Consider the following 115,343-nt stretch of genomic DNA (forward strand, 5'->3'; position numbering starts at 1 on the left):
CATAAATTCCGCGGTTTGGGGTAACTTAACCTTTATCTCTTCACCAGAGTTTTGTTCTTCGACTAATAATTGGCTATTCGCACCATCAAATAAGATATTGTTAATCTTAATGTTCAAATGGTTATCTTGTAAATTTGCGGTTACTTGTTGCGATATATGCACCGCCTCTGGACGTATAAAGATGTCGACTTCTGAACCAATGATGAGTGATTTGTTGTCAACCTTACTCACGGAGAGAATTAATCCCGTTGTTGTTTTTACTTTTAATGAATCAGGCAGAATATCAATGACACTAGCCGACCATTTATTACTATCCCCCACAAAACCAGCTACAAATGCATTATCCGGTTGATAATATAACTGCTGAGGGTCACCGACTTGTTGGAATTGCCCATGGTTCATTACCGCAACTTGATCGCTCATGACCAGGGCTTCAGATTGGTCATGGGTAATATAAACAAAGGTCGTTTCGAACTCTTGTTGAAGTTGTTTCAATTCAACTTTCATGTGTTCTCGTAACTTTAAGTCCAAGGCACCTAAAGGTTCATCCAGCAGTAAGACATCCGGATTTAAAACCAGGCATCTAGCGATCGCAATACGTTGTTTTTGCCCGCCAGATAATTGTGTAATTTGTTTGTTACCACTGCCCGCAAGATTAACGCGCGCTAACACTTGCTCTACTCTGTGCTTTATTTCAACTTTATTAATACCTTGACGGTGTAAACCATAGGCGATGTTTTCTGAGACATTCATATTTGGGAAAAGTGCGAGGTGTTGAAAAACCATATTTACAGGGCGTTTATTAGGGGCAACACCATTCATTGATTTGCCTTTAATGATGATTTCCCCTGATGTGGGGTTATCAAAACCTGCAAGCATACGTAATAAGGTTGTCTTACCACAACCAGATGGCCCTAATATAGAGAAAAAGCTGCCCTTTTTTATTGCAAATGAGACGTGGTCAACGGCAGTGAAATCATCAAATTTCCTGACGATATCGGTGCATTGCAAATCAAACTCCATATGATTAAGCACATTATTTCCTAGTTGTTGATTGAATGAAATTTAATTGAAGTAAAATGTAAGGTGTAACTACTGTTACACCTTATTGACTTGAATAATGAGTGACTATTTTGCCGCTTTGATACGATCTAATACCTTGCCTTCGATCATCTCTAAACCGGCAGGTACGGGTGGGTACCACTTAATATTATCAATCGCAGCAGTATCGAAACTTGCTTTATATTTTGCTCTTAATGACGCATTTACAAAATCATCAGCGCCTTTTGAAGCGGTAAAATTACCAGCTGAATCAGTAATCATCGCAGCGACTTTAGGTTGCATAACAAAATTTATCCACTTGTAGGCAGCACTTTCATTTTTACTTTTTCGTGGTATTGCAAATGCATCAATCCAACCTAGCGCGCCTGATGTTGGCGCAACAAAACTGATCGCTTTATTATCATCATTAAGTTGCCAACCACCTGCATCCCAAGCCATTGCCGCAACAGTTTCATTGCTGCGCATTAAGTTTTTCATTGCATCGCCACCTGACCAATAGGCTTTGACATTCGCTTTACAGCTAATTAATTTATCCTGTACTTGCAACATTATTTTTTCATATTCAGCCGGATCATCATAAGCGGCAAATGGGTCTAATCCCATAGAGAAAGCAAAGGCGATCAGTGTCGGACGTTTTAAACGGTAGGTCACTTTTCCCCTGTAAGTATCATTACATAGGTCGGTATAATCTTTCACGTTGGCAGCTTGTTCTGAGTTGACGATTAATCCAGACGTTCCCCAAATATGTGGAACACCATAAGATTTCCCTTCATACATTGACGATTTCAACGTCGCATCAAGCATACTAGCGACAAATAATTTATTATCTATTTGAGACATATCAATGGGTTTATAAATATTAAACTCAGCATGAGCACTCGCAATTCTATCTTGGCTAGGCTGTACAAGATCAAAACCGCCTCCACGCGTCGCAGAAAGCTTGGCGATCATGTCTTCGTTATTGGATTTTGTCACTTCTACATCGATGCCTGTTTCAGCTTTAAACATATCAACGACAATCTTAGGCGCATAACCACCCCAAGTTAATAAACGTAATGTTTCAGCGTTGACAGATTGAGCTGTTATACACAGGGTAAAACCTACTGCTATTAGCGACCTACATCTTGAAATATTCATTATGTTTCCCATTATTGTCTGTTGATACTAAAAGTTAGCTATATGTAAGCATATGAATGTAAATAATAATTATTACAGAATCATGACAACACACTAACACACCAATAAAACATAAAGTACACATAAAAAATAAATAACAATAGAAGTAGATACTGCCAACTTACCAGCCTCTACGAGGAAAACTCCCACCTTACATAAACTCAGCAAAACGATCGGAGTAAATATTGCCTTTTGTCATTGCTAACTGAAAGAGATCATTTTCTAAAATAGTGCCCATAGTCTTAGGGCCCTAACAAGCTATAATCACTCTACAACAACACGCTTCTTTTTAGCGACTCACCTAGAATTAATACTCTCATAGACTAAAATGGTCACTTCTCTTCGCTTATTGTTTTTTTTATGACACACACTACACATTGATATATTTTTGTTATTTATCCCTTTACCAACTTGCCCCTCTAGCAACTTAACCTACGCTTTGTTTAGGTCAAATTTAACAAAGGCTTAATATGAAAATTGAAAAAAAATTTTTATTAGTCGCCGCTGCAGGGTTAACGCCGATAGCGCTATCCTACGGTCTTCAACCAAGTAGTTCAATGCATTGGTTATTTGGCATTGATGCAGCACCTACCAACGTAAGTCATATATTCAGAGCGGTCATGGGACTTTATTTATGCTTAGTCCTGTTTTGGCTGCTCGGCGCATTTACTAAAAAATACCACCAGCCCGCTTTGTATAGCTTAGTGGTGTTTATGTTTGGTTTAGCACTCGGTCGATTACTCAGTTTGGTGGTTGATGGGTTGCCTCACTGGTTACTTATCGTATACATGCTACTCGAGTTTGGTTTCGGTACTGTTGGATTAATGATGATTAAAAAAGCTGAGCAATCTGCTTTAGAGGAGAAATGATGAATAGGATAATGCTTTCCCTAATCGTAGGGATGTTAACCACGCTGTCGTTTGCAACCAATGCAGCACAAGAAAAACCCAACATCTTTGTTATCTTTACCGATGACATTGGTATCTCTAACCTGAGTGCATATCACAATGGCGTGATGAGTAGTCAAACCCCGAATATCGACAGCATTGCTAAAAAAGGCATGTTATTAACCGATTATTACGCACAGCCCTCTTGTACCGCTGGACGCTCTGCATTTTTAACCGGGCAATTTCCGGCGCGAACGGGTATGCATACGGTTGGTCTGCCGGGTGGCCCTATCGGTTTAAATCAAGAGACGCCAACATTACCAGAAGTACTTAAAAAAATGGGGTACATGACTGGACAGTTCGGTAAAAACCACCTTGGTGATCGAGATGAATTCCTACCAACCATGCATGGCTTTGATGAGTACTGGGGATGGTTGTATCACCTCAATGCGATGGAATACACAGAAGATCCCGATTGGCCTAAAGACCCTGACTTTCAAAAATTTGCACCTCGTAATGTCATTTATGCAAAATCCGACGGTAACGGTAATCAAACAATCGAAGATGATGGCCCTCTTAGCACCGATCGCATGCGTACATTGGATGATGAAGTGAATTACCATACGATCAATTTTATCGAGCGCGCGGTAAAAGCCGATAAACCTTTCTTTACTTGGTACTGCCCATCACGAGGACATGTGTGGACCCATTTATCGCCTAAATATGAAGCGATGTTAGGCCAGAATGGCTGGGGATTGCAGGAAGTTGTCATGAAAGATCTTGATGATCATGTCGGTGAAATGCTCGCTAAAATTGAAGAGCTAGGCATTGCTGATAATACTATTATTATTTTCACCTCTGATAATGGCCCCGAGATCATGACTTGGCCCGATGGTGGTATGACCCCCTTTAAAGGCGAAAAAGGTACGACTTGGGAAGGTGGCGTACGTGCACCTGCATTAGTGAGTTGGCCAGCAAAAATACCTGCAGGTTCGGTCAATAATGGTATTTTTGATGGTATGGATTGGCTACCAACACTGGTTGCAGCAGCAGGAGGTCCTAGCGATCTAAAACAGAAGATGCTGAAGGGTCATGAAGGCTTTAAAGCACACCTTGACGGTTATAATCAGGTGGATATGCTCACTAAAGATGGTGATTCAAATCGTAAAGAGGTCTTCTATTATGAGGGCACTAACCTGCAAGCAGTTCGTATTGGTGATTGGAAAGCGCACTTTGTAGTTCAAAATCATGGTTGGGGAGGCCCGAAAGATGCATTAAATGCACCACTACTGTTCAATTTACGCCGCGACCCTTATGAGCGTGCTGCAGAAGAGTCGGGTATGTACATGAAATGGATGGGTGAAAAAATGTGGGCTTTTGGTCCGGCTCAAGAAGCTGTTGCAAAACATCTAGCAACATTTAAAGACTGGCCAGCCATGACACCCGATATGGCTACCGCTAACACTGGCGGTGTGGGTAACTAACCACCGTTAGAATTATTATTAAGAACAATATAAGCCCATGAAAATGGGCTTTTTTCTGTTTATCACAAATCCTAATATAACTACCTCTATTGATTTAATCGTTGCTTTAATTGGCTAATAATATTTTCAGGGGCATAAGGTTTGAGTGCTTCAATGCAAGCTATTGCAGTCGGTGCTTTGTACTTTACTAACATGTCGCACCGTGCATACAAGTGTTCCGGGTTAGCACTGAGTTGAAACGCTTGATTAAGTGCGGCACTCGCTTTTGACAAATCAACCTTCTCTAACGATAAACCATAAACTAACCAATATTGTGCATTATTCGGCTCAACTTTAGTTGCTTGCTCAAATAGATTTACCGCCTGCTTAGGTTTACTTTGTCGTAATAAAGATAGCCCGGCTGAATAACTTAACATGCCTGAACGTGGTTGCGCTTTAATGCCTTTACTTAATATAGCGAACGCTTGCTCTTCCTTATTTTGAGCACGATAAAGGTCAGCGAGATTGACATAACTATTTGCAAAAATCGGCTCTATTTTTATCGCTTGCTGATACGCCGCAATAGCCTGATCATATTGACCCTGGGCACGATATACATTTCCTAAGTTAGTTCGGCTTGAACCACGATCACTATTAAATTGTTGAATCTCAATATATTCAGCTAATGCAGGTTTAAGCGCGTTACGCTGTTGTTCAGTCAAACCACTCCAATACTGTACTAGAGCTCCAGCAGCACTGCTGCGCACCGCATAAACAGTATCTTTAAGTAAGGGTTCCAATAACTGCCAGCGCTCTGCTAACGGATAAGGGCTACTTCCTTTAACGACACTAAGGCGCACCATTTCATTGTTATCACTTACTGCAGCAGTTAAAGCGTTTAAGCTATTTTTGCCGGGATGATTGGATAACCTTTCCAGTGCCGATGCACGAATAATATTACTTTGGCTTGGCTCTTGGGCAATATAGGTCAATGCACTTTCAGCACTACTATGATTAATACTGCTCGCGTAAAATGCGATACTAAAATGAGCTTGCTGACGATATTTGGAATTTGGAAACCATGATAATAAGGCTTTATCTGCCCAGTCATTGCTTTTATCTTCATGGCAACTTGTACACACATTAGGTGTATCAATATTTTTACTGAGATCCGGTCTGGGTATCTGCCAACTATGATCACGCCTTGGGTCAACCTGCATATAAGTCGTTTCAGGCATATGACAGGTGGTACATTTTGAAGCTTCACTGTTGGCTTCATGAAAAGTATGATTCTGTGGTGAGTATTCGTTACCAAGATGACATTGTGCACATATAGCTTGCTCAGGCACCTGTAATTTCGCGCTATGTGGATTATGACAATTAGTACAAGCGATCCCCTTTTCAGCCATTTTACTCTGTAAAAAAGAGCCATAGACATAATCTTCGTCATAAATTTGACCATCAAAATGATACAGTTCAGCGGTTATATTGCTCAGCAGATAACGATCTAAAAATTTACCTGTCACATGGCTATTTGTTTCATTAAGCTGAATGCGTCGACTATGACACTGCGCACAGACTTGTAATTGCTGTGTTTGTTCAATCTGTTGTGGTTGTAGCGTTGTACTACCCTCTTTGTAAACCCACTCTTTGACGGGTTTGGAGAGGTCACGGTCGAATCCAAAATGTCCATCAAAGCCCATACCAGTATTTTCCAACTGCTGTGCTAATGTTAAATGCTCACTTCCCGGCCCATGACAAGCTTCGCAACCGACACTAATTTCAGACCATGTAGTTTTATATTGGTTAGTCTGTGCATTGTAATTTTTTTGCAGATTAGTGGAGTGGCAATCAGCACACATGAAGTTCCAATTTTGCCCTGTATTTGTCCAATAAAATTCATCACTTTTAGCCATATCAGGATAAAGATGATACCAACGTTGCCCGCCCTCTTTCTTGGGACGTGCATCCCAGCTAAATGGAATCAGTTGTACTCGTCCATCAGCAAACTCAACCATATATTGCTGTAGCGGCGTGACACCAAAAGTATATTTAATTTGGTAGTCATGAAATTGACCATCTGGCCCTTCGATATTCACCCAATACTGCTCACCTTTCCTATAAAAGTGATTTTCCTTGCCATCAAATTTAAAGCGAGCATCATTAAAGTCACCCAGCATGGAGGTTTCATTAGCATGTTGCATTGCTAATTGATGATGTGACCCCTGCCATGATTGATAAGCCTGTTCATGGCAATCCACACAGCTTTTACTACCAACATAATCAGCAGCGATCGTTGCAGACGAGAGTGATATCAAACTGAATAAAAAAAATTGATAAAAAAGAGTAGATAATATGCCCATTAACTTACTTTCCATTTTTCAGCATCGAAGATGAATGATGATTAAGGGCTTATTTTATATTAATTTTACATTTTTAATGAGTTATTTAATTGTTTTTCTTGGGGAAGTTCAAAGTTAAAAGTCATCGAGGGTTTTAATATCGATGACACTATAGGCGGGAGTTTGATAGGGATGGCTATCAATCAATGCTGTTAATACCGACTTTATCTGTTGTTTTTCGCATACCATTTCGACGCGAAACTCGGCTAATTTTTCCAGTTTATCGACTTCACCAATAAACGCATCACTGTTTTTTAGTGGTCTAAACTGCCCTGTTCCTAACACCTGCCAAGCACAGTGATCGTAATTACCAACCTTGCCAGCACCCGCATCAAAGAGTGCTGACTTGACCATTTCACAATGTGCTTCTGGCACATAAAAAATTAACTGATACATAACTTACAGGTCTGTAGCCTCAAAATTTACCACAATATCGCTGCTTTCTAATGTCATCTCTTGTTTTTGTAGGAAAGTGATGCCGTCATCTTCATCGGGATCATCCTCGGTCGCACAACTAAAAGCGATAGTATAATCATCCGCTGCAACAAAACCGATCTCATAACCATAATTTTCGCCATCATAACTAACAAGTGTACTTGCGTAAGGTAAATAAGTGCCACTACCGCCATTATCAGACAAATCATTAATATCAAGATTAAAACCTTGATAGAGATAAATACTGCCGCCAAAATCCCCCTCTTCGGGCGCAGTCAGCGAACAAAGTTGCAATGCATCAGCACTACCGGAGATGGTTGCAGAGGTGCTGTTATCCACTAAACGAACGCCACGAGGTTTTAAAATATAATGATCTTGCCCCACAGGGTCAGTCATCCCCTTACGCAGGTCAAACTCCACGGTTAAATCACTTACCCCTGAAATAACGGCAGTAAAACCATCAAGTTTAAGCTCATTTGACGGAACTTGAATCTCAACTTTACTGCTATCTTCAAGCACCCCATAAGAGCCATCAGAGATCGCTAAACGCAGCTGAGAATATTCTCCCGCTGGGATAATAATATCTTCTAATAATGTGAACGACGCACTACCAGGGTAAGCTAACAGGTCAATACCTAAGGTGTTAGCGATAACCACTTCATTATCATCGACGCAGGCCTCATTGGGCATGATCATATTATCACCGTCACCGACTTCAAAAAGAAGATCTTCTGATCCTCCTTTTAGCTCGACTTGAGAAAAACAGACCATCACTTCTGACAGATCATCAACGGGTGCATCACTCACTGATAAAGAAAAAGTAGTTTCCCCCTCAGAGGTGTTATCGCTTGAGGAGCCACAACCACTGAGCATAAACAGGGGTAGCAGTGCTGCGAGGTAAGTATATTTGTGTGTCATTGTCTTCTCCTTGAGTAACACGCTAATCTATTAAGCTTAGTTTACAGCTGAAAATAAATGCCTAAATAACTGATACAAAAAGAGTTGATATTTAATGCTATTTTAAAACAATTAATTACAAATAATGTTTGACTATTTTTTGCGTTATTCAGCGATTAAAAAAACGTAAACGTTGCAGATAACGCAAACGCTCAACAGCTAAGTCCCCTCGCTTAAAACGGACTTTTGTTCCGATACTTTGCTGCGCAAGTCGGCTGAGATCACAACGCGCGACGCAGCCTAGTTTAGGGTAGCCCCCTAATGTTTGCCTATCCTGTAAAAGAATAATGGGTTGTCCATCGGCGGGAATTTGTACACTGCCCAGAGCAATACCTTCGGAAACGATACCCTGTAAATGGCCTTTAATCGCCTCACCTTGCAAGCGCATTCCCATGCGATCACTGTGTTTATCGATCGCATATTCCGTGCTATAAAATGTCGATTTTTCACTGACCAAAAACTGCTCGCTCTGATAAGACTCAATCACGGAGAGCGTGATAGTTTGTGAGTAATCGGGAATAAATTGTTGTGGCATTTGCTGTACAACAGCCAAGCGCTGTGCTGACAATATCGGTAAAAATTCACCATCTTGTAGCGCACAACCCTCTTTATGTAACCCGCCCATTAAATTTCGTTTCACCGTACTTACACTGCCTAAAACAGGCTCGACTGCAAAGCCGCCCAGCACTGCTAAGTAAGCGCGCACACCGCTTGTTGCATAGGAAAGTATTAGGCTTTCTCCGTGTTTTAAAGAAAAAGAACAATTATTTTTCTGCTTGATAACTTTGCCAGATAAACGCTTAACCGATGCATTCATAGGTGCGCCCGTTAAGGACAACATCATGTCACAACACGCCTCAAACTCAGCTTGTCCAAAACTAATTTCCAGTAATGCAGCATTAGAGGAATTACCAAGCAGATAGTTTGCCCAGCCTGCAGCTAACTCATCACACAGCCCACCTTGGCTTAACCCTTGTTGTGCTTGGTTAAAACGCCCTCGGTCTTGTAGTTGTGTAAACAGCCCCGCTTTTTTAACGACTAAACCGGTTTTATTGTTCATCGATTATTTTGCCTCCAAGATCAATAAACTGCTGTAAATTTATCGCAGTAAATTTGACGCGATCGCCAATCTTAAAGGGGCTAATAGGAGTATGTTTAATATTAAACAGTGAGATTGGGCAATTACCAATAATATGCCAACCTCCTGGGCTATCACTGGGATAAACCGCGCTCTGTTTATCGGCAATAGCAACACTACCCGCTGGCACAAACGCACGTGGACAAATATGTCTTGGTTGGTTAATTCTTTCATTTAACTCAGCTAAAAAAGCAAATCCGGGCGCAAAACCGATGGCGCACACTTGATATATTTTTTCGCTGTGAATATTGATCACATCGTTTACGGAGAGATTGTTATCACAGGCTACTTTATTAAGGTCCCAGCCCACCGTCATATCATAATAAACGGGTAGTTCAATCAGCTTGCCAGTTAGATCGCTTGCTTGACTGGTTTGCTGAGATAGTGCGATTAACTGCTGTTCAGCCACTAAAGGGGATATTTTTAATAGGTCTATTTCAACTAATATACTGCTATATGAAGGGGTAATATCAACTAAAGCATCAGCAAGTTCAGTTTCGATTAACTTAACTAATTGGGCGATCTGCGCCGTTAATGAAAGGTCAATTTGATCACTTAAGGTGATTAAAAAGCAGGTCTCATTAACCGCTTTTATCATCGCAGTAACTTCGCTAATGTTTGAATCTGTTGAACAGCAATTGGGTTATCACCATGCACACAAATTGAATCAACTTGCAAAGCGAGCTTGTTGCCATTAATCGTCGTAATAGTTGAATCTTCGATTAGCTGCTTAACCTGTGCTTCTACCTGCTCTGGTGTCGCTAACAGTGCCCCATGCTCTGAGCGTTGAACAAGGTAGCCTTGATCATCATAAGCACGATCAGCAAAGGCTTCTAAGAGTAATAACACGCCATTTGTTTTTGCTATCTGCTGATAGTTATGTAGATCTGGACGTGCCAGAATCATCAACTTAAGCGGCAGTTCAATTGCACTTATCGCTTCAATAATGGCAGTAAAAACGACCTCATCGGCCATCATCTGATTATATAAAGCACCATGTGGTTTAACGTACTCAACATTGCGACCTTGCAAACGCGCTAGGCTTTGTAAAGCCCCCACCTGATAGCAGATGAGGTGTTTAACTTCCATTGCTGTTAATGAGGTAGGTAAACGACCAAAATTTTCTCGGTCGTTATAACTCGGATGTGCACCTATTTGCACATCATTAGCCTTGGCGATAGCAATAGTTTTCGCCATCAAGTCAGCATCACCTGCGTGTAAGCCGCAGGCAATATTAACTTGCCCCACAAAAGGGATGACCGCTTGGTCACTCGCAAAGCCTTCACCTACATCACAATTTAGCTTCATTAAATCTCTTCAATACGCGGTAAGGTATAGTCGAAAGTATGATCACAACTGCCATCAGATTCACAGTCATTAATACCATCACTGTTTTCATCCCAACTACTGTGCATTCTTTGTACCTGTTCAAATTTTGAAAAGTCATTAACCACTTTCAGGTATATCGCACTTGTTTCACTTGGAAACTCTAAAAAGTCTTGTTTTTCAGCATAGGATCTAAAATCAACCTGCAGATGATCTTTGATTTGGGTAATATTTTCTCTTCTAACACGCTCCCCTAATAAAACAGAATCAAGGTGCTCACTTTGATGACTTTTCATATCGTAAGAAAATAGCCCAACATAGACATAAACAGCGCCACCGGCAGTATTAGTAATGAAAGGGGCTGTATAGTGAACTAAACCACTCTCCGGCTCGTTTAATATCACCATTTTTGACATATTTAGATACAACGAAGCGCGTTCATAAATCCCTTCTTTCTCACCTTGTGGTTCCTGCAATACTTTTTCATAATGACCACGTAAATAATGAATTTCATTTATCTTTTCTATTTTATCAATGCTTACTTCAAAGTCTGTTTCAGGATAGTCCATGGTCATTGGGTAAGCTGAAGAGATATCTTCATATATTTTTTGTGCCGTTGATTGCTCACAGGTCTCTGCATTTTCGTTCCAAACACCCGCTGCTTTTTCACACTCAACAGGTGAATTTATTTTGCTTTGCAGGAAATACCAACCAGCAATAACAATAAGCGCAATGATGGCAATTCGGTTTATTAATTTGTGCATCTGTTAACATCCAATTTTAATGTTGCTAATAATGAGTTAAACGTATCATCTAATGGAGCATGAATTTCTACTTTCTTGCCTGTCACCGGGTGGGTAAACCCAAGGTATGCAGAATGTAATAACAGGCGGTCGGAATCAAAATTATCACGAAACATCTGATTATGTTTACCATCACCATGGGTAGTATCACCGATAATAGGGTGATGAAGATGCTTCATATGGCGACGCAGTTGATGACGTCGTCCGGTTTTAGGTACTAACTCGACCAGCGAATAACGAGATTGCGGATAAGGGCGCACTGCAATTGGCAATTCACTAAATGCGATACCTTTATATTCCGTTTGTGCCTCTTGCGCTTCTTGATCTGGGTTGGCATGTTTATCGGCAATTTTATCGAGTTTCTTTTTCAGCGCGTAATCTAAAAAACCTTCCCCAATATGGCCACGCACGACCGCTAAGTAACGCTTTTCTGTTCGCTGCTCAGCGAACTGTTCCATTAAATCGTTCGCATAGGTTTTATCGAGTAGAAACAGTAGCACCCCAGAAGTGGGTCTATCTAAACGGTGTGCAGGGTAGACATGCTCACCGATTTGGTCACGTAACTTTTGTACGGCAAACTCCGTCGCATGGCTATCAAGCCAACTACGATGCACTAATAAACCAGAGGGTTTATTGATCGCAATAAGGTGTTCATCACGATAAATTATCTCTAAATCAGGCGAAGCCTGCTCTGCTACTTCTAACATCACACTTTCTCATTAATGGTTAAATCGATACGGGTAATTAGCGCCACTATCTCAGGGCAACTATTAATTTGTACTTTAAAATATTCACTGGCCATCGGCGCGATCGCCATCGACGTAGGTAAGGGTAAATTTTGCTGCAATAACAAGGTTATTTTTTCGATAAATATAAACTGTAACCACTGCACAAAATTCAAGTGATCAATCGCAAAGGGAAGTTTGCTTGCTAGTGCTTGCTCACTTGGTCTTTCACTTTGCCAAAGTTGTTGCTTTTGTAATGCACTCTCTAACTCTATTATTAACGCCATTAGTAACTGGCGTTTTTTTAGCTCAAACGGTTGCATTTAATCACTCTAAAATTGAAACAGGGTAATATAAAACGTTTTCCTATTTTTGTCACAACTGCGTTACGATTATATCCGCCTGATGACCATAAATGCGCTGTAAAACCACGCCTAATCACAGGTATCATTTTTTTCCTTAGTGATAATTTGCTATCATCTCACCACGTTACGGATAAATGAAACCTTTGTTATGAATATAAATACGCTTACCGATTTTTTACAGCAGGCTCAATGCCAATTCCGCATTTACGATTTGGGCCGTAAAGTCACTAAAATTTCCAATAGTGCTTTTCAACAGGTTGCTGAAAACAAACAACCTTATCCTTACCCTATCCAGCAACACGCCTATATTGCATTAACCTTTTGGCAGGTCAATAAACAGTTACAGGATCACTTTATTTGGTTTTTAAAACTACCTGTAGATGAGCAAGGTTTGTTAAGCATTACAGCGCAAACTAGCTTTATTAAAATGGTGGTTGAAGCGATGGGTGAAAACTTAACGGGTGATATAAGTGAAGACCTGCAAGAACGTCTTGCGAGTAACCCTTTTGTATTTAAACCTGCCGCTGAAAAGCTCGCTATTTTCAATGCGATTATGAATACTAACTTTGTGCGCCCTGCTTCCACCTTTTACCCGGCGGCATTACGTTATTTCTCAGGACAAACACGTTGGAGTGAATGGCAAGAGTTAGGTATTCAAGGCATTGCCGATCTGGCAGCACGACTCAATTATGATAATAACCAGCAAACATTAATCAATGCCTTGCCACACCTGCCTCAACAACCCCTGCAATCGCTATCATTATGTTTAGAGCATCAGCACGATATTAATACCGATTTAGCAACGGCAATCGCTCAACAAGCGAAGGCAGAATTAAAAGCGAACCATCAAGAAAATGCGATTTTACTATTACGCGCTCTTTCTAGTGCGCCTGCAGTTGGTATTAGCAAAGCGTTACTTGAACAGCAGTTTAACTCTGACCTTATCCATAATGAGCATTGGTATGTCTGTATTGCTGGACGTTGTTGGTCGATGCTAGAAGATGAAACATTGCTGAATCGCTTTTTTGAAGCACTCGCAAATCATCATCCGTCGCTATTTCCACAGCTATTTGTAGATCTCGTTGCTATTCCGGCACTGCGTGAAAAGGTATTAAAACAGCTGCGTTTAACGGCACGCTCGCCAGCCTTGTCAAAAGCGATTGGATTACTGTTCTCCGCCGCACCACAAGGGGAAAAATAGTGACCGACCTGCTTTTTATTCTTCTTGTTGTCGTTGTGGCAACACTTATCTGGAAACTCAGACAACAATCGGAATATGCAAAAGAGCTCATTGAAAAACAGTGCGTTAAGTTAGACCTACAACTGCTTAGCGTGTCGCGATCTAATTTCAACTTTAAGCTTGGTCCTGATTTTTTACTGGCCAGTTTTTCCTTTGAATTTAGCAGCGACAATGAAAATAGCTATCAAGGTAAACTATTTTTAGCCGGTCTACATCGTCCTCGTTTCGAGCTCCCCGTGTATCGCTCTTTTGAATCAACCGATCAACTTCATTAAGGTTTCCCATGGATAAAATTATTCTCATTGCTCAGCAGATTGTTAAAGAGGGTAAAACCCCTAATACCGCACTGATCAAAGCGAGACTGCCAAAAAATGTACCGCTGCCAACCATTATTCAAGGCTTGAAAATGTGGCAAGATAATCCTAATAAACAGATCAACACACCAACAGAGCCCGCATTAATTAACAATGCAACAGTTGCAACTGGCAGTTTTGATCAGTTATTAGATGCGAAAATAGAGCAGCAATTAGCACCACTAAAAAATGAAATTGAACAGCTTAAAGCCGAGCTTAAAAAACTAAAAGAGAAACAATAAGTGTTTATTAAAGAACTCACCTTTGAGTGTTACAAAAATACCCAATACGCAGCGATTGAACGTGCGATCAATAATTACTTTGATATGTTGCGCTATAACGGTCAGATTTTAGGCCGAGAATTTCCGATTGCGATGCTTGATGCAACCTTTACTACGCGACTTGTCTGCCCAGAAGAGCACAGCTTGGATGAGCAATTCAATAGTCCACAGGTAAAACATGCATTGGCCCAATTAACAGAAGCAGGCTTACTTGCTCCCAAAATTAAGACCGTCGCAGAAGATCTGAACTCATTAGAATGCGCACCAGGTTTCACGCCAAGTTGGCAAGTTTTATATACCACTTTTTTAGATACTTGTTCTCCACTGCGCTGTGGCGATACATTGCAACCAATCCCGCTTTACCGCACCCCAGAAGCAATCAGTAATGGTGATCGTAAAAGCGTGATTAAATGGCAGGAAGAGTGGATCAATTGTGATGAATTGCAGATGAATGGTTCGGCAGTTTCTAGCGCTATCTTAAAGGAGATGGGAGAGGTTGATAGTAAACTTTATTACCGTGGTAGCAACCTTGCTAAGCGTATTCAGTTTGTCACCAAAGTGCCTACTTACTACTACCTATACCGCGTTGCAGGCACTAGCCTAGAAGATGAACAACAGCGTAAATGCCCAAGTTGTGGTGAAGAGTGGCGTTTAGAAGCTCCTCTTTTTGATATTTTTGATTTCAAGTGTGATGCATGCCAACTGGTTTCTAACCTGTCTTGGGATTTTAAAAAGTAACAAGTAAAACCGAGCTACTGTTCTCAGTAGCTTTAATAAACTAAGGAATGAAAATGTTAAAAAAGATAAAAATTTATGGATCGCTGATACTGCTACTGGTGGTTGCGCTGGTTATCTATAAAGGTTTCTCCAAGGATGAAGTAGGCAATGTATCACTCGGCATGTTCACCTTAAAAGATATAAAACTAAATATCTTAAACGATGAACTAGTCTCAGGCGTCACTTGTCATATCGCTTCAATAGAAGATAACTTCAGCATCTCTGATCCAAGTGATAGCTCTATCTCTTGTCGACAAACAGGCGAGATAACATCAGCAATGATTGCTCAAATAGATAAAAGCAAATCAGGTGAAGTGGTCTTCAAACAATCTAAAAGCATCTTCTTCAAAACAATGAAAATAAGAAGAATATACGATGCTGATAATCAAACCTTAATGTACGTATCTTACTCTACAACTGAAACATCAGGCAGTTTCAAACATAGCCTTTCAACTGTTCCATTATGGGGAACAAAGGCTTATATAGAGCCTTTAACAGCTCAATAAAAAGTAACCTAAATTCTATTTCCCTTTTCTTACAAAAGGGAAATTCGATTCAATTCTGTCTAGCGTTTTTACGATTTTATAGTAGTGAGTAAATGATGCAGCGGTCTTTGGAAGATTTAGAGAAAGATTAATCGGTACCTATAAACTTATCGCTCGATTGTAGTAGCACAATAAGAGCTAAGTCGCTTTCGCCCCCAATCGCCTTAGAGACCTATAAAACGGTGGCTAAATACTAAGTAATGCAAAATAAAAAAACTGACCCATGCCCCTTCTCAAAATAACGGAGCTAGTTTGCATTAATATATTCAGGGTCTTTTAGACATTGTTGTCTATCAGCCCTTAGCTCTTATATGGAATTCTCATTTTGATCGTTTTCAATTTCTTCTATTAAATGCAGCCTATATCGCCTAGTTTCATTATCATCAAAATCAGTTTCCAGCCAAATATCAACTAGTTTTATTGCTAGTGTCGGCTCAATAGTTAAGGCTCCCAAAGTGAGTACATTGGTGTCATTATGTCGCCTAGCCTGCTCAACCGTATAGGGTTCAAAGCCCATCACAGCTCTTATACCATTAACTTTGTTAGCACAAATATTCATTCCTGCGCCTGTACCACAGATTAATATTCCCATATCTGCGCGTTTAAGTTTAACTAATTTGGTTACCTTTTCTGCATAGACCGCTGAGTGTGTACGTTCCTTGTTTCCTGTACCCATATCAATAACGGTATGGCCTTTATTTTCAATATGAGTGACAAGCTTCTGCTTTAATTCAAGTCCAGCGTGGTCATTACCTATTGCAACTTTCATACAATTACTTCCTAGGTTTTATATAAATATAGTGTAATGGAACAGTGATTATGGCTACTAATTTAGAGGTAAAGTGGTAATTTTCCTAAGACACTTTGTGTCACTTTCCGCCTTAGAAAGCTAACTCGCTTTCGCCCCCAAAGCAATTTAGAAACCTATAAATTTGTGGCCAATATTACTTAGCCACAACAACCTGACTCGTTGCGGTATTAATTACTATTAGATTGAGAATGTATCGGTAAGTTTAATGATCGCATCATAACCGTTAGGCTGACTAGATGCCCAAAGAAGTACAGTCTGCAGCTTAATTTCTTGATTTGCTTGTACTATATCAAGATTAACTTTTGTGAATATATCAGGTACACGTGCGCTGAGATGGTTTGGAATAAATGCCCAGCAGTTCTGCTCGCTAGTAAGGCCTGCTAATAATAGTTCTAAGTCACTTTCTATAACGTGATCATCTGAAACAATGAGCGGATAGCGATAACGAACTGATGGGGTCTGACTATAGATTCGTTGTTTAAATTTAGCTAAATCTCGTAATGTATTTACTGATGTATTGGCAATAATATTATTACGTAGTGTAAAAGCTGACATTGAAATAGAAGGCAGTGATTTCCAATAAAACTCTGCATTAATCACTTCACCTTTAGCTAAAAACAACCCGTATTGGCAGGCGCCAGATTTCAATAAAGTTTCGCCGTACTCACGCGTGACTTTGACTAAATCAAGGGTGACATTAATATCGCCACATAAGCTCTGAAGGCTTTTTAACCAAGAGTAGGGTATTGACTCATCGAAACAGATAGAAATTCTATCTGTAATTGCAGAGTCTAAGCTCATTGCAAAACGCTCAAATGCTCTCACATCGGCACTTAATAACTGAGCACGGCGATAAAGTAGCTCCCCTTTACTGGTTAATACCAATGTTCTGCCAAGTTTACTAAAGACCGGATAACCAAGATTGATTTCAAAATATTCGATGTGTTCACTGATCGTTTTACGATCTTTACGTAATACCGCAGCTGCTTTAGTGAAGCTTTTCACTTGCGCCACCGTTACAAAAGAGTTGAGTTGGGTAAAACTAAAATGAGTCAATAAGTAACCTAATCCATCGTTATTTTTAGGGGGAACTCCCCCCTTAATGCGGGAGGTTTATTTTATCAGAGAGAATAGAATAATGGCATAATATTTCTAATTGAGTATACCGCCATGAATAAAAAATTGATCGCCGCTTGTATTACTGCCGCTATTTCAGTCTCTACACTTTTACCTACCACTGTTGATGCTTGCACTCGTATGCTGTGGAACACTGACAATGATTTTGTAATGGTAGGGCGTAATGAGGATTACTTCTCAGCCTCTTCACCAACCTTAGTTAAAACGCCTCATGGTGTAAGCCGTATTGGTAGCACTGATGATCCGAAACATGCTGTTAAATGGGATGTTAAGTATGGAAATATAGCAGTATATGCAAATAACCGTTTTCCAATGGATGGCATGAATGAAAAGGGGCTAACAGCGAGAACCTTATACTTTAATGAAGGTAAAATAGATCAGCAGGTTGATATTGATAACGATAAACCAACTTTACAAGCTGACCATTGGGTAAGTTACGTTCTAGATAACTTTGCAACAGTCAATGAGGCTGTAAATGCAATGAAGCAATTACGATTAACAGCGGTACATGGTGGCTATAGTTACTCAGAGAGTCCAAAGCATTTATCAATGGCGGATGCCTCTGGTGATTCTGCTATTATTGAAATCCAAAATGGAGAAGTGAAAATTTTCCATGGAAAACAATACCAAGTGATGACTAACCCACCTAATTTACAAACACAGATGAGCAATGCTAAGCAACATAAAATTGATGCTAACGACGGTACTTTTCCAAATACGCTAAGTGCTGAAGATCGCTTTCAAAAAGCACAGTATTGGTTAGATAATTTTCCAAATATTAAAGCAAGTGACGGTATGAATGCAGCTTATGGGTTCATGTATTCAGCACTGGGAACCACGACTTTTGTACCAGGTGTTCCATTACCAGCTGAAGATCAATTAGTTGGCGAAAAAATAATGAAACAAACAAATTTAGATGACTCTTACGGAGTCGCAACGTACTTTCAATCTATTTCTGATTTAACAAACCTTCATTATCGTTTCAATTCATTATTGGCGCCTAGTGATGTGTATTTAGATTTAGGTAATATGAACTGGAATGATCAACATGTCGCAGTTATTCCACGTATTGATCGTTATGCTCAAAATGGATTACAGGGGAATATCGCAGATCAATTCAAAGTGATTTCAGAAACTGATATTTATCAACAGCCTGTAATAAAATAATACATTGAATTACTTTTATTACTCACGATATTCGATAACTGATAATAAAAATAACCCCATAAACAAAAATGCTTATGGGGTTTTAAGCTTAAATTTAGCGAGTGTAGCCTATATATGACTGCTGACCACTTTGCTCAGTTAGTTGTAAAAGTCGTGTCGATATAAGCACTATGAGCACGTTCAAATACACAAGCCTGTTAATCATCACTCCGAATACCCAAGTGTTGTAGCATCGCTAAATTAGCCACTAATTTAGAGTTAAATCATTTATTTTTCTAAGTCGCAATGTGCCCCTTTGCCCCCCAGAAAGCTAACGCCCCCATTGCCTTAGAAACCCATAAAAAAATGACCAAGATTATTCCCCCCCAACAGTGCTATTTAGAACATGATTCATCAACCTACAGACAGACTTGGCCAAAACTAGTTTAACCGACAAAAAATTCTAAAATTTCCCTTCACATTTCCTTCACACCTTACTCGATATAGTAGCTACACATTAAGCAACACGAGACATAAAAGCCCTGTTACTGACACAAATTTATGCTCAACTCAATTTATTTAGTAAGGAAAAAACTATGTTTAAAAAATTATTAGTGTTACCTCTTATTGTATTTTCTAGCCTTAGCTTTGCTAATTTTGAACCTGCACAAAAAGGGGGATATTCAGGGCCGAGTTCAGAGCTTGAATTGACTATTCAACAAGCGTTAGAAGCACAAGATGACACGATTGTTTCTCTTAAAGGTCATATTGTACTTTCAAATGGCGATGAAAATTACTGGTTTGAAGATGGCACTGGCCGTATCCAAGTTGAAATTGATGATCATTTGCTTAAAAAACACACAGTAACGCCTGAAATGTTAGTCACAATTGTTGGCGAAATAGATAAAGAGTGGAGTGAGATCTCAGTTGATGCGGATACATTGATTATCAACTGATAATAGATTGCTTAAAATAGGCATCTTTTCTAAGATAGTTTTTCAGTTCAAATTTATAAAACTATATTGCAAAGGTGCTACATGCATATATTAATAGTCGATGATACACATAGCGTGGCAGAGACCATTGCTGATTACCTTGAACTAGAAGGCATGACCATTGATTTTGCTTATCATGGAGAAGCAGCGTTAGCATTAGTGGAAGATAATCATTACGATGCCATTATCATGGACATTATGATGCCCAAAATGGATGGTATTACAGCGGTGAGAAAATTACGTGAAGAATTATTTTGCAATACGCCAATTATCTTCCTAACTGCTAAAGATCAGCTTGAAGATAAAATAGCTTCATTTAAAGCAGGCGGTGATGACTATTTGGTCAAGCCTTTTGCATTAGAAGAATTGAGCTTACGCCTACAGGCTCTATCTCATCGTGGTGTGCGCCAAAACATTGGCAACTTAAGCTTTGCGGATATCAGTGTTGATGTAAAAAGTGGACAAGTTAATTGTGCCGGTAAAAATATTAAAGTTAGCCCCATACAGTTAACTATTCTGAAAGTATTACTTAAAAAAGCGCCCAATATTGTAAGTCGACAAGAAGTCATACAAGCAATATGGGGAGATGAAAGCCCTTCTAGCGATGCACTGCGCAGTCATGTGTATAGTTTACGCACTAAACTTGCTGAAGGGAAAAATGAATCCCGACTAGAGACTATTCATGGCCAAGGCTTCCGACTTAAATCAGAATAATAAACAATATCCAAGTATTTATCGCCATATAAGACGCCATTTAAGCATCTCTTTATTAGTGATATTTGCGGTTTTTGGCTCAACGGTTTATCTTGCTGAAAGCAAACTTGAAGTGATTAGTTTGCACCATTGGTTAGATACTGAATTAGATCGCTACGAAAAAGAATATGCCATCTATGGTTTAGGTACTAAGTTGCCCAACACAGCCGAATTTGATACTTATTGGACGGAACGTGAAATGCCTAAATGGTTAGCGCCATTTCAGAAAATTGGGTTCAATGAGCACTTATTAGGCACGGAAGACAAGCACTTCATCATCGCAAATCACCCCTCTGGCAAAGGTTTAATGTATATCGTATTCAAAAAAGATGCCGATGATTTTTTAGATATATACGAAGAAAGTCTACATAGCTATATTGTATTCTTCGGTTTATTTATTGCACTTGGCGTCGTGATTTACAGTTTTTATTTTATGCGTTTATTATCGAAGCCATTACTTGCCATTGAGCAAAAAATCAGTTTAATGACCCCTAACCAGAAAATGTCTGAAGCAGAAACAAAATACCGTGAAACACGCCATATAGAACAAACCTTTATTAATAATAAAAAAGATATTGAAGGTTTTTTTCAACGAGAAACTGAGTTTAGTCGCTTTTCATCTCATGAATTACGTACACCCATCATGGTTATCAAAGGATCCTCTGAATTATTAGCCAGAATCCCCAACCAGCCGCCTGTTGCACAAAAAGCAATTAAACGTGTACAACAAGCCTGCGAAGACATGCAGGTATTGTCTGAAGCCTTTTTATTATTAGGCAAGGAATCCATTGAAGAGGTACATTATAAAGAGGTTAACCTTGAAGAGGCGCTTAAAAAACAACTCAATGAGTTACAAATTTTATTTTTAAAACAAGGATTGGATTACTCTCTATCGCTGGATCACCCTGCAACGATAAAGTGCCCACCCTCCTTTGTTTTTATCGTGATCAATAACCTCATTAAAAATGCATTTAGTTACAGCGTTGCCGACATCCAAGTTAGCCTAGAACAGCAACATTTGACCATTACCAATCGCCACCAAGGAAACGAAACTTACCAGGCAGGTTATGGTTGTGGTTTAGTGATTGTTGAACGCGTTTGTGAGCGCATGGGCTGGATTTTTACCAGTAAAGATACTGGTGAAGCGTTTATTGCCCTTGTAAAATTTTAGTTATTATCAGCTCGAAAAGTTAGCCGGCATTACCGTTGATAACCTCCCGTCTTTCAACCTCTTCACGTTAAGTAAAATAGCGTCATTTTTATCTAATACGCTATTTTTACATTTAATTTGAATGGATAAAAAACCTTCACATTTGCTTCACACTCTTTCATACATGATACCCACATATTAATTTACTAGAGCGTTAAAAAGTGAGTTGATAATGTGCCTTAAGAGGCGACTTATTTTTGTGAGGATAAAATTATGTTTAAAAAATTATGTATCGTGCCACTTATTGTTTTTACTAGCGTTAGCTTTGCAGCGATTACACCTGTTCAACAAGGTGGATTTAAAGGTCCTAATTCAGTGCCAGAGTTAACTGTCTCGCAAGTTCAAGATGCGCAAGACGACACATTGGTTTCAATAACAGGTCATATTACTTCTACGTTAGGTGATGAAGACTACGTATTCAAAGATAAAACCGGTGAAATAGAAGTTGAAATTGACAATCATCTGTTCCAGAACAACACAGTGACCCCAGAAACACGAGTGACCATCGTTGGTGAAGTCGGTAAAGAATGGGATCAAATTTCGATCGATGCTGACTCGTTATCGATCAAGCGATAAATACAGGCTTAATGAACGGAACATAATGAATAAGGTTAAAAGAATATGATCATTAAAATTTTAGTGGCAACGATAACAGGTTTAGCGGGACTCTTTGCTTTGACGATTTATGCACTAATTACTTATGGTGGTGAAGTTTATAACGCACTAGAAGATGGCTCTTTAAACAAAATTCAAACGAGTATCGAAAATGTTCAGAATAACATTGAGTCTGTAATTGAGAATACAGAACAGCAAATTCAAGATAGTGTTGATAATATAGATAACATCAACGAGTCTGATGAAATAGAATAACCTGAAGAGTGCAGTGGCTAAGTGATTTTAGCTACTGCCTTAGTTACGATTATTAATAAACTTCTAAGTCGCTTTGTGATGTGATGGACGCCCCTCCCTAGTAACCAATTGGCGTCACCTTTGCCATAATTAGATTAGTTCGTTTAATCAAAGGAGCATTGCATGGATATTAAAGTGGTTGGTATTGATTTAGCAAAACATTATTTTCAAGTCTGCGTTCTTACTGACGAAAACAAGATACATTCCAATAAAAAAGTGACCAGAGCTCGCCTTTTAGATGTCGTCCGTCAATTTCCAGAAGGTACATTAATCGCAATGGAGGCATGTGGCAGTTCAAACTACTGGGCTCGTACATTTGCTAAAATGGGATTTGAAATAAAACTTATTCCTCCTCAACATGTAAAACCATTTGTAGGCCATCAAAAAAATGATGCAAATGATGCTCGCGCTATATGCGAATCAGCATTTAGACCAGATGTGCATGGCGTCCCAACTAAAACAATTGAACTGCAAGACATCAAATCAATAAGGTGCATCAGGCAACGAAGAGTAGAGCAGCGACTAGCTGCTGCAAATCAACTGAAAGGCTTAGCCAGTGAGTATGGAGTGATAATAGCTAAAAGTTTTAAATGCTTAAGAGAGCAAGTACCTATAGCTTTAGAAGACCCTGATAATGAATTATCTGTTGTAATGAGAAGAATGCTTCAGGATTTACTTACTGAAATCAACACACTCACCAATGAAATAAAGTCATTGAGCCTAGAGCTTGAAGCGCTTTGTAAACAACAACCACGTTATCAAGCCTTATTAGCGATCCCAGGATTTGGCCCAATTGTAACCGCTGCATTTTTAAGCCAAGTTGGTTCAGGAAAACAGTTTTCGAATGGCCGTCAGTTATCTGCATGGTGTGGCCTAGTTCCTAGACAGTTTAGTTCCGGCGGTAAAACAAAACTTGGAAAGATAACCAAAAATGGCAATAACGAACTCAGAGCCTTACTCATTCATGGAGCAAGATCTGTTTCTAAATATACATCTGAACGAACGGATGCATTAAGTCGATGGTTCAATGCACTTGCATTGCGAAGCGGTAAAACAAAAGCAATTGTGGCCTTAGCCAATAAATTAACGCGTATTGCTTGGGTAATCGTTACAACAATGATGAATTTAAAGCGAATTGTGCATTTAAAACTGCATAGTTAATCAATAGAAAGAATAGATAAGAGCAATTTACACCCTAGTTTAAGTTTGCAATGCTTGATGAAAAACGGTCAACCGTTCCTGTAAAAACCTGCTTTGGGGCTTGGCATTTAAATGTCGACTTTGTGATTAGGAGACAGGATTCGGATTACATCATGGCGCAGGTTATTGATAACCTACCAAGACGTCAGATATATGACAGCAGACTGTTATCCTCATTAAAACTTGCAATAACCGGGGCGTCCATATATGCCCCAAAGCGCCTTATAAACTAGAAGTTGGATCTTCTAATTAAAAAGAAAACCGGCGCAGTAACGAAAACAGGCTTAATTCGTGTTGGCCACTGTTTAGGTTTTGAAACTGGCTTATTATTTTTAACGATTCTTGTTATGGCGCGGGTTTTAGACCTGAGTTTATAGGATGCGTTTATCCTCGATCTGGGTATGGTTATTTTTTATTTGGTTTACGCTTATGTGCATAATTTAGCGTATGACAAGATCTTCCCTGTGGCGGTGATAAGTGCACCATAGCAAGCATCATTAATATTGGTTTAATGGGGTTTTATCTTGATATAATGGTTAACTCTTAATTTTATAGATGACCCCCAGATGGTAACGCCAGTTCTAACCCCGACCACAATGACATTCTTCGAACGTTTTGAAACAGATATTCTCAGTGGTAAAAAAACCATTACTATCCGTGATGAAACGGAGCTGCATTATGTGCCAAATTCGGTCGTGACGGTTTCGACATTAGAGACGGGGCGTGAATTTTGTCAATTAGCTATCCTTGCTGTAGAGCCTATCTCATTTTCCGCATTATCTGATTTTCATGCTGAACAAGAAAATATGACATTAGCTGAGCTGAAGCAGGTGATCCAAGATATTTATCCTGGTATAGATCAGCTATACGTGGTGTCGTATAAATTGGTAGGTCAGTTATAAATGCGTCTTGATAAATTTGTTTGTAAAAGCACGCGATTAACTCGCGCGCAAGCAACTGCAATGATAAATACGGGTTGCGTTGTGGTGAATGATGCCGTCGTGTGTGATGTTGCAACTCAAGTCCACGAAGATAATTACATCACATTAAATAACGAGAAACTGATAGCAAGAGCGTCGCGTTATATCCTCATGCATAAACCCGCTGGTACTATTTGTTCTAATATTGATGAAGTCTATCCATCATTATTTAACTATATTGATGTTGATAATGTATCAGAGCTACATGTCGCTGGGCGTTTGGATGCGGATACAACGGGGTTGGTATTGGTGACTGATGACGGTCGTTGGTCTTTTAATATTATTACTCCGACGAAACATTGCCAAAAAGTATATCGGGTGGGGCTATCTCGTACTATTGGCGATGATGTTGCCAATCAATTTTCCCATGGTGTGCAGTTGCAAGGTGAACAGCAGTTAACCCGCCCTGCAATCTTAGAGATCGTCGCAGAGAAAGAAGTATTGCTGACGCTCACCGAAGGTAAATTTCATCAGGTTAAACGTATGTTTTCGGCTGTGGACAATCGGGTTGTGAGCTTACATCGTGAGAAAATTGGTGAGATACAATTGGATGTTGAAGTGGGTGAGTGGCGTTATCTTACTGAGCCGGAAGTGAATTCGTTTTCGAATTAAAGTCATTTATCAGGAAAGATAAGGACATCCAAACTATCAAAAAGCAGCTTCAAGCATAGCCTGTCTTCAGCACCATTATGGTTACAATGAAATAACAAACGTAACGCCCTAGTCGAATCTAAAGGTAAAAAAAAACACCCTACAAGTTAGCTTGAGGGTGTTTTTTTATTTTGGCTTTTATAAATAGCTAAGTTACTTATGAAGGCTACTTATGAAGGTTACTTATGGACGCTACTTATAGAGGTTACTTATGGAAGTTACCTAACATACGACTAATCGTGCCATCTTTATCGATAAACTGATGCTTAACAGCACCGGCAACATGTAAAAATAAGATAAGTAGAATCACATTCACCGCGCCAGTATGAATCGTATGAGAAATTGAACCTAACCACTCAATTTTATCTCCCCCTCCCGCAACAATATCTTGACCAAACACACTAAGACCACGTCCACCGCTGATGCTCATTGTTATACCCGAGATCGGCATCAGCATGGTTGCTAATAATAATAGATGATGAATCGAAGTGGCTAAGATTGACTGCATACGTGTTAATTTAGCGATACTAGTGATACTGCCCTCTTTGAAACGCCAGCATAATCGAATTAGTGCGACGACAAACAGAATCGCACCAAAAGACTTGTGTAATCCGATTATTTCGCCTTTTTCAGGACCTTTAGGTAGGTAATCAAAGTACAGACCGAGACATAACACCAGAATAAAAGTTAAGCCCGTTAACCAATGTAAGAGAATGGTCATTTTCGATAAGTTGGTATTCATTTTTAGTGTGCCTTAGTAGGTGAAATAAATTAAATATAGCGTCATTTTATCGTTTATGCGACGCCATAGAAGCCTTAATTCTTAAAGGGTTAATCGTGATGTTAAGCTATGCAGTTTTACAAGCTAACTTGTAATACTGGTTGTTATTAAACCCAAACTCTTTAATCACCGTTAATGATGTTTTAGTGGTATGTGCACGAAAAGATCTTGGATTTATTTGATTAATAAAAGTTACCATGATCGGGTATCGTTTTGACATTTGCGCTAATGCAAACTCAAACACTTTTTCAAAGACACCTAAACCTCGAACCGATTTATCAACACAAACCGGACCATACTGATAAGAATTATCAGCGTTGATAACCTGCCCTAAACAGGTTGAGTCATGTAAGTTTTTAACCATAAATTCAAACATCGGCCACTGTGACCAGAACCCCCAGGAAGCAGCCATCGCATAAGCAACTATTTTCCCGTCAACGGTTGCAATAAATAGTCCATTTTCATCTTCGATTAAACGGGTTAAATGATCCTTTGTAAATGCTGTGGTGATAAAACCATCCGCTCTATCTTGATCACTGATTGAGTCGACTTGATAACGGTAATGTAGCGTAAGGACGTCTTCAACATGACTTGAAGTGGCAACTTGTAATTCAACATTCATTATTTATAGGTACTCCATAGAATTAAGTATTTGATGATAAGGTAAAAGCAGGGGCTAGAAAAGTAGGAAATGGAAAGCAAAACACAGAAGAGGCTAAAAAAAAGGCAAAAAAAAGCCCAGATAAACTGGGCCTTTTTGCAATTCGAAAAACGTAATATTAACGTTTTGAGAATTGTGGACGTTTACGAGCTTTATGTAAACCAACTTTCTTACGTTCCACTTTACGTGAATCACGTGTAACAAAGCCAGCTGTACGTAGTTCACCACGTAAAGTTTCGTCAAATGTCATTAACGCACGAGTGATACCTAAACGGATAGCACCAGATTGACCAGTAGTACCGCCACCTTTAACAGTGATGTTAAAGTCGAATTTCTCAGCAGCGCCAACAAGTTCTAATGGTTGACGAACAACCATTACAGCTGTTTCACGGCCAAAATATTCAGAGATATTGCGTTTGTTGATAGTGATTTGACCACTACCAGCTTTCATAAATACACGAGCTACAGAGCTCTTGCGACGACCAGTGCCGTAGTATTGATTTGCCATTGTTTTATATTCCTATTAGATGTCTAAAACTTGTGGTTGCTGTGCAGAATGTTGATGCTCAGTACCAGCATAAACTTTCAACTTACGGAACATTGCGCGGCCTAGAGGACCTTTTGGCAACATACCTTTAACAGCTTTCTCAATAACACGCTCTGGAGCACGTTGGATAAGATCTTCAAAGTTAATTGATTTAATGCCACCGATGAAACCTGTGTGGTGGTAGTAGATTTTACCTTTCGCTTTATTACCAGTTACAGTAATTTTCTCAGCGTTAAGAACGATGATGTAATCACCAGTATCAACGTGAGGAGTGTATTCAGCTTTATGTTTGCCACGAAGGCGTAATGCGATTTCAGTAGCTAGACGACCTAAAGTTTTACCTTCAGCATCAACTACAAACCACTCACGTTTCACGTCAGCTGGTTTAGCAACAAATGTTTTCATTAAGTTATACCCAAATTAATGATTTAAAAAAATATGATAAGCAATTTTGCATATCAAAAATGTGTTTTGCCATTTCGTATCCCTTCGAATACGTCAAGCGTAATCAAATCCACCATATATATTTTGGGGTGTGGATAAGGTGGGCGGCGAGATTATACAGAAAATCGAGGGGTAGATCACCACTTTATTATAAAATAATCGCAATTAAATTTAATTAACGATTATTTGTCATAATTACAGGTCAACATGATGGGCTTTTTGCAAGTATTCTTTACTTTGCATCTCTAATAAACGCGAGATACAACGTTGAAACTCAAATGCCAGTTTATGACCTGCATATAAGCTATACACGTCTACTTCTGCAGAGATAATTAATACCACATGGTGGTTATAAAATTCATCCACCATGGCAATAAATCGTCGCGCCATATCATTGTTTTGTATATTCATTTGCGGCACATTAGCCAATAGAATAGTACGATAAACAATCGCTAATTCAATATAATCGGCAACTGCACGTGGGCCATCACATAAACTAACGCAATCAATCAACAGGGTATCCACACTATATGCGCTAGTTTGAATCGCTCGGCCATTGATGCTCAGATCCTGATTATAAAACTTTTCACCGTTGGCTAAATTTTCAAAGGTGTGACTCATTAATGAGGTTGCTTCATTATCTAATGGGAAATGATATATTTCAGCCTCTGTGAGTCGGTCTAAGCGGTAATCTTTACCCCCATCTAAATTATATATTTCACAATGTTCTGTAATTAATGCAATAGCGGGCAAAAAACGCACTCGCTGTAGGCCATTTTTATAGAGATCTTTAGGGTGGATGTTTGAGGTGGCGACCAATACAACGCCTTCAGCAAATAGCGCTTCAAACATACCGCCTAAAATCATCGCATCAGTAATATCATCAACAAAGAACTCATCAAAACAGATTAAATCCGTTTCGCTGGCAAACTTTTTAGCAATGTGTATTAATGGATTTTTCTCTCCCGCCAACAGCGTTAACTCTTTATGCACACGCAACATGAAATGGTGAAAGTGCAGTCGCGATTTACGTTCTGTTTTCAAGCTATGGAAAAAAAGATCCATTAAATAGGTTTTACCGCGCCCAACGCCACCGTAAAAATAGAGTCCTTTAATATTTGCTTGCTTCTCTGGTTCACGTTTAAATAAGCGTGAAAATAAGCCTGTTGGTTGATTAACCGTTGTCGGCCTATTTTCAATATCAACAAAGAGACGTTGCAGATATTGAACAGCCTGAGCCTGAGAGTCATCAGCAAAAAATTGTGGTTTTTGTAGATCAGCTTGATACAAAGATAAAGGAGTCACGGTGAGGTTCACTAATTATAAATAAAGGTCTATTTTTAAATTATTTTACAATAACTGCAATAAATTCGTTAACATTTCCCTAACAACTGAGAAAGAACACCATATTTTAGAACTTTTAGCGTTATTTTTAGTCAATACTTTTACATTATCTCTATTTCGCTATTATCACTATTGAACCGTTTTCGTTTGCTAGCACGCTTATAAGGAAGGAAAAAATGAAAAAAGCATTCTCTCGACTATTTCTCTTATTTTCACTATGTAGTTTTCAACAATCGGCAATTGCTGCCCTGCCCTTTTTTTCAGATGATAGCCCCACCCTTGCCCCACTAGTTGAAAAAGTCAGCCCTGCGGTGGTTAGCATCTCTGTTTCCGGCAGTGCGAGCGCTCAATCTCCAATGAATGAGTTATTTGAATTTTTTAACCAGCAACGCCCAGAACAAACTGAACGACAATTTGTCGGGCTAGGTTCAGGTGTCATTATAGATTCACAAAAGGGCTATATCATCACCAACCATCATGTGATTGATCAAGCCGATCAGATAAAAGTTGAACTGAAATCAGGAAAAGCATTAGATGCAGTGGTGATTGGTCAAGATAAACAGAGCGATATTGCGTTGCTACAAGTTGATTTAAAAAGATATAAAAAGGTCGACTTAACAGCAATCACCTTTGCTGATTCAGATAAATTACGTGTTGGAGATTTCGCGATTGCGATCGGCAATCCATTTGGTCTCGGGCAAACCGTGACCTCAGGTATTATCAGTGCACTTGGTCGCAGTGGGCTCAATCTTGAGAACTTGGAAAATTTTATTCAAACCGATGCAGCTATTAATAGTGGTAACTCAGGCGGTGCGTTAGTCAATTTAGAGGGACAGCTAATTGGCATTAATACCGCTATTCTTGGCCCTAACGGTGGCAATATTGGTATTGGTTTCGCCATTCCCGCTAATATGGTTAAAAATTTAGCACAACAATTAATACAGCATGGTGAGGTACAACGTGGTGTTTTAGGGGTACGCGGTGGTGAAATAACCCCTGAACTTGCTAAAAGTTTTTCACTCGACTCTCAACATGGTGCATTTGTTTATCAAGTTAATATCGATTCAGCGGCCGAAGAAGCCGGTATTAAGGCGGGAGATATTATTATCTCTGTTAATGGTAAAAGCATAAAAAGCTTTGCCGAATTACGTGCAAAAGTCGGCACCTTAGGAAGTGGCAAGAAAGTGAGCTTTGTTATTATTCGAGAAGGTGAGCAATTAACACGAGAGGCAATATTAAAAGCGCCGCAACAATCACGTAAACAACAGAAGCAAGCAACCTTGCTTCACCCTGCGCTCTCTGGGGCCATATTAGCTAATGCAGGTAATGAAAAAGGCGTGTTAATTAAGGAAGTTAAAGCAGGTTCGATAGCTGAACGTTACGGACTACAGCCAGCTGATATGATTACTGGTATTAATAGAACCACAATTAATGACCTTGATGCGCTACAAAATATGCTAGAATCTGCGCCAGCGATGATCGCTTTGAATATAAAACGCGCAGAAAAACACTTATATATCGTACTCGACTAGTTTTCTTAACCATGTCAAGAGAAATATAGGTGAAAAAATTAAAAATAAACTATAAAACACGCAGAAAAATGATCATAAATAATTTTTTATGCGTTTTTTTCTTGTAAAATATGCGCCAACAAATACCTAGAACACAATTTGTTAAAAATATTTTTTATAAACTTGTATCAAAAGCAATATAATCACTCTTGGAGAAAAGACGGTGAGAAAAACTAAAATAGTATGTACGATTGGTCCTAAATCAGAATCAAAAGAGATGTTAACTAAACTTGTTGAAAACGGCATGAATGTTATGCGTTTAAACTTCTCTCACGGTAACTTCGATGAGCACGGCGCACGTATTACTACAATCCGTGAAATCTGTGAAGAAACTGGTAAAAACGTAGCTGTACTACTTGATACTAAAGGTCCAGAAATCCGTACAGTTAAATTAGAAAACGGCGATGACGTTTTACTAACTGCAGGTCAAGAGTTCACTCTTTCTACTGACCAAACAATCGTTGGTGATAACACTATCGTTGCAGTAACTTACGAAAACCTAACTAACGATTTAGCAGTAGGTAACACTGTATTATTAGACGATGGTCTAATTGAAATGACAGTTAAAAGCATCACTGATACAAACGTAGTTTGTGAAGTAATGAATACTGGTGAGCTAGGCGAAAACAAAGGTGTTAACTTACCTGGTGTTAAAGTTCAACTTCCTGCACTATCTCCTAAAGATAAAGGCGATTTAGTATTTGGTTGTGAACAACAAGTTGACTTCATTGCTGCATCTTTCATTCGTAAGAAAGAAGACGTATTAGAAATCCGTGAGCTTTTAAAAGCTAACGGCGGCGAAAAGATTCAAATCATCTCTAAAATTGAGAACCAAGAAGGTGTTGATAACTTCGACGAAATCTTAGCTGTTTCTGACGCTATCATGGTTGCTCGTGGTGACCTAGGTGTTGAAATCGCTGTTGAAGAAGTAATCTTCGCACAAAAAATGATGATCGAAAAAGCAAACGCAGCACGTAAGCCAGTAATTACTGCTACACAAATGCTTGATTCAATGATCAAAAACCCACGTCCTACACGTGCTGAAGCTGGTGACGTTGCAAACGCAATCATCGATGGTACTGATGCTGTAATGCTTTCAGGTGAATCTGCTAAAGGTAAATACCCTGCAGAAGCTGTTGCAATCATGGCAACTATCTGTGAGCGTACTGACGCAATCTTACCTGCTAAAACTGATGATCGTAAATCAATTCTACGCATCACTGAAGCAGTATGTAGCGGCGCAGTAGACAACGCTGAGCAACTTGATGCTAAATTAATCATCGTTGCAACTGGTGAAGGTAAATCTGCACGTTCACTACGTAAATACTTCCCATCTGCTCAAATCTTAGCGCTTACAAGCAATGCTAAGACTCGCCAACAGTTAGCATTAACTAAAGGTGTTTCTGCTAAAGTTATCGAGCAACAAGATTCTATGGAAGCTTTCTACCAACTAGGTATGGACTTAGCTAAAGAGCAAGGTCTTGTTGTAGCTGGCGATAAAGTAGTAATCGTTTCTGGTGCTCTAGTAGCTTCAGGTACAACTAACTCTTCTGCTGTTCACGTTATTGCTTAATAACTGAATATAGAGAGTTAAAAGCACTGCTTCGGCGGTGCTTTTTTTTGCCTGTTTTTTAGCATAATGTCATCTCACTACTATCTACTCATATTTGCTCACAAATCACGTCAAAACATCACTAACTAACACGCTTAATACGGTATACTCCCTCTTTTATTTTTCCGATTGATAGGGCCATATAAATATGAGTGAATCCTTAGATTTAAGCTTACAGGGTATCGAACAATTACCACTGGCTAAATTTACTGAAGATGCCTACCTCAACTACTCAATGTACGTGATCATGGACAGGGCATTACCCCATATTGGCGATGGATTAAAACCAGTACAACGCCGTATTGTTTATGCGATGTCTGAACTTGGCTTATCCGCCCTTTCCAAACATAAAAAGTCTGCACGTACCGTTGGTGATGTGTTGGGTAAATACCACCCACACGGTGATAGCGCTTGTTATGAAGCGATGGTGTTAATGGCACAGCCTTTCTCATACCGTTATCCATTGATCGACGGTCAAGGAAACTGGGGTGCACCCGATGATCCTAAATCATTTGCTGCGATGCGTTATACCGAATCACGCTTAGCTGCGTTTTCTGAACTGTTACTGTCGGAAATAGGTCAAGGTACTACCGACTGGAAGCCTAATTTTGATGGCACCATGAAAGAGCCGGAGCTATTACCAGCACGCCTGCCACATATTCTATTAAATGGTATTACCGGTATTGCCGTCGGGATGGCAACCGATGTCCCGCCTCATAATGCCCGTGAAGTTGCTAATGCCTGTATTCATCTGATTGATAATCCCAAAGCACAACTTGATGAACTTATTGAGATAGTACAAGGACCGGATTACCCTACAGAAGCAGAAATCATTACCCCGAAACGTGAGATTAAAAAAATCTACGAAACAGGTCGTGGTAGTTTCAAAAGTCGCGCAGTGTATACCGTTGAGCAAGGTGAAATCGTTATCACTGCACTGCCGCACCGTGTTTCAGGTGGTAAAATCTTAAAAGATATCGCCAAGCAGATGATTGATAAAAAACTGCCGATGGTTGCTGATCTACGTGATGAATCAGATCGCTATAACCCTACGCGTTTAGTGATCGTGCCACGCTCTAACCGTGTTGATATGGAAGCATTGATGCATCACTTGTTTGCATCAACCGACCTCGAGGTTAACCACAAAGTTAACTTAAATATGATTGGCCTTGATAAACGCCCACAGGTTAAAGGCTTAGTAAAAATCCTTAATGAGTGGTTAGTTTATCGTAAAGAAACCGTGCGCCGCCGTTTACAGTTCCGTCTCGATAAAATTGATGCGCGTTTACATCTATTAGAAGGTTTATTGGTTGCTTACCTTAATATTGATGAAGTGATCGAAATAATCCGTGAGTTTGATGATGCTAAGGGCGAATTGATGCGTCGTTTTGAACTTTCAGATCGCCAAGCACATGCGATTCTTGAAATTAAATTACGTCAACTTGCCAAATTAGAAGAGATTCAAATTCGTGGTGAAATGGATGAACTAAGCGAAGAACAGAAAAAATTAATGTTACTGCTCGGCTCAGATAGACGCATGAATACGCTGATTAAGAAAGAGATAAAAGCCGATGCGCTTAAGTATGGCGATGATAGACGTTCACCACTGATCGAACGTTTAGAAGCCAAAGCACTGACTGAAAAAGAGTTAATGCCAAGCGAAGCAGTAACCATTGTTTTATCAAAACAGGGTTGGGTACGTTCAGCAAAAGGCCATGATATTGATGCCGCTGCACTCAGCTATAAAGCGGGCGATGAGTTTCTCAGCTGCGCGGTAGGTAAAAGCAATCAAAGCTGTATCTTCATCGATGCAACCGGCAGAGCCTATTCATTAGATGCTCACTCATTACCTTCTGCGCGCTCTCAAGGAGAACCATTAACAGGCCGCTTTAACCAAAATGATAATGTCCCTTTCGTCAATATCTTTATGGGTGAAGACGATGACCGCTATATTATCAGCAGTGATCATGGTTATGGTTTTGTTGCTAAGTTTAGTGATATCAATAGTCGTAATAAAAATGGTAAAGCACTGATTAACTTAGGCCAAAATGCACAACTCATGCCAGCACAAAAGCTAACTCATAATGATGGCGATCTGTGCTTAAGCATCAGTAATGAAGGGCGTATGTTAGTTTTCCCAGTGAAGAGTTTACCTAACCTGAGCAAAGGTAAGGGTAATAAAATGATCAACATAATGGCGGCGAAAGCGACTAAACGCGAAGAGTTTGTTACCATACTGAAGATTATTCCTGAGAATAGTGCCGTTACCCTGCATGCAGGTAAACGTAAATTAACCCTTAAGGTTACTGACTTAGTGCCTTATCAAGGTGAACGTGGTCGACGCGGTAGTAAATTACCACGTGGATTACAACGTGTAGATAAAGTAGAAGTGATTACCACTTCTGAAGAAGAGAATTAAAGATGTTATTTATTATTCGTTTTATTTTAATTTTGGTGTCAGTGATATTGCTGACAGCTTACTCATTAATATACTGTGCTTTTAGCCCAAGAAACCCAAAGAACAATTACCATTTCGCGATCTTATTTAGCAAAATGGCATGGATGTTTGGTTTAAAAGTAACATATCGCGTATCAGAAAAAGCAAAAGCAAATGGTGCTGCTGTCTTTATTGCCAATCACCAAAACAATTACGATATGGTGACAACAACAGGCTCAGTGTTGCCTGGCACAGTAACCATCGGTAAAAAAAGTCTAATATGGGTACCCTTTTTTGGCATCATCTACTGGTTAACGGGTAATATTCTGATTAATCGAGATGATAAGAAAAGTGCAAAAAATACCATACAAGAAGTTTCAAAACAGATGCATGAGAAAAATATCTCTGTGATGATATTTCCCGAGGGCACTCGTAGTCGAGGCCGAGGGTTAATGCCATTTAAAATGGGTGCATTTCATACCGCGCTACAGGCCGGTGTTAATGTAATACCAACGGTAGTGTCAAATACCCACGAGCAAGTAAAATTGAATCGTTGGAATAATGGCGAAGTGATTGTGGAAGTATTAGACCCAATTGATATTAGCCAATACAAAAAACGTGAAATTCGCCGTTTGATGGATGATTCTCGTGAAATCATGCTAGCGAAATATAAGCAATTAAATGAACAAGTAAAACGCCCAGATAACAATACAGACTGTTGCGGTTAAGGAACTAAACATGACTGAAGAAAACGTAAACCCAGAAGAACTAACGCAAGCAGAACTATTACAAGAACTTGCTGATGAGACACAAGATATTGTTGAAGCAATTTTAGATGACGGCAGTAACCCTGACGCTGTTTACATGATTGAACATCACATCTCTTGTACCGATTTCGACCTATTAGAAAAAGCCGCTGTTGCTTGTTTCAAAAAGGGTTACGAAGTAACAGATCCAGAAGAGCTAGAACTTGAAGACGGTTCTATTATCTTAGCCTTTGATGTTGTCGTTGAGATGAACCTTGATGAGCAAGCTATTTTTGAAGATGTTGAAAAACTATTCCTATTGTCACAATCATTTGGCATTGATTACGATGGTTGGGGCACTTACCCAGAACAGTAAAGCGTAACGCCAAAAACAAAAAGCCCGATTAACAGTGTTAATCGGGCTTTTTTATTATTTTTTAACGTATTAGAAAACAGCGAAATTACTCCGCAGTCTCACCTTCGTCTTTGCCTAGCTCTTGTACTTTTTCTAGCAATGAATTTTTTAATACCATCGCTTCAATCTCAAGACCGTATAACTCTTCATTCCAGTTAACGCCTGCAAATACTTTCTGTTGCTGCATACCGTCTAACCAAGAGTCTAAAAATACACCAAGGTGAATTGGCGTTACTTTATAGTTCGACCACTCTGCATTTTGTAATTTCTGAGCTAATTTTTCATTAGACCAAAAAAGGTAAACCGCTTCAGCATCTGCATTATCGTGTGCATGGCAATTTGCCCAACCGTCATTTTCATCGAATAAACCAAAAAGGTTTAGGTTTTCACACGCTTCTTCAACAAATGTTTCAGCATTTTTTAAATATTGTTCTTTCATTTTATTTCTCTAATTCCGGTGATGCTAATTTCTTTTCAAGTTCTGCAAATTTAGCTTCCATCTCAGCTAACTTTTCACGAGTACGTAATAATACGTGTGTTTGAACATCAAACTCTTCACGGCTTACCATATCGAGTTTACCCAATTGTGATTGCAATACCTGTTTGATTTTGCGATCAACATCTTCGCCAAAATTTTTCACACCAGCGGGCATCACATCGCTGACTTGCTTAGCAATCTCTTCTAATTTTTTCGGGTTAAACATCATTGGCTCCTTAAGTTTGAGGCACCATTGTAAACGCACTGTGCACTTATTTCTATATTTTCACTCACAAACAGTGCATATCAATGACATTTGTAATAATTGCTCCCATTGCAAGGTATCACGTCATTAAATGTTCGAATTTATAAAGGTAATTACGTTCAACAATGCTCATGATATAAAGCATAAAATTGCTCAATATTATCAATAAATAGCTGACCTAAATGTGGGTCAAATTGCTTACCTATATCTGCGGCTATTTTTTCTTTAATCGCAGCTAAAGACCAGGCGGCTTTATAATAACGCTTACTTGCAAGTGCATCGAAGACATCGGCAATCGCAGTAATTCGCCCTTCAAAACTGATCTCTTTCCCTTTTTTGCTATTGGGATAACCACTACCATCCCAACGTTCATGATGGTCCAACGCTAAATGTGATGCCATCGTAATAATGCTATTATCACGCCCAGAAAGCAGTTCATAACCTTTACGAGCATGTAATTTCATCTGTTCACGCTCATCGGCATTAAGCTGCCCCTGTTTTTTCAGGATATGCTCAGATACCGTCACTTTACCTACATCATGTAGCTGCGCGGCCAAGCGAATATGCTCACAAAAGCAATGATTCTGCCCATCTAGCTTCGCTAATAATGCGGCAAATACGCCAACTCGAATAACATGATCGCCAGTCTCTTTGCAGTTGAGTGCCATCTCTTCTAATAGCGTAATGGTCAACGCTTGCATCTCTTCACAAGCCTTTAGTAATAATAAACTTTCATGATCAACAATGACCATATTGCAATATGCGGCATTAGCAGTAACTTGACTACTTGTACTCTTTTTAACTAATCGGTCCATATTGCCTCCCTTTCTATTTCCGAATGTCTAATAAGCGTGATGATTATGTTTCAACACAACTTATAAAGGCATTGATTAATGGCTCTTGTAATCGTTTTTTATTACAACATACGCCCAGATCAAATGACTGGATCGATGACTCACTGACTAAGCTTTTTACCCTTTCTCGAACGGGGCTCGTCTCGATCACTACATTAGGGGCAATACCAACACCACAGCCTAGCGCAACCATGCTCAGCAGAGCCTCATGGCCTGCTACCGTTGCATAGATATGCGGCTTACCGACCTTAAACTTACGGAACCAATTATCAAATCGTCGTCTAACCGCGCCATGTTCTGGCAATATAAAAGGGATATGTTTCCAATCAATATTAGTCTGGTTTACTAAAGGAGTGAGTGCACAGGTAATTGTAGGTGCAATAATCGAAAGTGGAATTTCTGCCATCTTTTTAAAATGCAGACCAACAGGAAAATTATCAGGATAGGCAGTGATCGCAAAATCCACTTGCTCTTGTAATACTTGGTCTACGGCAACCGCGCTATCCCCTGTATTTAGTTTGATCTCTATTTTAGGATGCAAACGTCTGAATCGGTCTAAAATAGGAGGTAAGTGGCTATAAGCGGCTGTTACCGAACAATAAATATTGACCTGTCCTTCAAGCTCATTATTTGACGCTTTTAATTCCAACTTTAAGCGTTGCCACTGCTCTATTTGCTGCTGTGCATATAAACGAAATAGGTTACCCGCACTGGTAAGCGTAACCGAACGGTTATCACGTACTAGAAGCGCACTACCTAGCTCATCTTCAAGTCTCTGTATGCAACGGCTTAAGGTTGATGGGCTAACATGCATGGCCTGTGCTGTTTTACCAAAATGTAAGCTTTGGCTAAGGTGTAAAAACAGCTGTAGCGATTTAATATCCATCAACACGCTCAGCTGTTGTTATAGGTAGTTGTTCACTTGCCCCCCACTCTGTCCACGAACCATCATAAACACAGAGGTTTTGATAACCGCACAGTGTTGCCCCTAATGCTAAGACACAAGCTGTCACTCCAGATCCACAACTAAAAATAGCCTGTTGTTGCTTATCTAATCGCGCGGTATAAAGTGCACTTAATTGTTCAATATCGCGCATTTTTCCATTATCAATTAAAGCACTAAAAGGCAGGCTTTTAGCATTTGGCATATGCCCACTACGCAGATCTGCACGTGGCTCTGGCACTTTGCCCAAAAAACGATCTTCAGCACGAGCATCGAGTACCTGGGAGCCTTCATCACCAATCGCAGTTAATACCGTTCCACTATCACAAATGAGATGGGCTTGATATTGCGCGATAAAATCCCCCTGTTTAAGCGCACTGTCTGGGTTACCTTTGGCGGTATCAAAACCAGCATCTATCCAGCTATTCAACCCGCCGTCTAATACCGCAATATTATTAAAGCCCATGCTTTTAAACATCCACCAGACACGTGGACTTGAAAAAATGCCCAAGCGGTCAAAAACGACTAACGTGCTGTTGTTGTTAATCCCTAATGCGCGCACTGATTTTTCAAAGAGTGCGGCACTTGGCATCATATGAGGCAAGTCACTCGTTGTTTCACAGATAGTTTTATCAAAATCAAAATATTGTGCCCCGGGGATGGTTTGTTCAAGCCATTCCGCTTTACCATCACGCTTTAAGATCGGCATAAACCAACTCGCATCCAGTAATAAGAGGGAAGGATGATTGATATTATTATGCAACCATTGCACTGAGACCAAGTCGCTAGGAACTGTTAATGAAGCCACTAAAATATCCTTTTTCTAGAGATTGAAAATTGAGTTGCAAATCACGTTTCACATTCTGCAACATAGTGTTGCTAATATATCATTTTGCGCAACATAAGTAGTACGTTATAGTCCGTTTTGTAAATAATTAATAACATTAATTATCCCCTAATTTATGAAAATGGAGCATCATCAACATGGCTAACTACTTTAATACACTTCCACTAAGTGAAAAACTAAACCAACTAGGTCAATGTCGTTTTATGGATCGCAGCGAATTCGCTGAAGGTTCTGAAGCATTAAAAGGCAAAAAAGTAGTTATCATCGGTTGTGGTGCACAGGGCCTAAACCAAGGTCTAAACATGCGTGATTCAGGTCTTGACGTTTCTTACACACTACGTGCTGCAGCAATTGCTGAAAAACGTCAGTCTTGGAAAAATGCAACTGAAAACGGTTTTACTGTTGGTACATACGAAGAGCTAATCCCAGAAGCTGACCTTCTATGTAACCTGACTCCTGACAAACAGCATACTGCTGTAGTTGGCGCGGTTATGCCTCTTATGAAAGAAGGCGCTACATTAGCTTACTCTCACGGTTTCAACATCGTTGAAGAAGGTATGCAAGTTCGTGAAGATATCACAGTAATTATGTGTGCTCCTAAATGTCCTGGTTCTGAAGTACGTGAAGAATACAAACGTGGTTTCGGTGTTCCAACACTAATCGCTGTTCACCCAGCAAACGATCCACAAGGCCACGGTCTTGCATGGGCTAAAGCATACGCATCTGCAACAGGCGGCGATCGTGCTGGTGTTCTTATGTCTTCTTTTGTTGCTGAAGTTAAATCTGACTTGATGGGCGAGCAAACTATCCTTTGTGGTATGTTACAAACTGGCGCAATCTTAGGTTACGAAAAAATGGTTGCTGATGGTCTTGAGCCAGCATACGCTTCTAAACTAATTCAATACGGTTGGGAAACAGTAACAGAAGGTCTTAAATACGGCGGCATCACTAACATGATGGATCGTCTATCTAACCCAGCTAAAATCAAAGCGTTTGATATGTCTTTAGAACTTAAAGATATCCTACGTCCGCTATTCAACAAACACATGGATGACATCATTGAAGGTGAATTCTCTGCAACGATGATGGCTGACTGGGCTAACGATGACGTTAATCTTCTTAAATGGCGCGCGGCAACTGCTGAAACAGGTTTCGAAAAACAACCTGCTGGCGACATGGAAATTGATGAGCAAGAATTCTATGACCACGGTATCTTCTTAGTAGCAATGATCAAAGCGGGTGTTGAACTTGCATTTGAAGCAATGACTGCATCAGGTATCATCGATGAGTCTGCATACTACGAGTCGTTACATGAAACGCCGTTAATCGCTAACACAATCGCACGTAAGAAACTTTACGAAATGAATGTTGTTATCTCTGATACTGCTGAATACGGTTGTTACCTGTTCGACCACGCTGCTAAACCACTACTTGCAGATTTCGTTAAAGCATTAAGCCCACAGTACCTAGGTTCTGCGCTTGAAGTTAAATCTAATTCTGTAGATAACGCACGCTTAATCGAAGTAAACGAAGAAATTCGTAACCACCCAGTAGAAATCGTAGGTAAAAAACTACGTGGCTACATGAAAGATATGAAAACTATCGTTTCTGCTTCTTAAGTAAAAACGGACTGTTAGCCTAAGAACGTAAAAGCCAAGCATTTGCTTGGCTTTTTTGTGCGTATTAAAAAAGACTCAATACGTTTAAAACTAAAATTATCGACGCTATACAGCCATCCTATTAACGCTTTCTATTGTTAGGCTCAGGGATAATAATGTGTCTATCCGAGCAAGGTTTGTTACACGCTGCGTAGCCAGCTTGTTCTGGTAAGACTTTTTTATCATGATGCTTATTACCATTATTTGCACTGACAGGCGTGATTAGAATTAATGAAGCAAATAAGGCGCTAGTCAATAAACCCATTGATTTTTTCATTTTGTTCTCCTTATGCTGATGCAATATTGCATCCAGTGATGAACCACTTAATCGATAACACTCATATTTCAAAAATAGCAAAATTTACCTGTTCAATTAATAACACTAATTATTGCCTAATAAATTAAGTAGTTTGATAGAAAGTATAAGAGCGATTTTTCAGCCTTAAATAGAAGCGAATAAACGTAAAGGCGAGAAAAAAGATGAAAAGCCAAGTATCTGCTTGGCTTTTATATGCTCGTTTGATTTAGAGCTTTAAACTAATATTAACGATGCCCATTACACTGAAGAATAGCTGTTGGATCATCCGAATAGATTTGATCACATGCAGCATAGATCGGTTGCTGTGGTAATAACTGCTCGCTAGTACTTGCGCTTACAGGTGCGACAAGAAGTGATGAGGCAAATAACACACTGCTTAGTAAACCCATTATTTTTTTCATTTTTGTCTCTCCTTTGAGAATGATTAAAATGCTATCAACTCTTTCATACGTACAACAAGACCGATCTAGATCACATTAAATTTCAAAGAAAATACAAATAAATTTTAAGTTTTTACTAAGCCTCTGATAAAAAAATACAATTAATTTTTACGTATACCGTGATTGCATTGACATAGTACCAAAGAACAAGGCTTCGCTTATGCAGCAAACTGATACTAGATAATCATGAAAGCAGTGCTGTAAACAAGTACATTAATATGAAATGAATTTAGAAAATATCACCACATAAGCAATAATGAACAACCTAAGTTAAGCGCTTTTATTGAGGTTAAAATAGAAAGCCGTTCCTTCGCCAAGGTGGCTTTCAACATGAATATCTGATTGCAATAATGCGAGCAATTTTTGCGTAATGGCGAGCCCTAAACCACCATGCTCTTTATTATCACAAATCGCATTACTGGCTCTATAACGCGCATCAAAAATATAGGGTAGCTCTTTTTCATGAATGCCCGTTCCATCATCTATCACCGCTAATTTAATTTCATTATTTTCTTTTTCAATGACTTCAATAGTAATATTACCACCGAGCTCGGTATGACGAATGGCATTATCAAGTAAGTTGCTCAGTACCCGTTCTAATTTTCCAATATCGGTATACACCATAAAGTCACAATGATTTGGTTTAATGTTTAATCGTATCTGTTTTGCCTGGCTCTGATGCTGAAATTTGGCGGCAATATCATGGAGCAGCTCAGCTAATGGAAAGCTTTCTAGATTTATCGTGACTTGTCCACCATCAAGGTGAGCGAGTTCAAATATCTGATCCACCAGCTTTTTTAGTTGATTGGCATTTTTAAATGCAATAGCGATAAAGCGTGTATGTTGCTCTTCACTTAATGTTTTCCCTTTCAATTGTATCGTTTCCAGATAGCCCTGCAGAGCAGCTAACGGCGTACGCAGATCATGTGAAAGGTCAGTGAGCATCTCGCGTCGAGTTTTATCATTGGCCTGCAGCTGTACAAATTGATAATTTATCTGTTCTGCCATCTCATTAAACGCCTGCCCCAATTCATGTACTTCGTTATGTTTAGCAGCGGGCCAACGCTGTAATAGCACTTTGTTTTTTTCAAACCCTGCTTGCTTAAAAGCACGAATATTAGCGGTTAATTTCTTTAGAGGTTGAGTAAGGAAGCGCAATAATGCTAATAGCACTAAGAAGAAAAAACTAACAACGCCGACTAAAAAAGCGATCGATTGTGAAAAGTGCTGTGTAGATTTCACATCAGAAAAAATAGAGTCATAGATCTCGCCGCCAATAATAATATACAGATAGCCCTGTAAGTTTTCGCCATTATAGATAGGCGCAGCAGAAAATATTTTTTGCTGGTTATTATTACGTGGATCATCGCCATAAATGGGTAAGGCCTTTTTGGCATTAATAAAATCAACCAACGGGGCAACATTAACCTTTTGACGCTTCACCTTTTCAGGTTCGGCTGAATAACTAATAATATCGCCACTTGGTGCAACAAAATAAAATTCAAAACTTGGACCTAAAATCATCAGGCTATGAAAAAGGTTTTTGAGTGCTTGCTGGTCGTAAACCCCCTCTTTGAGCAACGGATTATCCTGCCCAAGGTGTTCTGCCAGTTTGATATGTAAACGCTGTTCCGCTTCATGGCGAGCAGTCACTTCAAGTCGTTCAGACCACCATGAAAAACTATAAGCCGTGGCGATAAAAAACAGGACGAGGACTAATGTGATTTTTTGATACAGGGATATTTTCATTAAATGACACCTTCAGGACTAAATTTATAACCCACACCAAAAACGGTTTGAATAATACCGGGTAGTGAGCTGTCACACAGTTCCTCTTGACCGACTACAAGCTTATTGCGTAGGCGGTTTATATGAGAATTAACGGTATGTTCATAACCGCTATGTTGATAACCCCAGACTTTATCGAGTAGCTGAGCGCGAGAAAAAACTTGGTTGGGGTGTTGTGCCATAAAACGCAGTAGATCAAATTCAGTCGAGGTAAGTTCCAGACTTTGCTTTCTTAATATTACTTCATGAGTACGTTGATTTATCATTAATTGCCCGTGGCAAATACTGCTATTTTCAGCACTACTATCTTTTAATTGACTCTCCTGTAATAGATGAACTCTCCTTAAAAGTGCATGCACACGTGCTTGTAATTCACGCACACTAAAAGGTTTAGTCATATAGTCATCTGCACCTAACTCTAATCCGACAACGCGGTCAATTTCTGATGTTCGCGAAGTCAGCATTAAGATAGCTTGTGCTTGCTTAACCTCCCTCACTTTACGACAGACATCTAATCCACTGCAGCCGGGTAATGTGATATCCAGGATGAGTAGTGAAAAATCATTTGCCAAGGCTTGAACGATGGCATCTTCACCATTGTCACAAAGCGTAACTTGCATCCCTAAATCGGTCATATGTACTTTGATCAATTCAGCAATATCTTGGTCATCTTCAACAATTAAAATACTATCTGACATCCTCTATCTCTCTAATAAAAAGGAGACCTATCTGCTTTGAATAAGCAGTTAGGCCCCAATGATTTATTTAATACGAGTGATAGTAACGGCCATGACCGGGTTATCGAACTTATGTTCAAAATTCAATACCGAGCCGACTAAACCATCATCGCTGCTAATGATACCGCTGTGCATAGTGACAATATTCAGATCATCACGGGAAGCATTAAATCCCTCCCCTCCATCTGCAGGCCCTGGAATAGTACCAGCAGCTTCAGAATTACCTTCTGTACCCGCATCATAGGCACCAGGGCTATATTGTAATGATTGATTCACAGCTAATTGACTAATATCTACTTTATTAAGACCGGAGAAAGCGTCATTTGTATTCACCAACATGGTAACTAATGATAAATAGTTACTTTCCGTCTCAGTAGAGATGGTCACAGTCGCACTCTGCCCGTAGGGTAATACCGCACCATTAGTTTCAGCACCAAGCACAAAACTACTACTCATCAATGTACTGTTATCGCCTGATTCAGCAAGACTCTCTAATGCATCTGACGCGCTATCACCAATATTCCAGACATCCCCCGTATCATGAAGCAACACAGTAAGTGGCGAAAATGGTTGAGCATTGGTTAAATTACTAACTGTGACTTGATACTCCAATGCGCTGTCTGCTTCAGAGGTCAATGCTGAGCTTTCATTATTATCATCACATGCAACCAGTGATATTGCGCCAAATACGACAATGGCAAGCTTTGTATATTTAAGCATTTGAGGCTCCTTATTGAACAACAACAGTCAATTTTGCAACAGGGTTCAACCAACGATGTACACGGCTATCTAGGTCACTTGCGCCCGCACTCGCATCGGTATCACCTAATACACCACGGTGAATATGGATATTAGTATTGCTTTGTGCATCGCTCACACCTGTACCATTGCTGCCTGCATCACCACCCGGCGCAGCAGGAATACCAAGTGTTCCTGGTGCGCCAGAGCCTGTAAGCACTAACTCGTTATTCGCTTCTGTTCCTGCATCATAAGCATTAAGATAAACAGTATATGTGCCAGCCTCAGAAGGTATTTTCCAGCTATCTAAACCAACAAAACCATCATTGGTTGGTAGCATCATTGCTGCAACAGAAAGGTAATCATTACCGCTGCTATTAGTGAGATTAAAACTGGTCATTTGCGCCGCAGCTAATAATCCTGAAGCAGGATTTTCTATGACATCAGCGCCTGCATTACTGAGTAAAATACTCATATCAGCAATACTCCCACCTTCAGCAAGCGCCGTTAATTCTGCACTTGCTGTTTCTGCAACATGGAATATCGCCGCGTTCATATCATGAGATGCGGCAATAACAGGCGTGAAGTGAATGCCTTGTGTGAGATTGGTTAACGTAACTGTTAAATCTTGCGCTTGGCTAGCTGCGCTGAATAAACCTAAAAAACCGGCTGCAATAAAATGTTTATGTGACATGACAAATTTCCTTTTGATCTGGTTGGGTAGTTTAGTAACGTGTTGATGAAAAGGAGTATGCAGGACAGATATCACGAAGTTATCACGCTACATTCACGATTTGGTGGTGAATTAATCTCTTTTTAACCGCAATGACATCTATCGCTTTTTTGCATATTAGCTAGCAGCGGGTATAATCCTGCCTTCAAAAATGATCTAGAGTTAAACTATGACTGAACAATACGAACAACGCTTTGGCGGTATTAAACGCTTATATGGCACAACGGCACTTGAACGATTTAAAAACAGTCATATATGTGTGATCGGCATTGGTGGTGTTGGTTCTTGGGTAGTGGAATCATTGGCTCGTTCAGGTATCGGTAAACTCACCTTAATCGATATGGACGACCTCTGTGTTACCAACATCAATCGTCAAGTACATGCGCTAACCGACTCCGTTGGTAAACAAAAAATAGAGGTGATGGCAGATCGTTGTAGACAAATTAATCCTGACATTGTTGTTAACTGTATTGATGATTTTATCGATAAGCAGAACTGCTTTGAATACCTTTCAAGTGATATGGATTATGTGTTTGATGCCATTGATAGCATTCATGCTAAAGTAGCGTTAGTCGCTCATTGTAAGCGTAATAAATACCCGTTACTGACTTGTGGTGGCGCAGGCGGACAGCTTGACCCAACCCAAATACAAGTAACCGATTTAGCCAAAACAATCCAAGATCCACTGGCAGCAAAAGTGCGTTCTGAATTACGTCGTCATTTCAATTTCAGTAAGAATGTAAAACGACGATTCCATATCGATTGTGTTTTCTCAACTGAGCAACTTAGTTACCCTGATCTGAATGGGGAAGTGTGTAAAGAGAAAGCAGAATCAGATGGCAATATGAAGATGGATTGTGCGAGTGGTTTTGGCGCATCCACCATGGTAACGGCAAGTTTTGCCTTTATTGGTGTCAGCTTTATGCTCAAAAAGATGCTTAAAAAGATGGATCGAGAGGAAGCAAAAAAATAGCATTAAGCTATCAGCTTGGTTTTGGTAGCGAATCACGCTAGCCGCGGTTTGAAGCGGATGTTTAAACTTCAGCTGCGAGCAAGTTTAAACATCATTAGCATTAAAAATCAGCTATCAGCTTAAAACTGATAGCTGTCTTATTAAAGCGCTAAAAACTGCTTCATTTGAACGACAATTCCTTCCGCAATGGTTTGATTTTCCATCTCAGAAAAAATACGCAATAAAGGCTCAGTACCAGAGAAACGGGCAATCATCCAACCACCGTTTTTAAAATAAACTTTAAGCCCATCAGCGTAACTTACCTTATCGATCTCATACTCAAATTCAGGCAGAGACTTCTCTACATAAATTTTATGGTAGATAACCGCTTTTTCTTCCGCTTTGAAGGTACAGTCGCCTTCAGCGGTATAGGTATAGCCATATTTTTCGTATATCTCTGTAAGTAACTCAGAAATTTTCTTACCGCTTACAGCAATCATCTCTACTAACAAGCTCGCTGCAAAGACACTGTCTTTACCTTTTATGTGACCACGAATCGTTAAACCACCTGAACTTTCACCACCAATTAATGAATCATCCGCTTCCATTTGTGAACTGATATGTTTGAAACCAACCGGTACTTCAAAGGATTTTTCACCATGATCCGCGGCTATTTTATCAAGAATATGTGTGGTTGCGATATTACGTACAATTGAACCTTTCTGTTTTTTATATTTGATCAGGTAATAATAAAGCAGGATAAGAATTTCATTAGGATGAACAAAGTTACCCTTTTCATCAATAATACCAATACGGTCTGCATCACCATCAGTACCAATACCAACATCGTAACCACCGTGCACAACAAGGTGCTTAAGTTGGTAAAGCGTCGCCGCAGAGGGAGAAGGCATTAAGCCACCAAAACAAGGGTTCTCGCCATCATTAATCACATCAACATCACAACGTCCGGTAATTAATACTGTTTGTAATGCATTTTTCGCCACGCCAAACATCGGGTCAATTAACACACGTAAACTCGCTTGCTTAATTGCTTCAACATCTAATAACGCCAATACTGAATCAACAAAGTCATTCATTGGATTGATAATCACAATCTTGCCCGCTTCAACGGCTTTATCAAAATCAAGCGCTTTAATGCTACCTGCTTTAATCTCAGGCATCTGCTGTTCTATTTTTTGAGTGATCAACTCATCCGCATCGCGGCCACCTTCAATAAACACTTTAATACCGTTGTAATCGTGCGGATTATGAGACGCGGTAATACAGGCAGAATAGATACACCCCATCTCTTTGGCTTTGTACATCACAATCGGAGTCGGTACAAAACGATCAATAAAACTCACCTTAATGCCGTTGGCCGCTAATACTTCAGCAAACCATTTTGATGCTTTATCAGACAGAAAACGACGGTCATAACCCACCACAAAACCTTTATCCTGCACATTTTCATTATTCATAATATTTGCGACAGATTGTGCTACTAAACAGACATTATCTTTAGTGAATTCATCACCAATAATTGCGCGCCAGCCACCTGTTCCGAACTTAACCATTTTTAATCTCCATATATTTTGAGTAATTTGTACTGACTATCTTCTACTGAAACAGGGAGCCGAAGCTCCCTTTATAAAATCAATCGCTATCCGTGTGGGTGTGGTTCAAGCACCCACACAGACAGCAATTAATTGTTACCTTTTACCCCATCACCACGATGACCTGGTTAACAGACCCTTCTGCTTGCGCAGTAATGGCACCATCAACAGCAACACCATTTAAAGTAATAGATTTGATGCCTTTACTGACATTATCTGGATTTTTAACTTCAATATTGAATTTAGCACCACGCCATTCGCGTTGAACTTCAAAGCCAGGCCAGTCCGTTGGAACACAGGGATCAATCACTAAACCATCAAAACTTAAACGCACGCCAAGAATAAAGTTAGTCACAGCAAAGTAAGCCCAACCAGATGTACCGGTTAACCATGGGTGGTTAGCACGGCCATGATCTTGGTGATCACGTCCATTAATAAACTGTACGTATGAGTAAGGTTCGGTCACACGTAAATCAATGTTTTCGTTTTGGTTATACGGGTTAAGTGCATCGTAGAATTTCATCGCTCGGTCGCCACGACCTAATTTTGCTTCAGCAACCCAAGCCCATGGGTTTGGATGTGAGAAAATCGCACCATTTTCTTTAATGCCCGGATATACACGAGTAACAAAACCGATGTCGTCATTAGGCGTTGTGAATGATGGCGAATTTAAGTGCAAACCGTAATCAGAGTACAAGTGCTCATCAACGCTATCCATTGCACGCTCACCACGCGCTTGTGAAACTGCGCCTGAAAGTACGGCTAAGGTATTCGACTCTAAGTGAATACGCCCTTCTGTTTGTTGTGCGGTACCAATTTTATCGCCATCTTTAGTCAGACCACGGATGTACCAACCACCCTCGTCATCCCAAAGTACTTCTTCACAGGCTTTTTGCACGCCTTCAGCCATTGCAGTATATTTAGCAACGTCATCTGTTTTACCTAAGTGTTTAGCAAGATCTAAGAACTCTTGAAGTGCCCAGTAATGCAGGAAAGAAACCATCGCAGACTCACCGCCGCCAAGATTTAGACAGTCATTCCAATCGGCACGTAAACCTTTACAAATACCCGTTTGACCTACGTATTTAGCAGAGAAATCTAACGCCGCTTTCATGTGGTCGTAGACAGATGCTTCTGTCCCATTAGCGTAAGGAATCACCTCATCAAAGAAACTCTCTTCACCTGATTCCATCACATACTTACAAATCGTAGGTACGATCCATAAATGATCGTCTGAACAAGTATCTTCAATGCCGTGAATTTTGTCATCGTCAGAAGGTGTTGGAACAACTGTTGGTGATTTAGACGGTACAACGTCTTTTTTATCTGGATCAAACCAATCTGGATCAAACAGGTGTAAACCGTAACCTTCTTTAACTTGACCACGTAATAAGTCAACTAAGCGCTTACGCGTCATTGTCGGATTTGAATGCGGCACAGAGATAGCATCTTGTGCAGTATCACGGTAACCAAGTCCAGTACGCCCTCCCACTTCGATGAACGAAGCAAAACGAGACCATACAACACAGGTTTCAGCTTGATATAACGTCCATGTATTGATCATTGAATCAAGGCCAGCATTAGGTGATTTAACCTGAAACTTGCTGCAACGCTCTTCCCAGTGATCAAGAATGCCTTGGAATGCAGCGTCAACATTTGCTATATCTTGGTATTTCTTGCGTAAACGATCGCCGTTGCCTTTACCTAGGCCTAATACAAATGCGAAACGTACTTTTTCGCCAGGCTGGATAACGAACTGCTTGTGTAAAGAACCACAGTGGTTATTACAGGTTTGTGCAGAGTTAGAGCATCGACCATTTTCCACAGCAATTGGATTTGCTTCATCGCGGTAACGACCTAAGAATGCATCACGTTGACCATCGTATGAATCTGGGTCAAAAGTAGATGCTAGGTAGTAATAACCTTCGAAATCATCGGTGTTGTAGTAAAGATCGTATTCTAATACGCCATCGTTGTATGAAGTACCCGCAGAGTACAAAGACATCTGGTGGTTTTGGTTATCTGATTCAATGTGTGAGAAAGAGAACTCAACAAATGAGAATGCAGAGATTGTACGTGGCTTATCGCCCGTATTTTCAATCGTAACATCCCAAACTTCTGCATCTTCGCCTTTTGGTACGAATAATGTTTTAGTTGCCGTGATACCGTTGTATTCACATTTGAATTTAGAGTAAGAAAGGCCATGGCGAACTTCGTAGTTCGCTTCCTCTAAACTTTTTGCAACAGGCTGCCATGAGATAGACCAGTAATCGCCCGTTTCATCATCTCGCAAATACACGTAATGCCCAGGACGGTCAAAGGCCCCGTTTGGACGGAATTTCGTAACACGATTATACTCTGGCGAGTTGTAGAAAGAATAACCACCAGCATTATGAGAGATAACGGTGCAAAATTTTTCAGTACCTAAATAGTTAGTCCATGGCGCAGGTGTATCTGGACGTGTAATTACGTACTCTCTGTTTGCATCGTCAAAAAAACCGTATTTCATTCTATTTCCTTACATTGTTATGAAACATTTTCATTAAAATTGAAGTGTTATGCCTTATTGAATGGCATGGTTTAAACAAACTTTATTGTTATTGCTAATTCTTTAAATTTTCGAATGTCTTAAAAATGACGATAATTGATTTTGTTACGTTTAAAGTATTGCTTTTGCCCTTCTAAACGCCCACAAAAATCATCCCAGTTTTTATCCTTAGCGGCTGACCACGATACCTCTGCATTAGCCAATAAACGCGGGAACAACATATGGTCGATACGATCTTGGTTTAACACCACTTCAGACCATAAAGCACACTGAACACCAAGAATATGCTGGCGTAATGGTGAGTCTTGATTTAGTGCCGCTAATGGTTCATATTGATAAGCAACCTGTAACGGTAATGCCCCCGCCCAATCTACCCCAGCTTCATCTGCGGCATAATCTTGCACAAGGTCGAAGTAGGTATATTTACTTGGCTGTAACAGCACATCATAACCATCCTGAACACACGCAAGGGCTGCTTCTTCGCTAATCCAAGAGCAGACCACGGTCTCTTTACTGACTTTGTCACCGAATTTAACTTCCTCCCAACCAAACATGCGTTTGCCATTGTGCTTTAAACGTTTTTCTACATGACGCAATAAATGACCTTGCAGTTCAACCTCATTTTCATAACCCTGTTCAGCCATTAATTGCTGACATTTAGCACTTTTTTCCCACACACCTTTTGGCACTTCATCAGCACCGATATGTACATAGGGCGCAGGAAACAGTGCACAGACTTCATCAATAACGGTATCTAAAAAATGATAAGTTCCCGCTAAAGCCGGTGATAACACATTATCTGTGTAAGCTTGAATACTGCGATATTGTGATCCATCATCAGGATCAACTAACAATTCAGGCAACGACTTAATCGCCGCGCGGCAATGCCCCGGAATATCAATTTCAGGCACAATCGTGATACCACGTTGGCTGGCATATTCAATCACCTCGTTAACCTCTTCCTGAGTATAAAAACCACCATACTTCTGAGTAAGATGTGAAAATTGAGGATCAAGTTGTGTACCAGGCCCACGCCATGCGCCAATCTCAGTTAATTGTGGGAAAGCATTAATTTCTAAACGCCAGCCTTCATCATCGGTAAAGTGCCAATGGAAGTGATTTAACTTGTAATGTGCCATCTGATTAATAAGACGTTTTACCGTCGCAATCGAGTGAAAGTGACGCGAGCAATCCAACATCAAACCACGGTAACCAAAACGAGGTTTATCGCTTATCTCAACACAACTTATTACGTATTGAGCCCCCTCACTTGTTTTAACCAGTTGCAACAGTGTCGCAGCGCCATGAATGAAACCAGAGGCAGTGGATGCTTTAAGGGTAACGCCTGAATCGTCCACGGTAAGTGCATACTCACCATCAGCAAGATCACTATCATCTAACAATCTTAAATTTGATTGTGCATTATTATCAGCCGTTAATTGGGTCGCATAACTAAGCTCACACATTAACCAATTAATGGCTGCTGTAGCGTGATCGTTTTGCGCTAATTGTGCACAAACGGAATAAGCGAGTTGGGCACTTATTACAAATTCACCATCATGCACTTTCAGAGAATTAACCTTGGGAATAACTGCAATATCAGCCGCTTCTGCTGTTATTTTGTCAATGGGCTGTTGCTCATCTAACTGCAATTTAATCTGCAAAATATCAGCATGATGTTGCGCAACGAAGTTATCGTCTGCAGCGCTTAAATAAGCTTCACGGATATCACATTCATAATTTGTCAGCGGTGCTGACTTTATATTGAAGGTTATCTGGTACATGCCTTGCCCTTCAATGCTTTCAGACTGTATAGGTTTTATTTTTGTGTAAGTACCTACTTGTAGCACACTGCCTTTGCTCAGTGTCTCAGGCTCTATAAAACGGGCAAAATCCAATGTTAATAACCAATCCTGAATAGGTGCATCGGTGAGGTTATTAAGAGTTAATTGCATTAAATTTTGCTGGCTATTTAACACAGTAAGTTGAAGCGAAATTTTATTCATTTAATTCTGCTCCGTACTATATTGGGTCATAATCGCAAGCAAGAACCAGCCGCCATGGGGAATCCATTGCTCACCCCAGCGCCAGTTTTGTTGCATATCGTCAGCTTGGTCAACAGGCTTAAAAGCGATGTCACTTTCATTATCAAAACCCGCTGTAATACCATTACAAATACCGCCTTTGGCATTAAAAAAACCAAGTTCTGGTAAATAATCAGGGTTGTTATAACCAGCCCCTTCTAACATGCACATATCATAAGGATTGAGACCTACAATCCAGTTCAGTGAGGACTGAGCATAACCTTCAAGTGAAGTGATTAATTTAGGATCGTTAAGATACTTTTTAGCTAACAGAGCCATCGTTGCTAATGAGCCTAAACGTGCATTTTCGCCCTGCCACCAATAGCCGCTTTCATTATCCTGACTGATAAAAAAGGCACTGCGTTTAGCTTCATTGACGCCTTTTACATATTGTCTTGGGTAAGCGAATGGATTAAACACTTCAGCGCTAATAGCCAGCTCAAATTGCAGTGCATTAGTGATCACCTGTTGTGTTTTTTGTTGATACTGCGATTCTGTTTCAATGTCTAAATATTGAAGCAATGCAATCACTGGTAGTCCCGCTTCAGCGCCATGAAAATATGGGCGAGAACCGTCACTATTTGCAGACCAGAAATTTTGTTGTGAATCATCTGATTGCTGGCGCAAGGTTAACTTTCCAGCCCAATTGCGTGCTTGCTGTAAATAGTTATCTTCAGACGTGGTTTTATAAAGCTCTACCGCTGCGATTAACGCGCAATACTCATCGATAATATTTTCTACAGCATCATCACAGTAACTTATGTTGCACTCAACAAGATGCCAATAGGCTTTTTCAGCCGTAGCTAAATACTGCGTTGCGCTGAATTCACCACCAATAGGTTGTCGAGATGCTGACGCTAATGCAGCAATAGCAATCCCCGCACCTTGGCGAAATGCCGCTTGGTAATCTGATGTTTTGTCACCGGATTGTTTTTCATAAGCACAGATTTCACGTTGCGTAGGGTCTTTGCTCCATTGATCAAAGACGGTCATGTAGAAATAGCCCTCTTCACTACACATACGCATCAGGAAATCAGCACCAAAAAGCGCTTCTTCTTTTAATCTTAAGGCTGAATACTGAGGAAAATCAGAACAGGTTGTTAATAGATCTAAGCCCTTCAACATATTCCATACAATCATCGGAATCTGTTGTGGGTTCATATAGTTTGCATAAGAGAGGTGACTAAAATATTTACTAACATCACCCGATGCATCATACCAACCACCCTGTACATCAACTTTTTTATCACTATTAAACAGGCTAGATTGCTTATCTTGCTGATCAAAAATACCGCTACAACGTTGGCCTTTAAAGTAATTCAACAGGTCTGAAAAACAATCTCTCATTAATAGCCCATCAGCTATTTCAAAAGGATGTGATTGTGCCTTATATTGCACGTCATTTTCGACATGTTCAACACGTAAGAAATAGCGACCGGCCGTTGTAAATTCAGAAAAATCAATGCTATAAAAAATGCCTAATGACCATTGGTCAACGCGCCCAGACAATAAAATGGGCAGGTGTTGTAATACTTCTCCGCTGATTACGGATACTAACTCTATGTAGGGTACGTTGAGGTGTGTCGTTGTTTGCAAGACAGCTTGCTTAGGTCCAACACGCTCATAACCGATATGATTGCTAAGTAATTTCACTTAATTCCTTAAAAATATCCCTGGCAATTCACCAGGGGATATTTACAGACCACTCACAGGAGAGTTGAGTGGCACATGCACCTACTGATCGTGTAAATGACAACGAACAAAATGGTTATCAGCTAATTTAGTCACGCCCGGCAACTCATCACTACAACGAGGCGTAGCATGCAAACAACGGCCAGCAAATGGGCAACCAAGAGAGTCTGGTGTCCAAAGTGGAATATCACCGTTATTGCCTTCAAGTTTGGTGTGAATCGATTTACTTGGATCTGGCACAGCCGAGACTAATAGCTTGGTATATGGATGTTGTGGTCGATGAATAATCTCATCGGTATCGCCCCATTCAACCATGTGACCGACATACATTACGCATAGGTCTTCAGCAATATAACGCGCTGTTGCAATATCATGGGTGATGTAAAGCAATGACATTTCACGCTCAGTTTTCATCTCTTCCATCAGGTTTAAAACACCTGCTCGAATAGAAACGTCTAACATTGATGTTGGTTCATCCGCTAATACGACTTCAGCGCCTACTGCGATATTACGCGCTAAATTTACGCGTTGACGCTGACCTCCAGATAACTGATGCGGGTACTTAGCAGCCGTTTCTTTAGGTGGAATCAGACCCACTTGCTCAAGCAAGTCATACACCCTTTCTTCAAGCTCTTTTTTATTGCCCGGTGTTACTTTTTTATGGATTTTTAACGGACGCGCAATATGATGAAAGATATTATGCGTTGGATTTAAAGAACCAAACGGGTCTTGCCATACCATCTGCACACCTTCACGGTATTTCATTAGGTCAGAATGTTTCTTAATGCTTTGAATATCACGACCGCGGTATAAAATTTCACCACTGGTCGGCGCGTACATTTTAGCGATCATTTTCGCGATAGTTGATTTACCAGAACCAGACTCGCCCACGACTGCCATACCACGACTTTTATACATTTTGAACGACACATCATTTGATGCGCGCATCATTGGTTGCTTTAAAGCATTACTACTGACTTTGAAATCTTTAACAATATTCTTGCCTTCAATCAGTAACTCACCATATTTTTCATTCATAATTTTTTCCTTCTAAATCTAACTGTGCCTGCCGCTTAAGTAACAGGCATAAATGCGTCGTTATGCAGTTTCTAGCTCAACGAACTTAATCGCTTCACCTGCAACGGCTAAATGACAGTTAGACATATGATTAGCTTCAATTTGACGTAATGGGTTAGCCGTCGTGCGACATACTTCTTCAACACGCGGACAACGCGCCTGAAAACGACACCCTGTTGGAATATCTAACAGGTTAAGTGGATTACCAGGAATACCAATTAATGCCGCTTTAGGCCCTGTTAACGATGGGAAAGAACTGCCTAAACCATGCGTATAGGGGTGGTACGGATTTTTAAGAATATCCTGTGCACTCGCCACTTCAATTAATTGTCCTGAGTACATGATGCCGATGCGATCCGAGAACTCGACCATTAACGACAAATCATGGGTGATGAACAAAATAGAGAAACCAAACTCTTCTTTTAACGCATAGATTTTTTGTAAAATCTCACGTTGCACAACAACATCTAACGCCGTAGTTGGTTCATCCATAATGATCAATTTGGGATTAAGCGCTAATGCAATCGCGATCACTAAACGTTGGCGCATACCACCAGAGAACTGATGTGGGTAATCCGATAAACGGTTAGGATGAATATCAACAATTTGCAATAACTGCTCAGCACGTTTCACCGCTTCATACTTGTTTTTATCGGTATGACGCATGATCACATCAGTAAACTGATCAACAATCGGGATAACTGGGTTTAATGCATTCATTGCACTTTGGAATACCATCGACATTTGGCTCCAACGAAATACCGTCATCTCACCGTCACTAAGCTGCATGATGTCATTCATTTTGCCGTTTTCATCAGCAAAATAAACTTCACCCGCGCTGATAAATGCAGGTGGCTTATGTAAACGCATTAAGGCAAATGCAATCGTTGATTTACCACAGCCAGACTCACCAGCTAGACCAAATACTTCGCCTTTACCGATATCAAAACTAACATCGTTTACAGCACGTACATCACCATCAGCAGTGATGTAATCAACACAAAGGTTGCGAATTGAAATTTGAGGAGTCGTCATTATCTTGCGTCCTTTGCTAAGTCTTGTTCACCCGGGAAATGCGGTACTTCTGCTTGAACATGTGCAGCACGTGCTTTTTTGTCCGCTTTTTGCATCTTCTCAAAACGTTTCATACCTGGGTTTGAACGTAGTTGTGGATTTGCAATTTCATCCACTGCAAAGTTAAGCATTGCAAGACCAATTGAAAGCGTAATCAATGCCCCACACGGTGCTAATAGTTCCCACCACGCTCCGACTAAAATTGAAGATGATGTTTGTACGTTATAAAGCATGATGCCCCAACTGATTGTGCCTGGGTCACCAAGACCTAAGAACGAGATAGTCGCTTCCATCATGATTGCGTACATCACAGAGCCGATGAAACTTGCACCCACGATTGAGACAAGGTTTGGTAAAATCTCAATGAAGATAATGCGCAAACGTGACTCACCTAATACTTCCGCTGCTTTTACAAACTCTTTTTCACTTAATGCCATTGTCTGCGCACGTATGACACGTGCCCCCCATGCCCAGGAAGTGAAACCGATAATTAAGGCAATGGTTAATGGCCCTGCCTCACCAATAAATGCAGCTAATACAAACAACAATGGATACTGCGGAATAACTAACATGACGTTCATCGCTGCAGATAAAATATCATCGACTCGCCCGCCAAAGTAACCCGCTGAAATACCGATAACCGTTGCTAAGAAACACACAACAATACCAGCACCAAAACCTACACCCAGAGAAACACGCGCACCGTATGCAAGTTGCGCCCAGATATCACGTCCCATACGTGTTGTACCTAAAACATGCTCTGCATCTTTTGACATCAACATCGTACGTTTGTCATCAGCTAAGTTTTCAGCAACCCAACCATCTGGATAAGCTTGTGCTATTTTCACAATAGGGCTTGGGTATTCGTGTGGTTTACCGGTACGCTTGTTAGGTACATGGTCAGTTAATAGCGGTGCAAATACCGCGACAAAAATAAACATAAATAAAATAACCGAACCAAACAGTGCCTTCGGGTTATTCATTAATAAATTAAAGATACCTTTCATGATTTTATGCTCCCTTACGTAGGCGAGGATCTAGCAATACATAAAGCATGTCGGCTAGTAAATTGAAGAACAGCATGAATAGCGTCATTACCAATAATTGACCTTGTAGTACTTGGTAATCACGTGCATTAATCGCATTAAGTAGCACCGTGCCAAGACCCGGGTAGTTAAAGATAATTTCGATAATCATCTGACCACCAATCGCCATCCCTAAAGACATTGAAAGAGCGGTAACACTTGGTAGCATTGCATTACGTGCTGCATAGTTAAATACCACACGGTTTTCGCTTAATCCCTTACCTTTGGCCATCGTGATGTAATCTTCGCCGAGTAAGTTGATCATGTTGTTACGCATTGCAATTAAGAAGCCACCGATTTGCACGATTGATGCACCGATTAGTGGTAACACGGCATGATAAGCAACATTTTTTAAGAATTCCCAGCTAGTCCAGTCAGGCGTTAACCCTGGCGAGTATGCGTAACCGGTTGGGAACCACTGCAAGCCCACCGCGAACACAAACATCAGCAGCATGGCGGTTACCACCTGCGGTACCGCTTGGAAGACCAACATCCCAGGGGAGATAATCGCATCGAATTTACTGCCACGTGTCCACGCCGCAAAAATACCTAATACAGAACCGAGTGTGAACGATAAAAGTACCGCGCTACCCGCTAAAAACAGTGACCAACCAACTGCATTACCTAATACCGTGTTTACTGATAATGGGTAGAACTGCACTGAGACACCTAAGTCCCAAGTTAATACGCTTTTAATGTACATACCAAACTGTACGATCAACGGACCATCAACGAAGCCCAATAGTTCTTTCATCGCTGCAATACGCTCAGGAGTAACCTGCACGGTTGCATTCGCGAACATCATGGTAACTGGGTCACCAGGCATCGCGCGCGGAATAATAAAGTTTAAGGTTGCCGCAAATAGCAACGCAATAAAGTAAAACGATAATCGTCTTAAGAAAAACCCCATAACTTACACCTTAATAATCCATCACTTTATTCGTACTGATTACGGAGTAATGGAATATGAATTACGACCTAATGAGTCATAACAATAATAATAAAAACCGGGAAGGAGAAAGGCGCAGCACTCTGTGCACAAACCTACAAATCACCAACAAATTAACAAACCCGTAACATAAAGACATTCAATTAAAAAAGGCACACAATGTGTGCCTTTCGAAAACCGCTTATTTAGCTGGTTTTAAGTCTAATACTTGGAGTAGACGCTCAGGAATGCCAGCCCAAATCATTGGGCGACCTTCTGGGTTTTTCTCATTCCACCAACCAGTGAAACGTCCTGTGTTGTATTGGAAACCGTACAGGCCAGACATAACAGGAATCGTTACTTGATTCTCCGCGATAATTGCTTGAATTTGATTAGCAATTTTCATCTGTTCTGCTTTATCAGCTGTTTTGTAGAAGCTACCTAATAACGAATCAACTTCCTCATTTTTCCAGTGATGCATTGCAAAACGTGGCGATGCAGAGTTTTGGAATTTAGAGTTATAACCGCTATCCCAGTATGTGTATGGGTCTGAACCGTGGAAGTAGTTTGTGTAAGCTACGTCGTAAGTCGCATCTTGCATCGCTTTGTTGTATACAGCGAAATCAGGTGTACGCGCTTTAGCTTGGATGCCGACTTCTTCTAGTTGTTCAACAGCAAGTTGTACCGTGTTGTTGAAATCAGACCAGCCGTTTGGAGATTGAATTTCAAGAACAAAAGACTTACCCGATGGCGTATCAACAAAACCATCATCATTTACGTCTTTGAAGCCTGCTTTAGCCAATAACGCTTTAGCACCATCGATGTTGTAAGTGTTGAATTTTTTGTATTTGTTATGAACCGCTTCATCCGACCAAGCTTCAAATGCGTAACCAAGACCCGATGCGAAGTCATTCGTTACACCTGCACCGTAAAATGCGATGTCGATAATTGTTTGACGGTCAATCGCCATTGAGAATGCACGACGGAAGTCAACGTTAGTTAACGCTTCGTTTTTCGCAGCATCCGGGTTGTTGAAGTTAACAACAAATGCTTGTGTACCCGCTGGCGTCATCCAGTATTTGTGGTTAGGGTTTTTAGACGCGTAGGTTTTATCAATATCTGGAATGAAAGATGAAGACCAATCGATTTCAGAATTAATTGCTTTAGCAAGGAACTGATCATTGTTCGCAATTTGTGGCATACGGATACAATCTACATTCAGATTCTCAGCATCCCAGTAAGTTGCTTCTGTACATTGAACATAGAGTGTCGGTGTGAATGTTTCAATCGCAGTGAACGGACCTGTACCGACTGGGTTTTCATTCATAAACTCTTCTGGCTTATCAACTTTTGACCAGATATGTTGTGGTACAACAGGTACTTTAACAATATCGTAAGGTGCGTTTGAATTTGCTTCAGTTAACGTAAACTCAACTTTATATTCATTGATTTTTTTAGCGGCTGTGACCACTTTGTTTGCACCTGTTTGATCAAGACCAGGCTTAGTTTTAAGAAGGTTGAATGTGTAAACAACATCATCTGCAGTGTATTTTTCACCATCAGACCATTTAACACCTTCACGGATATCAAATGTAACAGACATCAAGTCTTTTGACATTTCGAAACCTGTTGCTAGACGAAACACCGGAGTATTACCTTTCATTTCATTAAATACAGCCATTGGCTCGTAGATAAAGTCAGTGGTTGTACGTAGGTTCGTTGCTAAGAACGGGTTAAAGTTACGAATTAAAGTAGGGTAAAAATCAGGAACGATTGTTACTTCACTTTTTGCAACGGCAACCTGAGGTGCTAATGTCGCTGATGCGGCTAATACGAGGGCTGTTATTTTCGTTTTCTTAAAATTGGCAAACATTTAGTAATCCTTACTATTATTTTAACAATTAATATTTGTTATCTAACCCTGCTTATTCATAAACAGGAAGCCAGAAACAAGTAGATTTAAAACCAACACGTTAATAGATAAAAAAATTTTGGTGCGTGGCTTCTGCTAACAAGAAGACTACAGCGACCAATGCCAGTCAACAGCCCGCTCCGTGAAAAACGTCAATTTAATCCGTATATACGTTAAAAACGTCAATTCCTTATTTTCAAAATCACTATTTAGTGACCATTTTTTATGCGACAGATCACCTTTAATTCACACCACAAAAGAAGTAAAAAGAAAGGTGAAATTCAAAATGCACACTAAAATCAACAGGTTGTAAAATAGCAGCTAATTTGGAAATGAAAAAAAATTACTTATTTTTAAAAAAATAAAGTTTTGCCGATTCGTTGTGACACTGCTCTCAGTTTATGAAATAGTCTTAACGAAAACATCAATTAACTGAGGTTTAAGCTTAAATCGTGCTAAATTTAGCCTTAATTTAGTGTAACAAAAAGTAAAAACGCACGCTAAAAAGCACTTTATTTGCAGCATATTATTAGTGCAAAAGTACAACAACAATATTTAAAAAACGTTCTCTTTTCCTATTTAGTTTAACCACTTGGCTTATTGAAGATGTATAAAACACAACATACTAAAAAACTTAAAAATACCGTGATGCTCGCTTTTCTTGCTTTAAGTATTATTCCGCTCACACTCATTTCACTGTTTTTTCTTTATACACAAAGCCAAGACCTCACTGAGCAAAGTAAACTTCAACTCACCGCGCTACGCGATAATCAAGCGCTGCAAATCCAAAACTACTTCCAAAGCCAAGAATCGAAAGTACGTAGCTTTGCACGATCGGAATTAGGTATCGCTAGTGGGGGGCGATTTTATGGTCTTGTTGCTGCTTTTGATCATTTGGGTAGCGATGAAAAAGAAGCGCAGTCCCATGCAAAGAAACGCTATGTAGTGGGAAGTGGCGATGTTAAAAACAGCGTCATAGATAATACATCACCTAACTATATGGGCAGCGAACGCTATCGATTAATCCACAAACGCTATCACCATCGCTACATTGACCTACTTGCGAACTCTGACTTTGATGACATTTTATTGGTCAGCTTAGAGGGTACTGTTGTTTATTCGGTAAAGAAAAACATCGACTATGGCAGTAACCTTAATAACAAAAAACTAATTGGAAGCGCCTTAGCCAATACCTTTATAAGCGTTTCTGAGCAAGTTAAAGAGAGTAATGAGAAAAATATACCGGTTGTTTTTTCTGACTTTAATGAACAACAAGGTGAACAAATAGCTTGGTTTGCAGCACCTATTGCAGAACGAGGCTTTCTGCATAGTTTTGTTTTCTTTAAGTTAAATAACGATAAATTAACAACACTGTTAAACAAAGACAACAGAGGGAAAATGGATACAATCCTGACGGATATGCAATCAATATCGCGTATCCGATTGGCAGACAATGAAGCGTTAAAGATAAAAGAAGCAAGTATTAAACAAGCTATCCATGGCTTTACATCAGTCGATAGCTTTGAAAACAGTAAAGGTGAAAATGTATTAGCTGCATTTACTCCTATAACCATTCAAAACAAAACCTGGGCACTGGCGATTGAGTTACCTGAAAAAATTGCTTATGCACGCATTAGACAACTTGAAAAAATATTTATTTTTACCCTGCTTGTTGCACTTATGATGGTCGCTATCGCATCACACTATCTATCTAACTCGATTACGGCACCTATTTTAAATTTAGCGTGGATCGCTGAACGTATTGCCGCAGGCGATCTTAATCAACGCGTCAATGGTACCGAACGCAGTGATGAGATTGGTCGCTTAGCGATTAGTTTTGCACGGATGAAACGATCTATCCGAGAGAAGCTGCAATTAATTAATGAACAAAAAGCGGAGTTAGAGACCAACCTTACCCTTATCCAGCAACAGAACAACGACTTACAACTAACTGATAAACTTAAAGATGAGTTTTTAGCGACGACATCACACGAACTACGCACCCCATTACATGGCATGTTAGGTATCACTGAAACTTTAAAATCAGGTGCTTATGGTAATTTAACGACAGAACAACAGTATCAACTTGAAATAATTAATAATAGTGGGCACCGCTTAGCTAACCTTGTTGATGATCTTCTTGATTATCATAAAATTCGTTATGGAAATCTTCATATTAATAACAGTGCCGTTGACCTTTCTTCAGCCGTTCATCTCGTATTGGAATTATCAAAACATCTACTTGAAAACAAACCATTACGTATTATCAATCAAATACCAGAAGATCTAGGGCTAGTTATTGCCGATGAACAGCGCCTTGAACAGGTCTTATATAACCTTATTGGCAATGCGATAAAATACACAACGGAAGGTAAGATCATCATCTGTTCAAAGCAACTTGATGATAAAATTCAAGTACAAGTGATTGATACGGGACAAGGCATTGATGCCGCGCAGCTAGAACAAATATTTGAGCCCTTAAGCCAAGCAAGCGTTGATAGCCCCTATTATCGACAAGGTGCAGGGCTAGGCTTATCAATCAGTCGCCAACTTATTGAATTGATGGGAGGTCGCTTACATGTCAGTAGCCAACAACACATCGGCACCACTTTTAGCTTTACCCTGCCGGTTGCTTCAGAATCAGAGAGTAGAGATATTAATTTAACGCATACGCAACACTTTCAAGCGCCGGCACCCTATCAGCAAATAAATGTTACCACTGACTCGTTACCGATTAATCCTAATGCCCCACTGCTGATCGTTGCCGATGATGAAGCGGTTAATTTACAAGTATTAGTGAGCTTTTTACGCTTAGCAGGATATCGCGTTAAAACGGCGACTAACGGAGAAGAAACTCTACAGCTTATCACTGAAGAGCAACCAGCCCTTCTATTACTCGACGTCATGATGCCAGGCATGAGCGGTTATGAAGTTTGCAAAGCTATTCGTAAAAAACATGATAAATTCGAACTACCGATTATTATGCTTACCGCACTTAATCAAAGTAAGGACAGAGTGCGTGGCTTTGAAGCTGGCGCCAATGATTATGTTAATAAACCCTTTAACCAAAAAGAGTTAACGACTCGTATTACTGCACATATGCAGGCGACTAAAGCACAGGCGCTAAGCAATGAAAATATTCACCTAGAAAAGACAGTAAAAGAGCATCAATTAGTTGAAGCTTGCTTACAGGGAACACAAGCACACCTTTTCACCCTGCTTGAACATAGTCCAGATGCGATTTTATGTATTCGTTACGATGAAAAAATACATTTTGCCAATCATAATGCCGGCAAATTATTCAAACGTAGCCCACAGCAGTTAGCACATTATAACCTTGAAGATATTCTCATAAAGCGCAGCTTAAAACTCCAAGAGCAACATATTAATGAACTTGATATCTACATAGAGGGTAAAGTAACCAAAGTAGAAGCGACTATTATTCCACTGCCTACACAGTCAGGCTTGCACTCACTGATCATTTTTTGTACCGACAACAGTTATGATGCACAGCGTATTAATAACCTTGAAAAGGCAGTTGATGCGCTCTCTAGTTATGCATTTGACGGTAATAGCGAACAGTTACAAATACTCAAAGAGCTAGGTGGAGAGTTCACTCGTTTAGCGGATAAAGCAAAAGGTTCAGGTAATGATAAAAAGCGACTCAAACGAGAATTGTTGGTCAATATAATGACCCAAGTGATGGACTACTGGGAGCAAGAAAGTGGGAAAACTAAATTTGAACTTGCCGAACAAAGCCAATTATGGAAAGTTTATTTAGATAGAAGCACATTACAAACACGTACATTGGATAAATATCTACATATTGAGACGTTACCTAAAACACCGCGTTGGCGGACGGTGTTAAGTACCATTGATTATGTGCTGGCAAACTGTGACAGTGAAAACAAGCAACGAGAAAAAATAGAAAAGCTACGTTTACAACTGCAAAAACTATTAGCTTAAGGCGGCTTGCTTTAATCTAATAAGCTAAAGTAATGTTGCCAATCAAAGCACTCTCCGGGATCATTTTTACGACCCGGAGCAATATCACTATGGCCCGTAATTCGCTGCTTAGTTAGCTGCGGATAATGATAAATTAAGTAATCAGTCAGTTTAGCTAACGCCATATATTGCGCCTGTGTATATTCAGATTTATCAGTGCCCTCTAACTCAATACCAATCGAGTAATCATTACACGCTTCTACATTGTTAAAGCGAGAGACACCCGCATGCCAAGCACGCTTTACGAAGGGAACATATTGCTCAACATGGCCATCTCGACGAATCACACAATGCGCTGAAACTTCAAGTCCGTTTAAATCGGCAAAGGTCTCATGTTCATTACAGTCTAAGCAGCCAGTAAAGAGTTGCTCAACCTGTTTTCCACCATAAACACCCTCCGGTAAGCTAATGCAATGAATAACGAGCAAACTGATTTGAACCCCCTCTGGGCGATGATTAAAATAAGGGGAGCATTTCTGTTCTGCGTCTTTGTAAATACCAATTGAATTTATCAATCACAACTCCTTGAATATTAATGCCGTTGCACACTTTATCTACAATATATACGAAGACTGTGATTAAACCTAATTTGCCGCTTCGGGTATGAACTTCGAGTAACGAATCTCGAAGACCAATTGGGTTTCGCAACTAGTGACTTGAAGCACGCAGCTATTTTCCAGCAGGCAATACAAATCCACACCGAAGTGAGGATTTAAATCACAGGCTACTTAGTGGCTCACAGATACTTTTCCACAGGAAAAAAATCCCTACCGAAGTGAGGATTTAAAACACAGGCTGCGAGCTGCAAATTTCGTGGCTCGATACTCGCAGCTACTTTTCTACAGGCAAAAAAATCCCCGGATTTAAATCTTAAGGTTTAAAACTCAGTATTCACTTAACCTTTAACGACCTTAAGACCCTTGTATGGTGCAGCAGCGCCAAGAGCTTCTTCGATACGTAGAAGTTGGTTGCCCGTAGTTAATAAAGAGCTGCAACACGATTTAAGCAACTTGTTGCTTTTGCCTTTAATTACCAATCGACAGACAAAAAAAATCCCCGCATAAGCGAGGATTTAAATCTTAAGGTTTAAAATTCAGTAAAAATTACTGACCTTTAACTTCTTTAAGACCGTTGTATGGTGCAGCAGCGCCAAGAGCTTCTTCGATACGTAGAAGTTGGTTGTACTTAGCAACACGATCAGAACGGCTTAATGAACCAGTTTTGATTTGGCCAGCAGCAGTACCAACAGCTAGATCAGCAATTGTTGCATCTTCAGTTTCGCCTGAACGATGAGAGATAACAACAGTGAAACCAGCGTCTTTAGCCATTTTGATTGCAGCTAAAGTTTCAGTTAAAGAACCGATTTGGTTAAACTTGATTAAGATTGAGTTAGCAATACCGTTGTCGATACCACGCTTAAGAATCTTAGTGTTTGTTACGAATAGATCGTCACCAACTAATTGGATTTTATCACCCATTAGTTTAGTTTGGTGTGCGAAACCATCCCAGTCAGACTCGTCAAGACCATCTTCGATAGAAACGATTGGGTACTGTTCAGTAAGCTCTTGTAGGAAGAAGTTGAATTCTTCTGAAGTGAATTTTTTACCTTCACCTTTAAGATCGTAGATGTTTGCTTCTTTGTCGTAGAACTCAGATGCAGCACAATCCATCGCTAGAGTGATGTCTTTACCTAGCTCGTAACCAGCGTTTGCAACAGCAACTTTGATTGCAGCAAGTGCAGCTTCGTTAGACTCAAGGTTTGGAGCGAAACCACCTTCATCACCAACAGCAGTTGAGTGACCGTCAGCTTTAAGTACTTTAGCAAGGCTATGGAATACTTCAGCACCCATACGTAGGCCTTCACGGAAGTTAGCAGCGCCAACAGGTTGGATCATGAATTCTTGGATGTCTACAGAGTTATCTGCGTGCTCACCACCATTGATGATGTTCATCATTGGAAGAGGCATAGAGTAAACACCAGAAGTACCGTTTAAGTCAGCAATGTGAGCGTAAAGAGGAACTTTCTTAGAGATTGCAGCAGCTTTAGCAGCAGCTAGAGAAACAGCTAGAATAGCGTTTGCGCCAAATAGAGCTTTGTTTTCAGTACCGTCTAAGTCGATCATGATTTGATCAAGTTCAGCTTGTGCTAATGCATCTTTACCAGCTAGTGCTTCAGCGATTGGGCCGTTTACAGCAGCAACTGCTTTAAGAACGCCTTTACCTAGGTAACGTGCTTTGTCGCCGTCACGTAATTCAAGTGCTTCACGAGAACCAGTAGACGCACCAGATGGAGCAGCAGCCATACCGATAGAACCGTCAGCAAGATGAACTTCAGCTTCTACAGTTGGGTTACCACGTGAATCCATGATTTCACGACCAAGTACTTTTACGATGTTAGACATAATGTTTCCTTTAGTATTTTAAAATTAAGTTTAAAAATTTGTCTTCTATTACATTTTGCTAGTTTGTTACGGCCCATCTAGACCGTAACTAAGTCACACTTTATTGCGTAAGTTTCTAATAAAATTTGATGCTGTGTCAACAAAAACTATTTAAATCGACCTTGTTGATGATCTATCGCAGATTTTATGAAACCTTTGAATAAAGGATGTCCATCACGTGGTGTTGATGTGAACTCAGGGTGGAACTGAGCAGCAACGAACCAAGGGTGATTTGGATTTTCAATAATCTCTACTAATTTTTTATCTTCCGATAAACCAGTAATTTCTAATCCTGCTTTCTTCAGAATAGGTAACAAGTTATTGTTTACTTCATAACGGTGACGGTGACGTTCAAAAATTTCTTTGTTACCGTACATTTCTAATACTTTAGAACCCGCTTTTAAGTGACACTTCTGAGCGCCTACACGCATTGTGCCACCTAGATCAGAAGATTCAGTACGTTGTTCAACTTCACCCGATTTATCAATCCACTCAGTGATCAAACCAACAACTGGTTGCTCTGTTTTAGGGTCAAACTCTGTTGAATGTGCATTGATAAGACCTGCAACATTTCGAGCGTATTCGATTAACGCAACTTGCATCCCTAAACAGATGCCCAAGTAAGGTACGTTGTTTTCACGTGCATATTTAGCTGCTAAGATTTTACCCTCAATACCGCGCTCACCAAAGCCACCAGGTACTAAGATTGCGTCAACACCTTCAAGTATTTCAACACCTTTAATTTCAACATCTTGAGAATCAATGTATTTGATTTTAACTTTTGCAGCGTTTTTAAGACCGCCATGTTTTAGTGCTTCATTCACTGATTTGTAAGCATCAGGTAGTTCGATATATTTACCAACCATACCGATAACAACTTCGCTTGACGTGTTTGCTTCTTCAGAAACTACTTTTTCCCATTCGCTTAAATCAGCTTCAGGACAGTTTAAACCAAAACGTTTCACACAGATTTCATCTAAGCCCTGTGCTTTTAATAGCGCAGGTATTTTGTAGATAGAGTCAACGTCACGCAGTGAAATTACAGATTTTTCTTGTACGTTACAAAACAATGCGATTTTCGCGCGCTCATTTGCAGGGAAGCTTACTTCACTACGACAAATCAGGATATCAGGCTGAATACCTAAACTACGCAGCTCTTTTACAGAATGCTGTGTAGGTTTAGTTTTCACTTCACCTGCCGTTTTAAGGTAAGGAAGCAGTGTTAAATGCATGTACATTGCATTTTCAGGACCTACTTTAAGGCCTAACTGACGAATTGCCTCAAGGAATGGTTGTGATTCAATATCACCTACTGTGCCACCTAGCTCAACGATAGCAACATCATGGCCTTCGCCACCAGCAATAACACGCTCTTGAATTTCGTTAGTGATATGCGGGATAACCTGAATCGTAGCACCAAGGTAGTCACCACGACGCTCTTTCGCTAATACTTCAGAGTACACTCGACCCGTTGTAAAGTTATTACGCTTAGTCATTTTGGTGCGTACGAAACGCTCGTAATGACCTAAGTCAAGATCGGTTTCTGCGCCATCATCAGTCACAAATACTTCACCGTGCTGTGTTGGACTCATTGTGCCAGGGTCAACGTTAATATATGGGTCAAGTTTTAAAATCGTAACATCAAGACCGCGTGCTTCTAGAATAGCAGCCAGTGAACCTGCTGCAATACCCTTACCAAGTGAAGAAACAACCCCACCCGTTACGAAAATATATTTTGTCGTCATAGTAACCCTGAAAAATGTGAAAATAGAATGAGTTGCTAATTTCTTTTAAAATGCACAAAACATCACCTTATAGATTATAAGTGACGGATATATGACGGCTTTAAATTAAGAAGAAAATAGAACATTTAGATGGGAATGCAGTATAGCAAGGCCTCTCATTTTGGACAATCTTTTATACCCATTAAGCAAAAAATATGCTGATAATTTTAGATTGTAAAAACAGCGACAGGTATTATATGTACGCTATTTTTCATTAATAGATAAAAAAGCCTTTTATAATTCGTATATTATAAAAGGCTAAACAGGGCAGAGTTCACCCGTTATTAATTACCTAAATTTAAGGGGTAACAATATTAAACCAGAAATTATAGTCATCTAACATGCCCATAAAGTCGTCTAATACAGATTTTTCACCTTTCAACTTAACCTTGCCGCTCTCAATTGCGCTATCAAAATCAATCGTTTTAAGTTGAATTTCATGCATCGTAGCCATGCTCATCGAGATAGTAACATCCGCTTTTCTAGCTTGCTTAGTGGTATGGTTCAATACTGAGTTTTTCACGCTCAACGTATATTTTTTCTTCGTATCAGTGAAGTTAACATTAATTTTGAAATCTTTACCCGCTGCTTTTTCTACATTCAAGCGTACCGATAAGTAATCAAATAACATCCCAGCCTGCATTGCACGAATAGTATCTTCTGTTGCCGTTTGTGTTCCACCAGCAGCAGGCACACCATTGCGTAACTCGTATGCGCCTTGCAGATAAACCGAACGCCAAGGACCTGATTCAGATTGATAACCTAATTGCTCATAGGCATCAGCTAATAACTCTTTCGCATCAGTACTCTCTGGATTTGCAAACACAGCATGTTTCATCACTTCAGCAACCCAACGATACTCGCCTTTATCAAAAGAGGCTTGTGATTTTTTCAATACCTCTTTTTCTCCGCCCATGAACTCCATGTATTTAACTGCAACTAGCTCGTCAGGTAAGTTATTTAAATCTGAAGGGTTACCGTTGTACCAACCCATATAGCGTTGATAAACAGCACGGCTATTATGACGTAATGTGCCGTAGTAGCCACGTGTTGCCCAGTTATTCTCTAATGATGCTGGCAGAGTGATCATTTCTGAAATCTCTTCACCGTTATAACCTTGATTCATTAATCGAACCGACTGATCATGCGTAAATTTGTAGATATCACGCTGCTTTTCAAAATAAGGGATAATATTTTCATTGCCCCAAACAGGCCAATGATGGCTTTGGAATTTAACCTCAACTTTATCGCCCCATTTTTCAATGGTTTCATTCAAGTAGTATGACCACTTCAACGCATCACGTACTTGCGCACCACGTAATGTTAAGATGTTATGCATGGTATTGGTTGAATTCTCCGCCATCCATAATGCATTCCACTCAGGAAACCAAGTGTTCATTTCTGCAGGGGCTTCAGTGCCAGGCGTCATTTGAAATATCATCTCTACGCCATCTATTTTTACTTTTTCATCAGTACGACTAATATCGCGAGTTGGTAATATTAGGCCAGCAACACCGGTTGATGTTGTCATACCAAGGCCACCATTAATGCCACCTTTTTCGTCACGTGGTAACAATGCGCCATACATATAAATAGCACGGCGTCCCATTGCATTACCTGCAATCACATTTTCTGATACAGCATGCTCTGCAAAACCTTCAGGTGCTAAAATATGTACTTTTCCAGCATCCACGTCAGCTTGCGTAACAATACCTGTTGCACCACCATAGTGGTCAATATGGCTATGACTATAAATAATAGCTACAACGGGTCGCTCACCAAACTCTTTATTGATGAGATCTAATGCTGCTTTTGCCGTTTCAGGGGAGATCAACGGATCAAAAACGATCCAGCCCGTGTCACCTTTTACAAAGGTGATATTAGAAAGGTCGTAACCACGTACTTGATAGATGTTTTTTGTAACTTCAAATAAACCGTATTGAATGGTAAGTTGCGAATTACGCCATAAACTAGGATTAACTGAATCGGGTGATACTTTATCGATGCTGATAAAGCGCTTGTATTCCTCCAGATCCCAAACTGCTTTACCGTCTTTATCGGTAATGGTGAGTGTGTCCGGCTTAGAAATAAGACCCCGAGTCGCATTGTCAAAATCTACTTTGTCACTAAAAGGCAGTGCTTTTAATACCGCCTGATTAGCATCAATCGTATATTGTGTTGCTGGTTTAGCCTCTGTCACCGCCATGACAGGCAGTACAACAGACGCGAGACCAGTGATGATTATTGTGCGTAATATATTCATTATTATCCTTAACAGACCAAAACATGTAACACAATATTAACAACAAACTAAAATAAAGCACGAAAACAGCAAGGAAATATATTGATAATAGTCGTTATCATTTCATTTTTTTAACTTCATCCCAAATTTCATCTAATTCAAGCAAACTGCAATCCTGCATCTGCTTACCCTGCTTTAATACTTCTAGCTCTACTAAACGAAAACGTTTCTCAAACTTTTGATTCGCTTGACGTAACACGGTTTCAGGGTTGGCACTTAAATGACGAACAAGGTTTACATTGGCGAACAGAAGATCACCAAGCTCATCTCCAATGCGTGCTTGTCTTTGTTGCTCACTTAAATCGGTACGTTGAACTTCAACTAATACTTCGTCGATCTCTTCATGAATTTTAGCCACAACAGGCTCAAGCTCTGCCCAATCAAAGCCGACATTAGCGCAACGTTTTTGAATTTTATAAGCGCGATTAAGCGCAGGCAGTGCAAGCGGAATATTATCTAAGACACTCTCTTGTTGATTCATCTCAGCCGCTTTTTGTAGGCGCTCTTTCTGCTTCTCTATTTCCCAATTCGCATGCACAGCTTGCTCATCTGCAAAGCTGGCTTCTGAGAATACATGCGGATGACGGCGCACTAGTTTCTCATTCAGTGTTGCTAAAATATCAGAGAACTCAAATAATCCCTGCTCTTTGGCGATTTGAGCATAAAAGACCACTTGAAAAAGCAGATCGCCCAACTCCCCTTTCAGATCAGAAAAATCTTGCATCTCGATGGCGTCAGCAAGTTCATAAACTTCTTCAATGGTATGCGGTACCACAGATGCAAAAGTTTGTTTTTTATCCCACGGGCAGCCCGTTTCAGGATCACGTAAACGTTGCATAATATTTAATAATTTTTCTAAATTTCCATCTGCTTCCATCATTACCTCTATGATCTCATTTTAAACAAAACAATCCATGCCATCTTGATAATTAGAATAAACTTAATTAGACTATTCTAATTAAGTTTTGGTGATAACAAGGATCGATTATGTGCATTAACTTTAAATACTCATGGACTCTCTTTCTCAGCCTATTGTTTTCTCTTCTATATGGCAATCAGCTTTTAGCAAAATCACTGTTCACAGTGGCCAACGTCGAAACGGAACAAACTGTTCAGCTAGACGCCACTATTGAAGCGGTTGATAAAGCGACACTCTCCGCACAAACTAGCGGGCGTATTATCAAAATATACTTTGATAGTAACGATTATGTGCGTGAGGGTGAGGTTCTTTTAGAGATCACCAACAAAGAGCAAGGCGCCTCTCTCGCTGCTAGCGAAGCACAACTGCTCGGCGCTAAAGCCGCTTACAACGAAGCACAACTCACCTATGCACGTTATAAAAAACTATTTCCTAAGGGTGCTATCTCGCAGGGGCAACTTGACCAAGCAGAAGCTGCGGCTAATACCACTAAGCAACAGATAAATGCAGCCCAAGCAAGCCTAATTCAAGCCAAGCAATCATTAAACTATACGATTGTAAAAGCGCCCTTTTCTGGCATCGTGACAGAGCGTCATATTGAAGTTGGTGAGACCATTAATCCGGGTGAGCCTCTATTTTCCGGTATGTCACTAGAAAACCTAAGAGCAGTTAGTGAAATTTCGCAACGTTATATCGAAGCACTGCGCGATAACCCCGCATTTATTATCACTTTGAATGATGGCAGTGAGCTATTCTCTGATCAAATCACCCTGTTTAACTATGCAGACCAACAATCACATGCCTTTAAAGTGCGTATTCAGCTACCTAAAAGTGAACGACTATTGCTACCGGGGATGTGGGTAAAAGCGCAATTTGTTAGTGGTAAACGTCAAGCTATGTTAATCCCTACTAGTGCAGTGTTAACTAATAATGAGTTAACCGCGGTTTACCGTGATGTCGCAGGTAAAGCGATACTGACTCAGGTGCGCTTAGGTAATCAAAGCGGTGATTATGTTGAGGTATTAGCAGGTTTGCAAGCGGATGACCAAATCAGTTTGGACGCCTATCAAACACTACAAAGCTTGGAGTCTAACTAATGGATAATAAGCTTAATATTTCAGGACGCATTGCTCATAGCTTTCAAAATTCAGCAATTACGCCATTACTGGCTATTGTGGGTTTATTACTGGGCTTTTTTGCCATCATTGTCACTCCTAAGGAGGAGGAGCCACAGATCGATGTGACCTTTGCAGATATTTTTGTTCCTTTTCCTGGCGCAAGTCCAAAAGAGGTTGAAAATCTAGTCACGATACCACTTGAGCAGGTCATCTCCGAGATAAAGGGGATCGATATGACCTACTCCTACTCGCAACCAGATGGCGCGATGATCATCGTGGTATTTGAGGTGGGCAAACAGCGTAATGATGCGATCGTGAATCTTTATAATCAGATTTACAGCAACATGGATAAATTGCCACAAAATGCAGGTGTAGGACAACCACTCATTAAACCACGCGCCATTGATGATGTGCCTATCTCAGCAGTGACGCTTTGGTCAAAGGATAAAAACGTCACCCCACAACAGTTAACACAAGTTGCACATGGGTTGGAAAGCGAATTAAAACATATTGATGGGACACGTGATGTATTTACCATTGGCGGTCACCTACTAACCCTAAACATTCGTATTGATCCGGCTAAAATGAATGGTTTTGGCATTAGTTATGATGCAATTAATCAGGTATTAGGTAGTAATAATATGCGCTCTAATGTGGTTTCGTTAGTGCAAAATAATAGCCAAATTAAAGTGCAAACAGGTCAATCCCTTAAAAATATCAGTGAAGTTAAAAAGCTGATTGTAGCGGTTAAAAATAGTTTTCCGATCTACCTGCAAGACGTTGCCGAAGTCACCTTAGCCGCTGATATTCCGCATCAAAACGTGATCCATGGTGAAGCGGGTGAGTTATACCCAGCAGTGACTATTGCGATCGCAAAACAACCTGGAAAAAATGCGGTTGATGTGACTCAAGCGATTGAGCAGCGCTTGGCTGAAATTGATAACCTACTCATACCTGCGAATATCGAAACCACTATTTCACGAGATTATGGCGCAACCGCTAACGATAAATCCAACACCTTAATTGGAAAACTTATTTTTGCCACTAGCGCAGTAATTATTTTAGTCTTGTTAACCATGGGTTGGCGCGAAGCGATTGTGGTAGGCGTCGCTATTACCGTCACACTTACGATTACCCTGTTTGCTTCCTGGGCATACGGCTTTACCCTTAACCGTGTATCACTGTTTGCACTGATATTCTCTATTGGTATTTTGGTTGATGATGCGATTGTGGTGGTCGAAAATATCCATCGCCATATGAAAATCAGTAACAAAAAGCTGCTCGAAATCATCCCCGTTGCCGTCGATGAAGTGGGTGGCCCTACGATTCTTGCCACCTTAACCGTTATTGCCGCTCTATTACCGATGGCCTTTGTCAGTGGTTTGATGGGTCCCTATATGAGCCCTATTCCTATCAACGCAAGCATGGGCATGCTTATTTCACTAGCGGTTGCTTTTATTTTATCGCCTTGGTTAAGTGGCAAGTTGCTATCACACCCTGCAAAAGCAGAAATCAACAGCACTTCTACATCAGTACCAGCAAAACAAAAAACTGCTTTTATGGATCGCTTATTCAATAAGCTGGTTGGTTCATTTATTCTTGGCTCAGGCGCACGTAAAGCACGCTGGTTACTTTTCTTGGCTGTTATTATTTTAATTGCAGTTTCTATCCTACTGCCTTTTAAGCAATTGGTGGTGATGAAGATGCTACCCTTTGATAATAAATCAGAGTTTCAGGTAACCGTGGATCTGCCAGAGGGCAGCCCCGTTGAGCAAACACAACGCTTATTAGTGGAGCTGAGTGATGTTATTGCCGCGATTCCTGAGCTAAAAGATTTCCAGATCTATGCTGGCACCGCTGCGCCAATTAACTTTAATGGTCTGATCCGTCATTATGACCTGCGTAATAGCGCGGAGTTAGGTGATATTCAAGTCAATCTTGTTGATAAGCATGACCGTAAACGCGATAGTCATCAAATCGCACTCAGTGTTCGTGAAGCATTACAAGCAATTGCACAACCTTATTCAGCCAATGTGAAAGTCGTTGAAGTGCCGCCGGGTCCACCAGTTTGGTCACCGATTGTCGCAGAGGTTTATGGCCCTAATCAGGAGATTAGAGAGCAAACAGCACTGCAAGTAGAGGCGCTATTTCATCAAGCAAAAGATGTCGTCGATATCGATAAAATGCATCCCGATAATCAGCAAAAATGGCAGGTTAATATTGATCGTGCTAAAGCAGGACGCTTTGGTATCCCCTATGCCAACATCGTTGATGCGATCAGTACCTCTATCGGTGGTAAAGATATTAATATCTTGCATAACGACAATCAAAAATATCCCATTGCTATTCGCTTACAACTTAAAGAAGGCGATAAGGTGAATTTAGAACAGTTATTGACTCTTAAGTTAACCAGTCAATCTGGACAACTTATCGCACTCTCTGAAGTTGTTAGTATTGAGGAAACAACAACTCAAAAAACGATCATGCATAAAAACATGATTCCGATGATCATGGTTACTGCCGATATGGCAGGCCCGCTAGACAGCCCCTTATATGGTATGTTTGATATTTATCAGAACATCATCGATAGCGAACTAAACATAGATCAGTATTTCATCCACCAGCCCAAAGGCACCAGTGAAGTCGCTATATTGTGGGATGGAGAGTGGAAAATCACCTATGAGACTTTCCGTGATATGGGCATCGCTTATGCGGTAGGTATGATACTTATCTATCTATTGGTTGTAGCGCAATTCCGCTCTTATATCGTACCATTGATTATCATGGCCCCCATTCCACTCACTGTGATTGGGGTGATGCCCGGACATGCTCTGCTTGGTCAACAATTTACCGCCACCTCAATGATCGGTATGATCGCGCTAGCGGGGATTATTGTGCGCAATTCAATCTTACTGGTTGATTTTATTAACCATCAAAGTGCCAACGGCGTCGCTTTTAAACAGGCAGTGATTCATGCAGGTGCGGTACGTGCTAAGCCGATTATCTTAACTGGGCTAGCAGCAATGATTGGCGCATTTTTCATCTTAGACGACCCGATCTTTGGAGGATTAGCGATCAGTCTGATCTTCGGAATCTTAATTTCGACAGTATTAACGCTGGTGATTATTCCAGTACTTTATTACAGTTTTATGCATAAGAAATTTGAACAATAGTTATTAGCTTTTAGTCATTAGCAAGGTCAAAAAACTAAAAAACCCCATTCATATTGCTACGGATGGGGTTTTACTAATAGCTAATGACTAACAACTGTCATTCATTTTTATGTGCGCGTTAAGTATTCACCGACACCAATCCACTTGTATGTCGTTAGCTCTTGCAGCCCCATTGGACCACGTGCGTGTAGTTTCTGTGTTGAAACCGCAACTTCAGCGCCTAAACCAAATTGGCTGCCATCAGTAAAGCGAGTGCTGGCATTGATGTACACCGCTGCAGAGTTCACGGCGTTAACAAACTGGTTAGCAAGCGTAAAATCGTTAGTTAAAATACCATCAGAGTGCTGTGAACTGTGCTCGCGGATATGGGTTAGCGCTTCACCTAAACCATCAACTACTTTCACCCCTAAATGTAGCGATAACCATTCACGTGAAAAATCACCTTCCTGCGCAACGCTTGCATCATCACCTAAAATCGCTTTCGCTTTTGGCTCTGCAACTAAGGTAACACCGAGTGGTAATAGTTTAGCGGCTAGTTTTGGTAAAAATTCAGCAGCAATTTGTTGCTCAACTAATAATGTATCGAGTGCATTACATACCGATGGACGTTGTACTTTCGCATTTTCAATAATCGCCAATGCTTTTTCAACATCAACTGATTTTTCAGCGAACAGATGACAGATACCGATACCACCAATAATCACTGGAATCGTGCTGTTCTCTTTACAGAACTGTTGTAGACCAGAGTTACCACGTGGAATAATCATATCGACATATTGATCCATTTTTAGTAGTTCACCTACTAAGGCACGATCTGTATTTTCAATATATTGTACCGCTGTTTTTGGTAAACCAGCAGCAACCAATGCACCTTGAATCACATCGACTAATACGAGATTAGAATTAATCGTCTCTTTACCGCCACGTAGAATACTTGCATTACCTGTTTTCAGGCAAAGTGCTGCAATATCAATAGTTACATTAGGGCGAGCTTCATAGATAACACCGATAACCCCCACTGGTACACGTCGTTTACTCAACTTTAAGCCATTTTCTAATAGCTTGCTATCAAATTCTTCGCCGACTGGGTCGCTTAAATTAATCACACTGCGCAGATCACTAATAATACCTGCTAGGCGACTTTCATCCAATAATAAACGGTCAAGCAGCGCTTCGGTTAAACCCGCTTGTTTACCGGCTTCAATATCTTTTTTATTAGCAGCGACAATTGACGCTTCATTTGCTTCAAGTGCTAGTGCAATCGTTTCTAAAGCTGCATTTTTTTGTTTGCTGTCTGCAATCGCTAATTCGTAGCTTGCTTGTTGCGCTAATTTTCCAATTTCTAACAAAGTCATTTTACTTCCTAATGTTTAAATACTCAGGTTAACGTTATTTAATTTATTGCTTTTATAACAATACTAAATCATCACGATGGATAACTACTGTGCCATGCTCATAACCTAACGTCGCTTCTATCTGGTCTGAATGAAGCCCTTTAATTTTATCAATATCGATGCTCTTATAACGAACAACGCCACGTGCAAGCTCATCACCAGCCTGATTACAAACAAGCACAACATAACCACGTAAAAAGCTTTTCTTTGTGCCAATAATACCTTTTGAAAGCAAGCTAGCACCTGATTTTACCAATGCTTTTTCAGCGCCCTGATCAACAACAATCGTCCCATCGACACGAGACCCTGCAAATATCCAGTTTTTACGTGCTTCTAAACGGCTATATTCAGAAATAAAGCGTGTTCCGACTGGTTTATTTTGAACCGCTTCTAAAATAACATTCTTTTTATGACCAGAAGCGATGATAACTTCAATACCACCACGATTGGCAACGCTAGCAGATTCAATTTTAGTTGCCATACCACCGGTGCCAAGACCACCGACACTGCCACCAGCAAGTGCATGTATCTCATCTGTAATTGTATCTATCTCAGTAATCAATTTGGCATCTGGGTTACTACGCGGATCTGAAGTGAATAAACCAACTTGATCGGTTAATAGCAGTAATAATTCAGCATCTGCCAATAAACTCACCAAGGCAGACAAATTGTCATTGTCACCCACTTTAATTTCACGTGTTGCAACGGCATCATTCTCATTTATTAGTGGAATAATACGATGATGCAACAATGTCGTTAGAGTATCTCGTGCATTAATGAAACGCACATGATCATCTAGATCTGCACGTGTTAATAACATCTGTCCAACATGCAAACCATATATTTTAAAAAGGTTTTCCCATTCACGGACTAATTGTCCCTGACCGACTGCTGCTAGCATCTGTTTATTTGCAACCGTTGGCTCAATATCTGGCATATTTAGGTGTTCTTTACCTGCAGCAATCGCACCAGAGGTAACAACAACAATATGGTAGCCTTGCTGATGCAAAAGTGCACATTGGCGAACAATTTCAACCATATGTGCACGATCTAATTTTGCAGTGCCACTGGTTAGTACACTCGTACCTAGTTTCACAACAATCGTTTTTCTTTTCGAACTTTTTTTAACATTGGTTTTCATAGAGGAGTCAATTTATTAAGAGCTTAAAACAAAAAAAACAGCAACGAAAGCCTCGTTGCTGTTTTAGTATACCATCGTTAACTGTGCTGTAACTACCCCGTTAATCTTCATTTAATACAAAGCGGGGACTACTTAAACCTCTGCTAACACGGCTTCTGCCGATGTTAAACAAAAACCTGCTTCTGTATCTATCAGTGACTTTAGGCGATCAAAGAAAAGCTCAAAAGAGGCATCAAGCACCAGTTGATCTTTCTTTTTAATCTTGCAAGCAACCCACTTGCCTTCAAGGTTATAACGACCATTAAAACGCTCGTATACAAACCCATCTTCGCTGCGTGTCACGATAAGCCACCAACCGAAAAACTCTCGTTGCTCCGGCTCTTTTTCTGCATCAATACAAACTTCCAAACAATCAAAAAAGAAGTTATTCTCAGTAGATTCTAATTTTCTAAAATAGGGGCCTAAATCGGTAAAAATTTTAAATAAGCGCCCTCTTGATGGTGATAGGGATAATAAAGTTGTCATAATGCCCTCATTTATAAACAAAAATATAATCTAATCTACCACTCACTCCGCCAGATGTCTTGTTAACCATTGTGCAGAATAACTTAAAGAGTTTAAGTATGATTCAAAAATGGGAGCTTTATCAATAATACGCGCCTCTCCTTCACGACTGGCACGCGCAATTAGCTTAAGATCCAACTCATTACACATCACATCACTTTTATGACCGATACTCAACAACGGTGTTTCTATCTTTCTGCGATGCAAAAGCCCTTGCTTTACCAGTGAAAATGGAACGCAATATTGGAATAAGTTAGTAGCATCAGAATAATTGACTTGCATACGTGATGCAATGCAATCTAATAACACTGGTGGTAATTGTTTAAAGTTGTCTAATTTTTCGAAGATACTGCCCACCGCAGCACCAACAGCCACTACAGATTTTACCGTTGAAGGCTCTAAGAAAGCTAAACGTGTAGCAATATTTCCGCCAAAACGCATCCCCATTAATGCGATACGATCATGGTCTACCCAAGGTACCTCTTTCAAGTAATGGATAATAGCTTGATGTAAATTAGAAGAATCTTGCTCTAGTCTAATCGCCGATGAGTGCCCAATACCAGGTAGGTCAACCGTTAACATTGCAATACCCGCAGGTGCTAACTGCTTTTCAAACAGCGGTAATAATTCACACTGTAACGTATCGATACCACCACTAACAATGACCACTGGGTGGATGTCATCCGTATGAGGAAGGTGGAGATAACAGTTGATCAGTTTGCCTTTAAAGGGAACTTTGATCTCTTTTAGCACTATATTTGAATCATACTTGCATGATTCTCTGTAGCTATTAAATGCTAATACCTGAGCTTGAATGCTTAATTCATCGCCCTTAAGATGTGGGTAGCTGGCAATACTATATAGCTGTGATGCATTGTAATAAGCATCTTTCGCTAAGGTAGTTAACCCTTGCTGCGCATATTCGTTTCCCTTTTTCTGATAACTCATGGCCGTTTGCGTCCACTCATAACTCCAGTTGCCTGAGCGAAACCCGATAACACTGTCTAGAATGTCTTCATGGCTGCGCTTATTTTTAGAGGCACTAATACGCGCGAGCACTGCATAGCAATCGATCATATCAACACCTTGCCATGCCCAGAGCATAAACTTCAGTAGGCGGTACCAACCATCTTGGGATTCACCGTCCATAATAACATCATTCAGTTTATGGTTTTTTTTGCTATTCGAATTAGGGATAATCGTGGAAGTCTCTTGCTCTTTCACGTTTAATTTTTGCGCAAATAATTTTTCGGATAAGTTTTCAGACATAAGATTCATCACACTTTAAATAGGAACACAGATGATACAGATTACCGATAATGCACAAGAACAGCAATTACTGCCGTTATTTCGTTTAGGGTTTCGACCATTTTTTTTAGCCGGTGCCCTACTTGCTGTTATTAGCATGGTGCTATGGGGGATGTTATTGTCAGGAAAAATAGCTCTACCTTCACAATTACCGATGACGCAATGGCATGCCCATGAGATGTTATTTGGCTTTGCAGGGGCGATTATCTTAGGATTTTTATTAACTGCAGTACAGAACTGGACCGGCTACCCGGGTTTAAAAGGTAAAAAATTAGCATTACTGTTTTCGCTGTGGTTAGTGGCTCGCTTTGCACTGTTTTTATTACCACCCGACCTATTCTGGCTAACCATGGTTTTAGAGTTAAGTTGGATGCCACTCGCTGCATTAGTATTAGCGCAAGCCGTTTTACACGCCAAACAGTGGCGCAATCTGTTTTTTGTACCACTGCTTTTAGTGATGACAGCCCTCAATGCGATATCTTTAATTGGCTTTAAAAACTATGACTACATCATGTCGCAACACGCGATCTGGAGCATGCTATTTTTAGTATTCTTTATTATTGCCGTAATGGGTGGTCGTGTTATTCCATTTTTCACATCAAAAGGGACTGGCACAGAAAAAGTACAACCTATTCAATTTTTAGAATATTTAGCGCTAGTACCATTATTATTACTCGCTATTTTTACTTGGTTCCCAAGTTTAAACGTCATCTCAGGTGTCTTAGCATTACTAGCAGGCATCGCTAATTTGATACGCGTCATCCGCTGGAAACCTGTGCTAACACTACCAGTGCCACTGTTATGGTCACTACATTTAAGTTACATGCTACTTTCTACTGGATTACTGTTTTATGCTTTAGCACTATTTGTACCTAGCTTTAATGCAACTACCATGATCCACTTAACTGCAATTGGTGGTTTTGGTGGCATCATCTTAGCGATGATAAGTCGTGTCTCTTTAGGCCATACCGGACGTCCTTTAGTGCCTTCTAAATGGATGAATCTTGCTTTTATAGCGACGGCTCTTTCAGGCTTAATACGTATTATCTTTCCATTTTTAATGCCAGAGTTAATTTTGATGGCTTATTGGATAAGCATTCTTTTTTGGTGTTGTGCATTTGGTCTGTTTATTCTGTTTTATGCAAAAATGTTACTTTCAGCACGCTTAGATAAACGCCCAGGTTAGCTTGTAGCGGCAAAAGCTAGCGTCACATTACACTAGCTTTTGCCTTGCAATATAGATTCAGCTTTTAACAGGTCGTATTTATCCCCTTGCAATAGCACCACATCTCCAGCATGGAAGCTGGTTTTATCGGTAATAGAGATCTCTTCTCCCCCTTTACGGTGTAACGATTTAATCGTGACACCGTTTAAATGAAACGTTAAAACAGCGCTATCAATAAAACCGGAAGAACTAGATAAAATAACCGCATGCAATTTTTCAACCGTCCAAGCATTTTTAGTTGATTGACTCGATTCATGACCATAATAAAAACCATGCAGATGTTGGTATTTGGTTTTACGTTCACAATCTAAACGCTTTAATATTTTCCTACGTGGAACACCTGAGAGATAAAGTACATGAGCGACTAGCATTAAACTGCCCTCTAATACTTCTGGAATCACCTCAGTTGCCCCCGCTTCGTGTAACTCATCAATGCCTTTATCATTTTTTGTCCGCACTAACACTTTCACATCTGCATTAAGTTCTCGGATTTGAGTCAGCAGAGCTAATGAACGCTGTAAATCATTAAAGGTAATTATGAGTAGTTTTGCTTTTTCAATACCTGCAACGAGCAATATTTCACGCCGACTAGCATCACCAAACTCAATCTTCTCGCCCCCTTCCCTTGCCTCTTTGACACGCATAGGGTCTCTATCTAACGCGATAAATGGCAGTGATTCGGTACGTAAAAAGCGTGAAACAATCTGCCCTACACGACCATAACCACAGATAATGATATGGTCTGAAAATTGACCGGGTAAAGGTTTTTGAAGACGAAAAACTTTTTCATAATGGTGTAATGCTTCACGGGTGATTGTTTGACTGTACTTCACTAGTAATGGCGTAAGGGACATGCTAATTACCCCGGTTGCAATTAACAGTGATGATAACTCCTCATCTAATAATTGATACTTACTCGCGAGTGCCACTAAAATAAACCCAAACTCGCCCATTTGAGCGAGTGCGATACCTACCCCTAGTGATGTCGTTAATTTCTCTTTCATCAGCAACGCAGCTAAGGTAATAGTAATCAGTTTAGCGAGCATCATGCCAACCACCATCAACAACAATAGCGCTAAGTTATCGCGTAGAATATCAAAACTCAGCAAGGTACCAATGGAGATAAAAAATATCGCCATCAGAATATCCTTAAAAGGACGAATATCGGCAGAGAGTTGATGGCGATAGTGACTTTCAGCAAGCATCATGCCGGCAAGAAAAGCCCCTAGTGCCATCGATAAACCGAGGAATTGCGTAAACCAAGCGGCAAAAAGAGTGACAAAGAGATTGGATAATATAAACACTTCATCGAAACGTATGCGCCCCATCTCATCAAAGAAACGCGGTAATATCCAGCGACCAATTGCCAGTAATACAGCAACGGCAAGTGCACCTTTTACAAAGGCCATACTAAGAAGGGGTACTAACCCACTGTCCATGTTTGGCATCGCAATGATGGGGATAATAATTAAAAAAGGCACAACCGCTAGATCTTGAAAGAGTAAAATAGCAATTGCTAGCTTGCCCGTTTGGGAGTGAAGTTGCTGCTGATCAGAGAGTACTTTTACAATAATCGCCGTTGATGACATCGTCAGAATACCGGCAACGGTAAAAGATTGCTGCCAACTCATTACAAAAAATTGACAGATAAAATAAAACATAATGAAGGAGACGATCACCTGCAATGCGCCTAAACCAAAAACTGAACGGCGCATTGCGATCAATTTAGTGAGTGAAAACTCAAGCCCTAACGAGAACATTAAAAAGACAATACCAAATTCTGCAATCAGTTCCAGTTCATGGTAGGAGTTTAATATATTGAGCAGCGACGGACCGAGCACAAACCCAGTAAATAGATACGCCACAATATTTGATAGACGGATGCGCCTAAAAAAAATAACACTAATAATGGCAAATAAAAGTAATAATAAAAGATCAGTTAACACCTTTGTATAACCTCCCTAACCCTATTTATCTCCGCTCTAAATGTGAATAATAGGTTCGATAACCAGCCCAATAACTTAAAAAATGGTTGATTAAACTTATGCTAAGCATAGTAAAGACAAAGGAAAATATCGTCATTTATAAATCAATGCTGTTTGTATGTTGGCACGAAAAGTGCATTTATCTAATGAATATTTTCTATTGATGATCATCGTAAAAAGAAAAGGGAACCATTATGAAAGCAAAAAAAGATGCAACATTAGCTACCTATCCTATTAATAATAAGGTGGTTACTTTTGCTTCAAATGGTTTAACGTTAAGCAGTGATACACGCGCGACATGTTTAGCACTGCTGCAGGAGAACTTGGATCTTAAGCAGCTATTAACAAATTTTGCCTCTATAGTGGCAAGAATTATCCGCCCTTTTAATATACGCTTTCAATCTGCACATGGGTTATTTAGCTTAAATAATCAAGAAAAGTACCTTTGCAGTAATACCTATAATTTACCACTGTCATCAACATCACCTCGTATTGGCTCTATCACTTACCAAAGTAATAAACCATTAATGATGAGTGAAGGGCAGTTATTCGTTGAGTTACACGAACTACTGGTTCCCTGTTTACGCCACGCACTAAAATTTGCTGAATTAAATGCATTAGTATTTAAAGATCATCTGACTAATGTGGGTAACCGTGCTTATTATGATGAAAGCTTACAGCGTGCTATTGAGCAAAGTTGCCGCAGCCAGCAATCTCTCTCCTTAATGCTGTTTGATATCGATGACTTTAAACCTATTAATGATAATTGGGGACATCTTAAGGGAGATCAAGTATTGCAACATTTTGCCGCTATTCTCACTAAGATCATCCGTGTTTCAGATATGGTGTTTCGTTTAGGTGGCGATGAATTTGTATTGATTTTACAGCCAGGCGATCAACATTCAGTTGATAAAGTAACAGAACGATTATTATTAGAAGTGGGTAAAACCCCTTTTTTAACAGAACTAGGCTTTTCTACTAGTATCGGGTTTGCACATTGGGTGCTTGGTCAAGATGCAAATCAGCTGTTTGCAACAGCAGATAAAAAACTATATACACAAAAAGCACACAATATGGTCTTAAAGAAGCGTAATCCGCAGCCCAGCTGAAGCCGTATTGGCACAGCTAAAAAGAGCAACAGCTTCCACTAACTCACCATCAATAAAAATAAGTGGCACGCTATTGCGCAACCACGGGGCGACATGAAACTCATGTAGGAGCTTTTTCAGGCTACGACCTTTATTTCTGCCGATTGGTTTACAGCTAAAATCACTTGCAAGATGCTCTCTAAAGCAGATCTCTACTAAGTGTTGTTGCTTTAAAAAATCATCGCTAGCATCAAATTTCAACATCATTTTTCCATTGCCTAAACTGACCTGCTGCTCCCCTTGCCACACTATTCGCGGTGCTTGATTGAGTAGTTTACTTTCATCAACCAAATAGATCGCCTGACGATAACGACAAACGGCAATTCCCTGCAATCGAACTTTAGGCGTAGCATCACTTTGTGCTAATACCAAATCTTGCCAGATCGTCGCAAGTTGTTTTGTCGATGGATATTGATAACCAGCCAGCTTAAACCAGTCGCGTAATACATTATTTCTACGTGTTACTGAAAGTGCTGTTAATGGCTCAATATCTAAAGCAAGTGCTGTTGATTGGCATAAAATAAAATCAGACTCCGTTATTTCATCAATCAACAACTGCTGAGATTGGCAGTGCTTAGCGCTGCGTGAAACGGTTTTGGTGATGGCAGGCCAACGCTGTTTCAACAGAGGCGCAATACTATGACGGATAAAATTACGATCAAATTGCTGATCCGTATTACTTTCATCTTCAATCCAGTTTAGTTGAAACTGAGCAGCATAGTGCTCTAACTGTTCTCGCGAGAAGTTAAGCAAAGGACGAATTAGATGGCCTTCTGCTAACGCTTGCTGAGCTACGATTCCCTGTAAACCCGTTAACCCTGCACCACGTTTTAATGCCAATAACACCGTTTCTAGTTGATCATCTTGATGATGTCCAGTAACTAAGTAGCTATTATTATTAAAGCCTTTTTTTAGCACCTCATAACGTTTTTCACGCGCTAATGCTTCAAGACTGGTGCGACTTTTCTTATCGAGCGTCACGTGACTCACGGTAAGAGGAATGTTAATAGCCGTGCAGAATTGAGTACAAAACTGTACCCAATGATCAGCATTATCACTTAAGCCATGATGAACATGATGCGCTATCACCTCACAATTTTTTATACGCGAGAAAAGATGTAACAATACAACAGAATCAAGACCGCCACTCAATGCGACTTTAAAGGAAGCATTAAGTGACGCTAACTCAGAAAGTTCGCTTTGAAAAGTAGTAAATAGATCTTGATGTTTCATCTGCTGTAAATTGTTCCTAGGTGGAGTTGTGGTTAAGAATTTTCCTGAAAGCTGACAGCTAAAAACTGACAGCTAACAACTATTATTACCCGTTTACATGATCAAAATGCAGGCTAACATTCTCTTCACCCACTAGCTTGGACAATGCAAAGAGCAGATCATCGGTCGGCGTGACTGCCCACGATAGCCCTAACGTTAACTCAGCCTGTGCAGTGGCATTGGTATATTCAATAAAAACGGGACATACCCCACCCATCGCAGGCTCAAGTGCCGCTTGTAATTGTGTTTGAAAGTTAGGACCGACATTGTTAGCGTGTACTTTTAAACGTAATTTTGATGCAAAACGTTCGCGCGCTTGATCGATACTCATCACTTCACGGGCATTCATTTTTAAACCGCCATTGAAGAAATCTTCGCTTACTTGCCCCTGTAGAATAATGACATTATCGGCTACTAATAAGTTTTCATATTGATCTAATAGATCAGCAAAAACAGTGATCTCTAAGCGCGCACTTTTATCATCAAGGGTAATAATCCCCATACGCTTGCCTGCCTTGGTCACCATCACACGCATCGCTAAGATTAAGCCAGCAATACGGCTATTTTGGCCACGACGATTCGGCGTAAGATCACCAATTTTAGTACAGTGGAAAGCACGAATATGTGTTTCATACTGATCAATTGGGTGCCCAGTTAAATATAAACCAAGGGTCTCTTTCTCACCTGCTAGCCACTGTTTTTCTGGCCATTTCTCAACCGTAGAGAATATATTTTCAATCTCATCACTATCCGTTGTCAGTACGCCAAACAGATCCGTTTGACCAAACGACTCCGCTTTTTTATGCTGAATAGCCGCTTCTAACGCACTCGGTAGATTCGCCATTAACGCCGCACGGTGCGGCCCTAAATTATCTAATGCACCAGCAAGAATCAGTTTCTCTAAAATTCGTTTACCACAGCGTTTAAGGTCGATACGAGTACAAAAATCAAAGAGATCTTTAAATTTACCACCTTCAGCACGTGCTTCAATAATAGCGTCGACGGGCCCTTCACCAACCCCTTTAATTGCACCAATACCGTAAATAATGCGCTGATTTTTATCAACATTAAACTTAAATAGACCTTCGTTCACATCCGGTGGACAGAGGTTTAAGCCCATACGCTGACACTCTGCCACCAGGATAACTACTTTATCGGTATTATCCATATCCGCAGACATTACTGCGGCCATGAAATACGATGGATAAAAGGTTTTCATCCATAATGTTTGGTAAGAAACCAGTGCGTAAGCCGCTGAATGAGATTTATTAAAACCATAGCCCGCGAATTTTTCTACCAAATCGAAAATCTTAATCGCTAGCTCGCCATCGATGCCATTTGCAACCGCTCCTTCTTCAAAGGTCGCACGCTGTTTTTCCATCTCTTCTGGTTTCTTTTTACCCATTGCACGACGAAGCATATCGGCGCCACCAAGGGTATAACCAGAAAGTACCTGCGCAATCTGCATTACCTGTTCTTGGTATAAAATAATGCCATAGGTCGGTTCTAAGATACCTTTCAGTGATTCATGCTGCCATTTCTCATCCGGATAAGAAACTGCCTCACGTCCATGCTTACGCTCGATAAAGTTATCTACCATACCCGAACCTAACGGACCCGGTCTAAACAGTGCTACCAGTGCGATCATATCTTCAAAAGAATCTGGTTGAAGACGACGAATAAGATCCTTCATACCACGCGACTCTAACTGGAACACCGAGGTTGTTTCATAGCGCTTTAGTAACTCAAAACAAAGTGGCTCGGTCAGACTGATACGTTCGATATCGATCAGGTCTTTGCCATCTTCTTTGTTGTGCTCGTTGGCCATATCTATCGCCCATTGCACGATAGTCAGGGTACGTAATCCTAAGAAGTCGAATTTTACTAGACCCGCTGTTTCAACGTCATTTTTATCGTATTGTGTAACCGGGTTGTTACCCTCATCATCACAGTACAGTGGCGAAAAATCGGTAATCGTAGTGGGTGAGATAACAACACCACCCGCATGTTTACCTGCGTTACGAATCGTACCTTCAAGAGTACGACACATATCGATTAAATCGCGCACCTCTTCACTACCATCATAGCGCTCTTGTAAGCGAGGCTCTTCTTCAAACGCCTTGGTCAGGGTCATACCCGGTGTTGGCGGTATTAATTTAGAGATACCATCAACAAAACCATAAGGGTGCCCTAATACACGGCCAACATCACGTATTACCGCTTTTGCCGCCATCGTACCAAAGGTGATGATCTGTGATACCGCATCACGCCCGTAAAGCTCAGCAACGTGATCGATTACTTCATCACGTCTATCCATACAGAAATCGATATCGAAATCGGGCATCGAGACACGTTCAGGGTTTAAGAATCGCTCAAACAGTAACTCGAGTTCTAATGGATCAAGATCGGTGATCTTCAATGCATAGGCCACGAGTGAGCCGGCACCACTACCACGACCAGGCCCTACAGGTATTTTGTTATCTTTACTCCATTGGATAAATTCCATTACGATCAGGAAGTAACCTGGAAATCCCATGGTATTAATAACGTCTAGCTCTACCTGTAAACGCTCATCGTAAGGTTTGCGAATAGCTGCAAACTCAGGACTGTTTTTATCAAATAGAAATTCTAAGCGTGCCTCTAACCCTTCTCGTGATACATCACAAAAGAATTCATCAATGGATTTATCGCCCGTTGGAAAATCAGGTAGGAAGTATTCACCTAAACGTAGGGTGACATTACAGCGTTTAGCAATTTCAACACTGTTTTGTAGTGCTTCTGGAATGTCTGAAAATAGTTCACACATCTCCTCTTCACTACGTAGATATTGTTCAGGGCTGTATTCTTTAGGGCGACGATCATCACCGAGTGTATAACCTTGATTGATACAAACACGAATATCATGTGCATCAAACAGGTGTTCATCAACAAACACCACTTGGTTGGTCGCCACTACCGGTAATTTATGCTGCTCAGACCAATCAAGTGCAAGATGTAGATAAGTTTCTTCATCAACACGGTTAGTACGGATAAGCTCTAAGTAGTAACGATCTGGGAAATGGGTTTGGTAAAATTGCGTTATCTGCTCTGCAATATCAAAATGACCTTTCAGGAGCATCTTGCCAAGATCGCCCTCTTTAGCGCCCGATAGCAGTAATATCCCTTCGCTATGTTCGATTAACCAGTCTTGGTCGATAACAGCACGACCAGCGACATGACCGCGTAGGTAAGCCTTGGAGATAAGCTCAGTAACATTTTTATAACCGACGTTATCCATTGCGAGTGTCGTAATACGAAACTGCTCACCACCAAAAATTTCGCTTTGTACCCAAAGATCTGCACCGACTAATGGTTTTATACCCGCACCATGTGCTGCACCATAAAACTTCACCAAACCACAAAAATTAGTTTGATCGGTGATCGCTAACGCAGGCATATTCATGGCTGCTGTTTTCGCAATCAATGGTTTTACTTTAGTCAGTCCATCCACCATTGAAAAATCACTGTGGACACGCAGGTGGATAAATTTAGGATCGGACTTAACAGCTAACTCGGACATACAATTTCCATAGGATAAAATAAACATGCCATAAGGCTAAAAACAAAAAGATGCTAAAAGGCTTGAAGGCCATAAACAAAAATACACCAGAAAGCATCAAGCATTCCAGCCTTAAAACGTTCTAGCTTTATAAAAGGCCTAACACTTTTTTTACAGGTTTAAAGCTTTTACGATATTCATCAATCGCACCATGTTTTTCTAAGGCTTCAAAATGTGCTTTTGTTGGATAACCCTTATGTTTTGCAAACCCATATTCAGGATAACGTTTATCTAACGCTTCCATCTCGCGGTCACGGGTTACTTTAGCGATAATAGAAGCAGCACTGATTTCAGCAACACGTGCATCGCCTTTTACGATCGCTTCGCTCGGCATAGAAAGCGCAGGGCAACGATTACCATCAATAAACACAAACTCAGGCTGGATAGCTAAGCCTTGCACTGCGCGTTGCATAGCAAGCATCGTGGCATGCAGGATATTAATATCATCAATCTCAGTAGGTGAAGCACGCCCAACCGAGATACATAGTGCTTTCGCTTGAATCTCATCAAACATTAGCGCAAGTTTTTTCTCACTTAGCTTCTTAGAATCAGCAAGACCTGCAATCGGGTTGTTTTTATCTAAGATAACAGCGGCTGTCACGACATCACCCACTAAAGGACCACGACCGACTTCATCAACACCAGCAATCAGTTCTAGATCAGGGTAAATGACCTCTTCAAATTGCACGACCGCTTTACTCTTTTTTTCAACCATTGTTTTTCTCTATTAAGTTAACCACAGCAAGTGCCGCTTGTTTATCTGCATCGCATTTAATTAATTGGTGTAATTCAGTGAATATTTCGATCATCTGTTCACCACCACCAGCAATCAACCGTTCTAATTCAGCAACCATTTTTTCAACGGTACAGTCATATTGACTGAGCTCTTTCACAACCTCTCGGTCAGCGATAAGATTAGGCAGCGAAGTATATTTTACACTAGAAAGTGATTTCGCAATCATATAGGTTAATGTACTGACTTTATAAGCAACAACCATTGGCGCTTTAGCTAACATCGCCTCTAATGCTGCAGTACCAGAAGCTAATAAAACCAGATCCGCAGATTGTAATACATCGCTTGAGTGTCCATCAAACAGCGTGATAGGGAGATCTGGTGCTATCTCATTAACCTGTTCCATAAACTGTTGTTTACGGCGATCGTTAACCATTGGTACGATAAAGCGATACTCTGGATGCTTTTGATGGATAATTTTAGCCGTTTCTAAAAATAGTGGTCCTAACACACCAACTTCCGCTTTACGACTACCCGGTAATATCGCAAGTATTTTTTCATCCGTCTCTAATGACAAGCGATCACGCGCTTGATCTTTTTCACGAATGATTGGCAGTTGATCTGCTAATGTATGACCAACAAACTGACAAGGCACATTAAAACGATCGTAAAATGCTTTTTCAAAGGGTAGAAATGCTAAGACTAAGTTCGTCGCTTTGGCTATTTTATGAATACGCCATTGCTTCCATGCCCAAACTGAAGGACTCACATAATGGATCGTTTTAATACCCTGTGCCTTGAGTTTAAGTTCTACAGTTAGGTTAAAGTCAGGGGCATCAATACCGATAAAGATATCTGGAGGGTTGTTCAGAAAATGTTGCGTAATCGATTTTCGAATCGATAGAATGCTACGCAATTTTCCTAATACTTCAACAAAGCCCATTACCGATAGTGCTTCTAAAGGGTGTAAAGCAGTGCACCCCTGAGCGATCATTTTAGGCCCAGCGATTCCTTCAAATATCGCATCAGGATAATGTACCTTAAGTGCTTTTATTAACCCTTCACCTAAAATATCACCGGAAGCTTCACCAGCAATTAAACCGATACGTAATGGTTTAGTCATAATCATTCGCTCATAAAATATTCTGAAAAAAAAAGGCTCTGATGAGCCTTTAAAGGTGAATCACATTTTGTGTTATACACAAATTACCTAACGATACCGCGACTCTCTTCGTTTAAGAAGTCATGCAACACTTTAAGCTCAGGCGTTTCTTTAACTTTAGCGGCAATAATATTTTTTGCATCTTCTAAGCTATTACCATCACGGCATAATGCTTTATAAGCACGTTTGATTTCCATTATAGCAGCACTACTAAAGCCACGGCGTTTGAGGCCAACAGAGTTAATACCCTGTGCTTGTACGTAGTTACCCGATGCCATAAAGTAAGGTGGAATATCTTTGTTTACCGCAGAACAACCACCAATCATTGCATACTCGCCGACACGGGTAAATTGATGCAATGCAGATAAGCCGCCGATAATCACGTTATTAGCAAGCTTAGTATGACCCGCTAATGTCGCATTATTAGAAAGAATAATATTATCGCCAAGAATACAGTCATGCGCTACATGTACATAAGCCATTAATAGGTTGTTATTACCAATTTTTGTGGTGCCATTATCCTGCGCAGTACCACGATGAATCGTACAGCTTTCACGGAAAACGTTATTATCACCAATCTCTAAGAAGGTCTCTTCACCGTTATATTTTAGATCTTGGCAATCCTCTCCGACAGAAGCAAACTGAAAGACTTTATTACCTTTACCCATTTTTGTTGGGCCGTTCATTACTACGTGTGGCGCAATCCAACAATCTTCACCGATTTCAACACGCGCACCGATGATGGTATAAGGTCCGATTTCCACATTAGCACCAATGATTGCCGTTTCATGCACAATCGCTGTTGAGTGGACTTTTGCTGTTTCGTGAATATTGTTATTAGTCATTAGATCTCTCTTCTTGCACACATGATCATTGCTTGACAGGCAACTTCGCCGTCAACCTTAGCAGTACATTCAAATTTCCCCATACCACGACGCTCTTTTAAGTAAATAACTTCAAGTTCAAGTTTATCACCTGGCACCACTGGTTTACGAAAACGTACTTTATCAACCGACGCTAAAAAATATAGCTCGTTTTCAGCAGGCTTACCGTAGGTTGCAAAGGCTAAGACACCTGTTGCTTGTGCTAATGCTTCAATGATCATCACACCAGGGAATACCGGTGTACCCGGAAAGTGCCCTTGAAACTGAGGCTCGTTGAATGAGATATTTTTATAACCACTTAATGTTTTGCCCGGCACGTAATCGACAACGCGATCTATCAATAAAAACGGGTAGCGATGTGGAAGCAGATTCATGATCTCTTTAATATCTAAACTGTTTAATTCGTTGCTCACTGAATATTCCTTAGTCTTTATCTTGTAATTGTTTTTCAAGTTGCTTCACACGTTTAAATAGATCTTCTATTTTTAACATATAAGCTGTATTTTTTCGCCACTGTCTATTTTCAATTGCAGGTACACCTGAAGAGTATATGCCTGCTTGGTCAATATTACGCACTACCATGCTATCACCAGTGATAACCACGTTATCCGCAATAGTTAGATGGCCATTCATCGCCACGCCACCACCTATAATACAGCTTTTACCAACTTTAGTGCTGCCCGCAATGTTAGAGCCCCCTGCAATCGCAGTATGCTCTCCAATAACAACATTGTGTGCAATTTGGCACTGGTTATCAATTTTTACACCATCTTTAATGATTGTGTCAGAAAGTGCACCACGGTCGATCGTTGTGGATGAGCCGATCTCGACATCATCACCAATAATAACCTTACCTATTTGTGGTATTTTCACCCACTTTCCTTGGTATGGTGCATTACCAAACCCATCACTGCCCACCACGCTATTTGCATGAATGATACATCGTTCACCAATTTGGCAGTCATGATAAACCGTTACATTAGGGTAGATCTTAGTCTGTTTATTAATTTTAACCTGCTGACCAATCACTACATTTGCAAATATCTGGCAATTATCAGCAATTTCAACATTAGCGCCAATCACCACATTTTCAGCGATTGCAACGTTATTTCCAATTTTCGCGCTACTATCAATCTGTGCAGAATCAGCGATGTTAACCGCTAAATTCGGTGTAGTATCAAAGATAGAAGCCAGCATCGCATAACCCACATAGGGATTATCCATAAACAATGCATTACCTTGATAGCCAGCCATTACAGCAGTCGGTAGCACAATGGCACTAGCATGACAGTTTGCAAGTTGTGATAATAATTTCTTATCTGAAACAAAGGTGATATCTCCCTCTGCAGCACTATCAAAAGTTGCTAACCGCTTAATAACCAGTGACTCATCACCAACCAGTTGTGCGCCTAATAACCCAGCTAATTGCGCTAATGTTTGTGTCATATCGATCTACCTATTTTTTACTAATTTCTTCAATAATTAAGTCTGAGATATCGTACCCAGGTTTTGCATAAACAACCTGTTCGCCATTTAAAATGATATCGAAACCTTCTTCTTTGGCTACGTCATTGATAACGTCACGTACTAAAACAAGTGCTTTTTGTTGCTCTTCACCTTGACGACGACGGTTATCTTCTTCAAATGCTTTACGATTTAACTTGTACTCAGAAAGTTTAACTTCAACTTTACGTTGCATTGCAGTCACTTCATCATTGTTCATTAATTCGCCATCACGCTTTAACGTTTGCTCGATTTTAGTGATCTCTTCTTCAAGCTTTTGCAGAGCGACGTAACGTCCTTTAAATTCATCTTCTAGCTTTTTAATAATACGCTCACGTTGTGGTGACTCTTTCATGATTTTAGAAGGAAAAACAACCCCTACTTTTTGCACATCGGCAGCATTTACTACTGGAATAGAGATCATCGCTACTGCTAATGTTGCTGCTTTTAAAAAGGTCTTCATACTGTTTTGCTCCATAGAAAAAATAAATTATAAATTAAAAAAACAAGCCTTTCAGGCACTTAAAAAATAGTTAGAAAGTATCACCAATATTAAACGAGAATACTTCAGTTCTATCGCCTTCATACTCTTTTAATGGCCATGCAAGTGTAAATACTAACGGTCCCATCGGAGATACCCAAGTTAACTGCGTCCCCATTGAAACACGTATTCTACCTGGTTTCGAGAAATCGCCAAAATACTCACAGTTATATGAACAAGTTAGTTGGCTATAATAGTCGTGATCAAACTCAGTATCCCATACCTCACCCGCATCAATAAACAAACTACTACGCACTTGTCGTGTATAAGCTTCATCTAAGAAAGGTACCGGGAAAATAACTTCAGCACTGACAGTATATTTAGCATTACCACCTACTGCATTATCAGTCAGCAACATTGTACTATTACCCGCAGATTCGCCTTTGTACATTGCACGCGGACCGACTGTATTACTTGAGAAGCCACGTATTGTTCGATAACCACCTGCATAATAGTTTTCAAAGAAAGGCAGAATTTGATCGTTACCTTCAAATTTACCATAGCCGTTTCCGTAACCTAAGGTACCACGTAAAAGTGTTGTCCATTCCCCATCATCGGTAATACGCTGGTAGTTACTGATATCAAAGTTAACTTTGAAATATTGTAAATCAGAACCAGGAATAGTCATCTTCGCCCATAGGTCATGTTTCATACCTTGTGTTGCCATGCGTCCTTTATCCTGGTTATTGCGCGTCCATTTAGCGGTAATATCAAAATCTTGGAAGCTGGCTGAACTATCACCCTCAAGCTGTGAGCTATATATATCCCAAAACAGACTTAACTGCTCATAGGCCTTAAGTTGTGAAATGGTATTATTTTCCCAACCTAAGCTAAATCCTAAGCGGTTAATTTCATTAACCGGGAATCCCATGTTGAAACGTACACCATAAGTTGTATTGGTATAATCAACAATATTTGCTTCACCCGCTTCAAATAGATCATAAAACACACGCACACCGCCACTCACACCATCTTTGGTCAAATAGGGGGTGGTATAGTTCACATTAACACTGCGATTATAGTCATTAAATTTAACTTCGAACCCCAGTTTGTCACCAGTACCTAAGAAGTTATCTTGGCTAATACCACCGCTTAAGCTTAACCCTGATTCCGTACCGTAACCGACACCAGCATTAAATGAACCAGATGCTTGCTCTTCTACATTGACGTTTAAGTCCACTAAATCATCGCTCACTCGTTCAGTATTAATATCAACCTGTGAAAAGAAGCCTAAACGATTTAAACGATTTTTAGATAACTCTATGCTCTCACTGGATAACCAACCACCTTCCATCTGACGCATCTCACGACGCAACACAACGTCTGCTGTAGTAGTATTACCTGAGATATTAATATTACGAACATAGCCACGTTGTCCAGGTTCCACAGAGAAACTTACGATGACCGTATTAGTTTCGTCATCTACTTCTGGGTAAGTGACTATTTGAGGGTAAGCATAACCCAAACGTCCAAAATACTTGCGGATGCTTTGCTCTGTAAAGGCCACTTGTGAAGCGGCATAAACATCCCCTTCAGCAAAAGGAACTAACGATTCAATTGCTTCATCATTACCTAATAGGTCACCGATGAATTGAACACCACCAATTTTATAGATATCGCCTTCATTCACATTAACGGTCACATAAACACCTTTTTTATTCGGCGTTAAGGCAACTTGAGTGTCATCGATATTAAAGCGGATATAACCACGATCTAAGTAATAACTTTTGATGACTTCTAAGTCACCGGCTAATTTTTGCTTTTGGTAGTTATCATCAGCGAAAAAATCCCACCAACCACCAGAGTCGGACAAAGTGAGTCTTTTTAACAGTGTTTGGTCAGAGTAAACCGTATTACCGACAACATTTATTTGTTCTATCTTCGCTGTTAATCCTTCACGGAAAACAAACTGAATTGAAACGCGATTACGTGGAAGAGGGGTAACAACCGTTTCAACCTGAGCGCTATATTTACCCACGCTGTGGTAAAAGTCTTCTAAGCTTTTTTCGATGCCAGATAGGGTTGTTCGATCAAGGGGCTCACCCACTTGAATCGCAGATGAACCGAGAGAATCTAAAATTTGCTCTTCACTTAATTTATCATTACCAGAAAGGCCAATATTACTGATCGTCGGGCGCTCTTTAACCTTAAAGATAAGTACATCACCCGCACGTTCTAATTCAATGCTTTCAAAATGGCTACTTGCATAAAGTTTTTTCACCGCTTGAGCAAGTTGGTAATCATCAACTAAGTCCCCTTCGCGTATTGGTAAGCTTAATAATGCAGCCCCTAATGTTACGCGTTGCAACCCTTCAAATTGAAGATCTGAAATAGTTATTTTTTCAGCCAATGACACCATTGAAAAACAGCTACTGAAGGCAAATGCGGTTGCTAGTAAATATCTCTTGAACATCTTTATATGAATCCCTTATAACACTTATGCTGTGTTTTTATTTAAGCCCGTATTTTATAGGCTTCTATAATGATTTATCAAACTATTACAGTAAATTAAAATCGTTCAATATCGCGATACTCATCAGTGCCATTAAAATAGCACCACCGATTTTAAAGCCAACCTCTTGAATTTTTTCCGGTACAGGCTTCCCTGTTATCACTTCAACAAAGTAATAAAGCAGATGTCCGCCATCCAAAACAGGCAGTGGTATTAAATTCATTAACCCCAGATTGACACTAATCAACGCTAAAAAGCCAAGAAAATATTCAATACCATAATCTGCACTTGCACCGGCGCCTTTAGCAATTGAGACTGGACCACTCAGATTTTTAACTGAGATATCACCTGTCACTAATTTTATTAAGGTATCAAAGGTGAGTTTGGTTAATTGACCTGTCTTTTCAACCCCTCTAACAAAAGCATCAATAGGACCAAATTGAAGCTTTACTCGATAAGCATCTGGATATGGTTCAACAACAGGTGATACACCAATCACTCCATTGCCAGTAGCCGCCTGTAATTTAGGTGTTAATGATAACGTAGATAAAGTTGATTCTCTTTCAATTTGCAATGCTAATGTGGTATTGGCATTTTGCTGAATTGCGCTAACAAACTGCGACCAATCTTGAAGAACAATACCATCAACAGCAATAAGCTTATCACCCGCTCTTAATCCAGCTTGAAAGCCAGCACCATCTGTAGTGGCCTCTGCAACTTGTAAATGTACTTGAGAACGATAAGGCAACAACCCTAAACTACGAATAATCGATTCTGTTTTTGGATCAAACACCCAATTCGACAGTGAGACCTTAACTATCGAGATAGGTTCAACCAACTCATTGGTTAGCGATTTTATTGTGATATCAAACCCACTCTCACCAATCTGACTTACAAGGGCTAAATTTAATGCTTCCCAATCGCCAACGGCAGTTTCGTTAATCGCCATAATTTGAAAACGTTGCTGCGCAGGGATATGTTCACTTATCACCGACATGGGTGAATCTGCCGTAACACCTTGAATGACAGGTTTAGCGCTATTAACACCAACCAAATACATCAAAAAGAAAGCGACAATAGCGAGGGCAAAGTTAGCAAGTGGACCTGCTGCGACAATGGCAATTCTTTGCCAAACCGTTTTGTTGTCGAAGGCAAATTGTTGTTGATCTTCAGGCACACTTTCAACTCGGCCATCCAACATTTTAACGTAACCACCTAGGGGGATCGCAGCAATCGCAAATTCCGTGCCCTGTTTATCGGTACGCTTAAATAAGACCTTACCAAAACCGATAGAAAAACGATGTACTTTTACGCTACAACGTCTTGCTACCCAGAAATGACCATACTCATGAATGGCCACCAAAATACTCAGGGCAACAATAAATGCGCCTAAGTTCCATAACATCGTTAACATAAAAGATCTCGTTGTATCATATTAAGTGCAGCGTCTTTAGCCTGTGTATCAATTTCTAACAGCTGTTCGATTGCACTGATTTCACGCGTCTCGGTCTGTTGTAATACACGATCAACTAACTGAGATATTTGCGTGAATTTAATGTTACCCGATAAAAAGGCATCAACAGCAACTTCATTGACTGCATTTAACACAGTGGTCGCATGTTGACCTTGATAACAGGCATCCATTGCTAATTTTAAACATGGGTAGCGTTCAAAATCAGGCGCCATAAAACTAAACTCAGGGGAACTAAAAAAATCTAAATGCCCAACACCACTTTCAATACGCGTCCCCCCACCCATAACATGGGCAATAGGGGTGCGCATATCAGGATTGCCCATTTGTGCAATCACACTACCATCAATATATTGCACCATTGAATGAATGACTGATTGCGGGTGAATAATGACCTGTAGTTGTTCGCGTGATGCATTAAATAACCAACGCGCTTCGATATACTCGAGCCCTTTATTCATCATGGTCGCTGAATCAATCGATATTTTTTGTCCCATCGACCAATTAGGGTGTTTAATCGCTTGAGCAGGCGTAATAGTAGGAAATTCTGATAAGGATTTATTTAAGAACGGACCACCCGACCCAGTGAGTAATATTTTAGAAACACCTTCGCCACGTAAGTCACAGTGGCCAATACTCTCTTGCAAAGCCGGAGAAAGCGCTTGATATATCGCATTGTGTTCGCTATCTACAGGCCATAGTTTTGCACCTGACTTTTTAACGGCATCGATAAATAACTGCCCAGACATCACTAGTGATTCTTTGTTCGCGAGAAATATCTCTTTACCCGCTTCTACTGCTGCTAATGTTGTTTTTAAACCAGCACCACCAACAATAGCGGCCATCACTGCATCAATCTCATTACTTTGTAATAGCTGTAATAAGGCTTGTTCGTCATTGATAAGTTGCGAATTACAATTGCTATGCTTTAATTTATTAGCTAATTCAGATGCTGCTACAGGACAACTCATTGCAACATAGGTAGGATTAAATTCTGTGCATAATAACAGCATCTTATCGACACTTTTAGAAGCAACTAACAGTGTTACATTATAGCGTTCTGGGTTACTGCGGCAAACACTAAGGGTACTGGCTCCGATAGATCCAGTTGCTCCTAAAATGGCTAAATTTTTCATTTATTAGTTTAACCACAGCAGATAAGTAAGAGCAAATACTGGCACTGCCGCTGTTAAGCTATCAATACGATCTAAGATACCGCCATGTCCTGGTAATAGGTTACCACTATCTTTTAAGCCAGCCTCACGTTTAAAGATGCTTTCACTTAAATCACCCAATGCAGAAACAAGCGTTGTAATCAGTGACGCAACAAAAAACAGTGCCATTTTATCTTCAGTAATATCCAGTAAAATACTACCAACAAAAGCAACAACCATCGCGCTCACTACGCCACCAACAAAACCTTCAATGGTTTTACCCGGGCTTACGTTAGGTGCTAGTTTATGTTTGCCAAAAGCTCTGCCACAAAAGTATGCGCCACTATCTGCAGCCCAAACCAGTGAGAATACAAATAATAATAATGCGCCACCATAATAGAAATCATGATGAATATTTACCGAACGTAATGTTACCATCGCCCAGAAGAAAGGGATTAATGTCAATAGGCCAAATAGAGCCTTAATACTTTTACTTCGTGCCCAAGCGGCACTTTTCGGATAAGTCACAACCAAAACTAATGAAACGAACCACCAAATTGCAGCGCCAATTAACCCGTAATGAATAAGCGGATTAACCCCTTCTGCTGTCCATAATTGCCCGATAGGCAATAATAAAAGTGTGATTGCTAATACAAAACCGAAGATGTAAAGGATTGGGCTAGAAACTGATTTAGGATTAACAAAGGAAGCCCACTCTTTACTACCAAGCAAAAAGATAACAGCGGTAAACAGCATGAAAAATTTAAGCGGTAATAAAAAAATGCCCGCGATAGCAAGTGGCGCCAAAAATAGTGCCGTAATAATTCGTTGTTTCACAGAAACGTCCTGTTAAATTTAGTTATAAAAATCAGCGACGAGCAACTTGCTCACTGGTTTGCCCAAAGCGACGTTCTTTGCTGGCAAATACATCCAGTGCATCTTGAAATGCATCGGCATTGAAGTCTGGCCATAAAACATCACAGAAATAAAGTTCTGCATATGCCATTTGCCACAATAAAAAGTTACTAATACGATGATCTCCACCCGTACGAATCATAAGATCTACTGCGGGTAAATGACCTAACGTTAGCGTGTTATGGAATCGTTCTTCAGTGATATCATCTATTGCTAAATCACCTTGCTTCACCAATGTTGCAATCTGTTTAGTCGCTTGGGTAATGTCCCAACGACCACCATAGTTAGCGGCAACATTTAATGCCAGCCCACTATTATTTTCGGTATCCTTTTCAGCCTGAAGTACCTTTTTCTGTAAACGTTCGCTAAAAGCTGAGATGTCACCGATAATTTTTAATTTAATATTATGCTTTTGTAGCTTTTTAACTTCACTGCCTAAGACGGTGAAAAAGAGCTCCATTAACATATTGACCTCTTTTTCAGGTCGTTTCCAATTTTCACTACTAAACGCATAAATAGTTAATGCTTGAACTTTTTTTTCTGCAGCAAAAGAGATCGCTTTACGCAGTGACTTGACGCCATGCTTGTGCCCAAAAACACGATGCTTACCTTTGCTCTCTGCCCAACGACCGTTACCATCCATTATGATAGCAACATGTTTTGGCAATATTTGTTGTTCTGTCACAGCGTTTACTCGTACCTTATAAAGTAGTAAAGAGAGCAAGAAAAAAATTTTCCTGCTCACAAAGTTATCGCGAAGTATTAAACTTCCATCAACTCTTTTTCTTTCACTGCTAATAGGTCATCAACAAGCTTAACGCTATCGTTAGTTGCTTTTTGCACTAACTCTTCGCCTTGACGCTGTTGATCTTCACTGATCTCTTTCTCTTTTTCTAACTCTTTCAAGTCGCCATTTGCATCACGACGAATATTACGGATCGCAATACGACAGTTCTCTGCTTCACCACGAACAACTTTGATTAAGTCTTTACGACGCTCTTCTGTTAATGGAGGAAGAGGAATACGAATAACCGTACCAGCAGACATTGGATTTAAACCTAGGTTTGAGCCCATGATCGCTTTTTCAACAGCAGCAATTAATGTCGCGTCAAATACCGTCACTGTCAGTGTACGAGAATCTTCAGTCGATACGTTACCTACTTGGCGAAGTGGTGTATTGCTGCCGTAGTATGGCACCATAATGCCATCTAATAAGCTAGGGTGTGCACGACCGGTGCGGATTTTAGCTAATTGGCCTTTAAACGACTCGATGCTTTTACCCATGCGTGATTGTGCATCGTCTTTAATTTCATTGATCATATTCTTTTCCCAAAATATTTAATATTATCTGTTCTTTTTATAACGACAGTTATAACGTTAACTAACCGAAATACAACTATGCACAATGTGTAATAGTTGTGCCTTCATCTTCGCCTAATACCACACGGCTTAATGCGCCTGGTTTATTCATATTGAATACACGAATCGGTAAACTGTGGTCACGCGCTAATGTAAATGCAGCTAAATCCATTACTTGCAGCTCTTTTTCAAGCACTACTTGGTAATCGATCTGTTTATAAAGTGTTGCTTCTGGATTTTTCACCGGATCCGCATCATAAACACCATCAACTTTGGTGCCTTTTAACACGGCATCCGCTTCGATTTCAATGCCGCGTAAACAAGCAGCAGAATCCGTTGTAAAGAATGGGTTACCAGTACCAGCAGCAAAAATAACGACAGTGCCTAATTTAAGGTATTTAATCGCTTCTGCCCAGTTATAATCATCACAAACACCATTTAATGGGATCGCAGACATTAAACGCGAGTTAACATGTGAACGATGCAATGCATCACGCATCGCTAAACCATTCATAACCGTTGCTAACATACCCATATGATCGCCAACAACACGATTCATTCCAGCTTCCGCAAGACCAGCACCACGGAAAATATTTCCGCCACCGATAACCAGGCCAACTTGTACACCAGCTTCGATTAGCGATTTTATCTCTAACGCCATACGGTCTAAAACGGTTGGGTCAATACCAAACCCTTCCTCACCAACAAGTGCTTCACCACTTAGTTTTAATAAAATACGACGGTAAGCTGATTTTGGATTAGTGCTCATAAAATTCATTCCTCTATGGGGGGCTATTAGCAATTACATTAATAAATTGTTTAAATATTAAACGACTTATTAATGAAATTTCAACAACTTATCTCGTACTTTAAATGTAAAAGAACCGCAGAGCTAGCCGCGGTTCCTATTTTTACAACAAACTTCAAGCTTATTGTTTAGAAGTAAAGATTACTGACCAGCTGCTGCTAGTGTAGCTGCAACTTCTGCTGCGAAATCTTCTTCTTTTTTCTCAATACCTTCACCAACTTCAATGCGGATGAAAGTTTCAACGTCTGCGCCAGCATCTTTAAGAAGCTTAGCAACTTTGATTGAAGGATCTTTAACAAACGGTTGACCAGTAAGGCTCACTTCACCAGTGAATTTAGCCATACGACCTGTAACCATTTTTTCAGCGATCTCAGCAGGTTTACCACTATCGATAGCGATCTGTAGTTGAATCTCTTTCTCTTTAGCTACTACTTCAGCTGGAACATCGCCCGGCTTAACGTATGTAGGAGAAGCAGCTGCAACATGCATAGCGATGTCTTTAGCAAGGTCTGCGTCGCCGCCAGTAAGTACAGAGATAACACCGATTTTACCGCTGTGTACGTATGCGCCAAGGTTTTCACCTTCAACGATTTGTAAACGACGGATAGAGATGTTTTCACCGATTTTAGCAACAAGGTTAGCGCGCGCTTCTTCAACAGTGATGTCGTCGTATGCTAGTGCAGCTAGTGCTTCAAGATCAGTTACTTTATTTGCTAGTGCGATATCAGCAACTTTATTAGCAAATGCTAAGAAGCTTTTATCCATACCAACGAAATCTGTTTCACAGTTAATTTCAGCGATAAGAGCAACAGAAGTGCCTTCAGTTTTCGCTAAAACAACACCTTCAGCTGCAATACGGCCAGCTTTTTTAGCTGCTTTGATTGCACCTGATTTACGCATGTTTTCAATTGCAAGCTCGATGTCGCCATCTGCTTCAACCAATGCTTTTTTACAATCCATCATGCCCGCTGCTGTGCGTTCACGAAGTTCTTTAACTTGCTTAGCTGTAATAGCCATTGTCGAATTCCTAATATTTGTCTACAAAAAAAAGGGGAGCCTAAACTCCCCTGATAACTAACCATCATTTGATTAGTTAATAAGAGCTTCTAAATTTAGAAGAACTTATTTCTCAGCTGTTTCTTCAACAAAACCGTCTGCTTCTGCTGCGATTGCAACGTCTGCTTGACGACCTTCTTTAACAGTCAGTGCAGCTGCATCTAAGTACAGTTTGATAGCACGGATAGCATCATCATTACCAGGAACAACGAAATCGATGTTATCTGGGCATGAGTTAGTATCTACAACAGCGATAACAGGGATTCCTAGGTTATTCGCTTCTTTAATTGCAATGTGCTCGTGATCAGCATCGATTACGAAGATTACATCTGGGATACCGCCCATGTTTTTGATACCACCAAGTGTTTTTTCAAGTTTCTCTAATTCGCGAGTACGCATTAGCGCCTCTTTCTTAGTTAACTTTTCAAAAGTACCATCTTGGCTTTGAACTTCAAGGTCTTTCAGACGTTTGATCGATTGACGAACTGTTTTCCAGTTAGTCAACATACCACCTAACCAACGGTGATCAACATAGAATTGGTCACAGCTGATTGCAGCTTCTTTAACCGCTTCTGATGCAGCACGTTTAGTACCAACAAAAAGAACTTTACCTTTTTTAGCCGCTTTTGCTTCTAAAAAGTTAAGTGCTTTGTTGAACATTGGAACTGTTTGCTCAAGGTTGATGATATGAACTTTATTACGTGCACCGAAAATGAATGGCTTCATTTTTGGGTTCCAGTAACGAGTTTGGTGACCGAAGTGTACGCCAGCTTGTAGCATGTCGCGCATTGATACTGTTGCCATTTTGAATTTCCTTTAGTAGGGGTTAGGCCTCCACGCATCCCGCAAACTCGACCAGTTTCAACAAGTTGAAAGCAGCACCCCGAGTTACGTGTCGATACGTGTGTGTTATTGTAATTACTACTGTTGTCCCCCTTCATATAAATGAAAAAAAGTAACAACTAATAGTAATAAGTTAAGTGAGTCTTAATCGCTCAAAATTGAACTATTAAACTCGATGCGCTTTATATCACATTATGTCAATTAACTCAAATATTGTCCTATCAGTTTTTGACGAAATAGTTGTTTTTTTATTCCTCCCCTTACAAATAAAGAGGTTAAACTTCACTAGCGCGTATCACTATATTTCTTTATAGTTCTACTATTAACTATCTAAACAAATAAAGAAGAGAAATAAGATGGCAGCTATCATAAAAACAAGTGACGAAATCGAGAAAATGCGCATTGCAGGGAAACTAGCAGCGGACGTATTAGCCATGATTGAACCTTTTATTAAGGTAGGTGTAACAACCAACGAATTAGACAAAATTTGTCATGACTACATTGTTGATGTACAAGGCGCAATTCCAGCCCCTTTAAACTACCATGGTTTCCCTAAATCGATCTGTACCTCTTTAAACCATGTTGTTTGTCACGGTATTCCAAATGATAAAGCCCTCAAAGAGGGAGATATTATGAATGTTGATATCACCGTCATTAAAGATGGTTACCACGGTGATACTTCAAAAATGTTCATTATTGGTCAATCAATCGCAGGAGATCGTTTATCTCGTATTGCTCAAGAGTGTCTATACCTAGGTATTAACATGGTTAAACCAGGCGCACGTCTAGGTGATATTGGTGCTGCGATTCAAAAACATGCAGAATCAAATACCTGCTCTGTAGTACGTGAATATTGTGGACATGGTATCGGCATTGGTTTCCATGAAGAACCACAGGTTTTACATTACGGTAAAAAAGGTACTGGTGAAGTATTACAAGCGGGTCAATGCTTTACTATTGAACCAATGATCAATCAGGGCAAAAAAACCGAAGCCTGCAGAGTACTAAAAGATGAATGGACTGTTGAAACACGCAAAAAAGTCCTATCAGCACAATGGGAACACACATTATTAGTAACAGAAACAGGTGTTGAAATTTTAACACTGCGCCCAGAAGAGACTATTGAGCGTATTATTAACCACAATTAAGCTAAACACGATTAATCGTTGCTATTAACACTCTCTGACTCAACTTGAGTTAGGGAGTGAATATCCCAACCAGAGGTATACATGGACTTTGAACACCTTTCCCCACTAAAAATCAGCGCAGACAATCTCACTATTCCCTTTCTCAAAAAGCACCATCTAGATTTTAATGATTGGCAAATTGAAGCATTTAAAAACAAACATGATATTACTCTGCTTGTAAAACAACGTGCACGTTATATTGATGAACTATTAACACGCTTATGGGATTTTGTGGGATTAAGCGAAAGCTACGATCTCGCACTAATAGCAGTGGGTGGATATGGCAGAGGGGAACTGCACCCTAAGTCAGATATTGATCTATTAATTCTTTCTGAGTCCGGTTTTAGTGAGCAGTCAGAACAAAAGATAAGTCAATTTATCACTCTACTATGGGATCTTAAGCTCGATGTAGGACAAAGTGTCCGTACCTTGCAAGATTGTTATGAGCAGGGTCAAACTGATATCACCATAGCAACGAGCATGCTTGAAGCACGCTTTTTAATCGGCAATAAACAAACCTTCAAGAAGTTACAAGAAACATTAGAAAATGATTCATTTTGGCCTTCAGATAAGTTCTTTATCGCCAAAAAAGAGGAACAGATCGGCCGCCATAAAAGCTGCCATGGTGATGGTTATAGCTTAGAGCCCGATATCAAAAATGGCCCTGGTGGCTTGCGCGATCTACAAACAGTTGCTTGGATATCAAAATGCCATTTTAATGCACACAGCTTATTAGAGCTAACTACGTTCAATTATATTACCCCCGGTGAATACCGAGAGTTAGTCGATTGCCAAACTTTCTTGTGGACGATTCGTTTTGCGTTACATACGGTCACTAAACGCCCTGACAATAGATTACTCTTTGATTTTCAGAGTGAGGTTGCTGCACTTTTAGGTTATACAGGACAAGCTAACGAAGCCATTGAGCAGATGATGAAGGCATTTTATCAAACCATTCATCGCGTTAAAGAGCTCAACGATATGTTGTTGCAATATTTCGACGAAGCGATTTTAGGCAACTTAAACCAAAAAATAGAAAGTATTGACCAACACTTTCAACTTCGCGATCAGATGATAGAGCTAAAAACCCCCTATCTGTTTAGTGATCGCCCAGAAACCATTCTGAGTCTATTTTTGCACATCGCCAACGATGCGCGTGTTCAGGGCATCTACTCTCCGACACTACGTGAACTGCGTGAAGCGCGACGATGTTTAACGCAGTGGTTACAGAACATTCCAGAGTGTCGCATTATTTTTATGGAGATTATGCGCCACCCTCGCGGTATGGGACTAGCACTCACGTTAATGCATAAATATGGCGTATTAGCCGCTTATATCCCGCAATGGAGCCGTATCGTTGGTCAGATGCAGTTTGACCTATTTCATGCCTATACAGTTGATGAACACACTCATAAATTAATTAAAAACATCTATAACTACCCAGCTAATAAAGAGACCCATCCCTTAGCGCATGAGCGCTACAACTATCTGGAAAAACCTGAACTGCTATTTTTAGCCGCCATTTTTCACGATATTGCCAAAGGGCAAAAAGGTGACCACTCAACATTAGGCGCTGTTGATGCCTGTGCATTCTGTGAATTACATGGATTAAGTCGTTACGAGAGTAAATTTGTAGCATGGTTAGTAAAAGAACACCTTACTATGTCGGTGACTGCGCAACGTCGAGACATCAGTGATTCTCGTGTGATCATGGAATTTGCACAGCTAGTTCGCGATGAAAAACACCTTAATTATCTGTTCTGCTTAACCGTTGCCGATATCTGTGCCACCAATGAAGACACTTGGAATAGCTGGAAAGGTACGTTAATGCGTGAACTTTATTACAGCACACAAAAAATGCTCCGCCGTGGTGTAGAAAACCCACCAGACATTCGTGACAGAATACGAGATAGGCAGCGTAAAACACTCTCTGCACTACTTGAAGTTGGCATTGAAGAGAAAAATGTAAAGCCGTTATGGAAACGTTTTAACTTAAACTATTTCTTCCGTTATCATTCGCGACAAATTGTGTGGCATACCACGAATCTATTGCAGCATAAAGATCACAGCCAACCGATGGTATTAATCAGCGACAAAAATGAGCGCGGTGCAACAGAGATCTTTGTTTATCATAAAGATATGCCAGCTCTTTTCTCTTCTGTTGTTACTGAAATAGACAATAAAAAACTCAGCGTGCATGATGCAAAGATTCTGTCTAGTCGAGATGACTTCTCGCTTAGTACCTTTACCGTTTTAGAACAAGATGGTGAGCATATTGACCCTGACAAGATACAACGCTTAAAAGCCGCTATTGAGCGCGGTTTGATTGCACCAGAAACAGTCAACTGCCAACAAACACGCTTAATGCGCATTAAACGCCAATTTAAATTTGAGCCAGAAATCACCTTCTTACCTACCAAGCGTAAACGTACTCAAATTGAGATTATCGCCTTTGATGCGCCAGGTATTTTGGCAAATATTGGTGAGGTTTTTAGAAGCAGTGGTCTGATGTTAGATACGGCTAAAATCACCACGATTGGTGAACGAGCAGAAGATCTATTTATCGTCTCGACGGAAGATGGGGATGCATTAACCGAACAGCAAGAGGCAAACTTAAAAGCGAATTTAATTGCAGAGTTAAGCCCAGATAGCTAGCAAAAATCGGAGAGCAGTTAATCTTGCTCTCCGGTCAATTAGTCGTTAAACAGCACAAAATCATGGTTAATAATAGAAAGGTTGACGCGATCTCCAATCTGGTAGCCTTCCTGTAAATTATTCTGTTTAACAACATATAACTTACCCTTAAAGTTAACAGTAAATTGTTGAAAGGCACCGAGAAAATCAACATCAACAATCGCCCCCACTCCCTCTACCGCAATATTGATCGCAATTTGTTCAGGACGTAATAATAGTTGCAAAGAGCTGCCCAGTGGATGCTTAACCGCACTATCATTAATCAATTGACCAAAATCAGAGAGTAATTGATTATCCGCTGCCACTTGTACATCGATATAATTACTGGTGCCCATAAAGTCAGCAACGTAACGAGAACTAGGCTGGCTATACAGCTGCTGAGGTGCACCTATCTGTATTATTTTTCCTGCTCGCATCAAGGCGATTTTATCTGCAAAGGCAAAACCTTCCTCTTTAGAGTGAGTCACAAATAGTGCACTCATCGCATGCTTTTTAAGTAACAGGCGAATCTCTTTGATCAGCTTAAAACGAACATGCTGATCAAGGTTTGAAAAAGGTTCATCAAGTAGCATTAACTCTGGTTGATAAGCAAGCGCTCGTGCGATGGCGATACGTTGCTGCTGTCCACCAGAAAGTTGATGTGGGAAGCGTTCAGAAAACTCGCTTAGTTGCACTAGCGCCAATACTTTCTCTACACGTTCTCTTTTTGCTTCTTTACCCATTTTTTGCAATGAAAATGCAATATTATCAAACACACTTAGGTGAGGGAAAAGTGCATAATCCTGAAAGATAAGACCGACTTTACGTTGTTCAGGCGCGAGATTAATCGACTCTCCATTTACCCGATTACCATTAATGGTAATATCACCATGGATATTGTTCTGTAAACCAGAAACCGCACGTAACAGCGTTGTTTTACCACAACCACTCTCTCCTAATAAACAAACAATTTCATTATCTTGTAACTCTAGATCCAGATTTTTTAAAATATGGTTTTTTTGCTTATTTTCTTGGTAAAAGCAGTTTAAATTTTTAATCACTAACGCAGACATTAACTTGCCTTCTCTAATAAACGATTTACAACAATAAAGGGAATTAATCCCATCAACACAATTAACAATGCAGGTAATGCGGCATATTCAATCATCTCGTCAGAGACAAATTGATAAACATAAGTTGCCAATGTTTCAAAATTAAAAGGACGTAATAACAGTGCAGTCGGTAGTTCTTTCATCGCTTCAATAAACACTAAAATAAATGCAGTCAGCATCCCTTTTTTAATGAGGGGTAAATTCACACGGCGAATAGTTTGCCCTGCGGTTTGACCTAATGAACGCGATGCCAGATCAAGTGAAGGAGCAACTTGTTCTAAACTACTGCCAATACTGCCCACAGCAATTGCACTAAAACGGACCAAATAACCGATCACCAAAATAAATAGTGTGCCAGAGAATATAAGTCCTACGCGTGAAAAACCAAATTCAACAAGCTGACGATTAAACCATAAATCTAAATGCGTAAATGGAATTAATACTGCAATAGCGACCACTGTTCCCGGTACTGCGTAACCTAACGATGATAAACGAATACATGTTTTAGCAAGCAAACCCGGCGCGAGACGTTGATAAAAATTAACAATTAGACCAATCAGTAACGCGAGAGAAGCCACAATAGAAGCTAACCAAAAACTGTTCAGTGTATATTGCCAAAGCTGCGCATTAAGCGAGACTGCAAAATAACTAAACGCATAATAGATGAGTACACTAAGCGGCAGAATAAAAGCTAAGAACAATAAGCCCCACAAAAAAGCTAACACTGAAAATTTACGCCATCCAATTAATTCAAAACGTAAATCGGTATGTGTTGCGCCACTACGCTGATAAATTTTCTGTTTGCGGCGACTATGCCCTTCTAAACCGATAAATATCACCAACGCTAATAACATAATAGAGGATATTTTTGCAGCAGTGGTTAAGCTGCCCAATTCTAACCAGGTATCATAAACGGCGGTGGTTAACGTATGCACTGCAAAATAGTTTACCGTTGCAAAATCCCCTAATGTTTCCATGGCAATCAACGATAACCCGACCGCCATAGCAGAACGAGACAGAGGAAATGAAACACGCCTAAAGGCTTGGAAAGGTGACAGGCCCAATGTGCGAGCGGCTTGAAACAATCCGCCTGATTGACCTAAAAAAGCACTACGTAATAATAGATAGAGATAGGGGTATAGCGCCAACGCTAAAATAACCATCGCACCATAAATAGTACGAATATCAGGGAAATAATAGTCACTGACTGATTGCCAGTGCATAAACTCACGAAGAAACTGCTGAACAGGCCCACTAAAATCTAATAGATCCGTATAAACAATAGCAACAATATAGGGGGGGAGCGCCAATGGTAGCATTAATGCCCATTGCAATATTGAGCGACTTGGAAACTCACAGCAGGAGATAAACCAAGCGCTAGGCAGTGCAAAACAGAAGCTAAGTAATAATACCCCTGCAATAACCTTCAGCGTAGTAAAGGTATAATCGAACAAAACAGTATCGATAAGGTGTTGAAAACTACTACTCTCATCAACGGAAAAAGCACTCATTACGAGTGCTATTATCGGCATAACTAATAAAAAAGTTACCCCCCAAGGGAGTAACTTATAAAACCAAGATTTGTTAGAGATCAAACTTCACTTCATCCAATAATTTAACAGCAGCTTGATGCTGTTTAGCGATTTCTGCAAGCGGTAAAGTATCCGCTTTAAATTGTCCCCATGATGCAACCAATTTTGAAGGTTGTACACTTACTTTTACAGGGTATTCGTAATTAACTTCCGCATACATCTGTTGAGCAACATCATCAGACAAAAATTCAATCAATTTAATAGCATTGGCTTTATTCGGAGCGTATTTAGTTAATACAACACCGCTTACATTAACATGGGATCCGGTTGTGTTTTGGTTTGGAAAGTTAATATTAACGGCTTCTGCCCAGCTAACTTGTTTAGGGTCTGCTAACATTTTTCCTAAGTAGTAGTTATTACCTAATGCATAATCACATAGACCATCTTTTACTGCTTTAACTTGTGCGCGATCATTGCCCTGTGGTTTGCGGGCAAGATTAGCTTTAACACTTTCAAGCCATACTTTAGCGTTAGCCTCACCTTCATGTGCAATCACAGAAGCCACCAATGACACGTTATAAGGATGTTTACCTGAACGAGTACAAATTTTACCTTTGAACTCTGGTTTTGCTAGATCTTGATAAGTAATATCAACAGGACCAATTCGCTCAGATGAAGAATAGATATTACGTACACGTGTAGTTAATGCAAACCATTGATTCTCTGGATCACGGTACTGACTTGGGATATTACTGTTTAACTTTTCGCTTTGGATCGGTTGCGTTAAATCTTGGCTAGTTAATGAGACTAGACGGCTAATATCAGTAGTAAGTACCACATCGGCCGGTGATAATTCACCTTCGCGTTTAACACGTTCGATCAGACCTTTATTTGCAAATAAAATGTTAACTTTAATACCCGTTTGCTCTGTGAATTTCTCCATAATAGGTTCAATTAAAAAAGCTTGTCGAAAAGAGTAGATATTCACCTCTTCTGCAAAGGTAGAAAATGAAGCAGTGGTTAATGCAATCATCGCGGCGCTACGAGCAAATAGTTTTTTAGGTGACATATAATTCATCCGAATGGTAATGGTTATCAATATAAAAACATTCTAATGATAACGATTACTGTTTGCAATAGTTTGTTTTATTTTTCATGTTTTAATGAACCCAATAATTTTTCATTGCTGGTGTTTTTAGTATTTATTTTAGCGAAATAGCATGCATTTAACGTAATGTTCACATGGAGATAGAAAAATCAGTATATTAATTATCCCCAAATAAGCAGTCAAGAAAATATCAGTCTATTTAACCAGAGTGGCCACACGGTTACATTAACACTTACTATTAATAGTAGTATCGATGATATTAAAAAGGACGCTAGGGTGATTTAAACGTTGCAGTTATTTTAAAACTTGTTTACCTGACCATAAAAAATCAAAGCTGTTAGCTTAAAAACAACAAAGGCACATTAAATTGTAAGTTTTGCTGATAGAAACAGGCTTTAAACTACCTAGTCTTTAGCTTTCTGCTTAGACTGGTAACGCAATACCTTGCTCTTTCATTCTTGCAATTTTATAACGTAAGGTACGCGGACTAATCCCTAATAATTCAGCAACATCTTTTCGCTTACCAGAACAACTTTGTAATGCCTCCAAAATTATTTTTTGTTCTTGAACCTTAAGTCCTTTGCCAAGTGCAGCAGGTTCAATCATTGCCTCTATTTTTACCTCCTCAACATGTTGCTCAACGATTTGTTGTGCCTCGCAAATATGCTCAAACTGAATATCCTCTAGAATCAACACCGAGACGTCAATTTTTTGACCGTCAGATAATATCAGTGCGCGTTGCATGACATTATCGAGTTCACGCACATTACCAGGCCACGGATAAGCTAATAATAACGATTTAGCTTGTTCTGTTAATATAGGGATTGGTTGATGTTGTGCTAATGCATGACGTGATAAAAGGTGTTCTGCTAACGGTAAAATATCCCCCTTACGTTTATTGAGTGGCAACCATTGCAGTGGGAATACATTTAAGCGGTAATAAAGATCTTCTCTAAAAGTGCCATCATCAACCGCTTTTTTAAGGTCTCTATTACTGGTAGCAAGAACACGAATATTGAGTTTAATGGTTTTACGGGATCCTAAACGTTCAACCTCACGTTCCTGTAAAACACGTAATAATTTAACTTGTAGATCCAACGGCATTTCGGTTATTTCATCTAGTAAAATAGTGCCATTTTGAGCCTGTTCAAATTTACCTGGACACGCTTGTACTGCGCCTGTAAATGCCCCCTTTTCATAACCAAATAGTGTTGATTCGAGCATGCTATCCGGTATTGCGCCACAGTTAATCGCTATAAATGCTTCTTCACTTCGTGCAGATTGATCATGCAAAAAACGTGAAAGCACTTCCTTGCCGCTACCACTGGGGCCAGTTATCATTACCGATGCATCACTTAGCGCGACTTTACTGGCCATTTTAAACATCTTCTCGGTACTGCTATCGCCATAAATAGGGGTGCATGATTCCACTTTATGCACAGCTACATAACGGCTTACTTGGCTCATTAATACTTGGGGCGAGAAAGGTTTGGCTAAATAGTCAATGGCACCATCACGAATCGCATTGACGGCATCATTAATCGTTGCATAGGCTGTCATCAATAACACAGGTAAAGTTGGATATTTAGCTTTAATATTTTGTAGTAACGTTAAACCAGACATTCCCCCCATCTGTATATCACTGATCACCATGTCAAAGTTTTGCTGATTCAATATGATCAATGCCGCTTCACCACTATCAACTTCATCACAGTGATAGCCCGCTAATAACAGCGTATCAACAAGCGCCTCACGTAAGCCCGCATCATCTTCAACAACTAATAATCTTCCCTGTGACATATTAACTTCCCACCGCTTGATTAAGGGCTATATTTTTATACTCGCCGACACGATGTAGCGGCAGCACCAAGGTAAAACAACTGCCTTTACCAAACTCTGACTTTACTTCTACGCTACCCTTATGTGATTGAGCAATCGACTGTACAACGGCTAAACCAAGCCCTGTGCCCTGTGATTTGGTAGTGTAAAATGCTTCCATCACCTTAGCGATATCCTGTTTTTCAATACCAGGACCATTATCCATCACTGAAATTTCGACCTCTCCCTCACCACGGCGCTGCGTACTGACATAAAGCTGTACCCCTTTTCCAGTCGCTTCAACTGCATTAGAGATAAGGTTGGTCATTGCACTCGCGAGCGCACTTTTATTCGCCATAATGATAAGGTCAGGATCCGGTAAACGGCACTGCATATGGCCACCAACCTGCATTAACATCGTTTCACTGGCATCTTTTACTTGTTCAAACAGTGCCACTAACGAGACCTCTTCAATAATTTTTCGATCGCCACTGCGTGCAAAAAGTAACATATCATTTACCTGCGTCTCTAGGTCATTTAAACGATTCATCAGTTTGCCTTGAAAACGCGAGCGTGAACTTTCTGTCAGGGTTTTATTCGCAAGG

General features: G+C 40.1%; 100 protein-coding genes and 1 pseudogene (2 of these 101 only partly in view). 31 read left to right on the forward strand and 70 right to left on the reverse strand.

Going from position 1 to position 115,343, the window contains the following annotated elements:
• Positions 1 to 1,035 carry the 5' portion of an ABC transporter ATP-binding protein gene (locus QQK09_RS01985; RefSeq protein ID WP_284202432.1) on the reverse strand. 84 nt of this gene lie to the left of the window's left edge, so only the first 1,035 of its 1,119 coding nucleotides appear in the window; the start codon lies at positions 1,033 to 1,035; its stop codon lies beyond the left edge, outside the window.
• Between the two features lie 93 nt (positions 1,036 to 1,128).
• Complete coding sequence (locus tag QQK09_RS01990; RefSeq protein ID WP_284202433.1) at positions 1,129 to 2,199, reverse strand: extracellular solute-binding protein; 1,071 nt, start codon at positions 2,197 to 2,199, stop codon at positions 1,129 to 1,131.
• A gap of 509 nt (positions 2,200 to 2,708) precedes the next feature.
• On the opposite strand from QQK09_RS01990, the gene QQK09_RS01995 reads away from it, so the two are divergent.
• A complete protein-coding gene (locus tag QQK09_RS01995; protein ID WP_284202434.1) occupies positions 2,709 to 3,107 on the forward strand; it encodes a DUF4345 domain-containing protein in 399 nt (132 codons plus the stop codon).
• A complete protein-coding gene (locus QQK09_RS02000) occupies positions 3,107 to 4,609 on the forward strand; it encodes an arylsulfatase (RefSeq protein ID WP_284202435.1) in 1,503 nt (500 codons plus the stop codon). The genes QQK09_RS01995 and QQK09_RS02000 overlap by 1 nt, the downstream gene beginning before the upstream one ends.
• Positions 4,610 to 4,695: 86 nt before the next feature.
• Here QQK09_RS02000 and QQK09_RS02005 read toward each other — a convergent pair whose 3' ends face one another.
• The 9 genes from QQK09_RS02005 to QQK09_RS02045 all read right to left on the reverse strand — a co-directional run bounded on the left by QQK09_RS02005 (position 4,696) and on the right by QQK09_RS02045 (position 12,697).
• A complete protein-coding gene (locus QQK09_RS02005) occupies positions 4,696 to 6,951 on the reverse strand; it encodes a tetratricopeptide repeat protein (RefSeq protein WP_284202436.1) in 2,256 nt (751 codons plus the stop codon).
• Between the two features lie 114 nt (positions 6,952 to 7,065).
• The gene (locus QQK09_RS02010) at positions 7,066 to 7,386 is read right to left on the reverse strand and encodes a YqfO family protein (RefSeq protein ID WP_284202437.1); all 321 of its coding nucleotides are present in this window, start codon (positions 7,384 to 7,386) and stop codon (positions 7,066 to 7,068) included.
• Between the two features lie 3 nt (positions 7,387 to 7,389).
• A complete protein-coding gene (locus tag QQK09_RS02015) occupies positions 7,390 to 8,343 on the reverse strand; it encodes a DUF4382 domain-containing protein (RefSeq protein ID WP_284202438.1) in 954 nt (317 codons plus the stop codon).
• Between the two features lie 148 nt (positions 8,344 to 8,491).
• Positions 8,492 to 9,442 carry a 5-oxoprolinase subunit C family protein gene (locus tag QQK09_RS02020; protein WP_284202439.1) on the reverse strand — a complete coding sequence of 317 codons (951 nt, stop codon included), beginning with the start codon at positions 9,440 to 9,442 and terminating at the stop codon, positions 8,492 to 8,494.
• Positions 9,432 to 10,118: a 5-oxoprolinase subunit PxpB gene (gene pxpB, locus QQK09_RS02025; RefSeq protein ID WP_284202440.1), complete on the reverse strand. Its 687-nt coding sequence runs from the start codon at positions 10,116 to 10,118 to the stop codon at positions 9,432 to 9,434. Before pxpB ends, QQK09_RS02020 begins: the two co-directional genes overlap by 11 nt.
• Positions 10,115 to 10,828 (reverse strand): 5-oxoprolinase subunit PxpA, encoded by a 714-nt coding sequence (locus QQK09_RS02030; RefSeq protein WP_284202441.1) that lies wholly within the window; start codon positions 10,826 to 10,828, stop codon positions 10,115 to 10,117. The genes pxpB and QQK09_RS02030 overlap by 4 nt, the downstream gene beginning before the upstream one ends.
• The gene (locus tag QQK09_RS02035; RefSeq protein WP_284202442.1) at positions 10,828 to 11,610 is read right to left on the reverse strand and encodes a hypothetical protein; all 783 of its coding nucleotides are present in this window, start codon (positions 11,608 to 11,610) and stop codon (positions 10,828 to 10,830) included. Before QQK09_RS02035 ends, QQK09_RS02030 begins: the two co-directional genes overlap by 1 nt.
• A complete protein-coding gene (truC, locus tag QQK09_RS02040) occupies positions 11,598 to 12,356 on the reverse strand; it encodes a tRNA pseudouridine(65) synthase TruC (RefSeq protein WP_284202848.1) in 759 nt (252 codons plus the stop codon). The genes QQK09_RS02035 and truC overlap by 13 nt, the downstream gene beginning before the upstream one ends.
• Positions 12,356 to 12,697, reverse strand: coding sequence for a YqcC family protein (locus tag QQK09_RS02045; RefSeq protein WP_284202443.1), 342 nt, complete (start codon positions 12,695 to 12,697; stop codon positions 12,356 to 12,358). The genes truC and QQK09_RS02045 overlap by 1 nt, the downstream gene beginning before the upstream one ends.
• A 190-nt stretch (positions 12,698 to 12,887) precedes the next feature.
• Between QQK09_RS02045 and QQK09_RS02050 the strand changes: the two genes are divergently transcribed.
• From QQK09_RS02050 to QQK09_RS02070, 5 genes are read left to right on the forward strand one after another with little or no spacing between them, the layout of a single operon-like run.
• Positions 12,888 to 13,940 carry a DUF3549 family protein gene (locus QQK09_RS02050; protein WP_284202444.1) on the forward strand — a complete coding sequence of 351 codons (1,053 nt, stop codon included), beginning with the start codon at positions 12,888 to 12,890 and terminating at the stop codon, positions 13,938 to 13,940.
• The gene (locus QQK09_RS02055) at positions 13,940 to 14,254 is read left to right on the forward strand and encodes a DUF3301 domain-containing protein (protein WP_284202445.1); all 315 of its coding nucleotides are present in this window, start codon (positions 13,940 to 13,942) and stop codon (positions 14,252 to 14,254) included. Before QQK09_RS02050 ends, QQK09_RS02055 begins: the two co-directional genes overlap by 1 nt.
• An 8-nt stretch (positions 14,255 to 14,262) precedes the next feature.
• Positions 14,263 to 14,574, forward strand: coding sequence for a hypothetical protein (locus QQK09_RS02060; RefSeq protein WP_284202446.1), 312 nt, complete (start codon positions 14,263 to 14,265; stop codon positions 14,572 to 14,574).
• On the forward strand, positions 14,575 to 15,351 hold the full coding sequence (locus QQK09_RS02065) for a Zn-ribbon-containing protein (protein WP_284202447.1): 777 nt from the start codon (positions 14,575 to 14,577) through the stop codon (positions 15,349 to 15,351).
• A gap of 53 nt (positions 15,352 to 15,404) precedes the next feature.
• Positions 15,405 to 15,896, forward strand: coding sequence for a CreA family protein (locus QQK09_RS02070; RefSeq protein ID WP_284202448.1), 492 nt, complete (start codon positions 15,405 to 15,407; stop codon positions 15,894 to 15,896).
• Between the two features lie 346 nt (positions 15,897 to 16,242).
• Here the strand turns inward: QQK09_RS02070 and rpiB are convergent, their stop codons facing one another.
• Together rpiB and QQK09_RS02080 are read right to left on the reverse strand one after the other, a co-directional pair.
• Positions 16,243 to 16,704 carry a ribose 5-phosphate isomerase B gene (gene rpiB / locus QQK09_RS02075; protein WP_284202449.1) on the reverse strand — a complete coding sequence of 154 codons (462 nt, stop codon included), beginning with the start codon at positions 16,702 to 16,704 and terminating at the stop codon, positions 16,243 to 16,245.
• 219 nt (positions 16,705 to 16,923) lie between these two features.
• Entirely contained in the window at positions 16,924 to 17,802 is an 879-nt protein-coding gene (locus QQK09_RS02080) for a LysR family transcriptional regulator (RefSeq protein ID WP_284202450.1), read from the reverse strand.
• 114 nt (positions 17,803 to 17,916) lie between these two features.
• Here QQK09_RS02080 and QQK09_RS02085 point away from each other — a divergent pair, with 114 nt between their 5' ends.
• The 10 genes and pseudogenes from QQK09_RS02085 to QQK09_RS02130 all read left to right on the forward strand — a co-directional run bounded on the left by QQK09_RS02085 (position 17,917) and on the right by QQK09_RS02130 (position 25,688).
• The gene (locus QQK09_RS02085; protein ID WP_284202451.1) at positions 17,917 to 19,050 is read left to right on the forward strand and encodes a linear amide C-N hydrolase; all 1,134 of its coding nucleotides are present in this window, start codon (positions 17,917 to 17,919) and stop codon (positions 19,048 to 19,050) included.
• Between the two features lie 575 nt (positions 19,051 to 19,625).
• Complete coding sequence (locus tag QQK09_RS02090) at positions 19,626 to 19,985, forward strand: YgiW/YdeI family stress tolerance OB fold protein (RefSeq protein ID WP_284202452.1); 360 nt, start codon at positions 19,626 to 19,628, stop codon at positions 19,983 to 19,985.
• 81 nt (positions 19,986 to 20,066) lie between these two features.
• Positions 20,067 to 20,738: a response regulator transcription factor gene (locus tag QQK09_RS02095; RefSeq protein ID WP_284202453.1), complete on the forward strand. Its 672-nt coding sequence runs from the start codon at positions 20,067 to 20,069 to the stop codon at positions 20,736 to 20,738.
• On the forward strand, positions 20,707 to 21,948 hold the full coding sequence (locus QQK09_RS02100; RefSeq protein ID WP_284202454.1) for a sensor histidine kinase: 1,242 nt from the start codon (positions 20,707 to 20,709) through the stop codon (positions 21,946 to 21,948). Before QQK09_RS02095 ends, QQK09_RS02100 begins: the two co-directional genes overlap by 32 nt.
• Positions 21,949 to 22,200: 252 nt before the next feature.
• The gene (locus tag QQK09_RS02105; RefSeq protein WP_284202455.1) at positions 22,201 to 22,563 is read left to right on the forward strand and encodes a YgiW/YdeI family stress tolerance OB fold protein; all 363 of its coding nucleotides are present in this window, start codon (positions 22,201 to 22,203) and stop codon (positions 22,561 to 22,563) included.
• Between the two features lie 45 nt (positions 22,564 to 22,608).
• A complete protein-coding gene (locus QQK09_RS02110; protein ID WP_284202456.1) occupies positions 22,609 to 22,857 on the forward strand; it encodes a hypothetical protein in 249 nt (82 codons plus the stop codon).
• A 162-nt stretch (positions 22,858 to 23,019) separates the two neighbouring features.
• A complete protein-coding gene (locus QQK09_RS02115; protein ID WP_284202457.1) occupies positions 23,020 to 24,057 on the forward strand; it encodes an IS110 family RNA-guided transposase in 1,038 nt (345 codons plus the stop codon).
• 275 nt (positions 24,058 to 24,332) lie between these two features.
• A pseudogene (locus QQK09_RS02120) lies at positions 24,333 to 24,584 on the forward strand (chlorhexidine efflux transporter).
• A gap of 78 nt (positions 24,585 to 24,662) precedes the next feature.
• Entirely contained in the window at positions 24,663 to 24,998 is a 336-nt protein-coding gene (gene yqfB, locus QQK09_RS02125; protein WP_284202458.1) for a N(4)-acetylcytidine aminohydrolase, read from the forward strand.
• Positions 24,999 to 25,688, forward strand: a complete 690-nt coding sequence (locus QQK09_RS02130; RefSeq protein WP_284202459.1) for a pseudouridine synthase — start codon at positions 24,999 to 25,001, stop codon at positions 25,686 to 25,688. It abuts the gene before it with no gap.
• Positions 25,689 to 25,932: 244 nt separating this feature from the next.
• Here the strand turns inward: QQK09_RS02130 and QQK09_RS02135 are convergent, their stop codons facing one another.
• The 5 genes from QQK09_RS02135 to zapE all read right to left on the reverse strand — a co-directional run bounded on the left by QQK09_RS02135 (position 25,933) and on the right by zapE (position 29,465).
• Entirely contained in the window at positions 25,933 to 26,469 is a 537-nt protein-coding gene (locus tag QQK09_RS02135; protein ID WP_284202460.1) for a cytochrome b, read from the reverse strand.
• Between the two features lie 106 nt (positions 26,470 to 26,575).
• Positions 26,576 to 27,130, reverse strand: a complete 555-nt coding sequence (locus QQK09_RS02140) for a GNAT family acetyltransferase (protein ID WP_284202461.1) — start codon at positions 27,128 to 27,130, stop codon at positions 26,576 to 26,578.
• 157 nt (positions 27,131 to 27,287) lie between these two features.
• A complete protein-coding gene (gene rpsI, locus QQK09_RS02145) occupies positions 27,288 to 27,677 on the reverse strand; it encodes a 30S ribosomal protein S9 (RefSeq protein ID WP_284202462.1) in 390 nt (129 codons plus the stop codon).
• Positions 27,678 to 27,692: 15 nt separating this feature from the next.
• A complete protein-coding gene (gene rplM / locus QQK09_RS02150) occupies positions 27,693 to 28,121 on the reverse strand; it encodes a 50S ribosomal protein L13 (RefSeq protein ID WP_284202463.1) in 429 nt (142 codons plus the stop codon).
• 234 nt (positions 28,122 to 28,355) lie between these two features.
• Complete coding sequence (gene zapE / locus QQK09_RS02155; RefSeq protein ID WP_284202464.1) at positions 28,356 to 29,465, reverse strand: cell division protein ZapE; 1,110 nt, start codon at positions 29,463 to 29,465, stop codon at positions 28,356 to 28,358.
• Between the two features lie 215 nt (positions 29,466 to 29,680).
• Here zapE and QQK09_RS02160 point away from each other — a divergent pair, with 215 nt between their 5' ends.
• The 5 genes from QQK09_RS02160 to rraB all read left to right on the forward strand — a co-directional run bounded on the left by QQK09_RS02160 (position 29,681) and on the right by rraB (position 36,246).
• Positions 29,681 to 31,036: a DegQ family serine endoprotease gene (locus QQK09_RS02160; protein WP_284202465.1), complete on the forward strand. Its 1,356-nt coding sequence runs from the start codon at positions 29,681 to 29,683 to the stop codon at positions 31,034 to 31,036.
• Positions 31,037 to 31,238: 202 nt separating this feature from the next.
• Positions 31,239 to 32,648, forward strand: coding sequence for a pyruvate kinase PykF (pykF, locus tag QQK09_RS02165; protein WP_284202466.1), 1,410 nt, complete (start codon positions 31,239 to 31,241; stop codon positions 32,646 to 32,648).
• A 187-nt stretch (positions 32,649 to 32,835) separates the two neighbouring features.
• A complete protein-coding gene (gene parC, locus QQK09_RS02170) occupies positions 32,836 to 35,106 on the forward strand; it encodes a DNA topoisomerase IV subunit A (protein ID WP_284202467.1) in 2,271 nt (756 codons plus the stop codon).
• 2 nt (positions 35,107 to 35,108) lie between these two features.
• Positions 35,109 to 35,852, forward strand: coding sequence for a 1-acylglycerol-3-phosphate O-acyltransferase (locus QQK09_RS02175; protein WP_284202468.1), 744 nt, complete (start codon positions 35,109 to 35,111; stop codon positions 35,850 to 35,852).
• Positions 35,853 to 35,862: 10 nt separating this feature from the next.
• Positions 35,863 to 36,246: a ribonuclease E inhibitor RraB gene (rraB, locus tag QQK09_RS02180; protein WP_284202469.1), complete on the forward strand. Its 384-nt coding sequence runs from the start codon at positions 35,863 to 35,865 to the stop codon at positions 36,244 to 36,246.
• A gap of 85 nt (positions 36,247 to 36,331) precedes the next feature.
• Here the strand turns inward: rraB and QQK09_RS02185 are convergent, their stop codons facing one another.
• The 5 genes from QQK09_RS02185 to QQK09_RS02205 form a co-directional block, all read right to left on the reverse strand.
• The gene (locus QQK09_RS02185; RefSeq protein ID WP_284202470.1) at positions 36,332 to 36,724 is read right to left on the reverse strand and encodes a DUF2750 domain-containing protein; all 393 of its coding nucleotides are present in this window, start codon (positions 36,722 to 36,724) and stop codon (positions 36,332 to 36,334) included.
• A gap of 1 nt (position 36,725) precedes the next feature.
• On the reverse strand, positions 36,726 to 36,989 hold the full coding sequence (gene ubiK / locus QQK09_RS02190; RefSeq protein ID WP_284202471.1) for a ubiquinone biosynthesis accessory factor UbiK: 264 nt from the start codon (positions 36,987 to 36,989) through the stop codon (positions 36,726 to 36,728).
• 158 nt (positions 36,990 to 37,147) lie between these two features.
• Positions 37,148 to 37,843, reverse strand: a complete 696-nt coding sequence (locus tag QQK09_RS02195) for an HD-GYP domain-containing protein (RefSeq protein ID WP_284202472.1) — start codon at positions 37,841 to 37,843, stop codon at positions 37,148 to 37,150.
• 43 nt (positions 37,844 to 37,886) lie between these two features.
• A complete protein-coding gene (gene ilvY, locus QQK09_RS02200; RefSeq protein WP_284202473.1) occupies positions 37,887 to 38,768 on the reverse strand; it encodes an HTH-type transcriptional activator IlvY in 882 nt (293 codons plus the stop codon).
• Entirely contained in the window at positions 38,758 to 39,633 is an 876-nt protein-coding gene (locus QQK09_RS02205) for a sulfurtransferase (protein WP_284202474.1), read from the reverse strand. Before QQK09_RS02205 ends, ilvY begins: the two co-directional genes overlap by 11 nt.
• Before the next feature lie 176 nt (positions 39,634 to 39,809).
• Here QQK09_RS02205 and ilvC point away from each other — a divergent pair, with 176 nt between their 5' ends.
• Entirely contained in the window at positions 39,810 to 41,291 is a 1,482-nt protein-coding gene (gene ilvC / locus QQK09_RS02210) for a ketol-acid reductoisomerase (protein ID WP_284202475.1), read from the forward strand.
• 121 nt (positions 41,292 to 41,412) lie between these two features.
• On the opposite strand, the gene QQK09_RS02215 is transcribed toward ilvC, so the two are convergent.
• The 6 genes from QQK09_RS02215 to QQK09_RS02240 all read right to left on the reverse strand — a co-directional run bounded on the left by QQK09_RS02215 (position 41,413) and on the right by QQK09_RS02240 (position 46,046).
• On the reverse strand, positions 41,413 to 41,607 hold the full coding sequence (locus QQK09_RS02215) for a hypothetical protein (RefSeq protein WP_284202476.1): 195 nt from the start codon (positions 41,605 to 41,607) through the stop codon (positions 41,413 to 41,415).
• Positions 41,608 to 41,873: 266 nt separating this feature from the next.
• Positions 41,874 to 42,050 carry a hypothetical protein gene (locus tag QQK09_RS02220; protein WP_284202477.1) on the reverse strand — a complete coding sequence of 59 codons (177 nt, stop codon included), beginning with the start codon at positions 42,048 to 42,050 and terminating at the stop codon, positions 41,874 to 41,876.
• Positions 42,051 to 42,359: 309 nt separating this feature from the next.
• Positions 42,360 to 43,838, reverse strand: coding sequence for a HAMP domain-containing sensor histidine kinase (locus tag QQK09_RS02225; protein WP_284202478.1), 1,479 nt, complete (start codon positions 43,836 to 43,838; stop codon positions 42,360 to 42,362).
• A complete protein-coding gene (locus QQK09_RS02230; RefSeq protein WP_284202479.1) occupies positions 43,838 to 44,575 on the reverse strand; it encodes a response regulator transcription factor in 738 nt (245 codons plus the stop codon). Before QQK09_RS02230 ends, QQK09_RS02225 begins: the two co-directional genes overlap by 1 nt.
• Positions 44,576 to 44,638: 63 nt before the next feature.
• On the reverse strand, positions 44,639 to 45,334 hold the full coding sequence (locus QQK09_RS02235) for a spondin domain-containing protein (RefSeq protein ID WP_284202480.1): 696 nt from the start codon (positions 45,332 to 45,334) through the stop codon (positions 44,639 to 44,641).
• Positions 45,335 to 45,344: 10 nt separating this feature from the next.
• Positions 45,345 to 46,046: a spondin domain-containing protein gene (locus tag QQK09_RS02240; RefSeq protein ID WP_284202481.1), complete on the reverse strand. Its 702-nt coding sequence runs from the start codon at positions 46,044 to 46,046 to the stop codon at positions 45,345 to 45,347.
• 208 nt (positions 46,047 to 46,254) lie between these two features.
• Here QQK09_RS02240 and tcdA point away from each other — a divergent pair, with 208 nt between their 5' ends.
• Positions 46,255 to 47,058 (forward strand): tRNA cyclic N6-threonylcarbamoyladenosine(37) synthase TcdA, encoded by an 804-nt coding sequence (gene tcdA / locus QQK09_RS02245; RefSeq protein WP_284202482.1) that lies wholly within the window; start codon positions 46,255 to 46,257, stop codon positions 47,056 to 47,058.
• Between the two features lie 140 nt (positions 47,059 to 47,198).
• On the opposite strand, the gene QQK09_RS02250 is transcribed toward tcdA, so the two are convergent.
• The 9 genes from QQK09_RS02250 to QQK09_RS02290 form a co-directional block, all read right to left on the reverse strand.
• Positions 47,199 to 48,611, reverse strand: a complete 1,413-nt coding sequence (locus QQK09_RS02250; protein ID WP_284202483.1) for a phosphoglucomutase/phosphomannomutase family protein — start codon at positions 48,609 to 48,611, stop codon at positions 47,199 to 47,201.
• 142 nt (positions 48,612 to 48,753) lie between these two features.
• Complete coding sequence (locus tag QQK09_RS02255; RefSeq protein ID WP_284202484.1) at positions 48,754 to 51,159, reverse strand: glycoside hydrolase family 94 protein; 2,406 nt, start codon at positions 51,157 to 51,159, stop codon at positions 48,754 to 48,756.
• Positions 51,160 to 51,278: 119 nt separating this feature from the next.
• Positions 51,279 to 53,204, reverse strand: coding sequence for a beta-N-acetylhexosaminidase (locus QQK09_RS02260; RefSeq protein ID WP_284202485.1), 1,926 nt, complete (start codon positions 53,202 to 53,204; stop codon positions 51,279 to 51,281).
• Positions 53,205 to 54,935, reverse strand: coding sequence for a glycoside hydrolase family 9 protein (locus tag QQK09_RS02265; protein ID WP_284202486.1), 1,731 nt, complete (start codon positions 54,933 to 54,935; stop codon positions 53,205 to 53,207).
• An 81-nt stretch (positions 54,936 to 55,016) separates the two neighbouring features.
• On the reverse strand, positions 55,017 to 56,012 hold the full coding sequence (locus QQK09_RS02270) for an ABC transporter ATP-binding protein (RefSeq protein ID WP_284202487.1): 996 nt from the start codon (positions 56,010 to 56,012) through the stop codon (positions 55,017 to 55,019).
• Positions 56,013 to 56,072: 60 nt separating this feature from the next.
• Positions 56,073 to 57,086, reverse strand: coding sequence for an ABC transporter ATP-binding protein (locus QQK09_RS02275; RefSeq protein ID WP_284202488.1), 1,014 nt, complete (start codon positions 57,084 to 57,086; stop codon positions 56,073 to 56,075).
• Positions 57,086 to 58,132 carry an ABC transporter permease gene (locus QQK09_RS02280; protein WP_284202489.1) on the reverse strand — a complete coding sequence of 349 codons (1,047 nt, stop codon included), beginning with the start codon at positions 58,130 to 58,132 and terminating at the stop codon, positions 57,086 to 57,088. Before QQK09_RS02280 ends, QQK09_RS02275 begins: the two co-directional genes overlap by 1 nt.
• Before the next feature lie 4 nt (positions 58,133 to 58,136).
• Positions 58,137 to 59,120 (reverse strand): ABC transporter permease, encoded by a 984-nt coding sequence (locus QQK09_RS02285; RefSeq protein WP_284202490.1) that lies wholly within the window; start codon positions 59,118 to 59,120, stop codon positions 58,137 to 58,139.
• Positions 59,121 to 59,340: 220 nt separating this feature from the next.
• Entirely contained in the window at positions 59,341 to 61,011 is a 1,671-nt protein-coding gene (locus QQK09_RS02290; protein WP_284202491.1) for an ABC transporter substrate-binding protein, read from the reverse strand.
• A gap of 645 nt (positions 61,012 to 61,656) precedes the next feature.
• Here QQK09_RS02290 and QQK09_RS02295 point away from each other — a divergent pair.
• Positions 61,657 to 65,016, forward strand: a complete 3,360-nt coding sequence (locus QQK09_RS02295) for a response regulator (protein ID WP_284202492.1) — start codon at positions 61,657 to 61,659, stop codon at positions 65,014 to 65,016.
• Positions 65,017 to 65,027: 11 nt separating this feature from the next.
• Here QQK09_RS02295 and ampD read toward each other — a convergent pair whose 3' ends face one another.
• The 5 genes from ampD to mazG all read right to left on the reverse strand — a co-directional run bounded on the left by ampD (position 65,028) and on the right by mazG (position 72,459).
• Complete coding sequence (ampD, locus tag QQK09_RS02300) at positions 65,028 to 65,570, reverse strand: 1,6-anhydro-N-acetylmuramyl-L-alanine amidase AmpD (RefSeq protein WP_284202493.1); 543 nt, start codon at positions 65,568 to 65,570, stop codon at positions 65,028 to 65,030.
• A gap of 588 nt (positions 65,571 to 66,158) precedes the next feature.
• A complete protein-coding gene (gene eno, locus QQK09_RS02305) occupies positions 66,159 to 67,457 on the reverse strand; it encodes a phosphopyruvate hydratase (RefSeq protein WP_284202494.1) in 1,299 nt (432 codons plus the stop codon).
• A gap of 146 nt (positions 67,458 to 67,603) precedes the next feature.
• Positions 67,604 to 69,241 (reverse strand): CTP synthase, encoded by a 1,638-nt coding sequence (gene pyrG, locus QQK09_RS02310; RefSeq protein WP_284202495.1) that lies wholly within the window; start codon positions 69,239 to 69,241, stop codon positions 67,604 to 67,606.
• A gap of 337 nt (positions 69,242 to 69,578) precedes the next feature.
• Positions 69,579 to 71,543, reverse strand: a complete 1,965-nt coding sequence (locus QQK09_RS02315; protein WP_284202496.1) for an alkyl/aryl-sulfatase — start codon at positions 71,541 to 71,543, stop codon at positions 69,579 to 69,581.
• 97 nt (positions 71,544 to 71,640) lie between these two features.
• Entirely contained in the window at positions 71,641 to 72,459 is an 819-nt protein-coding gene (mazG, locus tag QQK09_RS02320) for a nucleoside triphosphate pyrophosphohydrolase (protein ID WP_284202497.1), read from the reverse strand.
• Positions 72,460 to 72,569: 110 nt separating this feature from the next.
• Here mazG and QQK09_RS02325 point away from each other — a divergent pair, with 110 nt between their 5' ends.
• Both QQK09_RS02325 and QQK09_RS02330 read left to right on the forward strand, forming a co-directional pair.
• Positions 72,570 to 73,598 (forward strand): efflux RND transporter periplasmic adaptor subunit, encoded by a 1,029-nt coding sequence (locus QQK09_RS02325; protein ID WP_284202498.1) that lies wholly within the window; start codon positions 72,570 to 72,572, stop codon positions 73,596 to 73,598.
• A complete protein-coding gene (locus QQK09_RS02330; protein WP_284202499.1) occupies positions 73,598 to 76,792 on the forward strand; it encodes an efflux RND transporter permease subunit in 3,195 nt (1,064 codons plus the stop codon). Before QQK09_RS02325 ends, QQK09_RS02330 begins: the two co-directional genes overlap by 1 nt.
• A gap of 107 nt (positions 76,793 to 76,899) precedes the next feature.
• Here QQK09_RS02330 and QQK09_RS02335 read toward each other — a convergent pair whose 3' ends face one another.
• The 4 genes from QQK09_RS02335 to frsA form a co-directional block, all read right to left on the reverse strand.
• The gene (locus QQK09_RS02335) at positions 76,900 to 78,147 is read right to left on the reverse strand and encodes a glutamate-5-semialdehyde dehydrogenase (RefSeq protein ID WP_284202500.1); all 1,248 of its coding nucleotides are present in this window, start codon (positions 78,145 to 78,147) and stop codon (positions 76,900 to 76,902) included.
• 52 nt (positions 78,148 to 78,199) lie between these two features.
• Entirely contained in the window at positions 78,200 to 79,327 is a 1,128-nt protein-coding gene (gene proB, locus QQK09_RS02340) for a glutamate 5-kinase (protein WP_284202501.1), read from the reverse strand.
• 132 nt (positions 79,328 to 79,459) lie between these two features.
• Positions 79,460 to 79,852 (reverse strand): sigma factor-binding protein Crl, encoded by a 393-nt coding sequence (gene crl / locus QQK09_RS02345; RefSeq protein WP_284202502.1) that lies wholly within the window; start codon positions 79,850 to 79,852, stop codon positions 79,460 to 79,462.
• 42 nt (positions 79,853 to 79,894) lie between these two features.
• On the reverse strand, positions 79,895 to 81,160 hold the full coding sequence (gene frsA, locus QQK09_RS02350) for an esterase FrsA (protein WP_284202503.1): 1,266 nt from the start codon (positions 81,158 to 81,160) through the stop codon (positions 79,895 to 79,897).
• A 31-nt stretch (positions 81,161 to 81,191) separates the two neighbouring features.
• Between frsA and QQK09_RS02355 the strand changes: the two genes are divergently transcribed.
• A complete protein-coding gene (locus QQK09_RS02355; protein ID WP_284202504.1) occupies positions 81,192 to 82,385 on the forward strand; it encodes an NnrS family protein in 1,194 nt (397 codons plus the stop codon).
• Positions 82,386 to 82,417: 32 nt separating this feature from the next.
• Here the strand turns inward: QQK09_RS02355 and QQK09_RS02360 are convergent, their stop codons facing one another.
• Complete coding sequence (locus QQK09_RS02360; RefSeq protein ID WP_284202505.1) at positions 82,418 to 84,370, reverse strand: cation:proton antiporter; 1,953 nt, start codon at positions 84,368 to 84,370, stop codon at positions 82,418 to 82,420.
• A gap of 233 nt (positions 84,371 to 84,603) precedes the next feature.
• On the opposite strand from QQK09_RS02360, the gene QQK09_RS02365 reads away from it, so the two are divergent.
• Complete coding sequence (locus QQK09_RS02365) at positions 84,604 to 85,518, forward strand: GGDEF domain-containing protein (protein ID WP_284202506.1); 915 nt, start codon at positions 84,604 to 84,606, stop codon at positions 85,516 to 85,518.
• Here QQK09_RS02365 and tilS read toward each other — a convergent pair.
• The 17 genes from tilS to rpsB all read right to left on the reverse strand — a co-directional run bounded on the left by tilS (position 85,489) and on the right by rpsB (position 105,269).
• Positions 85,489 to 86,790 carry a tRNA lysidine(34) synthetase TilS gene (tilS, locus tag QQK09_RS02370; RefSeq protein WP_284202508.1) on the reverse strand — a complete coding sequence of 434 codons (1,302 nt, stop codon included), beginning with the start codon at positions 86,788 to 86,790 and terminating at the stop codon, positions 85,489 to 85,491. The genes QQK09_RS02365 and tilS overlap by 30 nt on opposite strands.
• Before the next feature lie 85 nt (positions 86,791 to 86,875).
• On the reverse strand, positions 86,876 to 90,388 hold the full coding sequence (gene dnaE / locus QQK09_RS02375) for a DNA polymerase III subunit alpha (protein ID WP_284202509.1): 3,513 nt from the start codon (positions 90,386 to 90,388) through the stop codon (positions 86,876 to 86,878).
• 127 nt (positions 90,389 to 90,515) lie between these two features.
• Complete coding sequence (gene rnhB / locus QQK09_RS02380) at positions 90,516 to 91,142, reverse strand: ribonuclease HII (protein ID WP_284202510.1); 627 nt, start codon at positions 91,140 to 91,142, stop codon at positions 90,516 to 90,518.
• On the reverse strand, positions 91,135 to 92,283 hold the full coding sequence (gene lpxB / locus QQK09_RS02385; RefSeq protein ID WP_284202511.1) for a lipid-A-disaccharide synthase: 1,149 nt from the start codon (positions 92,281 to 92,283) through the stop codon (positions 91,135 to 91,137). The genes rnhB and lpxB overlap by 8 nt, the downstream gene beginning before the upstream one ends.
• A gap of 83 nt (positions 92,284 to 92,366) precedes the next feature.
• Positions 92,367 to 93,167, reverse strand: a complete 801-nt coding sequence (gene lpxA, locus QQK09_RS02390) for an acyl-ACP--UDP-N-acetylglucosamine O-acyltransferase (protein WP_284202512.1) — start codon at positions 93,165 to 93,167, stop codon at positions 92,367 to 92,369.
• A complete protein-coding gene (gene fabZ / locus QQK09_RS02395; RefSeq protein ID WP_284202513.1) occupies positions 93,167 to 93,619 on the reverse strand; it encodes a 3-hydroxyacyl-ACP dehydratase FabZ in 453 nt (150 codons plus the stop codon). Before fabZ ends, lpxA begins: the two co-directional genes overlap by 1 nt.
• A gap of 10 nt (positions 93,620 to 93,629) precedes the next feature.
• A complete protein-coding gene (gene lpxD, locus QQK09_RS02400) occupies positions 93,630 to 94,652 on the reverse strand; it encodes a UDP-3-O-(3-hydroxymyristoyl)glucosamine N-acyltransferase (protein WP_284202514.1) in 1,023 nt (340 codons plus the stop codon).
• Between the two features lie 10 nt (positions 94,653 to 94,662).
• Complete coding sequence (locus QQK09_RS02405; RefSeq protein WP_284202515.1) at positions 94,663 to 95,172, reverse strand: OmpH/Skp family outer membrane protein; 510 nt, start codon at positions 95,170 to 95,172, stop codon at positions 94,663 to 94,665.
• A 70-nt stretch (positions 95,173 to 95,242) separates the two neighbouring features.
• Positions 95,243 to 97,663: an outer membrane protein assembly factor BamA gene (bamA, locus tag QQK09_RS02410; RefSeq protein WP_284202516.1), complete on the reverse strand. Its 2,421-nt coding sequence runs from the start codon at positions 97,661 to 97,663 to the stop codon at positions 95,243 to 95,245.
• A gap of 85 nt (positions 97,664 to 97,748) precedes the next feature.
• A complete protein-coding gene (rseP, locus tag QQK09_RS02415) occupies positions 97,749 to 99,116 on the reverse strand; it encodes a sigma E protease regulator RseP (RefSeq protein ID WP_284202517.1) in 1,368 nt (455 codons plus the stop codon).
• Positions 99,110 to 100,309 carry a 1-deoxy-D-xylulose-5-phosphate reductoisomerase gene (ispC, locus tag QQK09_RS02420; protein ID WP_284202518.1) on the reverse strand — a complete coding sequence of 400 codons (1,200 nt, stop codon included), beginning with the start codon at positions 100,307 to 100,309 and terminating at the stop codon, positions 99,110 to 99,112. Before ispC ends, rseP begins: the two co-directional genes overlap by 7 nt.
• A 3-nt stretch (positions 100,310 to 100,312) precedes the next feature.
• Positions 100,313 to 101,164, reverse strand: a complete 852-nt coding sequence (locus QQK09_RS02425; RefSeq protein ID WP_284202519.1) for a phosphatidate cytidylyltransferase — start codon at positions 101,162 to 101,164, stop codon at positions 100,313 to 100,315.
• Between the two features lie 31 nt (positions 101,165 to 101,195).
• Positions 101,196 to 101,885, reverse strand: coding sequence for a polyprenyl diphosphate synthase (uppS, locus tag QQK09_RS02430; RefSeq protein ID WP_431312574.1), 690 nt, complete (start codon positions 101,883 to 101,885; stop codon positions 101,196 to 101,198).
• Between the two features lie 119 nt (positions 101,886 to 102,004).
• The gene (gene frr, locus QQK09_RS02435; RefSeq protein WP_284202521.1) at positions 102,005 to 102,562 is read right to left on the reverse strand and encodes a ribosome recycling factor; all 558 of its coding nucleotides are present in this window, start codon (positions 102,560 to 102,562) and stop codon (positions 102,005 to 102,007) included.
• Between the two features lie 76 nt (positions 102,563 to 102,638).
• Positions 102,639 to 103,370 (reverse strand): UMP kinase, encoded by a 732-nt coding sequence (gene pyrH / locus QQK09_RS02440; RefSeq protein WP_284202522.1) that lies wholly within the window; start codon positions 103,368 to 103,370, stop codon positions 102,639 to 102,641.
• Positions 103,371 to 103,550: 180 nt separating this feature from the next.
• Complete coding sequence (gene tsf, locus QQK09_RS02445; protein ID WP_284202523.1) at positions 103,551 to 104,426, reverse strand: translation elongation factor Ts; 876 nt, start codon at positions 104,424 to 104,426, stop codon at positions 103,551 to 103,553.
• 105 nt (positions 104,427 to 104,531) lie between these two features.
• Entirely contained in the window at positions 104,532 to 105,269 is a 738-nt protein-coding gene (rpsB, locus tag QQK09_RS02450) for a 30S ribosomal protein S2 (RefSeq protein WP_284202524.1), read from the reverse strand.
• A gap of 395 nt (positions 105,270 to 105,664) precedes the next feature.
• On the opposite strand from rpsB, the gene map reads away from it, so the two are divergent.
• Complete coding sequence (gene map, locus QQK09_RS02455; protein WP_284202525.1) at positions 105,665 to 106,456, forward strand: type I methionyl aminopeptidase; 792 nt, start codon at positions 105,665 to 105,667, stop codon at positions 106,454 to 106,456.
• Between the two features lie 81 nt (positions 106,457 to 106,537).
• Complete coding sequence (glnD, locus tag QQK09_RS02460) at positions 106,538 to 109,150, forward strand: [protein-PII] uridylyltransferase (protein ID WP_284202526.1); 2,613 nt, start codon at positions 106,538 to 106,540, stop codon at positions 109,148 to 109,150.
• A gap of 38 nt (positions 109,151 to 109,188) precedes the next feature.
• On the opposite strand, the gene QQK09_RS02465 is transcribed toward glnD, so the two are convergent.
• From QQK09_RS02465 to QQK09_RS02485, 5 genes are all read right to left on the reverse strand, one after another.
• The gene (locus tag QQK09_RS02465; protein WP_284202527.1) at positions 109,189 to 110,241 is read right to left on the reverse strand and encodes an ABC transporter ATP-binding protein; all 1,053 of its coding nucleotides are present in this window, start codon (positions 110,239 to 110,241) and stop codon (positions 109,189 to 109,191) included.
• The gene (locus QQK09_RS02470) at positions 110,241 to 111,791 is read right to left on the reverse strand and encodes an ABC transporter permease (RefSeq protein WP_284202528.1); all 1,551 of its coding nucleotides are present in this window, start codon (positions 111,789 to 111,791) and stop codon (positions 110,241 to 110,243) included. The genes QQK09_RS02465 and QQK09_RS02470 overlap by 1 nt, the downstream gene beginning before the upstream one ends.
• A gap of 73 nt (positions 111,792 to 111,864) precedes the next feature.
• On the reverse strand, positions 111,865 to 112,881 hold the full coding sequence (locus QQK09_RS02475; RefSeq protein ID WP_284202529.1) for a Fe(3+) ABC transporter substrate-binding protein: 1,017 nt from the start codon (positions 112,879 to 112,881) through the stop codon (positions 111,865 to 111,867).
• A gap of 462 nt (positions 112,882 to 113,343) precedes the next feature.
• Positions 113,344 to 114,720, reverse strand: coding sequence for a sigma-54-dependent transcriptional regulator (locus tag QQK09_RS02480; protein ID WP_284202530.1), 1,377 nt, complete (start codon positions 114,718 to 114,720; stop codon positions 113,344 to 113,346).
• 1 nt (position 114,721) lies between these two features.
• On the reverse strand, positions 114,722 to 115,343 hold the 3' portion of the coding sequence (locus tag QQK09_RS02485) for a sensor histidine kinase (RefSeq protein WP_284202531.1). The gene runs 494 nt beyond the window's last position; the window shows 622 of its 1,116 coding nt (coding positions 495-1,116); its start codon lies off the right edge, out of view; it ends in the stop codon at positions 114,722 to 114,724.

It is taken from the genome of Psychromonas marina, from assembly GCF_030161115.1.
GTDB lineage: Bacteria > Pseudomonadota > Gammaproteobacteria > Enterobacterales > Psychromonadaceae > Psychromonas > Psychromonas marina.

Bases quoted from the DNA above. Each gene is read 5' to 3' on its own strand.
- QQK09_RS02105 (WP_284202455.1), top strand. From the start codon at position 22,201: ATGTTTAAAAAATTATGTATCGTGCCACTTATTGTTTTTACTAGCGTT.
- QQK09_RS02280 (WP_284202489.1), bottom strand. From the start codon at position 58,132: ATGAAAGGTATCTTTAATTTATTAATGAATAACCCGAAGGCACTGTTT.
- QQK09_RS02235 (WP_284202480.1), bottom strand. From the start codon at position 45,334: ATGCTTAAATATACAAAGCTTGCCATTGTCGTATTTGGCGCAATATCA.
- rnhB (WP_284202510.1), bottom strand. From the start codon at position 91,142: ATGGTTGAAAAAAAGAGTAAAGCGGTCGTGCAATTTGAAGAGGTCATT.
- QQK09_RS02250 (WP_284202483.1), bottom strand. From the start codon at position 48,611: ATGGTTAAGTTCGGAACAGGTGGCTGGCGCGCAATTATTGGTGATGAA.
- frr (WP_284202521.1), bottom strand. From the start codon at position 102,562: ATGATCAATGAAATTAAAGACGATGCACAATCACGCATGGGTAAAAGC.
- lpxB (WP_284202511.1), bottom strand. From the start codon at position 92,283: ATGACTAAACCATTACGTATCGGTTTAATTGCTGGTGAAGCTTCCGGT.
- QQK09_RS02325 (WP_284202498.1), top strand. From the start codon at position 72,570: ATGTGCATTAACTTTAAATACTCATGGACTCTCTTTCTCAGCCTATTG.
- tcdA (WP_284202482.1), top strand. From the start codon at position 46,255: ATGACTGAACAATACGAACAACGCTTTGGCGGTATTAAACGCTTATAT.
- QQK09_RS02465 (WP_284202527.1), bottom strand. From the start codon at position 110,241: ATGTCTGCGTTAGTGATTAAAAATTTAAACTGCTTTTACCAAGAAAAT.
- pxpB (WP_284202440.1), bottom strand. From the start codon at position 10,118: ATGATAAAAGCGGTTAATGAGACCTGCTTTTTAATCACCTTAAGTGAT.
- pyrG (WP_284202495.1), bottom strand. From the start codon at position 69,241: ATGACGACAAAATATATTTTCGTAACGGGTGGGGTTGTTTCTTCACTT.
- QQK09_RS02000 (WP_284202435.1), top strand. From the start codon at position 3,107: ATGAATAGGATAATGCTTTCCCTAATCGTAGGGATGTTAACCACGCTG.
- QQK09_RS02475 (WP_284202529.1), bottom strand. From the start codon at position 112,881: ATGTCACCTAAAAAACTATTTGCTCGTAGCGCCGCGATGATTGCATTA.
- tilS (WP_284202508.1), bottom strand. From the start codon at position 86,790: ATGAAACATCAAGATCTATTTACTACTTTTCAAAGCGAACTTTCTGAG.
- rpsI (WP_284202462.1), bottom strand. From the start codon at position 27,677: ATGGCAAATCAATACTACGGCACTGGTCGTCGCAAGAGCTCTGTAGCT.
- QQK09_RS02010 (WP_284202437.1), bottom strand. From the start codon at position 7,386: ATGTATCAGTTAATTTTTTATGTGCCAGAAGCACATTGTGAAATGGTC.
- map (WP_284202525.1), top strand. From the start codon at position 105,665: ATGGCAGCTATCATAAAAACAAGTGACGAAATCGAGAAAATGCGCATT.
- ilvC (WP_284202475.1), top strand. From the start codon at position 39,810: ATGGCTAACTACTTTAATACACTTCCACTAAGTGAAAAACTAAACCAA.
- ilvY (WP_284202473.1), bottom strand. From the start codon at position 38,768: ATGGATATTAAATCGCTACAGCTGTTTTTACACCTTAGCCAAAGCTTA.
- rraB (WP_284202469.1), top strand. From the start codon at position 35,863: ATGACTGAAGAAAACGTAAACCCAGAAGAACTAACGCAAGCAGAACTA.
- QQK09_RS02020 (WP_284202439.1), bottom strand. From the start codon at position 9,442: ATGAACAATAAAACCGGTTTAGTCGTTAAAAAAGCGGGGCTGTTTACA.
- QQK09_RS02085 (WP_284202451.1), top strand. From the start codon at position 17,917: ATGAATAAAAAATTGATCGCCGCTTGTATTACTGCCGCTATTTCAGTC.
- QQK09_RS02470 (WP_284202528.1), bottom strand. From the start codon at position 111,791: ATGAGTGCTTTTTCCGTTGATGAGAGTAGTAGTTTTCAACACCTTATC.
- QQK09_RS02405 (WP_284202515.1), bottom strand. From the start codon at position 95,172: ATGAAGACCTTTTTAAAAGCAGCAACATTAGCAGTAGCGATGATCTCT.
- QQK09_RS02035 (WP_284202442.1), bottom strand. From the start codon at position 11,610: ATGCACAAATTAATAAACCGAATTGCCATCATTGCGCTTATTGTTATT.
- QQK09_RS02045 (WP_284202443.1), bottom strand. From the start codon at position 12,697: ATGCAACCGTTTGAGCTAAAAAAACGCCAGTTACTAATGGCGTTAATA.
- QQK09_RS02275 (WP_284202488.1), bottom strand. From the start codon at position 57,086: ATGACGACTCCTCAAATTTCAATTCGCAACCTTTGTGTTGATTACATC.
- QQK09_RS02225 (WP_284202478.1), bottom strand. From the start codon at position 43,838: ATGAAAATATCCCTGTATCAAAAAATCACATTAGTCCTCGTCCTGTTT.
- tsf (WP_284202523.1), bottom strand. From the start codon at position 104,426: ATGGCTATTACAGCTAAGCAAGTTAAAGAACTTCGTGAACGCACAGCA.
- bamA (WP_284202516.1), bottom strand. From the start codon at position 97,663: ATGTTCAAGAGATATTTACTAGCAACCGCATTTGCCTTCAGTAGCTGT.
- QQK09_RS01990 (WP_284202433.1), bottom strand. From the start codon at position 2,199: ATGAATATTTCAAGATGTAGGTCGCTAATAGCAGTAGGTTTTACCCTG.
- QQK09_RS02115 (WP_284202457.1), top strand. From the start codon at position 23,020: ATGGATATTAAAGTGGTTGGTATTGATTTAGCAAAACATTATTTTCAA.
- QQK09_RS02220 (WP_284202477.1), bottom strand. From the start codon at position 42,050: ATGAAAAAAATAATGGGTTTACTAAGCAGTGTGTTATTTGCCTCATCA.
- rpsB (WP_284202524.1), bottom strand. From the start codon at position 105,269: ATGGCAACAGTATCAATGCGCGACATGCTACAAGCTGGCGTACACTTC.
- QQK09_RS02330 (WP_284202499.1), top strand. From the start codon at position 73,598: ATGGATAATAAGCTTAATATTTCAGGACGCATTGCTCATAGCTTTCAA.
- dnaE (WP_284202509.1), bottom strand. From the start codon at position 90,388: ATGTCCGAGTTAGCTGTTAAGTCCGATCCTAAATTTATCCACCTGCGT.
- ispC (WP_284202518.1), bottom strand. From the start codon at position 100,309: ATGAAAAATTTAGCCATTTTAGGAGCAACTGGATCTATCGGAGCCAGT.
- QQK09_RS02480 (WP_284202530.1), bottom strand. From the start codon at position 114,720: ATGTCACAGGGAAGATTATTAGTTGTTGAAGATGATGCGGGCTTACGT.
- rplM (WP_284202463.1), bottom strand. From the start codon at position 28,121: ATGAAAACATTTGTTGCTAAACCAGCTGACGTGAAACGTGAGTGGTTT.
- QQK09_RS02295 (WP_284202492.1), top strand. From the start codon at position 61,657: ATGTATAAAACACAACATACTAAAAAACTTAAAAATACCGTGATGCTC.
- rseP (WP_284202517.1), bottom strand. From the start codon at position 99,116: ATGTTAACGATGTTATGGAACTTAGGCGCATTTATTGTTGCCCTGAGT.
- QQK09_RS02060 (WP_284202446.1), top strand. From the start codon at position 14,263: ATGGATAAAATTATTCTCATTGCTCAGCAGATTGTTAAAGAGGGTAAA.
- QQK09_RS02030 (WP_284202441.1), bottom strand. From the start codon at position 10,828: ATGAAGCTAAATTGTGATGTAGGTGAAGGCTTTGCGAGTGACCAAGCG.
- QQK09_RS02215 (WP_284202476.1), bottom strand. From the start codon at position 41,607: ATGAAAAAATCAATGGGTTTATTGACTAGCGCCTTATTTGCTTCATTA.
- QQK09_RS02160 (WP_284202465.1), top strand. From the start codon at position 29,681: ATGAAAAAAGCATTCTCTCGACTATTTCTCTTATTTTCACTATGTAGT.
- QQK09_RS02095 (WP_284202453.1), top strand. From the start codon at position 20,067: ATGCATATATTAATAGTCGATGATACACATAGCGTGGCAGAGACCATT.
- QQK09_RS02100 (WP_284202454.1), top strand. From the start codon at position 20,707: ATGGCCAAGGCTTCCGACTTAAATCAGAATAATAAACAATATCCAAGT.
- QQK09_RS02135 (WP_284202460.1), bottom strand. From the start codon at position 26,469: ATGAATACCAACTTATCGAAAATGACCATTCTCTTACATTGGTTAACG.
- mazG (WP_284202497.1), bottom strand. From the start codon at position 72,459: ATGGAAGCAGATGGAAATTTAGAAAAATTATTAAATATTATGCAACGT.
- proB (WP_284202501.1), bottom strand. From the start codon at position 79,327: ATGAAAACCAATGTTAAAAAAAGTTCGAAAAGAAAAACGATTGTTGTG.
- QQK09_RS02240 (WP_284202481.1), bottom strand. From the start codon at position 46,046: ATGTCACATAAACATTTTATTGCAGCCGGTTTTTTAGGTTTATTCAGC.
- QQK09_RS02130 (WP_284202459.1), top strand. From the start codon at position 24,999: ATGCGTCTTGATAAATTTGTTTGTAAAAGCACGCGATTAACTCGCGCG.
- yqfB (WP_284202458.1), top strand. From the start codon at position 24,663: ATGGTAACGCCAGTTCTAACCCCGACCACAATGACATTCTTCGAACGT.
- QQK09_RS02175 (WP_284202468.1), top strand. From the start codon at position 35,109: ATGTTATTTATTATTCGTTTTATTTTAATTTTGGTGTCAGTGATATTG.
- frsA (WP_284202503.1), bottom strand. From the start codon at position 81,160: ATGTCTGAAAACTTATCCGAAAAATTATTTGCGCAAAAATTAAACGTG.
- crl (WP_284202502.1), bottom strand. From the start codon at position 79,852: ATGACAACTTTATTATCCCTATCACCATCAAGAGGGCGCTTATTTAAA.
- QQK09_RS02355 (WP_284202504.1), top strand. From the start codon at position 81,192: ATGATACAGATTACCGATAATGCACAAGAACAGCAATTACTGCCGTTA.
- QQK09_RS02015 (WP_284202438.1), bottom strand. From the start codon at position 8,343: ATGACACACAAATATACTTACCTCGCAGCACTGCTACCCCTGTTTATG.
- ubiK (WP_284202471.1), bottom strand. From the start codon at position 36,989: ATGTTTAACCCGAAAAAATTAGAAGAGATTGCTAAGCAAGTCAGCGAT.
- QQK09_RS02110 (WP_284202456.1), top strand. From the start codon at position 22,609: ATGATCATTAAAATTTTAGTGGCAACGATAACAGGTTTAGCGGGACTC.
- QQK09_RS02335 (WP_284202500.1), bottom strand. From the start codon at position 78,147: ATGACTTTGTTAGAAATTGGAAAATTAGCGCAACAAGCAAGCTACGAA.
- QQK09_RS02230 (WP_284202479.1), bottom strand. From the start codon at position 44,575: ATGTCAGATAGTATTTTAATTGTTGAAGATGACCAAGATATTGCTGAA.
- rpiB (WP_284202449.1), bottom strand. From the start codon at position 16,704: ATGAAAGTTGCAATAGGTAATGACCACGCTGGACTTGAATTAAAGCAG.
- lpxA (WP_284202512.1), bottom strand. From the start codon at position 93,167: ATGACTAATAACAATATTCACGAAACAGCAAAAGTCCACTCAACAGCG.
- truC (WP_284202848.1), bottom strand. From the start codon at position 12,356: ATGTTAGAAGTAGCAGAGCAGGCTTCGCCTGATTTAGAGATAATTTAT.
- QQK09_RS02270 (WP_284202487.1), bottom strand. From the start codon at position 56,012: ATGAATGAAAAATATGGTGAGTTACTGATTGAAGGCAAGAATATTGTT.
- QQK09_RS02365 (WP_284202506.1), top strand. From the start codon at position 84,604: ATGAAAGCAAAAAAAGATGCAACATTAGCTACCTATCCTATTAATAAT.
- parC (WP_284202467.1), top strand. From the start codon at position 32,836: ATGAGTGAATCCTTAGATTTAAGCTTACAGGGTATCGAACAATTACCA.
- QQK09_RS02290 (WP_284202491.1), bottom strand. From the start codon at position 61,011: ATGTTTGCCAATTTTAAGAAAACGAAAATAACAGCCCTCGTATTAGCC.
- QQK09_RS02195 (WP_284202472.1), bottom strand. From the start codon at position 37,843: ATGGACCGATTAGTTAAAAAGAGTACAAGTAGTCAAGTTACTGCTAAT.
- QQK09_RS02315 (WP_284202496.1), bottom strand. From the start codon at position 71,543: ATGAATATATTACGCACAATAATCATCACTGGTCTCGCGTCTGTTGTA.
- QQK09_RS02070 (WP_284202448.1), top strand. From the start codon at position 15,405: ATGTTAAAAAAGATAAAAATTTATGGATCGCTGATACTGCTACTGGTG.
- glnD (WP_284202526.1), top strand. From the start codon at position 106,538: ATGGACTTTGAACACCTTTCCCCACTAAAAATCAGCGCAGACAATCTC.
- QQK09_RS02285 (WP_284202490.1), bottom strand. From the start codon at position 59,120: ATGGGGTTTTTCTTAAGACGATTATCGTTTTACTTTATTGCGTTGCTA.
- QQK09_RS02260 (WP_284202485.1), bottom strand. From the start codon at position 53,204: ATGAATAAAATTTCGCTTCAACTTACTGTGTTAAATAGCCAGCAAAAT.
- QQK09_RS02005 (WP_284202436.1), bottom strand. From the start codon at position 6,951: ATGGGCATATTATCTACTCTTTTTTATCAATTTTTTTTATTCAGTTTG.
- pyrH (WP_284202522.1), bottom strand. From the start codon at position 103,370: ATGAGCACTAATCCAAAATCAGCTTACCGTCGTATTTTATTAAAACTA.
- QQK09_RS02185 (WP_284202470.1), bottom strand. From the start codon at position 36,724: ATGAAAGAACAATATTTAAAAAATGCTGAAACATTTGTTGAAGAAGCG.
- QQK09_RS02140 (WP_284202461.1), bottom strand. From the start codon at position 27,130: ATGAATGTTGAATTACAAGTTGCCACTTCAAGTCATGTTGAAGACGTC.
- QQK09_RS02090 (WP_284202452.1), top strand. From the start codon at position 19,626: ATGTTTAAAAAATTATTAGTGTTACCTCTTATTGTATTTTCTAGCCTT.
- eno (WP_284202494.1), bottom strand. From the start codon at position 67,457: ATGTCTAACATCGTAAAAGTACTTGGTCGTGAAATCATGGATTCACGT.
- QQK09_RS01995 (WP_284202434.1), top strand. From the start codon at position 2,709: ATGAAAATTGAAAAAAAATTTTTATTAGTCGCCGCTGCAGGGTTAACG.
- QQK09_RS02050 (WP_284202444.1), top strand. From the start codon at position 12,888: ATGAATATAAATACGCTTACCGATTTTTTACAGCAGGCTCAATGCCAA.
- lpxD (WP_284202514.1), bottom strand. From the start codon at position 94,652: ATGACACAAACATTAGCGCAATTAGCTGGGTTATTAGGCGCACAACTG.
- uppS (WP_431312574.1), bottom strand. From the start codon at position 101,885: ATGGATGGTAACGGTCGTTGGGCAGAGAGCAAAGGTAAGCATCGTGTT.
- QQK09_RS02255 (WP_284202484.1), bottom strand. From the start codon at position 51,159: ATGAAATACGGTTTTTTTGACGATGCAAACAGAGAGTACGTAATTACA.